This is a genomic window from Candidatus Acetatifactor stercoripullorum (assembly GCF_944382095.1).
In the GTDB taxonomy this organism is placed as follows: Bacteria; Bacillota; Clostridia; order Lachnospirales; family Lachnospiraceae; genus Acetatifactor; species Acetatifactor stercoripullorum.
The window spans coordinates 56,931-144,056 of sequence record NZ_CALWMU010000001.1 but is presented as its reverse complement, the minus strand read 5'-3'; the positions used below and the strand labels follow the sequence as shown (position 1 = coordinate 144,056).

At 49.1% G+C, this 87,126-nt stretch carries 73 protein-coding genes (1 of these 73 cut by a window edge); 6 read left to right on the top strand and 67 right to left on the bottom strand.

Features of this window, described 5'->3' with window-relative positions; genetic code table 11:
- Positions 1-253: 253 nt before the first annotated feature.
- From SHK35_RS00675 to rpsO, 23 genes are all read right to left on the bottom strand, one after another.
- Entirely contained in the window at positions 254-460 is a 207-nt protein-coding gene (locus SHK35_RS00675; RefSeq protein WP_318708060.1) for a hypothetical protein, read from the bottom strand.
- Between the two features lie 6 nt (positions 461-466).
- Positions 467-787, bottom strand: a complete 321-nt coding sequence (locus tag SHK35_RS00670; protein WP_318708057.1) for a DUF1540 domain-containing protein — start codon at positions 785-787, stop codon at positions 467-469.
- Between the two features lie 133 nt (positions 788-920).
- Entirely contained in the window at positions 921-2,879 is a 1,959-nt protein-coding gene (gene thrS, locus SHK35_RS00665) for a threonine--tRNA ligase (RefSeq protein ID WP_318708055.1), read from the bottom strand.
- 351 nt (positions 2,880-3,230) lie between these two features.
- Positions 3,231-3,752, bottom strand: coding sequence for a CarD family transcriptional regulator (locus SHK35_RS00660; protein ID WP_318708054.1), 522 nt, complete (start codon positions 3,750-3,752; stop codon positions 3,231-3,233).
- A gap of 185 nt (positions 3,753-3,937) precedes the next feature.
- Complete coding sequence (locus tag SHK35_RS00655) at positions 3,938-4,633, bottom strand: YoaK family protein (RefSeq protein WP_318708053.1); 696 nt, start codon at positions 4,631-4,633, stop codon at positions 3,938-3,940.
- The gene (locus SHK35_RS00650) at positions 4,606-4,965 is read right to left on the bottom strand and encodes an arsenate reductase family protein (RefSeq protein WP_318704930.1); all 360 of its coding nucleotides are present in this window, start codon (positions 4,963-4,965) and stop codon (positions 4,606-4,608) included. The genes SHK35_RS00655 and SHK35_RS00650 overlap by 28 nt, the downstream gene beginning before the upstream one ends.
- A 51-nt stretch (positions 4,966-5,016) precedes the next feature.
- Positions 5,017-5,463 carry a hypothetical protein gene (locus SHK35_RS00645; protein WP_318708052.1) on the bottom strand — a complete coding sequence of 149 codons (447 nt, stop codon included), beginning with the start codon at positions 5,461-5,463 and terminating at the stop codon, positions 5,017-5,019.
- Positions 5,464-5,522: 59 nt separating this feature from the next.
- Positions 5,523-6,599, bottom strand: a complete 1,077-nt coding sequence (gene prfA / locus SHK35_RS00640; RefSeq protein ID WP_318704928.1) for a peptide chain release factor 1 — start codon at positions 6,597-6,599, stop codon at positions 5,523-5,525.
- A gap of 78 nt (positions 6,600-6,677) precedes the next feature.
- The gene (locus SHK35_RS00635) at positions 6,678-7,574 is read right to left on the bottom strand and encodes a N5-glutamine methyltransferase family protein (protein WP_318708051.1); all 897 of its coding nucleotides are present in this window, start codon (positions 7,572-7,574) and stop codon (positions 6,678-6,680) included.
- A 22-nt stretch (positions 7,575-7,596) separates the two neighbouring features.
- Positions 7,597-8,589, bottom strand: coding sequence for a DUF1385 domain-containing protein (locus SHK35_RS00630; RefSeq protein ID WP_318708050.1), 993 nt, complete (start codon positions 8,587-8,589; stop codon positions 7,597-7,599).
- A gap of 68 nt (positions 8,590-8,657) precedes the next feature.
- Positions 8,658-8,858 (bottom strand): 50S ribosomal protein L31, encoded by a 201-nt coding sequence (gene rpmE, locus SHK35_RS00625; RefSeq protein WP_318704925.1) that lies wholly within the window; start codon positions 8,856-8,858, stop codon positions 8,658-8,660.
- Positions 8,859-8,979: 121 nt separating this feature from the next.
- Positions 8,980-10,605: a transcription termination factor Rho gene (gene rho, locus SHK35_RS00620; RefSeq protein ID WP_318708048.1), complete on the bottom strand. Its 1,626-nt coding sequence runs from the start codon at positions 10,603-10,605 to the stop codon at positions 8,980-8,982.
- 230 nt (positions 10,606-10,835) lie between these two features.
- On the bottom strand, positions 10,836-11,354 hold the full coding sequence (gene nrdG / locus SHK35_RS00615; protein WP_318708046.1) for an anaerobic ribonucleoside-triphosphate reductase activating protein: 519 nt from the start codon (positions 11,352-11,354) through the stop codon (positions 10,836-10,838).
- Positions 11,351-13,477: an anaerobic ribonucleoside-triphosphate reductase gene (nrdD, locus tag SHK35_RS00610; protein WP_318704922.1), complete on the bottom strand. Its 2,127-nt coding sequence runs from the start codon at positions 13,475-13,477 to the stop codon at positions 11,351-11,353. Before nrdD ends, nrdG begins: the two co-directional genes overlap by 4 nt.
- A 215-nt stretch (positions 13,478-13,692) precedes the next feature.
- Complete coding sequence (locus tag SHK35_RS00605; RefSeq protein WP_318708045.1) at positions 13,693-14,409, bottom strand: J domain-containing protein; 717 nt, start codon at positions 14,407-14,409, stop codon at positions 13,693-13,695.
- Positions 14,402-15,247: a DUF5685 family protein gene (locus SHK35_RS00600; RefSeq protein ID WP_318708044.1), complete on the bottom strand. Its 846-nt coding sequence runs from the start codon at positions 15,245-15,247 to the stop codon at positions 14,402-14,404. Before SHK35_RS00600 ends, SHK35_RS00605 begins: the two co-directional genes overlap by 8 nt.
- 15 nt (positions 15,248-15,262) lie before the next feature.
- The gene (locus tag SHK35_RS00595) at positions 15,263-15,655 is read right to left on the bottom strand and encodes a hypothetical protein (RefSeq protein ID WP_318704919.1); all 393 of its coding nucleotides are present in this window, start codon (positions 15,653-15,655) and stop codon (positions 15,263-15,265) included.
- Between the two features lie 61 nt (positions 15,656-15,716).
- A complete protein-coding gene (locus tag SHK35_RS00590) occupies positions 15,717-16,328 on the bottom strand; it encodes a cytidylate kinase-like family protein (protein WP_318708042.1) in 612 nt (203 codons plus the stop codon).
- Between the two features lie 67 nt (positions 16,329-16,395).
- Positions 16,396-18,219 (bottom strand): ABC transporter ATP-binding protein, encoded by a 1,824-nt coding sequence (locus tag SHK35_RS00585; RefSeq protein ID WP_318708040.1) that lies wholly within the window; start codon positions 18,217-18,219, stop codon positions 16,396-16,398.
- A complete protein-coding gene (locus tag SHK35_RS00580; protein ID WP_330638132.1) occupies positions 18,212-19,942 on the bottom strand; it encodes an ABC transporter ATP-binding protein in 1,731 nt (576 codons plus the stop codon). The genes SHK35_RS00585 and SHK35_RS00580 overlap by 8 nt, the downstream gene beginning before the upstream one ends.
- A 180-nt stretch (positions 19,943-20,122) precedes the next feature.
- Positions 20,123-20,701 carry a nitroreductase family protein gene (locus SHK35_RS00575; RefSeq protein WP_318704915.1) on the bottom strand — a complete coding sequence of 193 codons (579 nt, stop codon included), beginning with the start codon at positions 20,699-20,701 and terminating at the stop codon, positions 20,123-20,125.
- A 62-nt stretch (positions 20,702-20,763) separates the two neighbouring features.
- Positions 20,764-22,854, bottom strand: coding sequence for a polyribonucleotide nucleotidyltransferase (locus tag SHK35_RS00570; RefSeq protein ID WP_318704914.1), 2,091 nt, complete (start codon positions 22,852-22,854; stop codon positions 20,764-20,766).
- A 244-nt stretch (positions 22,855-23,098) separates the two neighbouring features.
- On the bottom strand, positions 23,099-23,365 hold the full coding sequence (gene rpsO / locus SHK35_RS00565; protein WP_318704913.1) for a 30S ribosomal protein S15: 267 nt from the start codon (positions 23,363-23,365) through the stop codon (positions 23,099-23,101).
- A gap of 295 nt (positions 23,366-23,660) precedes the next feature.
- On the opposite strand from rpsO, the gene SHK35_RS00560 reads away from it, so the two are divergent.
- A complete protein-coding gene (locus tag SHK35_RS00560; protein WP_318705283.1) occupies positions 23,661-24,512 on the top strand; it encodes a DUF368 domain-containing protein in 852 nt (283 codons plus the stop codon).
- A gap of 95 nt (positions 24,513-24,607) precedes the next feature.
- Here the strand turns inward: SHK35_RS00560 and SHK35_RS00555 are convergent, their stop codons facing one another.
- From SHK35_RS00555 to SHK35_RS00465, 19 genes are all read right to left on the bottom strand, one after another.
- A complete protein-coding gene (locus SHK35_RS00555; protein ID WP_318708039.1) occupies positions 24,608-25,651 on the bottom strand; it encodes a C40 family peptidase in 1,044 nt (347 codons plus the stop codon).
- 247 nt (positions 25,652-25,898) lie between these two features.
- A complete protein-coding gene (locus SHK35_RS00550; protein ID WP_318708038.1) occupies positions 25,899-26,813 on the bottom strand; it encodes a bifunctional riboflavin kinase/FAD synthetase in 915 nt (304 codons plus the stop codon).
- A 36-nt stretch (positions 26,814-26,849) separates the two neighbouring features.
- A complete protein-coding gene (gene truB / locus SHK35_RS00545; RefSeq protein WP_318705284.1) occupies positions 26,850-27,746 on the bottom strand; it encodes a tRNA pseudouridine(55) synthase TruB in 897 nt (298 codons plus the stop codon).
- Between the two features lies 1 nt (position 27,747).
- Positions 27,748-28,704: a DHH family phosphoesterase gene (locus tag SHK35_RS00540; RefSeq protein ID WP_318708036.1), complete on the bottom strand. Its 957-nt coding sequence runs from the start codon at positions 28,702-28,704 to the stop codon at positions 27,748-27,750.
- Positions 28,701-29,135, bottom strand: a complete 435-nt coding sequence (gene rbfA / locus SHK35_RS00535; protein ID WP_318708035.1) for a 30S ribosome-binding factor RbfA — start codon at positions 29,133-29,135, stop codon at positions 28,701-28,703. The genes SHK35_RS00540 and rbfA overlap by 4 nt, the downstream gene beginning before the upstream one ends.
- 37 nt (positions 29,136-29,172) lie before the next feature.
- The gene (infB, locus tag SHK35_RS00530) at positions 29,173-32,133 is read right to left on the bottom strand and encodes a translation initiation factor IF-2 (protein WP_318708034.1); all 2,961 of its coding nucleotides are present in this window, start codon (positions 32,131-32,133) and stop codon (positions 29,173-29,175) included.
- On the bottom strand, positions 32,111-32,473 hold the full coding sequence (locus SHK35_RS00525; RefSeq protein ID WP_318708033.1) for a L7Ae/L30e/S12e/Gadd45 family ribosomal protein: 363 nt from the start codon (positions 32,471-32,473) through the stop codon (positions 32,111-32,113). The genes infB and SHK35_RS00525 overlap by 23 nt, the downstream gene beginning before the upstream one ends.
- Positions 32,460-32,732 carry an RNase P modulator RnpM gene (rnpM, locus tag SHK35_RS00520; protein WP_318705276.1) on the bottom strand — a complete coding sequence of 91 codons (273 nt, stop codon included), beginning with the start codon at positions 32,730-32,732 and terminating at the stop codon, positions 32,460-32,462. The genes SHK35_RS00525 and rnpM overlap by 14 nt, the downstream gene beginning before the upstream one ends.
- 8 nt (positions 32,733-32,740) lie before the next feature.
- The gene (gene nusA / locus SHK35_RS00515; protein ID WP_318708032.1) at positions 32,741-33,964 is read right to left on the bottom strand and encodes a transcription termination factor NusA; all 1,224 of its coding nucleotides are present in this window, start codon (positions 33,962-33,964) and stop codon (positions 32,741-32,743) included.
- A 50-nt stretch (positions 33,965-34,014) separates the two neighbouring features.
- The gene (gene rimP / locus SHK35_RS00510; protein ID WP_318705274.1) at positions 34,015-34,479 is read right to left on the bottom strand and encodes a ribosome maturation factor RimP; all 465 of its coding nucleotides are present in this window, start codon (positions 34,477-34,479) and stop codon (positions 34,015-34,017) included.
- A gap of 173 nt (positions 34,480-34,652) precedes the next feature.
- The gene (locus SHK35_RS00505; RefSeq protein WP_318708031.1) at positions 34,653-35,498 is read right to left on the bottom strand and encodes a class B sortase; all 846 of its coding nucleotides are present in this window, start codon (positions 35,496-35,498) and stop codon (positions 34,653-34,655) included.
- Positions 35,499-35,630: 132 nt separating this feature from the next.
- Complete coding sequence (locus SHK35_RS00500) at positions 35,631-36,437, bottom strand: hypothetical protein (RefSeq protein ID WP_318708030.1); 807 nt, start codon at positions 36,435-36,437, stop codon at positions 35,631-35,633.
- The gene (locus SHK35_RS00495) at positions 36,421-41,238 is read right to left on the bottom strand and encodes a right-handed parallel beta-helix repeat-containing protein (RefSeq protein ID WP_318708029.1); all 4,818 of its coding nucleotides are present in this window, start codon (positions 41,236-41,238) and stop codon (positions 36,421-36,423) included. Before SHK35_RS00495 ends, SHK35_RS00500 begins: the two co-directional genes overlap by 17 nt.
- A 319-nt stretch (positions 41,239-41,557) precedes the next feature.
- Positions 41,558-43,891: a right-handed parallel beta-helix repeat-containing protein gene (locus tag SHK35_RS00490; protein WP_318708027.1), complete on the bottom strand. Its 2,334-nt coding sequence runs from the start codon at positions 43,889-43,891 to the stop codon at positions 41,558-41,560.
- Between the two features lie 57 nt (positions 43,892-43,948).
- On the bottom strand, positions 43,949-45,493 hold the full coding sequence (locus tag SHK35_RS00485) for a glycoside hydrolase family 43 protein (protein WP_318708026.1): 1,545 nt from the start codon (positions 45,491-45,493) through the stop codon (positions 43,949-43,951).
- Between the two features lie 206 nt (positions 45,494-45,699).
- Positions 45,700-47,325: a chaperonin GroEL gene (groL, locus tag SHK35_RS00480; RefSeq protein WP_318705269.1), complete on the bottom strand. Its 1,626-nt coding sequence runs from the start codon at positions 47,323-47,325 to the stop codon at positions 45,700-45,702.
- Between the two features lie 84 nt (positions 47,326-47,409).
- Positions 47,410-47,697: a co-chaperone GroES gene (locus tag SHK35_RS00475; RefSeq protein WP_318708025.1), complete on the bottom strand. Its 288-nt coding sequence runs from the start codon at positions 47,695-47,697 to the stop codon at positions 47,410-47,412.
- A 285-nt stretch (positions 47,698-47,982) separates the two neighbouring features.
- Entirely contained in the window at positions 47,983-48,651 is a 669-nt protein-coding gene (locus tag SHK35_RS00470; RefSeq protein ID WP_318708023.1) for a DUF1905 domain-containing protein, read from the bottom strand.
- Between the two features lie 158 nt (positions 48,652-48,809).
- The gene (locus SHK35_RS00465) at positions 48,810-49,664 is read right to left on the bottom strand and encodes an AraC family transcriptional regulator (protein WP_318705266.1); all 855 of its coding nucleotides are present in this window, start codon (positions 49,662-49,664) and stop codon (positions 48,810-48,812) included.
- Positions 49,665-49,838: 174 nt separating this feature from the next.
- On the opposite strand from SHK35_RS00465, the gene SHK35_RS00460 reads away from it, so the two are divergent.
- Together SHK35_RS00460 and SHK35_RS00455 are read left to right on the top strand one after the other, a co-directional pair.
- Positions 49,839-51,617 (top strand): ABC transporter ATP-binding protein, encoded by a 1,779-nt coding sequence (locus tag SHK35_RS00460; protein ID WP_318705265.1) that lies wholly within the window; start codon positions 49,839-49,841, stop codon positions 51,615-51,617.
- A 2-nt stretch (positions 51,618-51,619) separates the two neighbouring features.
- Positions 51,620-53,404 (top strand): ABC transporter ATP-binding protein, encoded by a 1,785-nt coding sequence (locus SHK35_RS00455; protein ID WP_318705264.1) that lies wholly within the window; start codon positions 51,620-51,622, stop codon positions 53,402-53,404.
- Positions 53,405-53,417: 13 nt separating this feature from the next.
- Here SHK35_RS00455 and SHK35_RS00450 read toward each other — a convergent pair whose 3' ends face one another.
- The 3 genes from SHK35_RS00450 to SHK35_RS00440 form a co-directional block, all read right to left on the bottom strand.
- A complete protein-coding gene (locus SHK35_RS00450) occupies positions 53,418-54,782 on the bottom strand; it encodes an MATE family efflux transporter (protein ID WP_318708021.1) in 1,365 nt (454 codons plus the stop codon).
- 58 nt (positions 54,783-54,840) lie between these two features.
- Positions 54,841-56,190 carry a magnesium transporter gene (gene mgtE / locus SHK35_RS00445; RefSeq protein ID WP_318708019.1) on the bottom strand — a complete coding sequence of 450 codons (1,350 nt, stop codon included), beginning with the start codon at positions 56,188-56,190 and terminating at the stop codon, positions 54,841-54,843.
- 134 nt (positions 56,191-56,324) lie between these two features.
- The gene (locus SHK35_RS00440; protein WP_318705261.1) at positions 56,325-56,966 is read right to left on the bottom strand and encodes a YigZ family protein; all 642 of its coding nucleotides are present in this window, start codon (positions 56,964-56,966) and stop codon (positions 56,325-56,327) included.
- A 181-nt stretch (positions 56,967-57,147) separates the two neighbouring features.
- On the opposite strand from SHK35_RS00440, the gene SHK35_RS00435 reads away from it, so the two are divergent.
- Positions 57,148-59,862: a transglycosylase domain-containing protein gene (locus SHK35_RS00435; RefSeq protein ID WP_318708018.1), complete on the top strand. Its 2,715-nt coding sequence runs from the start codon at positions 57,148-57,150 to the stop codon at positions 59,860-59,862.
- Positions 59,863-59,938: 76 nt separating this feature from the next.
- On the opposite strand, the gene SHK35_RS00430 is transcribed toward SHK35_RS00435, so the two are convergent.
- Complete coding sequence (locus tag SHK35_RS00430; protein ID WP_318705259.1) at positions 59,939-60,241, bottom strand: hypothetical protein; 303 nt, start codon at positions 60,239-60,241, stop codon at positions 59,939-59,941.
- Positions 60,242-60,372: 131 nt separating this feature from the next.
- Between SHK35_RS00430 and SHK35_RS00425 the strand changes: the two genes are divergently transcribed.
- Positions 60,373-60,660 (top strand): hypothetical protein, encoded by a 288-nt coding sequence (locus tag SHK35_RS00425; RefSeq protein WP_318708017.1) that lies wholly within the window; start codon positions 60,373-60,375, stop codon positions 60,658-60,660.
- 82 nt (positions 60,661-60,742) lie between these two features.
- On the opposite strand, the gene SHK35_RS00420 is transcribed toward SHK35_RS00425, so the two are convergent.
- From SHK35_RS00420 to SHK35_RS00380, 9 genes are all read right to left on the bottom strand, one after another.
- The gene (locus SHK35_RS00420) at positions 60,743-60,961 is read right to left on the bottom strand and encodes a hypothetical protein (RefSeq protein WP_318705220.1); all 219 of its coding nucleotides are present in this window, start codon (positions 60,959-60,961) and stop codon (positions 60,743-60,745) included.
- Complete coding sequence (locus SHK35_RS00415; protein WP_318705219.1) at positions 60,934-62,772, bottom strand: hypothetical protein; 1,839 nt, start codon at positions 62,770-62,772, stop codon at positions 60,934-60,936. Before SHK35_RS00415 ends, SHK35_RS00420 begins: the two co-directional genes overlap by 28 nt.
- A 13-nt stretch (positions 62,773-62,785) precedes the next feature.
- Positions 62,786-63,931, bottom strand: coding sequence for a glycosyl hydrolase 53 family protein (locus SHK35_RS00410; protein ID WP_330628777.1), 1,146 nt, complete (start codon positions 63,929-63,931; stop codon positions 62,786-62,788).
- A 13-nt stretch (positions 63,932-63,944) separates the two neighbouring features.
- Entirely contained in the window at positions 63,945-64,787 is an 843-nt protein-coding gene (locus SHK35_RS00405) for a sugar ABC transporter permease (RefSeq protein ID WP_318708016.1), read from the bottom strand.
- Positions 64,787-66,232: a carbohydrate ABC transporter permease gene (locus tag SHK35_RS00400; protein ID WP_318708014.1), complete on the bottom strand. Its 1,446-nt coding sequence runs from the start codon at positions 66,230-66,232 to the stop codon at positions 64,787-64,789. Before SHK35_RS00400 ends, SHK35_RS00405 begins: the two co-directional genes overlap by 1 nt.
- A gap of 141 nt (positions 66,233-66,373) precedes the next feature.
- On the bottom strand, positions 66,374-67,717 hold the full coding sequence (locus SHK35_RS00395) for an extracellular solute-binding protein (protein ID WP_318708013.1): 1,344 nt from the start codon (positions 67,715-67,717) through the stop codon (positions 66,374-66,376).
- 164 nt (positions 67,718-67,881) lie between these two features.
- Positions 67,882-68,892, bottom strand: a complete 1,011-nt coding sequence (locus SHK35_RS00390; protein ID WP_318708011.1) for a LacI family DNA-binding transcriptional regulator — start codon at positions 68,890-68,892, stop codon at positions 67,882-67,884.
- A gap of 136 nt (positions 68,893-69,028) precedes the next feature.
- Positions 69,029-70,792, bottom strand: a complete 1,764-nt coding sequence (locus tag SHK35_RS00385) for a S8 family peptidase (RefSeq protein ID WP_318708009.1) — start codon at positions 70,790-70,792, stop codon at positions 69,029-69,031.
- A 128-nt stretch (positions 70,793-70,920) separates the two neighbouring features.
- Complete coding sequence (locus SHK35_RS00380; RefSeq protein WP_318705210.1) at positions 70,921-71,244, bottom strand: helix-turn-helix domain-containing protein; 324 nt, start codon at positions 71,242-71,244, stop codon at positions 70,921-70,923.
- Between the two features lie 298 nt (positions 71,245-71,542).
- Between SHK35_RS00380 and SHK35_RS00375 the strand changes: the two genes are divergently transcribed.
- Positions 71,543-72,097 (top strand): accessory gene regulator B family protein, encoded by a 555-nt coding sequence (locus SHK35_RS00375; RefSeq protein WP_318708007.1) that lies wholly within the window; start codon positions 71,543-71,545, stop codon positions 72,095-72,097.
- Between the two features lie 167 nt (positions 72,098-72,264).
- Here the strand turns inward: SHK35_RS00375 and SHK35_RS00370 are convergent, their stop codons facing one another.
- From SHK35_RS00370 to SHK35_RS00315, 12 genes are all read right to left on the bottom strand, one after another.
- Complete coding sequence (locus tag SHK35_RS00370) at positions 72,265-73,524, bottom strand: sensor histidine kinase (protein ID WP_318708006.1); 1,260 nt, start codon at positions 73,522-73,524, stop codon at positions 72,265-72,267.
- Positions 73,525-74,247, bottom strand: a complete 723-nt coding sequence (locus SHK35_RS00365; RefSeq protein ID WP_318705205.1) for a LytR/AlgR family response regulator transcription factor — start codon at positions 74,245-74,247, stop codon at positions 73,525-73,527.
- Positions 74,219-74,932, bottom strand: a complete 714-nt coding sequence (locus tag SHK35_RS00360) for a helix-turn-helix transcriptional regulator (protein WP_318705204.1) — start codon at positions 74,930-74,932, stop codon at positions 74,219-74,221. The genes SHK35_RS00365 and SHK35_RS00360 overlap by 29 nt, the downstream gene beginning before the upstream one ends.
- 117 nt (positions 74,933-75,049) lie before the next feature.
- Positions 75,050-75,271, bottom strand: coding sequence for a hypothetical protein (locus SHK35_RS00355; protein ID WP_318708005.1), 222 nt, complete (start codon positions 75,269-75,271; stop codon positions 75,050-75,052).
- A 109-nt stretch (positions 75,272-75,380) separates the two neighbouring features.
- Entirely contained in the window at positions 75,381-75,749 is a 369-nt protein-coding gene (locus SHK35_RS00350) for a hypothetical protein (RefSeq protein WP_318705202.1), read from the bottom strand.
- A gap of 132 nt (positions 75,750-75,881) precedes the next feature.
- Positions 75,882-76,586, bottom strand: a complete 705-nt coding sequence (locus tag SHK35_RS00345) for a hypothetical protein (protein WP_318708004.1) — start codon at positions 76,584-76,586, stop codon at positions 75,882-75,884.
- A 125-nt stretch (positions 76,587-76,711) separates the two neighbouring features.
- A complete protein-coding gene (locus tag SHK35_RS00340; protein ID WP_318708002.1) occupies positions 76,712-77,290 on the bottom strand; it encodes a hypothetical protein in 579 nt (192 codons plus the stop codon).
- A 163-nt stretch (positions 77,291-77,453) separates the two neighbouring features.
- Positions 77,454-77,768 carry a hypothetical protein gene (locus SHK35_RS00335; protein WP_318708000.1) on the bottom strand — a complete coding sequence of 105 codons (315 nt, stop codon included), beginning with the start codon at positions 77,766-77,768 and terminating at the stop codon, positions 77,454-77,456.
- Between the two features lie 325 nt (positions 77,769-78,093).
- Positions 78,094-78,243: a hypothetical protein gene (locus SHK35_RS00330; protein WP_318707998.1), complete on the bottom strand. Its 150-nt coding sequence runs from the start codon at positions 78,241-78,243 to the stop codon at positions 78,094-78,096.
- 88 nt (positions 78,244-78,331) lie between these two features.
- Positions 78,332-79,051 carry a hypothetical protein gene (locus SHK35_RS00325; RefSeq protein WP_318707997.1) on the bottom strand — a complete coding sequence of 240 codons (720 nt, stop codon included), beginning with the start codon at positions 79,049-79,051 and terminating at the stop codon, positions 78,332-78,334.
- Positions 79,052-79,072: 21 nt separating this feature from the next.
- Entirely contained in the window at positions 79,073-83,176 is a 4,104-nt protein-coding gene (locus tag SHK35_RS00320; protein WP_318707996.1) for a DUF5702 domain-containing protein, read from the bottom strand.
- 17 nt (positions 83,177-83,193) lie between these two features.
- Positions 83,194-87,126, bottom strand: the 3' portion of a protein-coding gene (locus SHK35_RS00315) for an Ig-like domain repeat protein (protein ID WP_318707995.1). 2,475 nt of this gene lie beyond the right edge of the window; only the last 3,933 of its 6,408 coding nucleotides appear in the window; its start codon lies beyond the right edge, outside the window; the stop codon is at positions 83,194-83,196.

The following is an 87,126-nucleotide window of genomic DNA, read 5'->3' as shown; positions in this document are numbered from 1 at the left end:
ACAAGACAATTATACATATCTGTTTCTTATCAAAGAAGAATTTTTCCCATAGACACAGAAAATTTTACGCCCTCTCACCCGGAGATCATCTTTTATCAAAGATTTAACTGCTTTAACGGGACTTCCTCTTACTTCCTATTTTCTTGGAAATGAGGACATAAATAAAATGCTAAGTCATAGGTTTTAATCTATGGCTTAGCACTATTTTTTTAACTCAACTCCAAAAGACAGGTAGCATGACATTTTCACTTTGTCAATCCCGAATTTGCAAAAACTGATCTCCCGGCTCCACCTCTTTTGCCACCACAACAAACCGCCCGTCCTCTACCTGATAGGAACAGGTAGACAGCGTGAGAAAGCGATCTCCAAATTCCGCTTCCACACCCGTGTCAAACAGGGAAAGCTCCTTAGAAAAAAAGCGCCGGATGCTCTCCGACGCTTGTGTTACTGTTCTGCCCATGCTCCTCTAACGTTCTTTAAAGGTAGCACAGGCTGTCTCGCGGCAGTCGCAGGCTCCGGAGCCCTTGATATCCACGTGATCCGCAACGCATTTATAATTGCTGTTATAAACGCATTTTACCGCCTCGCAGTCAATGCTGATGGTCTTGCTGGGATGAGACAGGGAACTGGTATAAGAATCCTGTCCCTCTCTTCTTTGAGCAAAACTTTCGCAGCAGGTGTCATCACAGCTGCAGGCATGTTTTCCGCCCACCATGATATCACCCTTGGAACAATAACAGTTTTCATTGTAGGTGCAGTTTTCCACTCCGCATTTCAATTCAGCCATAGCAAACCTCCTTCTGCGCTGCTTCTTTCCTCAAGCCTACGGAAGCAGCGCAGACGATAGACTTGGACACAATGATCAGTATGTCTCTTTTAGTCTGCCCGGCTTTTTATATTAAATTCAAAAAATTTATTTTTTATTCTTCCTGAATTTCCTCCTTACGGATTGCCTTGGTGCGGATTTCCTCACAAATCTGCTCTAAAAATTCGCTCAAAGGCTTTTGTCCCTCGTCTCCGGCAAAGCGGCTTCTCACAGACACCAGTCCCTGCTCGGCCTCCTGCTGTCCCACCACCAGCATGTAAGGAACCCTGGCAAGCCTTGCCTCTCTGATCTTGAAACCGATTTTTTCCGACCGGTTATCCACCGAAGCGTCAATCTTTCTGGCCTTAAGCTCCTTCAGCACCTGATCTGCATACTCCTCATATTTCTCGGAAATAGGCAGCACCCGAACCTGTTCGGGACACAGCCAGGTGGGGAATTTCCCCGCGTATTTCTCAATGAGCCATGCCAGCGTGCGCTCATAGCAGCCCATGGAGGTTCTGTGAATAATGTAGGGCCGTACCTTGTCGCCGTTTTGATCTACATAGTACATATCAAAATTTTCCGCAATGGCACAGTCAAGCTGAATAGTGATCATAGTGTCTTCCTTGCCATACACATTTTTTGCCTGAATGTCAATCTTGGGCCCATAGAAGGCAGCCTCTCCGTCAGCCTCCGTAAAAGGGACTCCCTTCTCCCTTAGCACCTCTCTTAGGGCGTCCTGGGTTTTATTCCAGTAATCGTCATCCCCCAGGTATTTCTCCTTATTGTTGGGGTCCCACTTGGAAAGACGATAGGTCACATCCTCCTGCAGCCCCAGGGTGGAAAGCACATAATAGGCCAGATCCAGGCAGCCCTTCAGCTCCTCCTCCGCCTGATCAGGGCGAATCACCAGATGTCCCTCGCTGATGGTAAACTGGCGCACACGAGTCAGTCCGTGCATTTCTCCGGAGTCCTCGCTCCTGAATAGAGTAGAGGTCTCACTCATTCTGTAGGGCAGGTCACGATAGGATTTCTGGGTATTTTTGTAAACATAATACTGGAAGGGACAGGTCATGGGACGAAGGGCGAACACCTCCTTGTCCTTTTCCTCATCCCCCATTACAAACATGCCTTCCTTATAATGATCCCAGTGCCCTGATATTTTATACAGATCACTCTTAGCCATAAGAGGAGTTCTGGTGCGCACATAGCCCCACTCATTATCCTCCAAATCCTCAATCCACCGCTGAAGCTTCATGATCATCTTAGTGCCCTTTGGCGTAAACAGAGGAAGTCCCTGGCCGATCACATCCACAGTGGTAAACAGCTCCATCTCACGCCCCAGCTTATTGTGATCTCTCCGCTTTGCATCCTCCATACGCTCCAGATGTGCCGCAAGCTCCTCCTTTTTACTGTAAGCAGTACCATAAATACGCTGAAGCCTTGCCTTGTTGGAATCCCCCCGCCAATATGCCATGGAGGAAGAAGTAAGCTTAAATGCCTTGACTCCCTTGGTGCTCATCAGGTGCGGGCCCGCGCACAAATCCACAAAATCTCCCTGTCTGTAGAAGGAGATTTCCTCCCCTTCAGGAAGATCGTTTATCAGCTCCACCTTATAGGGCTCGTTTCTCTCCTCCATAAGCTTTATGGCTTCTTTTCTGGGAAGGGTGAATTTCTCCAGCTTTGCGCCTGCCTTCACAATTTTTTTCATTTCCGCTTCCAGACGGTCCAAGTCCTCTCTGGAAAAAGGCGCATGATCAAAATCATAGTAAAAGCCCTCCTCGATGCTGGGTCCGATGGTGAGCTTTGCCTCCGGAAACAGACGCTTTACCGCCTCTGCCAGCACATGGGAGGCAGTATGCCGAAGAGCCGCCAGTCCCTCCTTATCCGCTGCCGTACAGATGCTCAGCTCACAGTCATGGTCCAAAACAGTTCTCAAATCCACAACCTCTCCATCCACCTTTGCACAGCATGCAGCTCTGGCCAGCCCCTCGCTGATGTCAAGGGCGATGTCATAAACGCTTTTGCTCTCTGCATATTCCTTTACAGAGCCATCCTTCAATGTGATTTTCATGTTCCTTTCCTTCCTTCCTGTTTTCCTGAATGAAAAAAGTCCCCTGCAATATTTCTATTGCAAGGGACGTAAAATTACGCGGTTCCACCCTTGTTGCAGCCTCCCGGCCCGCAAGGGCTTTTCTTTCATTACAGGATTCTGCCACCTTCATTTGCTCATAACGGGAGCCTCCGGGCTGTATTAGAGCCACTCCGAGATGGTCTTCGTCCGCTTCCGGCAAAACCGCTTGCAGCGCTGCCTTTCTTTCAAAAGTGCAGGCGGTTCTCTCTGTTACCTTCCACAGCTTACTGTTCTCTTCAACGCTTTTTCTATTGCCTGAAACTTTATGAGCCTATCATAGTACTTTTTTTTTCAAATGTAAAGCCCTTTCTCCTCTTTTTCCATCTCTTTTATAATATAGTCTTCCACCTGATCTTTCGCCATATTTAAAGAAATGGCCAGCTCACCGTACAGGTTATCCTCTGCGATCCGAAAATATTTCGCGTCCACTGCCGTGACCTTTCGGCCCGCCTCCAGCCTTCTTTGCTTTCTCTGATAAATGGTCTTGATGATCTTTACCCACTCCCTGCAGGAATTGGTTTTCATGCAGTTTCGGTATTCCTGCTCCAGCAGCTTATCGTTGGTGTTCACAATCTGCGGTATCTGCGGAATAGATGCAATCAGCAGATCCGCCTCCTCATGGCTCAGCACTCTGCGCATGGATTCCTCTGCCGTATCCACCGGTATATAGACCGTGCTGCCCGCCATGTAGACAGGCTTCAGAATGTAATATTTTCTCTCCTTGTCTATACCTGAGATATTCAGGGTGGTCACATCCTCAACAACACAGACTCCCTTATTGCCGCATACTACATACTCACCTTTTTCAAACACAAAAATCTTCCTTTCTTACAATCTGCCTTCAACCACTAGTTACCCTTCATCCTCTTGTTGTCTAAACAATATTATAACCATATTTTAGCAGATTAACCGCCAAAAAGTCAGCAAATTATAAGCTTTTCAAGAAATTTTGTGAAAACCGCTCATAAAATCCACAGTGAAAATTGTGCAAAATACCATTATTTTTTATCCTGCTTCTGAAACATCACAATAAAACTCAGCACAAGAAGCAGACTGCTGCACCAGACCGCCCTCTGCCCAAACAGCTTTACGGCAGCATTTCCCACCACTGCGCCGAACGTAAATGCCCCTATGATCCCGTAATAGGTCAGACCCTTAAGCAGGCTGAACCGTTCTCCGGAAAATAAAAAGTCGCAGACAGCCTGTGTGCCGGAACGGAAATTTCCAATGCACATGGTGGTGGCGCAGGCATTTCCTTTTACCTTTCGAAAGCTCTCCACCTGAATGCCGCAGGCAAAGGAAACCATGGCATTGGCAAACCCGTTGTATGTAAGAGGCATAAGCCCTACAAAAAACAAAATCACGCATTCCGCAAGCACCGCCCACTGTCTCCAGTGAAATCCCTTTCCCTCCGGGAAAAAATGCCTGATCAGCTCTGCCGTCACAATGCCCAGGGCAAAAGCCAGAACCGGGAAAAAATACCGTAAAGCCTCCCGGAAGCTGCCCTCTGAGAGATTCACTCCGAAAAGCAGGATGTTTCCCGTCTGGGCATTGGCAAACACCTTTCCTCTTAACAGATAGGTGTAGGCATCCATCAACCCTCCGGAAACGGCCAATATAACGGCCAGACGCCTTGATTCCGACATCTGGCCCACACTCTCTTGTTTCATAAGCTTTCCAGCCTCTGCTCCCATTCTTCCTCTTTAAAGCCCACAAGGACAAAGTCCTCTCCCACCAAAAGGGGACGCTTTACCAGCATTCCATCCGTGGAAAGCAGCGCAAGCTGTTCTTCATCAGACATCCCCTGCCGTTTCTCCTTCAGCCCAAGCTCCTTATACAGCTTCCCGCTGGTATTAAAAAACCGCTTTAAAGGCAGCCCGCTCTTTTCCTGCCATTCCCGAAGCTCTAAAAGGCTTGGATGCTTCTCCTTTATGGGACGCTCCTCATAGGCAATCTGATGCTCGTCCAGCCATTTCAGCGCCTTTTTGCAAGTACTGCATTTTTCATAACATAATACCGTCAGCATTCTTTCTCCTCCAAGTTTCTTTTCCACCGCTTCCTGAAAGGAAGCCGTCTGTTACTTCTCGCAGCTCCAATACAGGGTTTCCCCGTCAAAATCCATAGTCAAGAAGGTCTCTTCCTCCTCCGTTGCCGGCGTCAGCAAAAGCTGGCTTTCCCCCTCCTCCATGTAAGGGGTGACCAAAGCCCTGAGAGTATTCTCTTCTAATTCCCACTGTCCCTCTCCTCCGATTCCTGCGCCAATGTAATAGCTGAAGCTGTGATCCTCATTTATTTCCATGGAAGCGCCATAGGTGGACAGACCTGTGCCAAACATCTCCTGCAAAGAAGCATAGGCTGTCAGGCTCTCATTGGTTCTCTGTCCGTCCAGCTGCCAGGTTCCCACATAGGAAGCCGGTGCTGCTTCTTCCATTTCCTCTAACGTAACCGGCTGTTTTTCGGCGCTGCAGCCTGCAAACAGCAAAGCGCACAGAAACGCTGCGCTTCCTGCCCAATATCCCTTCACTTTCTACTCCTCCATCTTTGCTAACTTTGCCGCCTTGGTCCAAGCCGACCAGGCGGCGCCTACTCTTCATTCATCTTTGCCAGCTTTGCCGCCTGGTCGGCTGCGATGCAGGCGTCAATGATCTCCTCGATGTCGCCGTTCATCACCTTATCCAGCTTGTAGAGGGTCAATCCGATACGGTGGTCGGTAACGCGCCCCTGAGGGAAATTATAGGTTCGTATTTTTTCTGAGCGGTCTCCCGTTCCGATCTGGCTGCGGCGAAGCTCCGCCTCAGCGTCGTGTCTCTGCTGCTGCTCCAGATCATAAAGCTTTGCCCGAAGCAGGGCAAATGCCTTTGCCTTGTTTTGCAGCTGCGACTTCTCTGTCTGGCTGTACACCACAATCCCTGTGGGATAATGGGTCAGTCGCACTGCGGAGTCAGTGGTGTTGACGCACTGTCCGCCGTTTCCCGACGCACGCATTACATCGATACGGATATCCTTGTCGTCAATCACAATGTCAATATCCTCATCCACCTCAGGCATTACCGCCACGCTAATGGTTGAGGTGTGAATGCGGCCGCCGCTCTCCGTCTCCGGCACACGCTGTACCCGGTGAACGCCGCTTTCATACTTCATTCTGGAATACGCGCCCTGTCCTGTAATCATAAACTGGACTTCCTTCATGCCGCCGATCCCAATTTCATCCACATTGAGGGTCTCCACCTTCCAGCGGTGTCCCTCCGCGTAGTGCACATACATACGGTAGATTTCTGCGGCAAACAGGGCGGCCTCGTCTCCTCCTGCGCCTGCGCGGATTTCCACAATCACGTTTTTATCGTCATTGGGGTCCTTGGGCAAAAGCAGCACCTTCAGCTCCTGCTCCAGCTCCTCTGCCCTTTTCCTGTTTTCACTCAGGGTCTCCTTGATCATCTCCCGCATTTCTTCATCATTTTCCTCTTCCAGCATTGCCAGAGAGTCCGCAACTTCCTGATTGCACTTTTTGTATTCCGTATAGGCGTTTATGATAGGAGTCAAATCGCTCTGCTCCTTCATCAGCTTTCGAAACCGCTCCTGATTGTTGGCCACCGTCGGCTCATGGAGCTCACTCATAATCTCCTCAAAACGAATTAATAAATCTTCCAGCTTGTCAAACATTTTTCTTCTCCTAAAAACCTCCAGCCTGTGTCTTTCCCTTTCCGCTGCCGCAGATTTTCCAAGGCTGCTTCCCTATTCCTAAGACAAGGTTCCTGACACTACTCTGTCAAGTCCTCCGTAATCCTTCACTATCACAATATCCTTAAAGCCCTTTTGCTCCATGAGGCTCTTCACGGCTTCCCCCTGATCATATCCAATTTCCAAAAAAAGCCGTCCCCCACCTGTCAGGTGTTCTCTGCTGTCTGAGATAATCTTGCGATAAAAATACAATCCATCCTCATGGCCGTCAAGAGCCAGTCTTGGTTCATGCTCTCTCACCTCGGGCATCAGCGTATCCAAAACAGCGCTGGGAATGTAAGGGGGATTGGAAACAATCACCTCGAATTTTCCTTTTACGGACGCAAACAAATCACTTTGCAGAAAGCAGATTCCTGCCTTCTCCTGCCCGCATAAGTCCCAGGAAGCACCCCATTCCTCCCAAGGCGCCTTTTCCAAGAACAGACCGTTTCGCACGGCGTTCTCTTCAGCCGTCCTTAACGCTTCTCCGGAGATATCAACGCCCATCCCCTGACAGTGATTGGAAAAATGCAGAAGGCTGATCAGAATGCACCCTGAGCCGGTACACATATCCAGAATCCTGCTTCCGTCGGAAAGCTCCCGAAGCACCTCCTCCACCAGGATTTCCGTATCCTGCCTGGGAATCAACACATGCTCATTGACCGCAAATACAAGCCCCATAAACTCCTGAACGCCGGTCAAATGCTGAAGAGGTATCCTCCGGGCCCGCTTTTCGATCAGGCTCTCATAAGCCCCTGCCTGGCTGTCCAAAACTTCTTTTTCTCCATGCGCCAGCAGGGTATTTCTATCCGTATCACACACATACTCTAAAAGCAGCCTGGCATCCAGCGCGGCTTCCTGTACTCCGGCCCTCTCCAGGACTGCTTTTCCACTCTGAAAGCATTCCTCATATGTCATAAGCCCTTACCGCCTCGTCCTCTCAGTCATCCTCTCTGCCGGATTCCTGTTCCATCCAGGTTTCATCCACCTCATAGCCAAAATTCTCATAGAGATAATTTTTCCAGTCAAACACAGCTTCCACCGCTGCTATTGCAACCTCCACCATGCTTTCATCCGGCTCCTTCGTGGTCATACGCTGAATCCACATCCCCGGAGCAGAAAGAATCCGCACAAGCAGATTGTCGCTTCGTCCCGCGAGACGAATGATCTCATAGGAAATCCCAGCAACCACGGGCAAAAGCAGCACCCGCAGCACCACCTTGGCCGCCACGCTGTCCACCTGAATAAAGAAAAACAAAATAATGCTTACAAAAAACACAAAAAACAGAAAACTGGTTCCGCATCTCCTGTGCAGTCTGGAGCTGCGCATCACATTGTGCACGGTAAGCGGCCTGCCCTTCTCGATACAGTTGATACATTTGTGCTCCGCACCATGATACCGATACAAGCGCCTGATATCCTGCATGGCGCTGATCCCCCACACATACAACACAAAAATACCGATGCGGATGACGCCCTCCACAATGGTCATCAGAGAACGGTTGCGGATATAACCGTCAAAAAGGGAAGAAATATAATAAGGAAGCACAATAAAAATACCCACCGCAAGCACCACTGAAAGAACGGTCACAAACCCTGTGAGCACCTTCTGCGCATTTCCCTTAGACATTTTATTCAATGCCTTGTCAAGCTTCGTCTCCTCTTCTTCCTCCTCGTAGAAGGAAGCGGAATAATTTAACGCCCTTGTGCCGAGAATCAGGGAATCCACAAAATTAAAAATTCCCCGGATAAAGGGCAGCTCCTTTATTTTATGACCATGCAGCACTCCCTGGTAATATTCCAGCTCCACTTCAATCTCTCCGTCCGGCTTTCTCACGGCTACCGCATAATTCTCCTTGTTCTTCATCATAATACCTTCCAGCACGGCCTGCCCGCCAATGCCGGAATACCGGTTGCATTTTTTTCTTGCCATAGTCTCTTTGCACCTTTACTTTGGAAAAAAAAGGTTGAGATAGAAATACCTCAACCTTTTCTGCATTCTTATTTGACACCGTATTTCCTGTTGAACTTCTCAATCCGTCCATCTGCCCTTGCAGTTTTCTGCTGTCCTGTATAGAACGGATGGCACTTTGAACAAACCTCCACGTGAATCTCAGGCTTGGTAGAGCCGGTCACAAAGGTGTTGCCACAGTTGCAGGTTACTGTTGCCTGATAATATGCGGGATGGATTCCTTCTTTCATTTTTTTCACCTCTCTATTGTAAAATTAGCTAAATAGGTCTATATTCGCATCCTCACTGCCTATGGAACCACAAACAGCGGTATTATTGTAACATAACAAAACAAGGCTTGCAATACTTAAATCAAATAAATTTGTTCTTTTTTACCATTGCCACAAATTCCATATTGTTTCTGGTGCGGGCAAACATGTCCAGAATCCGGTCTGCCGCCTCATCGGGCTTTAGTCCATTGAGCGCCTTGCGCATCACATTGATGGCCTCCATCTCCTCCGGCGAAAGCAAAAGATCCTCTCTTCTGGTGCCGGATTTGGCCAGATCAATGGCTGGAAATATCCGCTTCTCGGACAGCCTGCGATCCAGTACCATCTCCATATTTCCTGTTCCCTTAAATTCCTCGTATACCACATCATCCATCTTGCTGCCCGTATCCACCAAGGCCGTAGCCAGAATGGTCAGACTCCCGCCCTCTCTCATATTGCGGGCCGCGCCGAAAAACCGTTTGGGCATATGAAGGGCAGAGGGATCCAGTCCGCCTGAAAGAGTCCGCCCGCTGGGAGGAACCACCTGATTGTAGGCTCTGGTCAGGCGAGTGATGCTGTCCAAGAGAATCACCACATCCTTTTTGTGCTCTACCAGACGCTTGGCACGTTCGATCACCATTTCCGATACTCTCTTGTGATGCTCGGGCAGCTCGTCAAAAGTAGAGTAAATCACCTCCACATTATCCCCCTGGATGGCCTCTTTGATATCCGTCACTTCCTCCGGCCGTTCGTCAATGAGCAGAATCAGCATGTGCATATGGGGATTGGTGCGCAGAACCGATTTGGCTACCTCCTTTAACAGGGTAGTCTTTCCTGCCTTGGGAGGGGAAACAATCATGCCGCGCTGTCCCTTTCCCACAGGACTTACCAGGTCCATCACCCTCATTGCAATGCTGCAGCCTGGCGTCTCCAGCTTGATGCGTCGGTTGGGGAAAATGGGGGTCATATCTTCAAATGCCGTTCTCTTTGCAGATTCCTCGGGAGTATAGCCGTTTATGGTGCGGATAAACAAAAGAGCGCTGAATTTCTCCTGCTGAGTCTTTACCCGCTTATTGCCCCGCAGAATGTCTCCGGTCTTTAACCCAAAACGCCGGATCTGGCTGGGCGCCACATACACGTCGTTTTCACCGGGCAGATAATTCTCACAGCGGATAAAACCATAGCCATCCGGCATAACCTCCAAAATGCCGCTGGCCTCCTCGCCGCTGTCCAGCTCCTTGGGATACTGGCCTTCGTCGTAAATCTCATTGACACGGCCTTCCCCTCTTGACCGCTCTTCACTTCTTTGCTGGTTCTCTTTCTGATGGTTTTCCTCTCTCTGAGGTCTTTCTTCTCTCTGAGGTCTCTCTTCCCTCTGTGGCCTCTCTTCCCGCTGAGGCCTCTCCTCTCTCTGAGGTCTCTCCTCTCTCTGAAGTCTCTCTTCTCTCTGAGGCCTCTCTCCCCGCTGAGGCCGTTCCCCTCTCTGGGAAGCTTCTCCTTTGGCGCCGTTTTCATAGCGGGAAGCGCTTTCTACTCTGGAAGGGGCTTTGTGCACTGCCGTCTCCTGCTTCTTGGAAGCGTTTTCCTCCTCTTTCTTTAACCGGGCGTCCTCTGCCAGCATAGCCTCCACCAGCTCTGCCTTCTTCATAGCCGAGATTCCCTTAAGTCCACGCACCTTCGCCAGCTCTTTCAGCTGTACCAGTGCCAATGATTCATATTTTTCTCTCATATACTCCCAAATCCTCCTATACTAAAGCAGCCCCTTGAGGCCCTTCCTTTTACAGTGATACTCCTTATCCGTTTCAGCAGATTTCCATTCCACGCTCGAAAGGAGCTTTCCAACTTTTTATTTCAGGGATTTCTTTCTCAGACAGGTCAATGGACGTGTTCCTTGACTTTTTGATGAATCAATCGTTTATATGAAAGCATTATAATACAGTTTTGGCAAAATAGGAAGTACTATTTTGCCAAAACTACCTTTTTTTGCCGGAGAGATTCCTGTACATCGATCAATCTTTGGTTTTCAGAGCCTCTAAAGGGCAGCTTGAGATTTTTCAGTTCCTCCACAAACTCTCCATCCACAAGCACATCGATAAGCTGGAGAAGGGAGCTGACTGTTTTCTCCCCCTGCTGTGCCAGGGGCAGCAGATCCTTTTCATAATCATATCCCGTATAGCACCAAATATCCTTTTTCGGGTAAGAAAGACGCACCTTCTCCACAAGGGAGAGCACCTCTTTCCTGTTTCTGGGGTCTAAGGGTTCTCCTCCCAGAAGGCTAAGCCCCCGTATATAATCAGGTGCCAGCGCTTTTAAAATTTCCGTCTCTGTCTGGATCGTGTAGGGATTTCCGTATCCGAAATCCCATGCCTCGCTGTTAAAGCAGCCCTTGCAGCCGTGGGTGCAGCCGCTTACAAACAACGACACCCGCACCCCCGGCCCGTTGGCTACATCTGTTTTTTTGATGGCCGCATAATTCATAGATGAAGCACCCTGGCCTTTATTTCCTTGGTTTTTCCTGCATTCCAGAAATTCTCCCCCAGATAACCGCAGGTTCTCCTGGTCACGTTCATCTTTGCGTGATCCTTATTGTGGCACTGAGGACATTCCCATTCCATGTTTTCGTTGATCTGTATCTCACCGTCAAAGCCGCACACATGGCAGTAATCAGACTTGGTGTTAAACTCTCCGTACTGGATATTGTCATAAATAAACCGGATCAGCTCCTCTAAGGCTTCCAGATTATTGTTCAGATTTGGAATTTCCACATAGGAAATCGCCCCGCCCAGAGACTTATTCTGGAATTCGCTCTCAAAGGTAAATTTTGTAAAGGCATCAATATTTTCCCGCACATCCACATGGTAGGAATTGGTATAATACCCCTTATCCGTTACATTTTCAATGTCGCCGAATTTCTCCCGGTCAATTCTTGCAAAGCGGTAGCAGAGAGTTTCCGCAGGCGTGCCGTAAAGACTAAAGCCGATGCCCGTCTCTTCCTTCCATCTTGCCGCCGTCTCCTGCATATAATCCATCACCTTCATGGCAAATTCTTTTCCCTCCGGCTTTGTGTGGCTGCAGCCCTTCATGAGATAGGTGGTCTCGTAAAGCCCAATGTAGCCGAGAGACATGGTGGAATAGCCGCCATGGAGATATTTATCTATCTTTTCGCCCTTTTTCAGCCTTGCAATGGCGCCGTACTGCCAGTGGATGGGACTTACGTCGGATACAGTGCCCTCAAGGGCCTTGTGTCTGCACATTAACGCCTCGTAGCACAGCTGAAGCCTCTCCTCCAAAATCTCCCAGAATACTTTCTCATCGCCCTTTGCCAGAATTCCGATCTGAGGGAGGTTTAAGCTTACCACACCCTGGTTAAAACGGCCCTCCCATTTATAATTTCCGTTTTCGTCCTTCCAGGGAGACAAAAAGGAACGGCAGCCCATGCAGGAGAACACATTTCCCTCATAGTTTTCCCGCATTTTCTTGGCAGAGATATAGTCAGGGTACATCCTCTTTGCGGAGCATCTGGCTGCAAGGTGCGTCACATAATCGTATTTGCCGCCCTTGAGACAGTTATTTTCATCCAGCACATAAACCAGCTTAGGAAACGCAGGGGTCACATAAACCCCTTTCTCATTCTTGGTTCCCTGCAGGCGCTGGGTGAGAATCTCCTCAATAATCTGCACCGTCTCCTCCACATATTCATCCTCCTCGTCAATGTGAAGAAATAAGGTCACAAAGGGAGACTGGCCATTTGTGGTCATCAGCGTGTTAATCTGATACTGTATGGTCTGCACACCGCTTCTGAGCTCATCCCGAAGGCGTATATCCACGATTTTTTTCTTCGCCTGAGCATCCAGGCTGTCCCCAAATTCCTGGTCCAGCTGCTGTTCAAACTTCAGCCTGCTTTTGCGCAGATACTTTCCCAGATGCTTTATGTTCACAGACTGTCCCCCGTACTGATTGCTGGCCACCGCCGCAATAATCTGTGTCGTTACGGTGCAGGCCACCTGAAAGCTCTTGGGTGACTCGATCAGCTTGCCGTTGATAGAAGTTCCGTTGTCCAGCATATCCTGAATATTGATCAGACAGCAGTTGAAAATCGGCTGAATGAAATAATCCGCATCGTGAAAATGAATGGCGCCGTTTTCGTGGGCTAACGCAATATGCTCCGGCAGAAGCAGACGCCTGGTCACATCCCTGGATACCTCTCCTGCAATATAGTCCCGCTGGGTGGAAGCAAGCCTTGTGTTTTTGTTGGAGTTTTCTTCCGCAAGCTCCTTGTTCTCATTCCGAATCAGCTTCAGAATGGATTCATCGGTAGTGTTGGATTTGCGCAGCAGGCTTCTCTGATAGCGGTACACGATATATTTCTTGGCAAGCGTATATTTATTGTGGCTTACCAGCCGCTCCTCAATCATATCCTGCACATGCTCCACCGTCAGAAGCTCTTTCCCTTCCTGCTTCACATCGTCCAGGATTTCCCCGATCAATTCCTCCTCCGCACGATATTCCTTCTCCACTTCATTGTTGGCCTTCTGAATGGCCGCCACAATCTTTTCTTCCTCGTACGGCACAATACGCCCGTCTCTTTTCTGTATCCTCATAAGCATCCTCTTTCCTCTACCGTGTACACATCACATAAACGATGGCCGTATGGGGATACAAGCCTCCCGTACGACCACCTGCGCGCCATTTTCCGGCAAAACAAACACCCAAAAAATCGCACAATATTTTGTGTATCACTTCGAAACTCACACCTATATCTTGTATTTCATTATAATCGGATGCAGAATAAATTGCAAGGGCTTTTTTATTCCTATCAATAATAGTATCCTCTTCCGCCGCAGCACATACCGCCTCCGCCGCAGCAGAGATTACAGATCAGATTTGCAATGCACAGCTTTAAGCAGATATTGCCGCCTCCCATGGAGGGATAACCGTACGCCGCCTGCCGCCTGGAATACCAGGTGCCTCCGTTTTCAAACTGATATACCAGATTCTGGTAATCTGCATTCCCAGGCTCCAGGGCCGCCGCCTTTTTGGCGTGTTCTAAAGCAGCCACATTATTGCCAAGCCCCGCGTGGGCTATGGCGCTGTAATAGTACCATCTTGCCCCCCGCTCATGCTGCCCCATGCTATCCAGCGCATTCCTGGCCTCTTTATAATATCCGTTCCGCACATAATTGCCGGCCGCCCGCAGATGAGGCTCCTCCTCATAGCCTGCGCTCTGTCCCTGGTCCCCAAAGCCGCCGAAGCCTCCAAAGGGGCCATAGCCGAAACCGCCTCCGCCATAGCCGCCTCCGCCGTAGCTGCCGCCTCCTCCCGTACCGCCATAGCTGTAGCCCTCTGTGCGCTCCTTCATAATCTGCTGGTATGCCGCCTGTATCTCCTTAAACTTTTCTTCCGCCTGGGCCTTATTAGGATTGTTGATATTGGCGTCCGGATGATACTTGCGGCTCAGAGCCTTATATGCTTTTTTGATTTCCTCCTCGGAAGCGTCTCTGCTTACTCCGAGAACCTTATACGGATCATTCATTCTTTTTCTCCACAGCCGCCCTTCTCTTTTCTCTCACCGCTTCATACCGGCACCACACTCCGGAATATAAAATATTTCTCAAAATTTCCACGTTCTCTAAAATAGGCAGCCTCTCAAATTCCTTGCAGCACTCTGACATCATCATGGTCAAAATCGTCCTGCATTCTTCCTCAAAGTCCGGTTCGTTGTACATCCTTTTTAAAGGATTAAAGTTATTTTTCCGGATATCCTCTTCAATATCCTCATACGCATCTAACAGATAAATAAATTTTCCCAGGAAAAACCCAAAACGGCCCAGCCCTTCGCTCCACTCGTCCTCTCTGCAGACAAAAATTCCGGCCATAATCTTTCCGAACAATCCCGCCATGGTGTCAATATCCCCATTTCCCGTCTTTTCCGCATCATAAAAATCATGCATCAAAAGACAGATATTTCTCACCTTTGCGGCATAAGTTTCCTTTACGCCCTTGCTTTTTCCCTCCAGCATTTTGCCGTATGCAAGCTTCCAGAGCTTTCTTTCATCCTCCCAGTCATCCTGACATTTATAGAGTGTCAAAAGCACGTTCATATCCGCCGCATACTCTGTAAAGAGATTGGTTCTGATTTCATGCTTCTCAAAGGGATGGGCGATACATCGGCACTCACCCGTCTGTGTCTGTGGCTCATAAAGTCCTGTAAACAGCATGAGTAAAAAGGTCATATCATAGCTCAGTGAAAGCTGGCCCGTTATACCGTACTTCTCCTTCAGCTTGCGGCAGAGGCCGCAATAATAGGAATGGTATATATCAAACTCTTTAAATTTCATTTCGGCTTTGTTAACTATGATATATCCAAACATGAAACTGCCTCCCTGTCAACTCTTTTTGATAAATTCCGTCCCGCATTTCCTACACCTTATGGCGATTCTGCCCTTTCCCCTGGGAACCCGTATCTTCTGCCTGCAGTTAGGACATCTGTAAATATGATACTCCTTAAGCTGCTTCCATTCCCTTTTCTTTTTCTGGAAAAAGCCTCTGACCTTCATCTCTTTTTTCAGATACCACTGGTTTTCTGCACTGCGCTTGGCAATATTCCGGGAAAACATGCGGAAATACACATAAATCATCAAAGCAAGCGCAAACAGGTAAAAAAGGTTTCCTCCAAAAAAGGAAATCACCAGACACACAAGGGCCGCGATCATTAAAAACTGATTCAATCTGTCGCTGCCATAGCGTCCCCACATAAATCTCTGCAATTTTTCTCTCATTTTTTTCCTTCCCGTCCGTTAAAGCGGACATCCTTCCATCGTTTCCTGTCCGAAAAAGCCTTCAGGACTTTATACATGTCTCCAGAATATCAGCACACCGTTCAATTCCAAGCAGGCCGCTGTCTAAAACAATATGGTAATTTTGACTGTTTTTCCAGTCCTTCCCGGTGTTGGCCCGATAATAGCCGCTTCTGCGCCTGTCTGCCCTCTTTAACGCCTCGGAGGCCTTCTGGGCGGGAATCCCATATGTGTCCACCGCTCTTTTTTTACGGAATGCGTCGTCCGCATGAATAAAGACCCGGAGCACATCCTCCCGCTCTCTCAGGGAATGGGCGGCGCATCTCCCCACCACAACAGCAGGGGTCTGCGTGAGCTTTTGTATGATTTTTGATTCCGTCAAAAACAGCCTGCTCTCCAAGGACAGCGAACTGCCCTGGGAGATAGAGTCTCCCTTTCCCAGGTTTGCCATCACATACATGGAATACATAAAGCTTCCTGTAGACTTTTCCTCCAAATCCTCCAGATAATGCTCCGGCTGTCCCAGCTCCTTGGCAGCCATGGCAAGAATTTCACGCCCATAACAGGGTATCCCCAGACGTTTTGCCGTCCTTTGTCCGATCTCCTGCCCGGCGCTGGCATACTCCCGTTCTATGGCTATAATGTGATATTTCATATTTCCTCTCATTCTGCCGCGTGAGCGGCTTTGTAATCAGTACGCGTTTCTTTGTGTATGATCAATGTTACGATGCAAACTGGCTGTTGTACAGATCGGCATAAAAGCCTCCCTTTTCCAAAAGCTCCTTGTGATTTCCGCTCTCGATGATGTCCCCGTCCTTCATCACCAGAATCATATCCGCGTTTTTGATCGTGGAAAGTCTATGGGCGATCACAAAGGAAGTCCTTCCTTCCGTCAGCTTATCCATGGCTTTCTGAATCTGTATCTCCGTTCTGGTGTCCACAGAGCTTGTGGCCTCATCCAGAATCAGCAAAGGCGCGTTCTCGATCATGGCCCGGGCAATGGTAATCAGCTGCTTTTGCCCCGCAGACAAATTAGCCTTGTCGTTGAGCACTGTGTCGTAGCCCTTTGGCAGTGTGCTGATAAAATGGTGAATCCCCACCGCCCGGCAGGCCTGCTCCACTTGTGCATCGCTGACATTTTCCTTGCAGTACACAATATTTTCCCGAATAGTGCCTTCAAAAAGCCAGGTGTCCTGCAGCACCATGCAAAACAGATCATGCACATTTTCCCTGGTCAGATTCTTCGTGGAAACACCGTCTATCAAAATATCGCCCCCATTCAGCTCGTAAAAACGCATCAGCAGGTTTACCATAGTGGTTTTGCCCGCTCCTGTGGGTCCTACGATTGCAATTTTCTGTCCGGCTTTGGCATGGGCCGAAAAGTCCTTGATAATAATGTGATCCGGCTGATACCCAAAACGGACATGGCGAAACTCCACATCGCCTCTTGCATTTTCAAGGCGGGCAGTTTTCCCGCTTTCGTCCTTAAGCTCTTCTTCCTCCAAAAACGCAAAGACACGTTCTCCTGCTGCGGCTGTGGACTGCAGGCTGGTCATGGCCTGGGCAATCTGGCTCAACGGATTGGTAAAAAGCCTGATATACATCATAAACGCTACAATCACGCCAAAGCTGATTACATCATTCATCGTCAGGGCAGCTCCCACCACACAGACCGCAACATAACCGAAATTTCCGATAAAGCTCATAATCGGCATCATCAGACCGGACAAAAACTGGCTTTTCCATGCGCTGTTGTAAAGCTGATCGTTGATATCCGTAAAGGTTTCCAGGGCTTTTTCCTCTCCGTTATACGCCCTCACTACATTGTGGCCGGAATAAATTTCCTCGATATGCCCGTTGATGCGTCCCAGCTGGCTTTGCTGTTCAATGAAGTGTCTTTGGGATTTGGACATTATGGTCATCATGATGCCGAAGCCTGCAAAGGTAGAGACTACCGCAGTGAGCGCCATCATCCAGTTGGTATAAAACATCATAATCAGGGAGCCCAGGAACATAGTTACTGCTGTTACCAGAGAACCAATGCTCTGATTGAGGCTTTGTCCAATGGTATCCACATCGTTTGTGACCCGGCTGAGCACATCTCCAAAACTTGTTTTATTAAAATAATTTAAAGGTACCTTGTTGATTTTTACGGAAATATCGCTTCGAAGCCTTTTGGTGACCGCCTGGGTGATAGTAGCCATGGCAAAGGACTGAATGTAGGAGCAGACGGCGCTGCATCCGTAAAGAACTGCCAGCCCGAATGCGATACGCTTCACTCCCTCCATATCAATCTCTGTGGTCAGTCCCTGGGTAATCAGATTGGTCAGATCCTTCAATTTATCCGGTCCAATCAGAGAGCATATGGCCCCTGCCACAGCAAGGATCAGGGCTCCCGCAAGAAAGGGAAAATACCGTCTGCAGTACAAAAGAAGCTTTTTCCATGTTCCTGTGAAATCCTTGGCCTTTTCTCCAGGTCCCCGCATGCCGCCCCGGCCGCCCATCATGCCGCGGCCTGCAGGCCTTTGTCTATTTTCATTACTCATTTGCAAGCTCCTCCTTTGACAGCTGGGAAAGGGCGATCTGCCTGTAAACCTCACAATTTTGCAAAAGCTCCTCATGGGTTCCCATTCCCACCGCTTTTCCTTCCTCCAGGACAATAATCTTATCCGCATTTTTTATAGTGCCGATACGCTGTGCCACGATAAGGGAGGTGGTATCCGCCGTCTCTTTTTTCAGAGCCGCCCGCAGAACCTTGTCCGTCTTGTAATCCAGCGCGGAGAAAGAGTCGTCAAAAATATAGATTTCGGGCTTCCTGTATATCGCTCTGGCAATGGCAAGCCGCTGCTTTTGTCCTCCCGAGAGGTTGGCACCGTTTTGCGCTACCATTCCCTGGTGAGCGTCCTCCATCTTCTCCACAAACTCCGTGCCCTGAGCAATATCTACGGACTTTTTCACATACTCGCCATCCACCCCTGTGTCTCGTCCGTTGTCACCGTAGGACACATTGCTCTCCACGGTTCCCGCAAACATCACCGCTCTCTGGGACACATATCCAAGCTTGTTGTGCAGCGCTTTGGCCGTGTACTCCTTTACGTTCACTCCGTCCACAAGCACCTCCCCTTCCGTAGCGTCATAAAAACGAGGAACCAGATTCACCAGCGTAGACTTACCACTTCCGGTGGAGCCGATAAAGGCGATAGTCTCTCCCTTATGTGCCGTAAAGCTGATATCTGTAAGCACATCGTCCGCAGCGTCGGGATAGCGGAAGCTTACATGGCGGAATTCCACCTCTCCTTCCTTTCCCGGCAGGCCCTCTGTTCTTTCTCCATCCTTTATTCCAGGCTCCGTATCCAGCACCTCATTGATACGCTTTGCAGAAACGCTTGCTCTGGGGAGCATAATGAAAATCATCGTCAAAAGCATAAAAGCCATAACCACCTGCATCGCATAGGAGGAGAACACCACCATATCCGAAAACAATCCGATACGCTCCACAAGCTGGGCTTCATTGATCAAAACCGCCCCGATCCAGTAGATGGACAATGTGAGACCGTTCATGATAATGTTCATTCCCGGATTCATAATCGCCATCATTCTATGGGCAAAGAGATTGTTGTCCGTCAGCTCCTTATTGGCCGCCTCAAACTTTTCCTCCTGATACTGTTCCGCATTGTAGGCCCGCACCACCCGGATGCCGGTAAGGTTTTCCCTGGTAACACGGTTCAGGTTATCCGTCAGCGTTTGAATCTTCCTGAATCTGGGTAATGCAAATATCATAAGTACAACAATCAGAATCAGCAGAAATACCACAGCCGCCGCTGTTGCCGCCGTCCACTGCCAGCTTTTGCCGGAGATTTTCAAAATAGCCCACACCGCCATAATGGGAGCCTTAATCATCACCTGAAGTCCCATGGCAATAATCATCTGAATCTGGGTGATATCGTTAGTAGAACGGGTAATCAGGCTGGCTGTGGAAAACCGGTTGATTTCCTCCATGGAAAAATTCTCCACCTTTTCAAAAACCGCCTGTCTGACCCTGCGGGCCAGCGTCGCCGCAAGTCTGGAAGCGAAATATCCTACCGCCACCGCAAACACTAAGCTTCCCAGCGCACAAAGAAGCATTTTCCCTCCGGCGGCAAAAATATCGCTCATCAGACTGCCTTGTGTCTGCACCAGGCTTGTGATTTCCGACATGTAATCCGGCAGGGTCAAATCCAATCCCACCTGACACGCCACAAAAAAACGCAGGCCAAAACGATAAGCCAATCCTGCTTTTTGAAGTACTTAAGAAGTTTTAACATTTTGATCCGTACCTTTCTATCTTCGTCTGTTTCATTATCAATCAACCTGCACAAAAGTACAATTAAATAAATATAAATATTTGTAAAGAATCGGTGAAAGCAAAAAAACCGCGTCTTTTCGACACGGTTTTTTGCTGCTTTTCTTTTACAGGTACTTCACTATATCCGAAAGCCTGCGCTTCGGCACAACATAATCCTTCTTTTCGTCCAGATAATATCTGCAGTCTCCTCCCTGATCAAGATCCACAATACGGCTTGCATGGGAGGGATATCCGAATGCAACCACAGTATGCAGCTTCTGCTTTTCTGAAAGGCCAAACAATTCCGAGAGCTTTTCTTTATTGCAGGCTCCAATGATACAGCTGCCCACACCCCGGTTCCAGGCCGCCAGGGTCATATTGGCAATGGCAAGTCCGGCATCGGTGTCGCAGTCCGGGTTGATATCCGTATTCTCCACCACCCCGATAAACAGCACCGGTCTTTCCCCTTCTCTGGGCTGTCCAAGCTCAGGAGGCAGCGCTCCCGCCCAGCGGGTATGGGAAAATACTTCTTTTACCTTTTCTTCGTTCTGCACCACCACATAGCCAAGCGGCTGTCTGTTTGCAGCGCTGGAGGCAAGCCTTGCCGCCATCAGGATTTCATCCAGAACCTCCTTGGGTACTGGATGCTGTTTGAATCTTCTGTAGGTCCTGCGGCCTTCCAGCAGCTTCATAATATCTTCCATCTTACCCGTGCCTCCTTCCCTCTCCTGATACGTTTCCTCTGTTCTGCGCCTCTTTTTGTTTTTTACTTCTGGGCCACGTCCTTCATGGAGAAGCTGATTCTTCCCATCTTATCCTTGCCCAGGCATACTACGGTCACCACATCTCCCAAAGTGAGCACATCCTCTACCCGGTTGATTCTCTCCTTTGCAATCTTGGAGATGTGAACCATGCCCTCCTTGCCGGGAGCAAATTCCAAAAAGGCGCCAAACTCCTTGATGCTTACAACCTTGCCCTTAAAGATCTGGCCTTCCTCAAAATCAGTGGTGATAATCTTGATCATCTCCACAGCCTTGTCCATCATTGCCTGATCCGTACCGCAGACAGATACATTTCCGTCATCCATAATATCAATTTTTACGCCGGTGCGGGCAATGATCTCATTGATGGTCTTACCGCGCTGTCCCACCACATCGCCGATTCTCTCGGGATCAATCTGAATGGAAATAATCTTAGGTGCGTAAGGACCTACCTCCGGTCTGGGAGCCGCAATTGCCTTCTTCATGCAGTTTTCCATAATAAACAGTCTGGCCTCACGGCATCTCTCGATAGCGCCCTCCACAATGGGCCTTGTCAGTCCATGAATCTTAATGTCCATCTGGATTGCGGTGATGCCCGCTGTGGTACCGGTCACCTTAAAGTCCATATCTCCGAAGAAATCCTCCAAACCCTGGATATCGGTGAGCAGTACAAAATCATCATCCGTATCCCCTGTCACAAGACCGCAGGAAATACCGGCCACCATCTTTTTGATGGGTACGCCTGCCGCCATCAAGGACATACAGGATGCACAGGTGGACGCCATGGAGGTGGAACCATTGGATTCAAAGGTCTCCGAAACAGTACGAATGGCATAAGGGAATTCCTCTTCGCTTGGAAGCACAGGCAAAAGAGCCCGCTCTGCCAGCGCCCCGTGGCCGATCTCACGTCTTCCCGGTCCTCTGGAGGGCTTTGTCTCACCTACAGAATAGGACGGGAAATTGTAATGGTGCATATATCTCTTGCTCACTTCGTTTTCGTCCAGTCCATCCAGTCTCTGCTGCTCAGACAAGGGTGCAAGGGTACATACATTACAGATCTGGGTCTGGCCTCTGGTAAACATAGCGGAGCCGTGCACTCTGGGAATGATATCTACTTCTGCGGCAAGAGGACGTATCTGGGTGATTTCACGGCCGTCCGGACGCTTGTGGTCCTTTAAAATCATCTTGCGCACCGTCTTTTTCTCATACTGATACACAGCCTCTCCCAGCATTGCAAGCCAGTCCTCATTGTCCGCAAAGGCTTCCTCCAGCCTTTGTGTAATGACCCGGATATTCTCCTCTCTGGTCTGCTTGTCATCGGTAAACACCGCGCTCTCCATCTCCTGAGGCGTTACGATCTTCTTCATTTCCTCAAACATTTCCTCAGGAACGGCGCAGCTTGTATATTCATGCTTTTTCTTGCCTGTCTCGGCAACGATTTTTTCAATGAAGGCAATCACCGTCTGGTTGATCTCATGGGCCTTGTAGATGGCTTCGATCATTTTCGCCTCAGGAACCTCGTTGGCGCCCGCCTCAATCATGATCACCTTTTCCTTGGTAGAGGCAACCGTCAGATTCAGATCGCCGTTTTTCCACTGCTCCTGGGAAGGGTTGATGATAAACTCTCCGTCTATCATGCCCACCTGGGTCATGGCACAGGGACCATCAAAGGGAATATCTGAAATACAGGTGGCAATGGCAGCGCCCAGCATAGCCACCAGCTCCGGGCGGCATTCCGGGTCCACACTCATTACCATATTGTTCAGCGTCACATCATTGCGGTAGTCCTTTGGAAACAGGGGCCGCATGGGTCTGTCAATCACACGGCTGGTGAGAATGGCATTTTCGCTGGCCTTCCCCTCCCTCTTATTAAAGCCTCCGGGAATCTTCCCCACAGCGTACAGCTTTTCCTCATACTCAACGCTTAAGGGAAAGAAATCAATTCCCTCCCTGGGTTTCTCGGAAGCCGTTGCCGTGCTGAGCACGGTAGTGTCTCCATAGTGCATAAAAGCACAGCCGTTTGCCTGTCTGCCCACACGGTTGATATCCACCTTGAGGGTACGTCCGGCAAGCTCCATTTCATAGGTCTGATACATAAATAAGATCCTCCATTCCTCCGCTTCCTGCGGTAATCAAAATATTTTCCTTTTGGAACAGAAGACACCGAAACTACTGAAAAGAACACGTGAAAACATATCCTTTTCAGCGGTCTCGGAATTCCATTCTGTTCCAAAGCCCTCAGCGCGCATCTGTCTGCCGCCTGGGTTTTCTCTGCGCAAAATCGCACAAAAAGCGGAGGGCCGAAAAATTCGGACCGTCTCCGCCTTCCCATGTCTCCTTTTATTTACGCAGGCCAAGTCTCTCAATCAGCTTACGATATCTCTCGATATCCTTTCTCTTGAGATATTCCAGAAGGCCGCGTCTCTGGCCTACCATTTTAAGCATACCCCGGCGGGAGTGATGATCCTTGGGATTTGCCTTCAAATGCTCGGTAAGCTCCTGGATTCTTGCAGTCAGCACTGCAATCTGTACCTCAGGTGAACCGGTATCTCCAGGTGTCCTGGCATACTCGTTCATAATTGCTGTTTTCTTTTCCTTAGAAATCATATTGCTTCCTCCTTTTTTGTTAAACCGCCTGATACTAAGACCGGGCCGGAGTCTCCCTCATCTGAGCATCGGCTAAATCATACTGACATAGTATAGCATAATCCCACAATATTGTAAACCATTTTTTGCAGTTACCTGGGCAGCCAGGTAATATGTTACCAGGTAACAGTTCGGCCCTTTTGCTCCAATTAGGAAAATAACAAGTGACAAATGCTTTCTTATCCGTTACAATGGAGAATACAGTATGCCGTTTTCAAAAGAGACGGTAAATAAAAAAGTAAATTGAGGTATCAAAATGAACGCAAAACAAACAGAAAATCCTTCCATTTTTAAGCTTCTGCTAAAGATACTCCAGGGTGCTCTCATCGGCCTTGGCGCAGTGCTTCCCGGTATTTCCGGAGGCGTTTTGAGCGTAGTATTCGGCATCTACAAGACGGTCATGGAGCTTCTGGCCAATCCCTTCCGCAACTTTAAAACCCATGTGCCAAAGCTGATCCCCTATGGCATCGGCGGCATTATCGGTTTTATGGGAATTGCCAATCTTTTGTCTTTTCTGCTGGAAAAATATCCCAATCCTTCCGTGTGCCTGTTTGTGGGCCTGATCACGGGCATGCTTCCCTCCCTCTGGAGAGAGGCCGGGGAAAAGGGGCGTTCCAAGGGCTCTTATGTATCCATGATTGTGGCTTTCCTTGTAATATTGGCTTTGTTAATCGGCCTGAATCTGTCCTCCATTGTGATCACTCCTAATTTCGCATGGTACCTTTTCTGCGGCTTCTGTCTGGCTTTAAGCATCATCGCACCCGGCATGAGCTTTTCTACACTCCTTATGCCTCTGGGACTGTATACCCCCTTTGTGGACGGCATCGGACATTTGGATTTCGGAGTTTTGGTTCCCGGCGGCATCGGCGCTTTGATTACGGTAATCTGTCTGGCAAAATTGATCGACTCTCTCTTTGAGCATCATTATTCCCTGGCCTTCCACGCCATTCTGGGGATTGTAGTCGCCGCCACCCTGGTGATCATTCCTTTTGAGAGCTTTACCGTATCGGCCGCTTCCTGTATCGTAAATCTCATCTGCCTGGCTGTGGGTATCGTGGCAGCTTTGGTTCTGGATCACTTCAACAGCAAGGTTGATGTAAAGGACTGACCTTAATCAGTAAGAAAGGTGCGCCGCCAGGCGCACCTGGAAAAAGCCATCAAGGATAAACTTCGCTTCGCGTCCTTGATGGCTTTTTATTTCTATCAATCGTTGATAACTCTCACAGCCTTCACCGGTGTACGGTAATTATAGCTGCTAATCTTAATTCCTGTCTTAGGGCTGCTTGCATGGATTACCTGGCCTCCGCCAATGTAAATGGCTACATGGTTTATGGTTCCGCTTCCGTTTCCGTAAAATACCAGATCGCCGGGCTTCAACTCTGAAACACTGATCTTTGTGCCTTCATTTGCCTGGGCTCTTGAGGAATGGCTCAGAGTAATGCCATATTTCTTGAATACGCTTAATACAAATCCTGAACAGTCCGCTCCATTGGTCAGGCTGGTGCCTCCCCAGACATAAGGATTGCCCAGAAACTGCTTTGCATATTCCACCAGGTCCACTCTCACATCTGACACGCCCTCACCGTATAAAAGCTCTGTCATGGTGATAGCCGTATCCAGCTTTTCCTCCACAGTTACATATTCAGCGGCGGCAAAGGCTTCCTCTCCATCAATGGATACCTTGATCCACTCTCCCTGATCCTCCAAAAACTCCAGCTCTGCGCCTTTGGAAATCTGTGTAACCACCTCACTGTCCATGCTTGCCTGGGCCCTGATGTTAAGTCCGTCCGCATTGGAGATGGCAACCGTCCTCACCAGGCTGCTTGCCTCAAGCTTAGCCTCGGGTCCGGTGAGTAAAAATTCCAGATTCACATAGCCTTCCACCTCTCCTGACTGAATGTGGGCCCATTCTCCCTCTGTGCCAAGGATTTCACAGGCTGCATTCTTGGGAAGCTTCCCCACCAGCTTGCTGTCCGTGGAGGGCTGCTCCCGGACGTTGAGATTGCCTGTTTCCACATGGGCAATCCCCAGATTGGTATAACCCCATAAAGCTCCCTGGGCCTGTTCGGCAATAGCTAAGTATTCCTCCGTAGAGAGGCTGGTCTCCAAAATGGAAGCCACACCTGCAGTCTGAAGAATTTCAGTGCTTGCGGCCGCAGATACCTGCAGAGGACTCAGAGCCATAGAGAAAATAAGACCTGCGGAAACCATTGTGATCTTTCTGGAAATTTTTCTATTCTGATTCATGTAACTGCCTTTCCCAATATGCGGATGCTCCCCGAATTCATTCACTGTCCGCAGCCTCATCCGCGCTTTTGTATTCTTAGTATTACAATTTTGTTACAAAATTATTACGCTACATTTCAGATTATACAATTCCTATTACAGCCTGTCAACAGTTTCTTACATTTTCCCAAAATTTCCTGCAACAGCTTATCCTCTTATGAGCGAAGCTGTAACAATTTTAACCACAAAAAGGCTGCGGCTTTGCTCCTTAAGCAAACCGCAGCCCCGCCTCTATATCCTCTTTCAGTTGTTTTTTCAATTCCTCCAAGCCCTCAAACCGCTTTTCAGGTCGCCGGAAGCCCAGAAGATAAACCTCTACAGGTTCCTCGTAGATTTCCTGATCAAAATCATATAGATAGGATTCCACTCCCAGCACCCGCTCATTTGTCACTGTGGGCTTATACCCCACGTTGCTGATGGCCCGGTATTTTCTGCTTCCATAACGGACCTGGGAATAATAAACACCATTGGGTGGAAGCAGCTTGCTCTCCCCGGGAACCAGATTTACCGTGGGAAACCCCAGGGTTCTTCCAATACGGTTTCCGTGTACTACCTTTCCCATAATTGGATAAGGCATGCCCAGAAGCTGCTCCACAAGCTTCATATTCCCCGTCTCTACCTGGCTTTTGATGTATGTGGAGCTGACCTCTTTTCCCTGAAAGCACACCTTCTCTATTATTTTCACTTCATACCCCAAATCTTGGGATAATGACTGCAAAAGAGCGGCATTTCCCCGTCCCCCGGCCCCGAAGGACAAATCCCTTCCGGCAGCTATAAACCTTACGTTCATCCTTCTCGCCAAAACGTCCGACACAAAAATCTCCGGAGGCATGGCAGCCGTCTGCTTCGTCAGGGGAAATTCCACCAGAATGTCCACGCCCATCCGTTCAAAGAGAGCCCGCTTTTCCTCTCTGGTGGTAAGCTCCTTTCCGTCGCCTGTCCCAAACAGCACGGCCGGCGCCGGCTCAAAGGTAAATACACAGGCGGCAAGTCCTTGCGCCTTACAGCTTAAAACCTCCTCCAAAAGCCTTCTATGCCCGATATGGACCCCGTCAAATTTCCCAATTGCAGCCGCTGTCTCCTTCTCCAGAAAAAAATCTGTTGTACCTGTTATAATTTCCAACTGACTTAACACACCTTCCGTTACGCGATTGGTATTTTACAGAAACATTTTTACCGGTCTGTACTGCCTGCGCTGCTCGTCATAGGCGTAAATGCCTGCAAAGCTTTCATCCGACCGATAGATTCTCACCCATTCCCCCGGTCCAAAAGCCTTCTTCTCCCTGGTCTGCTCCACATAGACAGGGTTCCCATTTTCCACAAGGCTCTGATATGCTTCCAGTACATGCAAAAGCGGGTTGGATGCAAACACCTGATCCGGCGGTATCAAAACCTCTTCCAGGCGGTTTTGGTCCCGGAGCGCTTCCAGTTTGGAAAGCGTAACCGCATCCTTCAGAAAAAAGCTTCCCGACCTGGTTCTGGTGAGACTTTTCATGACGCCTCCGCAGCCCAGCTTTTCTCCGATATCTGCACAGAGGGTTCTGATGTAGGTTCCCTTTGAGCACAAAACCCGGATGGTAACCAAAGGAAGGCTTACATCCAATATTTCGATCTTCCCAATGGTCACCCTTCGCGCCTGCCTCTCCACTTCCTTTCCCTGTCTTGCAAGCTGATAGAGCCGTTTTCCATTTACTTTTATTGCCGAATACATGGGCGGTATCTGGCTGTACTCCCCCTGAAAGGAGTAAACGGCCTCCCTCACCTGTTCCTCGTTCAGGGAAACCTCCCTGCGCGAAAGCTCTCTGCCCGTCACATCCTGGGTGTCCGTGGTGACTCCCAGCAAAAGCTGCGCTTCATACTCCTTATCCTTTTCGGTGAGCAGATCGCACAGCTTTGTAGCATTTCCCAGGCACACAGGCAGCACACCCGTGGCCATAGGGTCCAGGGTGCCCGTGTGTCCGATTTTTCTTTGTCCGCAAATACCGCGCATTTTTGCCACCACGTCGTGAGACGTAAAGCCAGGCTCCTTATCGATCACTATGATGCCGCTTAACATATCAACTGTTTTCTCCATTCAACTGCTTTTCAATATGTAAGGACAGGTTATTTACACAGTCGTGGAAGGTTCCCCGCATGGTGCAGCCCGCAGCCCGCACATGGCCGCCTCCGCCAAAATAGGCGGCGACCTTAGCCGCGTCCACCTTCTCATCGGTGCGCAGACTTACCTTATATTCCAGCGTGCCTGTCTGATACATGAAAATGGCGCAGCTGATGCCTTTAATATTCCTAAGCTGACTCACGATGCCATCCAGGTCCTTAGGCTCCACATTATAAAATTCCATGGTCTTTTTATCCAGGGCGCTGACAATACATCTTCCATCCAAAAAGCGGATGCTCTCCATAAGGGCCCGGCCCATCACCTGAGCCTGCACGTAGGTTTTCTGATAAAAGGTTTCCTGAATCAGCCTGGGGAAATCAAAGCCGTAGGCAATCAGTGCGGAAGCCTTTTTAAGCGTATCCGGCGTTGTGTTGGAATATTGAAAAACCCCGGTATCATGGATGATTCCAATATATAGGGCCATGGCGATCTCCCTGTCAAGCTTATCTGCCTCAAACAGATCATAAAGCACCTCACAGGTGGAACCGATCTTTGGCTTGATCACATTGATATCCCCGCTTCCGCTGTTGCTCACATGATGGTCAATATTGATTTTCTTTCCCGCATTTGCAAAGTAGTCCTCAGCCTCTCCCAGGCGGTCCGCACCGCAGTCCAGGGCAAAAAACACGTCGAAGGGCTCCTGGGCCCCAAAGTCGCTGTCGATCTCTTCAAAGCCTGCTATTTCCCGAAACACGTCGGCAGGCTTTTCCAAAAACACCTTTACAAACGCACCGGGAAGCTCTTTTTTCAGATATCGCCCAAGGGCCAGGCAGGCACCCACGCAATCCCCGTCCGGGCGGATATGGCCACCGATGCCGATTCTCTTTGCACTCCTGCATTCTTCCAGTAGGTTCATACTTCCTCCTCCCCGAAATTCTCCGGCTCGGACGGGATGGGCGTTTCTTTCCCATCCTCATTTGTCTCACCGGCGGCGTCCCTGGTCATCACCTCATCAATTTTGCGGGACATATTCACCCCATATTCAATAGATTGGTCCATCACAAAGGTGATTTCCGGCGTATTGCGCAGATTGATGGTCTTTGCCAGCTTCATCCTTAAAAAGCCTTCCGCGCTTTTTAGCCCCTCCAGAGTAGCCTCCCGCTCTTCTTTTCCACCAAGCACACTGATCCACGCCTTGCAGCTTTTCAAATCAGGGGCAACCTCCACTGCCACCACGCTTGTCCACGGACTGATACGGGGGTCCTTAATCTGTCCGCGGATGGTTTCCGCCAGAACTCTCTGCACCTCCCCGTTGATACGGGTATTTTTTACACTATTTTTTCTCATACTCTCAATCCTGTCTGTTTTCGGCGGACGGATTCCTCTATCGCGGCACTTCAACCATAATATAGGCCTCTACGATATCAAGCTCCTGCATCTGGTCGAAGCCCTCAAACACAAGACCGCACTCGAATCCCGCCTTCACTTCTTTTACATCATCCTTAAATCTCTTTAATGACGCCAGCGCGCCTTCATAAATCTGCTTGCCCTCTCTGCTGATACGAATCTTGCAGCCTCTTAGGAATTCACCGTCAAGCACATAGGCTCCTGCAATGTTTCCGATAGCGGAAGCCTTGAAAATCTGACGCACCTCCGCATGGCCGATCACCTTCTCCTCAAATACAGGGTCAAGCATTCCCTTCATAGCTGCCTCAATATCCTCGATGGCCTGATAAATCACCTTGTAAAGCCTTATGTCCACGCCTTCCCGTTCCGCAGTAGCCTTTGCAGTTGCATCAGGTCTTACATTAAAACCGATAATGATGGCATTGGATGCGCTGGCCAGGGTTACGTCGGACTCGTTGATAGCTCCCACGCCGCCATGAATGCACTTCACTACCACTTCCTCGTTAGACAGCTTCATCAAAGACTGCTTCACAGCCTCCACGCTTCCCTGTACATCCGCCTTCACAATCAAATTCAGTTCCTTTAAATTGCCCTCCTTGATCTGAGAGAACAAATCATCCAGAGACATTCTGCCCTTAGTTTCCTCAAGCATCTTCTCTTTATTCTGGGCAAGGTAGGTCTCCGCGTAAGACTTAGCCGTCTTGTCACTGTCATGGGCCAGGAATACCTCTCCTGCGCTGGGCACATCGGACAAGCCGAGAATTTCAACGGGCGTGGAGGGTCCTGCCTCTTTTACCCGTCTTCCCTTGTCGTCCACCATGGCCCTTACTTTTCCATGGCTTGCTCCCGCCGAAACAAAATCTCCCACATGAAGGGTTCCCTTCTGCACCAGCACAGTAGCCACAGGTCCCCGGCCTTTGTCCAGCTCCGCCTCGATGACAAGGCCTCTGGCCCGTCTGTTGGGGTTCGCCTTCAGCTCCAGAATGTCTGCGGTCAGCAGAATCATCTCCAGAAGCTGCTCTATGCCCTCTCCGGTCTTTGCAGACACCGGCGCAAATACAGTGCTGCCGCCCCAGTCCTCGGGAATCAGCTCATACTCCGCCAGCTCCTGCTTCACACGATCAATATTCGCAGAGGGCTTATCTATTTTATTTACTGCCACAATAATCTCAATACCGGCTGCCTTGGCATGATTGATTGCCTCCACCGTCTGAGGCATCACGCCGTCATCCGCCGCCACCACCAGAATTGCAATATCTGTGGAATTAGCGCCCCGCATACGCATTGCGGTAAACGCCTCGTGGCCGGGCGTATCCAGAAATGTAATTTTCCGCTCGCCTACATTTACAGTATACGCACCAATATGCTGTGTAATACCGCCGGCCTCCTTGTCCGTTACATTTGTCTTGCGGATGGCGTCAAGCAAAGAGGTCTTTCCATGATCCACATGTCCCATAACGCAGATAACGGGCGGTCTTTCCACCAGATTGGCTTCGTCCTCATCCTCTTCCTTTAAGAGCTCCTCGATCACGTCCACCTTAACTTCCTTCTCACACAGAATATCATATTCCATAGCGATATTCTCCGCGTCCTCATAGGAAATCTCCTGGTTTACCGTAACGATTTTTCCTTCCAGGAACAGTTTTTTCACAATGGCGGAGGGCTGAAGCTTCATCTTATCCGCCAAATCCTTTATGGTGATGGTCTCAGGCAGTGTGATCACCTTGATCACCTCTTCCGCCGTCTCCTCCTTCTTCTTTTCCGGCTTAATGAACCTTCCGGGCTTATTCTTCAGCGCTTCCTCTTCTTCATAGATATGATCTTTCTTGGAGCGCTTATCTCTCTCCTGGCTGAAGCGTCTCTTTTCTTCCTCCCGCTTCTTCTCCATATCCTTGGACGGAGCCTCAGAAGCAAAGCTCTTGCCCGGCTTATTATCTCTGGGTCCGCTTCCCGTCCCATTTGTGCCTGACGAGCGCATTCCTCTATTATCGCGGTTCGAATTGTTAAAGCCGCGGCCGCCGCCCTGACTGCCGCCGCCGCTGCGGCGGTCACCCTGACCGCTCTGACCGCCTTCCGCACCCGGTCTGCCAGGTCTCTGGAACCCGCTTTGTCTCTCGCCGTTTTGATATCTTCCATTTGAAGCGCCTCCTCTTCCCGGCTGGCCCTGCTGGCGTCCCTCCTGATTCTGGGGCCTGCTGCCCTGTCCTCTGCCGTCGCGGCTGCGATTGTCCTGACCCTGTCCATCCCGCACGGGTCTGTCCGGTCTTACAGCCTGCTGCGGCTGTGTGCCTGGCTTTGCCTGAGCTTGTGTCTGTGCCTGGCTGTTTGCAGGCTCCTGATTCTTAGGCTTATCTGCCCGAGGCCTGGAGGGCTGGTTTTTATTGCTGGGAACCATCTGCACACTGGGCGTGGGAGAAGGGGGCGTCAGAGGCTTTATGGGACGCACCGGAGCCTCAGCTCTTGGCCTGCTGTTATAGCTGCTCTGGCTTCTGTTTTGCTGTCCGCCTGTTCTGGCCTGCTGGCCTGCTGGCCGGTTTGGCTGTCCTCCCTGTTTTTGTCCAGGCATCTTGGAATTTTGAGGATTGCTGACGAAAATAATTTTCTTTTTCTTCTTAGGCGGCTGAGACTGTCCCTCTGCCTTCGCCGGGGCAGCAGCTGCCTTTGGAGCATCCGGTGCTTTCGCTGCCTCAGTCTGAGAAGCCTCCCCTTTGGAAGGCTCTGCCTTGGGAGTCTCTGTCCTGGAGGGCTGTGTCTGTGCAGCTTCCGCCTGGGGAGCCTGCGCCTTTCCAAATGCCTTTCTCACCATCTGCGCCGCATCCTCCTCAATGGAGCTTTGCGCTGCCTTGGCCTCTATTCCTTTTTCCTGTAAAAAACTTATGATATCCTTGCTTTGCTTATCTAATTCTTTCGCGAGTTCATGTATCTTTATTTTCGCCATGCTTTCCTCCATTTCTGCCATCACCGGCATATTCCTTCATTTCCAACTGTTTGATGATCGCGTCTGCCAGTCCCGCATTGCGTACTCCCAGAGAAGATCTCATTTCCTTTCCGATGGCCCGGCCCAGCTCTTCCTTCGTGCTGTACTCATAAACCGGGATCCCATAAAAGGAACATTTATCAGTAAATAATTTTTTGGTATTCGCTGATGCGTCCCTGGCAATAATTACCAGCATGGCTGAACCATTCTTTACTGATTCCATCGTCTGAAATTCACCGCTGGCCAGGTTGCGCCCTCTCATCGCAAGTCCCAACAGAGATAAAATTTTATTCTGTGCCAAGCTCCTCAAACTCCTTTTCCAACATATCATATACCTGGGCGGGAATGCGCATCTTGAAGGAACGCTCCAATCCTTTGTTCTCCCGGGCAAGGCGAAGGCACTCCCCGCTCTTACAAAGATATGCGCCCCGCCCGTTTTTTTTGCCTGTGGTATCCAGACATATCTGATCCTCAGCCGTTTTCAGGACTCTTATCATGTCCTTTTTTCCCTTCATCTCACCGCAGCCTACACACCGCCTCAAAGGAACCTTTTTCGCCATAAAAAATCTTACTCCTCGTCAAACTCTCCGTCGCCGCCAGCTTCTACAGGAACGCTCTCCGCTTCCACTTCTTCCACATCAGTTTCCTCTGGATTCTCATCCTGCGCGTATTCGTACTCCGTACCGTCCTCCAGATACTCCTCTTCCTCGTAATCGTCCATGTAATCCTCATAACGGAAGCCGGGCGCATCCTTCGCCTGGGTTTCGGATTTGATATCTATTTTGTAGCCGGTCAGTCTTGCAGCCAGTCTCGCATTTTGTCCCTCCTTGCCGATTGCAAGGGAAAGCTGATAATCGGGAACCACTACCTTGGCGGTCTTTTCGTCCGGATCCGCAAACACAGCCACTATCTTCGCAGGAGACAGCGCATTCTGAATCAGATTGCCCGGATTTTCATCCCAATTCACAATATCGATCTTTTCACCTCTCAGCTCCTCCACTATGGCGTTTACTCTGGCTCCATTCATGCCGACGCAGGCGCCCACCGCATCCACATTGGGGTTGTTGCTCCAGACAGCAATTTTAGTACGGCTGCCCGCCTCTCTGGCAATGCTCTTGATCTCCACCGTTCCATCCTTGATTTCCGTCACCTCTGACTCAAACAGCCGCTTCACCAGCTCCGGATGGGTGCGGCTCACATTAATGCGAGGCCCCTTTGGCGTGTTTTTAACCTCAAGAATATATACCTTGATTCTCTCCGTGGGCTTGAACACCTCTCCCTTTACCTGCTCATTTTCACTGAGCATGGCGTCCGCCTTGCCCAGATTAACGCTGATGTTTCTTCCAATGTAGCGCTGTACCACACCGGTCACCACATCCCTTTCCTTCTCATAGTACTGGTTATAGATAACGGTTCTTTCTTCTTCCCGGATTTTCTGCAGAATTACATTCTTTGCATTCTGTGTGGCAATCCGCCCAAATTCCTTGGATTGTATCTCTACGTTCAGAATATCTCCCACCTGGGCCTTCTGGGAAATCTCCCTTGCATCCTCCAGGCAGATCTGAAGGCAGTCGTCAAGCACGTCCTCTCTTTGGTCAACTACCTCTTTTTCCGCATAAACCACAAAATCACAGGTCTCCCTGTCAATTTCCACCTTCACATTGTCCGCCTTGCCAAAATGATTCTTGCAGGCTGTCATCAGAGAATTTTCAATGGCCTCAAACAGGGTATCCTTGCTGATCTCCTTCTCCTTCTCCAAGATATCCAACGCTTCCATTAATTCCTTATTCATTATTTCCTCCATTCCGGCTTACCGCCATTATCTATTCGCCAACATACTATTTAAAAATCAAGAGCCAGACGTATCAGAGCTATCTGCGGGCGCGCAAAGGTTCTTGGCGCATCCCCCTCAAGAATCGTGACGCACTCCTCATCAAACCCCTGCAGTATACCTGTAAATTCCTTACACTTGTCAACGGGCGAAAACAGCTTCACCTCTACCGTCTGTCCTATGCTTTTTTCCAAGTGCTTATCCTTTTTCAATGTTCTGCCAAGCCCCGGACTGCTGACCTCCAGAATATAGGCGTCAGGGATAAAATCCTCTTTATCCAGCGCCTCCGACAATGCGCGGCTGACTTTTTCACAGTCAAGAATATTCACTCCGCCCTCCTTGTCGATATAAGCCCGAAGATAATAATCGCTGCCTTCCTTTACATATTCCACATCGTAAATCTCCACACCGTTTTCCTGTGCAATCGGCTCCAACAGCTCCTGGGTTTTCATTTCATAGGTTTCCCTTCTGGACATCTGCCTCCTCCTTTTTGGTTCTTACACAAAGAAGAAAGAGTGGCGCACGTCCACTCTTACTCTAGTAATCATCGTATTTAAGTGTAGTATAGTACTGCTGTCAGGAAATGTCAACACCTTTTGGACAGCTTTTTAAGCTTTTGGACAGCTTTTTTAAGCTTTTTCATGCTTTTTTAAGGCCGCACTGATGCAAGGGCTTCTGCGGGATACTCCTGTACCAGACCGGCAACCACCAGACAGCGCCTGCTTCCATCCCTCCCAGTACAGGTAGACAGAGTTAATATCCTGTCTGCTTCCACGGCTTGTGCCTCTTTGCTCCCATAAAAAGACGGACTGTTTTCCACAGCATGCAAAAAGCTTTCCAGGCCCTGGCTGCTTCGGACGCCGTACATATCCGGCAGGTATACATCGGAAAACTCAACCACTGCATAAACAATGTATTTTAGTTTTTTTTCTTCTATATAAATATAGATAGCGCTTTCCCCAGGCTGATTCTGTCCAATGCTGGAAAGGCTGCCAAACATGGACCCGTCTTTCATATTATGTCCGTACAATATGGTATTGAAATCGGAAAAATCCTTTCTGTTACAAGAGTTGGAATAGATGCTCCCCGAAGCGTCCTCCGCGCCGTCAGAATTGTGATTCAAATAATAGTCGTCTCTCTCATTTTGCAGCACCGGATACTCCAGCCCGATCTCTGGAATGGATATCCATGCGTAAATGTCAGGATTTTTCTGCCGCAGCGCATCCCAGTCCGGCATTTCGTTTTCCGTCCTGCCTTCTAATGGGTTTTGTGCTGCTTCTCTGGCAAGAGCGTCCTTTGCCGCCCGCTGAAGGGTACGTTCCTTTTCCCGGCGTTCCGCATCCCTGGCCTGCCTGAGTATCTCTGCCTGCCTGCTTTCATATTCTCTTTGCACCCTTATGCGCTCCGCGCCCCAGGCAAGCAGACAGCTGACCGCAGCAAGTACTGCCAAAGCAGCCGTCAGCCGGGCGGCAAAGCCAATTTTCTTTCTTCCCATGGCGATTCCCCTAAACTCCTTGTAACAGCAGACGCGCGCCTCCGGACGTACCGCAACGGTCAGACAGGGCGGCCGTGTATGCGGCAGCCCTGTCTGAAAAATTGTATGAGTTTTATGTATGAGCTTTTGCTGTTACTCCTCTTTATTTTTGCGGTAATTCCAAATCCCTGCGGCTGCTGCCATAAGACATAGCGCTGCAGCTGCCAGCGCAAGCTGCCAAGGGATTTTTGCAGCGCCTACAGGCGCCAGTGTGGCTGAGATGACAGGCACATCCACCTTCTCCTGCTCCTCCTGTTCTTCTCCAGCCGTCTCGCCCGAAGTCTCTATGTCGGCCCTGCCGTCCTGCTGTTGATACAAGGACGAGCCACCGTCAAAGGTTTTGGGGGATTTTCTCCCGGCGCTCAGAATCACCTGTTCAAATTGGGCATTGCCTGAATTGTCCCCTTCACCGCCTGATGTATTGCTGTCACCGCCCTGCTGATTTCCATTATTTCCTGAATCTGCAGCCGCTTCCTTCCAGCCGATCACAAAGGGCGATGCGCTCATAATATGTATTTTCAGTCCGGCCTCCGTCTCCTCAGGTGCGAAGTATTCCATGGTACCCGGCACTGCCCCGTTGCATGCCATGGTAATCAGGTGTCCCACCACAAAATCATGAGCCGCCGAGGAGGTTCCTGCCGGATAGGGAAGAATAATATCTATACCTGCAGCAGGGAAATTCTCTTCCGTTGCATCCTCCCAGGTATTTCCGCCATCAAAGCTGACCCGTACCTTCACCTCCAGCGCCGCCGCATTCCCAGCAGCAACACCGCTTAAAATTCTGCCCGCTTCACTGCCGGAAACTTTTTCCACAAGATAAGCCGTAAGCTCCTCTACCGTACTGCAGCCAGTGGCCTCCTTCACCTCCTTCGTCAATACAGACTCAGGCAGCGTTTCCATAATAAATATCCGCTTCCGCTACAGCCAGCTCCTGCTTATTGTCAGGCGTCACTGTCACATTCCCCGACGCCGTGCCCTCTAATCTGGCTCCAGTGTCAGAAGGTGCAAGAGCCGTCAGCTCCAAAAATCCGTTCATGTTGATGATTCCATCCGCATTTCTGGTGATGCCTCCCTGGATGGCAGCAGACACATTCAGGCTCACAAACCAGTCTGCAGCCGCCTGTCTGCCTTCCGCATTGGCGGATTTCACACCGTCAAAATAGTAATTTGTGCTTCCATAAATCTGATTGCTGTCCTGGGTTCCCTTTACCTTAATCTGCTCCGGCACTGTATTGCCATCTTTAAAGGAGAGCAGCCCCTGGGCCAGGAAATCAGTATTCTTAGCATCATTGGTATACAGCGCTACGTTGTAGGACTCATTATTATATGAGGTACAGTTATAAACCTGAACGTCCGGGCAGCTGTTGGAATCAATTCCCTTTGCCTTATTGGCAAAGGCAATGCTGTTTTCCAAAGTATGATAGCCCGAAATGCTGGAGCCTCCCAGCTTGAAGCCATTTCCGTTTCCGGCATTGACCTCGTTTCCGCTCTCATCCATCACATATCCGTTCTTAAATGCCACGCTGTTGCGGATTACTACCTTGCCGATAGGCCCGCTTTCCACCTTTGCGAACAAATCCCAGCCGTCGTCTGCATTGTAGGCCGCAATACAGCCGTCAAATACATTCCCATCGGCAATGGTCAGCTTGGCCGCAAAGCCGTCCGCATCCTCATATCCCGCATCCGCGTTCAGATAAGAGGTGCAGTTGAGAATCAGGTTATCGGAAGGCCAGTCCTCCCACAAATCAGTACCTTTATAGCGGCTGATCTGAATTCCCGTGTTCCCGTTTTTATAAGCATACAGGTTATCCAGCACATTATGGCTTCCCGACACCTGAATGCCCTTTTGTCCATTGGCGGAATTGGTCACATCAAAGCCCTGGAAATACCAATAGTCCCCCGCCAGCACCATACCTGCACATTTCCCCTGGAAGTCCAGAACCGGTCTTGTGCTTCCCTCCGGATCTGCAATCATATAAATTCTCTGGCTTTCCGTGCCGTCAATTCCTCTGTCCACAGTAACCGTGCTGTCAAGCAGATAAGTTCCCTCCATCAGAATCAGCTTCTGGCCCGGAGCCGCATTTTTCACTGCAGAATAAATATCCATGGGATTTTCTCTGGTTCCCGTAGCGTCTGCTCTTCCGTTTGGACTGATATAAAGATTCAAAAGAGCGCTGGTCTTATACTCCACTGTAAAGGTAAATTTCACCGTCTCATAGCTGCTTAAGCGCTCATAGGCAGACGGCTTGTAATCCGCATCCGGCGTAAACGTTACTTCAAATTCATTGCTTCCTTTTTCCAGCAGTGTATTTACACGGAATTTCGTGTCTGCATCTACATGCTGTCCAGAAACCACCGGACTTCCGTTCTGATTCGTAATGGTCAGCGTACCGTCCGCATTTCCGTAATAAACCATCTCATATTCAGGCTTATTCGCTGTCTGTGCAGACTCTATGGTATAGCTTGGAGTCACATAGGTGATGGGCCTTCCCTCCGCCGGAGCATCGTCCTCCGGTCTTATGGTGGTCAGCTGCACATTTTTGATATTCACCCTTGCATTTCTGGAGGCAAAAAAGCCTACATAAATATTGTTTGCATCCAGCTTTGTCAGCGCGTCCCCGTCCTCGCCATGATAATATTTATTGGTCGTGGTCTGGCCATTTTCATCCGTATAGCTTAAGAAATAGCCCGTATTATTTCTCTGAATGGTAAGATGGAAAGTATTCTGCGTGCTGACGTCTCCCATATCAACGCCCTGGTTGGTATAGCCTCCCGCCACATTATAAGTCCCAGCAGGCAGTCCGCTTTGGGGCGCCGTTGTTTCCAGAGTAGTCATGGTGGATTTGAAGAAATCCACGGTATTTCCGGCCGCAATATTTTCGGGAGTTACACCGATTTTCTCCTGAGAGCCCACTCCCAGCTTCATGGTGTATTTGCTGCCCGCATCGGACACCTTGCCCGCTTCCTCATCCCAGTAATATTCTACCTTTGTAACGCTGGCCATGTAGGAGTTATTCCAGAAGGTAGAGGCGTCTCCGTCCGTTCCCACCGAATCTGCCGCCATCAAGCCGAAGCCTTCCTGACCGTTGGAATAGGTCCACTGATCCACCACCACGTCTGCCGATAAGGTAAAGTTTTCTGTCTCAGGATCAATCACGGTATAGTAAAATGCCAGTCCGTCGGTAGATGCAGGAACCAGCTTTCCTTTGCCGTTCATGCTGTAAACACAGAGATCATTTCCCTCTATGGAGCCGCTGTAACCGTTATTTCCCTTTTCCTGAGCGTCAACGCCGGAGCCAAAGGCCGCATAGGTCCATGTTTTCACTGCTTCTGCAGTCACGGTCTGTCTGATAAGGGCCCGTGGGGATACATCGCTTCCTCTGACAGCCTCCACGCCAAATTCATATTCCTGTCCAACCGTAAGATTGCTGATGCGGCTGAAGGAAACAGTCTCTGTCTCCTTAAGCACGCCGTCTACATACACACGATAGCTTTCCGCCTCCGGAACTTCTTTCCAGCTGAATTTCACGGTTCCCTGTCCCAGATTTTCCACATTGATAATCTCAGGCTCCTGCATGGGAAGCACAAAAGCAACACCTTGTGTCACATTGCTTTCCTTGTCCGTCTCCCCGCTTCTCTTTAAAAATGCTTTAAAGGTATAGGTCCCGCTTGCCGACGGCTTAAAGGTAACCGTTCCCTCAGAAGCGGCAGCCCCATAGGAAACCGTATCCACCACTTCTCCATTTAAAAGCATCTGCACTTCCAGAAAGTCTGCATAAATGCCTCCGATCTGCGCTGTAAAGGGTACAGTTATGGTTCCCTCCCCTGCGTCCACTACAGGCGTTCCCAGCATCGGCGCCGCAATTTTGCTCCAATCCTCCGGTTCCCTGTAATCCACTGTGATGCCGTACATGGGAATCTTCGTGCCATCCCCGTAGAAATAATAAGTGCCTCCCGCCTGTACCTGATAGCTCATCAGCTTAAATTCAGAGGAGCCTCCCGTATTGGCATAAGACTGTACCTCACCAGTTTTGGACTCCACCAGATATACGGTCTTTCTCGCATTGATTTTCACTGCCACCCGCAGGGTTCCATCCTTTTGTGCCGTAAGAAGCAGCACAGAACCGCTGTCAGGCACCGTTCCCTTGGCGCTGCTGCCGTTTGTCTTTGGATTATTTCCTCCCGCCACATAGCCAAGATAAAGACTGCCCCCAATATTTTGATCGTCTGCCTTATAGGTCATATCCTCCAGAACGGAAATGCCCCCTTCATAGGCAGTTCCTGCCTTCAGCCCCTGTGAAAGATCAATCTCATGATAATTTTCATCCTTTTTGGAAATCTTTACCGCAATGCTGTCCAAAGCCTCCGTCACCTGCACAAGCTTCGATCCATTTACAGAAGCCTCCACATCCGCTGTGGTGCAGGAAAGCTGATAGATGGCATCCAGATTCAGCTTCACGGAAGTTCCGTTCTGCAGCGTATGTACCTCCGAAGCATCCTTGCTGTTTTCCAGCTTAACCTCTGCGCTGCCCAAAAGCCCCTCCGGGTCCTCCACTGTTACAGCCACTTCTTTTTTAGTTTTCACCAATGTAATTTCCAGTTCAGTCATACCCTCCCAGGCAGTAAATTCCGTTTTGCCATTCACCTGGGCCTGCGTATCCTCCATATCCGTTGAAACCTCATAGGTCTGTCCTATAATCAGCTCCACCTGGTTTCCTTCCGTCAGGACGTCCTGGTTTCCCGCACCCTTTTTGTCCAGCATAAGGCTTGCACCCTGAGCCAGAGAAAGGCCCTCCGCAAGCTTCACCACAGGTTTTACCACCGCCGAGGATACAATAATCTCCGTGCTGATGTTTTCAGCCCCTGTCTGGATAGAATCCTTCCCCTCCGAAAGGGCCCGGATTTTCTCATTGGGCGTGGTAAAGCTTATGTTATATTTCGTGGCCGGATTCAGGGATACTGTGTTGTCCCCTTTCTGCAGTGTAATCGCCTGTCCATTCTCCGGCACCAGCTGTACCCGGTTGGTATCTCCCAGCAGATTAGCACTGTCCGAAACCCGGATACTGCCCGTAAGGGTGGTTCCAGGAGGAAGCACAGGGCTGTCCGTAATGGAGATCGTGTAAATCCGAGCCCCTCTGTTATATTCCGATTCCGGTGATACAATCCGGTAGGTGCCCGCCGAAAGGGTATAGGTCACTTCCTGAGCACTGGTTCCCGTAATATCCGTGTAGGTTTTACCGCTTTTATCCGCCACCAGCTCACCTGTGCCATTCAAAATACCCACCCGGGAAGTATTGCTGCCGCCAGTGCTGCTGGCGGTAAAGGACACTTCCGCCTTTCCCGATACGGTAAAGGAAAATCCGCTGCCTGCAGATTTTCCAACCTCCACAGATTTCACTTTTTCTCCGGAGGTTCGTTTTGTCAATTCTCCAAAGGTGGTGATATAGCCTGATGCAAAGGCAGTTCCCGCCGCAATTGTCTCCTTATCCGCAGCAGCCGTCAGCTCTGCCGCATTAAATTCATAGGTGCCGCCGCTTCGGCCTCCCCCATTCCCCGATACCGTCATGGGCACAGCATCACCTGATGAAACTGTCCGGGCCTGTACAAGAGGTGCGGGCATCACCCCCGCTGCCGATAACGCCATGACAGCAGCCAGCAGCCATGCCGTAATTCGTTTCCCCTTTCTCCCTCGTGTTACCATTTTCAACTCATTACCTCCTTTATACCTTCTCTCACAAGTTTTCAATGTAAATGCTTACATAACAAGAATAAAACAATACTACCACTCTTTTCCCATTTTTTCAATTTCATGTTGTGAAATTGAACAATATTTTCTGTTTTTCACAAAATAATTGTACATTTTTTATTTAATATCACGATGTCATCGATTTCTATCGACATTTTTTTGTAGAGAAAGGCTCTCTGCCGTGAAATACAGCAGAAAGCCTTTCTCTTAAAAATATGGTCTTTCGTAAGCACTTACATCTCCAGTATTCTTTTTCCCCTTTTCTATCTTGAGGTCATCTGTCCCTCCATTCCAGAAAACCGCCCCGGTCAATGCTGCCGTCCTCATTTCTGCGGATTCCGCCATGAATCGCCATCTCCACATCCAGGGAAGCAAACCCGGATGTTTGGGCCGTCTCTCCCTTGGCATTGACGCTTTTTTCTCCGTCAAAGTAAAAATTGGACGCTCCAAAAATCTTTTCCGGTCTCTGGCTCCCTCTTCCCTCCAGCTTGTCCGGCACTGTATTGTTATCCTTAAAAGAAAGGATATTCCCGGCGTAAAAATCTGTGTCCGAAGCATCTGTGGTAAACAGCGCCACATTATGGGATTCGTTGTTATAGGCAATGGAGTTTTCAATCCTTACATCAGGACAGCTGTTGGAGTCGATTCCCTTTTCTCCATTGGCAAAGGCAATACAGTCCTTCAGCACATGACCTCCTGCAAGGCTGGAGCCTCCCAGCTTAAACCCGTTTCCCAGCCCCACATGGCGCTCCCTGCCATTCTTATCCAGCACATAGCCGTTTTTAAAGGCGATGCAGTTTTTTATGGTCACTGCACCGATAGGGCCCGTCTCCACCTTGGCGAACAAATCAAAGCCATCGTCCGCATTGTAGGCTGAAATACAGCCCTCGAATACATTGCCGGGCCCTGTGGTAATTTTAGCCGCAAAGCCGTCCGAGTCCGTATAGCCTCCGTCCGCATTCAGGTAGGAGGTACAATTTAAGATATGATTGCAGCAAGGCCACTCTTCCCTGGTATCCTGCTCCAGATAACGGCTGATCTGCAGTCCCGTATTGCCATTTTCATAAACCCGCACATCCTCCACCAGATGGAAGCTTCCGCACAGGCGTATCCCGTTTGCGCCATTCTTGGAGCGGGTCACGTCAAAGCCCTTGAACTGCCAGTGATGGCCTCTCACCGCCATTCCCTCCGCCCTGCCGCCAAAATCAAGCACCGGCCGCTCCTTTTCTCCCGGAGCCGCTTGGAGCACAATGGGATTTCCAGGCTCTCCGTCCATGCCAAGGGGAATCAAAAGGGGCGCGTCCAGAGGGTAGCGTCCTCCCAGCAAAAAAAGCTTCTGTCCCGGCAGGGCCTGCCGCACGGCGCTGTAAATATCCAGCGGGTCCAGCCGGGTTCCCGCCCCCTCAGGAGCTCCACAGGGTCCCACATAAACTGTTTTTGCCCCTCCCGTCTCCGTATGGCAGTGCACAGAAAAGGAAATGTGTCTGGGCTCACAGGAGTCAAACCGCTCATAGGCGGAAGGCTTATACTCCGGGTCCGGCGTAAAGCACAGGTCAAAACAGTTTTGCCCCTCTTTCAGGGAAATGGTTACACTGCACTTAACCTTCGCCTTTACCTCCACTTTGCCCGCCAGTGCTTCTTTGCTTTGCTCATCCCACACGTCCAAAAGACCGTCCCCGCTGCTGCTGCAGATCAAACGATACGCCTTCCTGTTGGCCACATCTGCAGACAAAACCCGGAAATCCGGCGTGATATAAGAGATAGGCGGCGGGCAGGGTTTTTCATCCTCCTTGGGAGAAATGGTTGTAAGCTCCACCTTCCGCACCGCTATTTTGGCATTTCTGGCAGCAAAGAAGCCAACGTAAATCCTGCCATTGTCCAGTCTGGTCAATTCGTCGGTGTCATTCTCCCGGTAAAAGACCTTTGCCGTCTCTGTCCCCTGGGCATCCCTGTAGCTTAGTCTGTAGCCATTGTTGTCTCTTTTTATTTCCAGGTGAAAAGCCGTAAGCTGTTCCATATCATTCAGCACGCCATCCTCATTGGTATAGCCTCCCACCAGGTTATAGGTTCCGGGAGGAAGGCCCCTTCGGGCCGCTGCAGTTTCCAGGGGATAGGAGCGGGAGACAAAGCCCTTAAGCGGCTGGCCACAGGCAAGCAGGTCCGGCGTAACGCCCTTCTTTTCTATAGCGCAGACGCCCAGGTTCATCACATACCGGTCTCCCCCATCAGAGACCTTGTTTTTCTCCCTGTCATAGCAGTACACATTTCTCGTCACCGCCGCCATATAGGAATTGTTCCAAAAGCTCTTTTCATCCCCGTTTTCCCCAATGCTGTCACAGGCCATCAGCCCGAAGCCATCCTGGCCATTGGAAAAGGTCCAGCTTTCCACAAGCACATCGGCACAAAGGGTAAAGTTTTCCTGTTCAGGGTCAATCACCGTGTAATAAAAGGCAAGTCCGTCCGTGGAGGCGGGAACCAGCTTGCCCTTGCCCCCCAGACACCAAAGGGACAGATTTTCTTCCTCTATGCTGCCGCTGTACCCGTTATGCCTTGTGTCCACACTGGTTCCGTAGGTCACAAAATTCCATTTTCGCTTTTGCTCTTCCATAGGACCTTCCTCTCTGCCCCCAAAGAATGCGCAGTCATCGATTCTCAATCATCGATCTCAGTCGTTATATCTGAAATAGTCAAAATCCGCCGGCTTTCTGCTGCCGCAGCCGCCGTTGTTTGCGTAAATTCCAACCAGGGTTCCGGTATGGCGCTTAGGGTCGTCCGGCACTCCCTCGTCGCACAGGTAAATGCAGTTTTCCAGCATTCCTACCTGCATCCATTCCTTTCCGTCATAGCTGTAGTAGAAGGTTCTGGTAAGCTTTTCCACCACTACCTTTAAGAACACCGGGCCCTCCTGCACATCCTCGATCTCAGCCACAAGCTCTTCCCCGTGATTTCGGTTGATCACAAGCTGTATCTTTCGTCCCTCCTCATAGCAGACCGCACACCTTGCATAGGTAGCCGTGCTGTAATAGCAGGTCAGCCCCGCCTGCTCCCCGTTTTTATCGGGATAAAACTCCACCTTGGTTTCCGCCTCATAGGAAAGCTCCTGCTCTCTGCGCAGCAGCGTGTTTTTCGCCCGGATTTCGTTGAGCTGTCCGTCCCTGGTCCAAATCCGAAACCATCCCGGCCTCTCTGTCAAAGACCATGAGCCGTTGTCAGGGTTTCTCACAAATTCCCATTCCAGATTCAGCTTTGTATCGTTAAAGTCATCAAACAGATTTCTCTCAAACACACACTCCGGCAGATCCGGCGCCTCCTGCTCTGTGCTGGGGCCTTTCCCCTCATTTATGGTAAACCATCCATCTTTCGTCCACTGTACCGGATCCATTGCAGACTCTCTTCCCACAGTGGTATAGTTGCCTGAGTTTGGCCGCCCGCAAAGATAATAGCACCACCATTTCCCGTTTTGATCCTGGACAAGCTTGCCGTGTCCCGCCCTTTGTATGGGCGCCTTAGGGTCCTTCTGGCGCATCACAGGATTATACGGGGAGCATTCATAGGAGCCGAACAGTTCTCTGCTTCTTCCCACATTGATGCCATGGCCATAGCCTGTGCCTCCTTCCGCAACAATGGCGTAATACCAGCCATCCTTTTTCATAATATGGGGGCCTTCCGAGCAGCGCTCCCCTGTGCCCTCCCATGCAGTACGGGCCGGTCCCGTCACCTTAAGGCCATCCTCACTTAAAGGCACCGCCTGGGCTGCTTTGGCTATGATCATATATTTGCTGCCGTCATCGTCCACAAACAAAGAAGGATCAATATCATCCACCTCAAGACAAACCGGCTTGCTGTAAGGCCCTTCCGGTCTGTCAGACACCATCACCAGCTGTCTGCGCATTACATTATTCTCTCTTTTTCCGTCCGCATTGAGACGCAGCGTGGCGTAAATATAAAATTTCCCGTCCACATATTCTATATCAGGCGCCCAAATTCCATGGGAATCCTTAATATCGCTGATATCCAGCCATTCCGGATTGGTTATGGCATGGCCGATAATATGCCAGTGCACCATATCTCTGGAATGAGAGATGGGAATTGCGGGAAAATACTGAAAGCTGGAGTTTACCATGTAATAATCATCGCCCACCCTGATTACGGAAGGGTCTGGGAAAAAGCCCCTCTGCACCGGATTGTGATACCTTCTTTTTTCGCTCATTTCAACCTCTTTCCTGCACCATTTTTCGATGCCGCATATTTCAGTTTTATTTTAGCTCCACATCTTTGTCCTGTCGTGTCAAAACGGCGCATCTTTATGCCAATTATTGTCCCCATTTTCCGCAAGCAAAAAAGCGTGCCCCACGGGGAGCTTTCTCCCCATGCAGCACGCTCTTGGCGCATCGCGCTATTTTTTGAGGAAACGGCTTACATCATGCCGCCCATTCCGCCTGCCCCGGCGGGCATTGCGGGAGTTTCCTCCTTGATATTTGCTACAACGCTCTCTGTGGTCAGCAGTGTGCTCGCAACACTGGTTGCATTCTGCAGTGCACTTCTGGTAACCTTTGCGGGATCCAGAATACCTGCCTTCACCATATCCACATACTCTTCCTTCAGGGCGTCAAATCCTACGCCTGCCTCGGACTCCTTTACTCTGTTGATAATCACGCTGCCTTCCAGGCCTGCGTTTGCTACGATATGATACAGAGGTGCCTCCAGGGCCTTCAGCACAATACCTGCGCCTGTCTTTTCGTCACCTTCCAGGGTAGCCGCAAGCTTCTCAACCTCTTTGGAAGCGTGAATATATGCAGAACCGCCGCCGCAGATAATACCTTCCTCCACTGCTGCTCTGGTTGCTGCCAGGGCATCCTCCAGACGAAGCTTTGCCTCCTTCATCTCGGTTTCCGTAGCCGCGCCCACACGAATCACTGCAACGCCGCCTGCCAGCTTCGCCAGTCTCTCCTGAAGCTTTTCTCTATCAAAGTCAGAGGTAGTCTCCTCGATCTGATTCTTAATCTGTGCAATTCTTGACTGAATGGCAGATTTTTCACCCTCGCCGTCTACGATCACAGTATTTTCCTTCTGAACCTTTACGGATTTTGCACGGCCCAGCATATCCATGGTGGTGTCCTTCAGCTCATAACCAAGCTCGGAGCTGATCACCTTGCCGCCAGTCAAAATTGCGATATCCTCAAGCATTGCCTTTCTTCTGTCGCCATAACCAGGCGCCTTAACTGCAACTACATTGAAGGTTCCGCGCAGCTTGTTGACGATCAGTGTGGTCAGTGCCTCGCCCTCTACATCCTCTGCAATGATAAGCAGCTTCGCGCCAGACTGCACGATCTGCTCAAGCAGAGGCAGAATCTCCTGAATATTGGAAATCTTCTTATCGGTGATGAGGATATAAGGATTATCTAAAACAGCCTCCATCTTATCCATATCCGTAGCCATGTATGCGGAAATATAGCCTCTGTCAAACTGCATGCCTTCCACCAGATCCAGCTCGGTCTGCATGGTCTTGGACTCCTCGATGGTGATTACGCCGTCTCCGCTTACCTTCTCCATTGCGTCAGCCACCAGCTGTCCTACCTCGTCGTCTCCTGCAGAGATTGCAGCTACTCTTGCAATGTGATTCTTGCCGTCCACCTTCTGGCTCATCTTGGCAATGGCCTCAACCGCGCATTCGGTAGCCTTCTTCATACCTTTTCTTAAGATAATGGGATTTGCGCCTGCAGCCAGATTCTTCATGCCTGCGTTTACCATAGCCTGTGCCAGAACCGTTGCCGTTGTGGTACCGTCTCCTGCCACATCATTGGTCTTGGTGGCAACCTCTTTTACAAGCTGCGCTCCCATATTCTCAAATGCGTCAGAAAGCTCGATCTCCTTTGCGATGGTAACACCGTCATTGGTAATCAGGGGTGAGCCGAAGGATTTGTCCAAAACTACATTTCTTCCCTTAGGTCCAAGAGTCACCCTTACAGTGTCAGCCAGCTGGTTTACGCCGGACTCCAATGCCTTACGTGCTTCCGCACCGTATTTTATTTCCTTTGCCATTTCAATACGCCTCCATGTTTTTATTCTTTATTTTCAAGTGCCCGTCATACCGCCTGCGGCACCGCAGGCTTTCGTCAATTTTGGTCAATTATTTACGATTGCCAGAATATCACTTTGTCTGACGATAATATATTCTTCTTCGCCAAGCTTAACTTCATTTCCTGCATATTTGGAATAAATGACCTGATCGCCTGTCTTTACTTCCATTTTTACTTCCTTGCCGTCTACAACGCCGCCGGGACCTACTGCAATCACCTCAGCCTGCTGGGGTTTTTCCTTGCTCTGTCCGGGAAGCACAATGCCGGACTGGGTCATCTCCTCTGCTTCTAATTGTTTTAATACCACTCTGTCACCTAAAGGTACTAGCTTCATTATAATTGCCTCCTTTTGATACTGCCATTTTCATTTGTTAGCACTCATTAGTTTTGAGTGCTAATCACTAAACCATATATTAATTTTATATGTATGTCTTTGCAAACGTATTCTGACCGATTGTAAATCATTTATCTCTTTTTTTCTTTATTATACTCTCTTATTCTTTTGTTTTCTTATTTTGTCCCTGTAAATCAGATTTAATACTTTTTTTCTTTTTTGTTTCTACTCTTTTTAGCCAAAAGGCCGCCCGCAGTTTCCCGCGGACGGCATTCTCTTTCAAAATCAGCACTTAATTTCCAGATATCCCAGCAGCTTGCTCATATCGTATTCCTCAAGCACTCCCAGATTAGAATCATAATATTTGCCATCGTAGTGTACCAGGTAATGGCAGAAGCGTCCCATTTTTTCCATCATAATGCAGCACTTAGGCAGCACTGCATCCTTGCCCTCGGTGTACACAATGATGTCATTGTGATCAATTCCATAATAATTCAGTGCAGAAATCACGCGGCCCATGGTTGCCTGCCACTCTCTGCAGTCCATTACACTGATTACCTCGGCTATGGTAACGCCAGCCAGCATGGCTACGCAGGCCTGACCGCAAAGACCGTCCTCAGGCTGGATGATCACCTGCATGCTGTCAATCTTGCGTATGGGATGGTCAAAGCTGTAGGGACTGTTCTGATCCATGCGGATCAGGGAGCCGTTTACATGAAGCAGTATTTTGTGGGGCACGCCCAGCTCCACGCTTACCGCATCCTCATCCTCTATGTGAATCTCATAATTACCCTTTTCCTTGGGAAGCAGTTCGCAGTCAATGATTTTATTGTCCAGAACCACATCTCCCTTGATCACGTCCCGCTGCTTGCATACCTCCCACACATTAAAGGGAATCTGAATCATATATCCCTTTTCTTTTTTTTCAATTTTAGATTCAAAAAAATATCTCATGCTGCCTCCAATCCGATGCCTGTGCATCCATTACCTTCCCGTGCCATCTTGCACACGCCTTGTTTTTCCATTGTAGCAAATTCTACAATCCTTGAAAACCTCTTTTGTACAAGTACTGAAAAAAAAACATACCGTCAAAAAAGTATCAATATCCGCAATTACTTACTTATTCTCTTCGCCTTGGAGGGAGAGATGCCGTAACGCTTTTTAAACAGCTTGCTGAAGTGGTAAGCGTCCTCATAGCCCACGGAAGCGGCCACCTCCTGAATGCTGGCGCTTTCTCCCGCCTCCAGAAGCTCCCTTGCCTTTTCCAGCCGGATATTGATCAAATGGCGGATGGGGGTGTCCCCTGTCTCGCTTTTAAAAATCTTGGAAATATAAAAGGGACTTAAATACATATTTTCCGCAATGTGATCCAGGGAAATTTTTTCATTGTAGTGATCATCAAAATAATTGATGATCTGCTCTACCACATATTTCTTATTCACAGATTCAAAGGCATATCCCCCCGGTGCCTCCACGGGAGTGCACTGCTCCCTGATCACCAAAAGCAGCATCTGCACCAGATAGGATTTCAACATAAAGTATCTTCCCTGACGGCACACCGCATTTTCCGCCTCCATGGAGGCGCAGATCCGAAACAGCTTCTGGCGAAGCTCCCCAGTGGTGTGAATGATATATTCCCCCTCCGGCGCAGGAAAGTAATTCCGCGGCATATCCTTGATCTGAATGTCGGAAAAGCCCACGAAAAATTCCGTGGTGGGAAGCGCGCTTTCCCCATCCAAAAGGGCCTGGTGCCTGACGCCCGGATTCAAAATCAAAACATCCCCCTCCCCGACAGAATAAAGCCTTCCCTCTATCCGGTATTTTCCGCTGCCGGACAGCACAAAGGCCAGCTCAGGAAAATCATGGCTGTGATATTGGTCGTCTCCCTTGTTTCTGGTTCCCTTCCAGGTAAACAAAAAGGTGGGGTTCATTTCTTCAATCACGATGTCTTTTTTCTGCGCTGTCATTTCTCCTTCCGCCTCCGTATTTCTTCTGTCCCCGTATATTTGTATTCTACCTTTTTGCAGCCAAAAAGTAAAACGTATTTTTACAAAATCATACATCTTTGTTGCAAGATACTCCATTTTCTTTTTAAGCGCCTTTCATAAAATGAAGGTATCAATTACAGGGAGGTGCATCCTATGACACCCATGAAATGGTTTTATTCCTTTCTCAAAAAATACCGGGGGCTGATGCTTTTAGGCATCCTTATGACCACCGTCATTGCGGCGCTGTCCATTGTAAACCCTTACCTATCCGGCGTGATTGTGGACGACGTGGTTTCGGCCGGAAATTACAGCCTCCTGCCCGGACTGATCTGCTGTCTCTTAGGCGTCACTATTGTAAACGGCGTGCTGCGCTTCTTTTACCAGGTGGTGTTTGAGACGGCTTCCCAGGGAACGCTCTATGACATGCGGGATAAGGTATACCGCAAGCTTTTGCAGGAGGATTTTGCTTTCTATAATAAGAAGCGTACCGGCGATCTCATGAGCCGCCAGACCGGGGATATGGACGCTATCCGGCATTTTGTGGCCTATGTGATCTATGTGGTATATCAAAATGTCCTGCTTTTTGCCTTCGCTCTTTTGATGGTGTTTACGGTAAACGTAAAGCTTGCACTGTGCATGCTGCTTGTGCTTCCCTTTACCGCAGCAGCCGCCTTTAAGCAGTCAAAGGAGGTGAAGCCTGCCTTCCAGAGAAACCGCGCCTGCTTCTCCTCCTTAAACGCCTTTGTGCAGGAAAATATCAGCGGCAACCGGGTAGTGCGGGCCTTTGCAAAGGAGGATTACGAAATCCAAAAATTCGAAAAGGAAAATGACAAATTTCGGGACGCCCAGATTAAGGCTTCCCGGATCTGGATGAAATATGTGCCTGTTTTTGAAATTCTCTCCTATTTTCTCACCATCATTTTGATGGTTTACGGAGGATACATGGTGATTCAGGAGGAGATCACCCTGGGAGACCTGGTAAAGGTAAATGGTTATCTGTGGATGTTAAATACGCCTCTGCGTATGGCCGGCTGGTGGATCAACGACATTCAAAATTTCATCACCTCCGTGGAGAAAATATACGCCACCTACAGCGAGGAACCCTCTGTGACCACTCCCGTCCGGGGCGGAATCCACAAAAGGCTGCGGGGAGATGTGGAGTTTCGGAATGTTTCCTACCGGGCGGACGACGAGGACATCGTTATGGATATCAATTTCAAGGTGAAGGCCGGAGAGACGGTAGGCATTATCGGTTCCACCGGGGCAGGCAAATCCACCCTGATGAATCTGCTCTGCCGTTTTTACGACACCACCTCGGGAGAAGTGCTCATCGACGGCAAAAATGTAAGGCAGATGGACCTTTACAATTTAAGGGACAATATCGGCATGGCCATGCAGGATGTGTTCCTCTTCTCCGACACCATTGAAGGAAATATCGCTTACGGCAGACCGGACTGCAGCTTTGCAGAGGTAAAAAAAGCTGCCATTATGGCGGATGCCAACCACTTTATCTCAGCGCTGCCCCAGGGGTACGATACCATTGTAGGGGAGCGCGGCGTGGGCCTTTCCGGCGGACAAAAGCAGAGGATTTCCCTGGCAAGAGCCTTGCTTAAGAACCCTTCTATTTTAATTTTGGACGACACTACCTCCGCAGTGGATATGGAGACGGAAAGCTACATACAAAGACAGCTCAAAACCATTCAAGAGGACTCCGACTGCACCGTATTTGTGATTGCTTACCGCATCTCCTCCATTAAGGATGCCGACCTGATTCTGGTGATGGACAACGGCCGGATCATAGAAAAGGGAACCCATGACCAGCTTGTGGCAAGGGGCGGCTATTATGCCAAGGCCTTCCACAATCAATACGGGGAAATTCCTTATGATCTTCTCCAGGAAGAAAAAAACAACACACAAAAGGGAGGAAACTGATTATGGCCAGAAACAGATATGATATGGACGAAATTTTAGAGGACAGCTTTGACGCGGGCCAGCTGAAAAGACTGGCAGGCTATGTTTCACCCTATCGGAAAAAAATGGCCGGCGTGCTTGCGCTGATGCTTACCTCTTCGGCCCTCACCATGGTGATACCTATCTTTTTTCAGAGGATCATGGATGTTTACATTCCCCAGAAAAACATGCGCGGCATTGTTTTGATGAGTGTGCTGACTTTTTTTGTGGCTCTCTACTCTGCGGTAAGCCTGCGCGTTAAGATAAAAACCATGAGCACGATCGGCCAGAATATTATCCATGCCCTCCGCAGCGATATTTTCTGTCATCTTCAAAAGCTTCCCTTTTCCTACTACGATGACAGGCCCCACGGCAAAATTCAGGTCCGGGTGGTAAACTATGTAAACAGCTTAAGCGATCTTTTGAGCAACGGTATCATAAATACCATCACGGATCTATGCAACCTTTTTTTCATCCTGATTTTTATGTTTTTGTGCGACGCAAGGCTGGCTCTTGTGTGTCTGTGCGGACTGCCCCTGCTGACTCTGATTATTCTTTTTATCAAGAGAAAGCAGCGCCTTGCGTGGCAGATTCAGTCCAACAAGCAGAGCAACTTAAACGCCTATATTGCAGAGAGCATCAACGGAATCCGCGTCACCCAGTCCTTTGTGCGGGAGCATGAGAACACCGATATTTTCAACCGGCTCAGCTATGGCTACCGCAAGGCCTGGATGCGGGCGGTGATGTTTAACTTTACCATGGGGCCCAGCGTGGATATCATTTCCGCCATCACCACCTCTTTCATCTATGTGCTTGGCATACGCTGGATTTTGGCTCCGGACGCAACACTGACCGTAGGCACCTTAATCTTGTTCACCGCCTACATCAGCAGATTCTGGACGCCCATCAACACCCTGGCAAGCTTTTACAACTCTCTGCTGACGGCCATTTCCTATCTGGAGCGGATTTTTGAGACCATCGACGAGCCCGTTTTGGTGCGGGACGCTCCTGATGCGGTGCCCATGCCGCCTATTGCGGGCACCGTAGAATTTCAGGATGTGTGCTTCAGCTACGAGAAAGGCTGCCGCATTTTAGATCATATCAATTTTACGGCCGGGAAGGGCGAGACCTACGCCATTGTAGGACCTACCGGCGCAGGAAAATCCACCATTGTAAATCTCATCAGCCGGTTTTACAACGTGGACTGTGGACGCATCCTCATTGACGGAATAGATATCTCCGGTGTGACCATCCGCTCCCTGCGCACCCAGATGGGCATTATGATGCAGGACAGCTTTATCTTTGCGGGAACAATTATGGAAAATATCCGCTACGGCAACAGAGAGGCCACGGACGAACAGGTAATCAAGGCTGCTAAAACTGTCTGTGCCCATGAATTTATCTCTCAGATGGAAAACGGATATTATACGGAAGTGAATGAGAGGGGAAGCCGTCTGTCCGCAGGACAAAGACAGCTGATCTCCTTTGCAAGAGCTTTGCTGGCGGACCCCAGAATCCTGATTTTGGATGAGGCCACATCCAGCATTGACACCGAAACGGAGCTGCTCTTGCAGAAGGGGCTAAATGAACTGTTAAAAGGGCGTACCTCTTTTATTATCGCCCACAGACTTTCCACCATTAAAAATGCGGACTGCATTCTGTATGTGGACCGGGGCGGCATTTTAGAAAGGGGAACCCACGAGGAACTCCTGGCCCAGAGAGGAGAATACTACCATTTATATCTGTCCCAGTTTGACTTCCTTGCCTGAAAAGGAAACAGACCTATTGTTTCTTTGGGTTCATCAGCTTCCAGGCTGTGGCAAAGAACAGGGTCACAGTTGTGCACACGGCCAGCAGATCAGACACCGGCTCCGCCAGAAATACGGCGAACACCTTGTCCTCAAAAAAGTTAGGCAGAATGTAAATCATGGGAATGAGAAGGATTACCTTTCTAAGCACCGCCAAAAACAGGGAGTGCACCGCCTTTCCCAGCGCCACAAAGGTCTGCTGGCAGGCAATCTGGGCCCCGAAAATGCAGGCCACAGCCATGTAAATACGCATAGCCCACTGGGTGTACTGTATGGTTTCCTGATCCGTGGTAAAGATTCTTGCCAATCCCTGGGGGAAGAGCATTGCGATGGCCCACAGAAGGAAGGAATAGGCAAGACAGCTTCCCAGGGTGAGAAGGAATACCTTTCTTACCCGGTTCAGCTTGCCCGCCCCATAATTAAAGCTGGCTATGGGCTGCATTCCCTGGGTCATTCCCTGCAAGGGCAGCATGGAGGCCTGCATCACACTGGAAAGGATGGTCATGGCTCCCACCGCCACATCCCCGCCGTATTTCTGCAAAGAGGTGTTAAAGCACACGGACAAAAGGCTTTCCGTGGCCTGCATGATAAAGGGCGATACGCCAAGGGCCAGCACCGGTCCCATGATTTTCAAAGAAAAACGCAGGTTCACGGCACGGATGCGCAGGGTCGTCTTTTTGCCTGATAAAAAGCACAGCACCCAGACTGCGGACACCGCCTGGGACAGAATGGTAGCCAGGGCGGCTCCCTGTACCCCCATTCCAAGCCCAAAGATAAATACAGGGTCCAAAACCAGATTCAGTCCAGCGCCGATTAAAACGGTTTTCATACCAGTGGAGGCAAAGCCCTGGCCTGTGATAAATGCGTTGAGTCCTGTGGTAATCTGCACAAACAGCGTGCCAAGCACATAAATGCGCATATAATCCACAGCATACCCTATGGTATCGCCGCTGGCTCCGAAGGCATACAGAATCGGCTCTGCATACACATAAAACACCGCCGTCAGCACAAGAGCAAAGATACAGAGGGTGAATACACAGTTTCCAAGGATTTTCTCAGCCTCCTTATAATCTCCCTTACCCATGGCGATGGAAGCTCTGGGCGCACCGCCGAAGCCGATCAGAGCCGCAAAGGCGGCAATCAAGGTAATCACCGGCAGAGTCACCCCAAGTCCTGTCAGGGCCAGCGCTCCGGTTCCGGGAATATGCCCAATGTAAATGCGGTCCACCAGATTATAAAGGAGATTTACAATCTGTGCCGCAATAGAAGGCAGCGCCAGAGAAACCAAAAGCTTCCCCACCGGCATGACTCCAAGCTTGTTTTCTTCCTTCTGTTCCATATATATTCATCCTTTCTGCAAGGATGCGCCAGACCTTTTGGTCCGGCGCATCTTAATTTTATATTCCCAAAATCATCGTTGCCACCTGGAAATATACCAGCAGCGACAAGGCATCCACAATGGTTGTAATAAAAGGGCTTGCCATTACGGCAGGATCGAATCCCAGCCGTTTGGCTCCTACCGGCAAAAGACAGCCAATCAGCATGGCCATCAGCACAGCGGCAATAATGGTAACACTCACCACCATGGCCACCAAAAAGCCCACTCTGTCAAACAGCATCAGCTTTAAAAAATTGGCGGCCGCAAGGCTTATGCCGCAGCAGATGGCCACCCGGACCTCCTTCCACAGCACTCTGGGCACATCCCTGTACTCAATTTCTCCCAGAGACAGACCGCGGATCACCGTCACGCTGGCCTGGCCTCCCGCATTGCCTCCGGTATCCATCAGCATGGGAATAAACGCCGTAAGCACCGCATACACACTCAGCGCATCCTCAAAGGAGGTGATAATGGCGCCGGTAAAGGTAGCGGACACCATCAAAAGCAAAAGCCAGGGAATCCTTTTTTTATAGGTCTCCCAAACTGTGGTTTTCATATAAGGCTTATCGCTGGGCACGATCGCCGCCATTTTTTCCATGTCCTCGGTGGTTTCTTCCTCCATGATATCCACAATATCATCCACGGTGATAATTCCCACCAGGCGGTTCTCATTGTCCACCACCGGCATGGCCGTAAAATCATATTTTTTAAACTGCTTTGCCACTTCCTCCTGATCCATCAGCGTGTTTACGGAAATCACGTTTTCGTGCATAATATCGCCGATGATCTCATCTCCGTCGCTTAGCAGCAGGTAGCGCAGCGCCACAGTCCCCACCAGCCTGCGCTGTGCATCCAGCACATAACAGATATCTATGGTCTCGCTGTCCAGCCCAACCTTCCGGATTCGTTCAATGGCCTGATCTACGGTGAGGTTCTCCTTCAGGTCCACGTACTCCACGGTCATGATGCTTCCTGCGGAATCCTCAGGATAACGCAGCAGGTGATTGATATCCCTGCGGGTATCGGGACTTGCGTTTGCCAGCAGCTTTTTCACCACATTGGCAGGCATCTCCTCCAAAAGGTCCACCGCATCGTCCGACATCAGATTGTTGATAATGTTGGCCGCTTCCTTATCGCTTAAGGATGTAATGATCATGTGCTGATTATCCACATCCAGATAAGAAAATACATCCGCCGCCAGGTCTTTTGGAAGAATGCGGAAGATTTTCAGCATATCCTCCTCTTCCATTTCCTCCATGAGAGCCGCAATATCCGCATCATTCAGCTCAGCAAGATACTGGCGCAGTTTCGTATACTGCTTTGTACGCAAAAGCGCAAGCAGCTCCTTCAGCTCCTTGATTCTTTCCATGACATTTCTCCTTTGATGATTTTTTTATGTCCCTGTAACTTCGGGGGAGAGGGTTATCTGTACCGCATATGTGACTACTCATAAAAAAACCACCACCTTTCAAAATGTCCTTTTTTCCTTACGCCTATTCCATTTTATCTATCATCAGATTCTTTGTCAATGTAATAAATCTCTTTTCCTTTTTCAAATTGTGCTCTGCCGCAGACAGCCTCTGCCACATCCCGGCTTAAGCGCTCCACCTCACCGGCAGGTATGTGCAGCAGCAGGGTGGCCTCCTCACCATAGCTGCTCTCCACAGGTTCTATGCCTCTCTGCCCCAGAAGATAAAGTATCCTGCCAATCCCATTGTAGTCCGTTGAAATGCGTATCTCATACCCATGCCGCATAACTCCTATTTTACAGTGGCACAGTCCCTCCTTTACCGCCTGGGTGTAGGCCCGCACAAGCCCCCCGGTTCCCAAAAGGGTTCCGCCAAAATATCGGGTCACCACCACCACGATGTTACGGATCTCTTCTCCCAGGAGCACCTCCAGCATGGGCCTTCCGGCCGTGCCCGAGGGTTCTCCATCATCGCTGCAGCGGGTGAGCTCCCCTCTTTTTCCAATGACAAAGGCCGAACAGTTGTGGGACGCATCCCAATACTTCTTCTTCATCTCTTCGATAAAACGCACTGCCTCCTCCTCCGTCCCGCAGCTTCTGACAGTGGCAATAAACCTTGACTTCTTCTCTACGATCTCTCCTTCTCCGCCCTCTAACAGCACCCGATAAGAATCCATATCTTTTTCCGCGCCTTTCCGCCGCCAGGGTTTCCCCGGCATTCTAATCCCTTTCAAGGATAGCATAAACTGCCAAAAATGTGAAACAATTCTTAATATGGCAAAGAAAGCCTTTCTTTACATATTATTTTTTGTTATAATGATGTCGTCTGTTACCACAGGCAGAAAGGTGATTATCTCTATGAATTATGGAAAAAAAGGCATCAGGGCCAAGCAGAAGGCTCTGAATTCCAAATCCGCAAAGTGGGGGAGAAAAATCATACTTACCTGTTTTAAGGTAGTTTTAATAGCAATCGCTGCTGTGGGCATCTTTGGCGTTTCTGCGGGAATCGGCGCCTTTCGGGGCATACTGGCAGACACGCCCACCGTCCGCTTAAGCGGCGTCATCGCTTCCGGTGAGGCAACTATCGTTTACGACTGCGAGGGAAATGAAATCGACCAGTACGTAAGCACCAATTCCAACCGAATCGAGGTAGACATGGATGAGGTGCCGGAGCATCTGGGACAGGCCTTTGTGGCCATCGAGGATGAACGCTTCTACCAGCACAATGGTATCGACGTAAAGGGTATCCTGCGGGCCGCCTATCAGTTTGTCAAAACCGGAGGGCAGGAAGCCCAGGGCGCCAGCACCATCACCCAGCAGCTCTTGAAAAACACAATTTTCACCGACTGGACCTCTGAGGGCGACAATGTCATTAAAAAGGTAAAGCGTAAAATCCAGGAGCAGTATCTGGCTCTTGAGATTACAAAGCAGCTTTCCAAGGACGAGGTTTTGCTCCGCTATATGAACGCCATCAATCTGGGCCAGAACACCCTTGGCGTGGAAGCGGCCTCCTTGCGGTATTTCGGGAAATCCTGCAGCGATCTGACCCTGTCGGAATGCGCCGTGATCGCCAGCATCACCCAGAATCCTTCCCGATATAATCCCATCCGCCACCCGGAAAACAACGCCCAAAGACGGCAGCGGTGTCTGGACAAAATGCTGGAGCTTGGCTTTATCACCCAGGCGGAATACGACGAGGCTGTGGCAGATACGGAAGCAGTCTATGAGCGCATCGGCCTTTATGACACAGATTACCGGGAAAGCAGCACCACCTCCGGCTCTTATTTCTCCGACGCGGTATACGAGCAGGTAAAGGAGGATTTGGTAAAAGCTGGTTATTCCGAAACTTTGGCGGAAAGCATGCTCACCTCCGGGGGGCTGCGCATTGAATCCACCATGGATCCCGCCATTCAGGCCATTGCCGACGAGGAGTTCGCAAATCCCGACAACTACCCGGAAAATGTAAAGTGGTATTTGACCTACGCCCTGACCATTACCACCCCGGACGGGGAAAAGCATAATTTCAGCAAGGAAAATATGATGTCCTGGTTTAAGGAAAATCAGGATTCCAAATTTAATCTGATTTTCTCCTCTCAGGATGAGGCCAACGAGGCCATTGCCACCTACCGCAGCGCCATGCTGGCGGATCTTGGTGTGGAGGACAGCGAGGACAATTACGAGGAAAGCATCTCCATGACCCCCCAGCCCCAGGCTGCCATGGCCATCGAGGATCAAAGTACAGGCTATGTGGTAGCTATTGTAGGCGGACGGGGCGCCAAGGAGGGCCGCCGTACCTTAAACCGGGCTACCAACGCGGTGCGTTCCCCCGGTTCCACCTTTAAGGTTCTGGCCGCCTTTGCTCCGGCCTTAGACAGCGCCGGACAGACCCTGGCCACCCCCTATCTGGACGCACCCTTTAACTATGCGGACGGAAGGCCCGTGAGCAACTGGTATTCCGGCTATCGCGGCATCAACTCTATCCGAAAGGCCATTGAACAGTCCTTGAACATAATTGCCGTTAAAACCCAGACGGTAATCACCCCTCAGCTGGGATACGATTATCTGTTAAATTTCGGGTTTACCACCCTCACAGACGGTGTGGAAATCAACGGTGAGGTCTTTTCGGACGTAAACCAGACATTGGCCTTGGGCGGCTTAACCTATGGCGTCACTCCCTATGAGCTGAACGCCGCTTACGCCGCTATTGCAAACAACGGCCTCTATGTGGAGCCTAAGCTCTATACCAGAGTCACAGATTCCGACGGCAATGTGATTCTGGACAACACCAATCCCACCACCCGCCAGGTAATCAAGGAAACCACCGCTTTCCTTCTGACGGACGCCATGGTGGATGTGGTTACCACAGGTACAGGCACCAGATGTAATTTCGGCGGCGTAGCTATCGCCGGGAAAACCGGTACCTCCACCGACTATCACGATGTTTGGTTCACTGGCTTTACGCCCTATTATACCTGTACCACCTGGGCCGGCTACGACAATAATATCGGCATGAGCACCAGCAGCTCCAATAACGAGTCTGCTGTGGCCAGAACCCTTTGGCGCGCCGTGATGGAACGGGTGCATGAAAATCTGCCCAACGAGCAGTTCAGTATCCCAAGCGGCATCGTACAGGCTCAGGTCTGCTCCAAGTCCGGCAAGCTGCCCATACCCGGGCTGTGCGACTCTCAGGGCTGTGTTGTGACAGAGTACTTTGCAGAGGGAACCGTCCCTACGGAAAGCTGCGACATCCATTATCAGGGCGACATCTGTGACTATGACCAGGTGCCCGCAAGTCCTGACTGTCCGTTTAAGTATACGGGAGTGATGGAGCTTCCTTTGCAGGAGGATCCTTCCCTGGTCAGCGGTTCTTCCACCATCACCACGAATCCTGACGGAACCCAGACCACAACCAATTCCACCACCACTCACTGTCAGCACGATGCAACCTTTTTTGCAAACCCTGACTATGAGACAGTGATCAACCAGCAGCGCTGGGAAATTGACCAGAGAAACGCTGCAGCCATCGCCGCCCAGCAGCAACAGCAGGCGGCAGAGGGCGAAGGCGGCCAATAGGCATCAACAAAAGGCTGACGTACCCAATATGGTACGCCAGCCTTTTTTGCCGGTTTGATTCCTATGCTCTGACACCCTACAGCCCCTTCAGCTCTCTGATCTTTTCCTGGAGCTCATTTACTCCGTTTCTGGCGTTTCTGATCGCCCTGCATTGTTTCTCAAAGGGCGCCTCCTGCCCTTCCTCCGCCACAGGTGTATCATCAGCCCCATATTTTTCATAATACAGCCTTCCGATTTCCATATAGTTTTTCTTTATAACCTCTTCACAGGTGGAAATCTGGCTTTTCAGACTGGCAATCTGCGCCATTTCCTTTGCCTTATCCGCTGCCTCTCTCCCCTTTGCCGAAATTGTATCTCCAAGCTTTTCCATCCAATCCATTTTTTCCGCTCCTTTTCTGACTCTGTCTTTTAAATATTATAAGACTCCCTGATAAAGGGCGCAAGTATTTCATTGCATCCTAATGACAAGTTATGGTATAATTCTTATGTATTTTAGAGAGAGGTGATTATATGCAGCCATTATATACTACCATGAAGGTAAACAATGAGATTGAATTGTGCGAAGTATCTGATCTGGAATGCAAGCAGCAAATTGAACGTCTGCTTTTAAAGAACCGCATCTCCTACTATATCCGCTGGCCCAAATCCTCTTTCTTCGGACGGAAAAAAGACTCCTGCATCATCTGTATCAACGATAATGTTCGAGATGAGGCGGAAAGCATTGTGCGCGCAGTGTGTGACGAAAAGGGCTATAATGTAAGGTTTATTTTAAAGAAATCCCAGAACAATTACTTGTAAAAGCAGATGCGCCTGCGGGCGCACTGAACAAAAGGGCCTGCTCCCTACGCGGGGAACAGACCCTTTTCTTTTTAAACAGCTCCTAGTCAAAATCAAACTTGGTAAAGCGTTCTGCCATGGCTTTGTACCGGAATCTTGCCATTTCATTTTTCTCCAGCACATCCGCCTCATTCCCTCTGTACTGACAGCGGATACAATAATATTCGTCCTTATCCTTATCGTAGAACATATCCATATCCAAATCTCTCATAAAACAGGAAGGACACCTGTAATTTAATTTGCCTTTTCCAGCTTGAGCCATGTGCCAATTACCTCCTTATCTTTTACCTTTGCAGTGTAGCCCAAAGTGAACATGGGCGAGAAAGCATAGCCCTCCTTCACATAGCCTGCTGCGTTCTCTGCATCGGAGCGCATGGAAACCTTTGTTTCAATCTGAGGCACCGTTGCAATCACCTGCTCTGCGCCCGGCATTTCCAGCTCACGGCACTTGTACTCGTAGGGAAGGGTCTCCTCTTCACCGCCCTTTTTGCAGGTCAGTGTAATCCCCAGCATATCCTCAGAGTATTCGGTGGTTCCGTAGCAGGCAACCATATATTCATTGAGTTCAACCTCTGCGTCAGGATTGCTCATTTCAAGAATCCTTCTCTCCATTTTGATTTCAGAGCTTCCCTCCTCAAAAGAGATCACCGTCTGCAGCTTCAAAGTAAGATCCTGGAATTCAATCTCCACAGGGTCCAGCGTCAGGATCCTGGTGTTGCCCTCCTTGGAAAAATGAGCCTTGGTGCGGCACAGACACAAATCCACTTCCTCACCGTTATATTTAAGCTTTGCGCTTCTTACAGTACCCTCGCCTGCATAATGTGTGAAATAGCCCGCGCGGTATTTTTCCTGAATCAGGAACGGATAAGAAGCGTCCGTCACATGCTTGGTGCCGATGCCTACCGGCCACTCCAGCTTTGCGGCATAGGGACGAAGGTCAACGATAGCGCCGCCCTGGTCCATATTGACACAGACTCTCATGAAGGGATCACAGTACCAGAAAAGCTGCTTGTCTGAGCCATACAGAATGTCTCTCCACAGCGCACACTCAGGCTCCGTATAGGTCTTCTTCTGGCGGTAATAATCAGCAAACTCAGCCATGGTCATATCGGTGAGCTTGCCCTCCTCCTTCAGCTTCCCATAATATGCCATGCCGTCCTCATAGCTCTTCTTCAAAAGCTCATAGGGCTGCTCCCAGCGTCCCATTTTATTCAGCCAGCCAGGTCCCACAAACATCATATTGTAGGCATAGCCATTGTTATATTTCTCCAAATCTCTGTACTGGTCAATCAGATTGTACAGATAAGGATATTCCCAGGTTTTGGTATCATAAATCATACCGCGCAGCACGTTTTGCGGATGTGTACCAAAATTAGAGCCGTTGCCGTCATAGCAGGCAAGCAGGTCTCTGGAAAGATGCGGGATTGCAACCACACCGCTGTCCTCCGCTTCGTTTGCCGCAGGCGCATGGGTGTTCTGCTTAGAAGGAATCCAGGGAGCCCAGGGGCCGCCGTCCATAAAGGTATACCAGGAGTTGTTGCAGGTGTGATAAGCCTTGGGGCCCTCCTCCCAGCAGGTGGCAACCTCACACTTTACGCTGGGATATTTTTCCTTAATATAGTTGGTCAGCTCCGCATCCATATAATAAGAGCCCGTGGACTCAGGATAAAAGCCAAATTTCTCATAAAATTTTTCAAATACATCATCCACGATGGACTTTTTGTCCTCCATGGAAAACATCCAGATACAGAAGTCCTTGGTCTTGTACTTCTCCCGGAATTCCTTACAGGGAAGCCCCAAAAGAGACAGCGCAATCTCATCCCCATAGGCTTCATGGTCCTGCTTCGCCAGTTCTACCGCCTCGTCATTAAAAAGCGAAGCGTATGTCATCTGAATGGTTGTCTTTAAGCCATATTTATGTGCCGTCGCCTGCTGAAATTTGAAGATATCAAGAGATTCCGTAAGCAGAGCCTTACGTCCGATATCCTCTTCCTTTCCATGTCCTGTCACTTTTTCCGCATATTCAGGCACCATTTCAGGACGATGAATAATATTTACAATAAATTTGTCCATTTTTTTCTCCTTTTTATTGATTTCCTTTTTCGCTTGCTTCCCCTTTAAAATCCCGGATTACGGACAGCGCAGGCAGCACATTGCCATCATAGTCAAACAACGCCTGATTTGCCCACTCGTTCCCTCCCGGTCCGGGATCATTCATATAGGCCAGGGATTCCTCATTGGCCCAGCCGCATCCGGGCACCGGTATCCACGCAGGCTCCCAGTAATAGAAGCCTCTTCCCAATCCACCGGGAACCTCAGCAATCTTTTTCATTACATCGTTCATAAAATCTGCCTGTCCCTGGGGCGTCATAGGATAAGCCACCGCTTCTGCCAGATGGGGCTTGGTAGCCATGCCCTTGCGTTCACTGTCAGACAGCTTTTCGTATTCCTTATAGTCCTCCATGGTATGTCCCATGGAAACCTCTGCAACGACAATCTCCTTGCCGAATCTTGCAGCCAGGTCATTCATATTATTTGACAAATCCTCTATCGTGCCATGCCAGAAGGGATAATAGGAAAGACCGATGACCTCAAAGTCAGCGCCCCGCTTTGTGTATTCGTCAAACCATTTCCGGCATTTTTCATTGTTTCCGCCGCAGTCCAAATGAATCATCACCGGAATGGAAGCGTCCACCTCTCTCACAGCACGGATTCCGGCACTGATAAATCGGGCAATGTTGTCATAGTTTCCTTCTTTTCCCAAGGGCCACAAAAGACCGTTGGTCACCTCATTCCCCACCTGCACCATATCTGGAAGAAGACCTTTCTCTCCAAGCTTTTCCAAGGTCTCCCTGGTATAGGAATAAACAGCCTTCTCCAGCCCATCCGCATCCATCCCCTGCCAAGCCTTTGGCACAATCTGCTTGCCCGGATCCGTCCAAAAATCACTGTAATGAAAATCCAGAAGATACGTAAAGCCAAGCTTTTTGCCTTCCTGAGCAATCCATACCAGCTTGTCGAAGTCATTGGTGCCCGCACCATAAGGTTTTCCCTGGGGACTGTAGGGATCGTTCCAAAGTCTGACGCGCAGAGAATCCGCGCCATATTTTTTTAATATGGAAAGAGGCGCTTCCTCCTTCCCCTGGTCATAATATTTCGCACCCAGCCCGAGGAGCTCGGGCAGGGTGGAAACATCCATTCCTTTGATAAATTGATTCATAGCTTCAACCATTTCCAATCTGAGATTATCCCTTTACGGAACCGCCGGTAACACCCTCAACATAGAATTTCTGCATGATCACAAACAAAGCAGAAATGGGGATAGATACCAAAACGCCGCCCGCGCAGAATTGCGTAAAGTAGGTGTTGATCAGGCTCTTGTCCAGCATATTGTACAGACCGATAGCTACCGTCCACTGAGAAGAGATACCGGAATTAAGCATCATCTTTGCATATACGAAATCCATCCAGGGAACCAGGAAGGAGCTGATTACCGTATAGACAATGATGGGACGGCTCATGGGAATCACTACCTTCCAGAAAATAGTGGCCTCGCTGGCGCCGTCCAGATAGGCGGCTTCCCGAAGAGAAGTAGGTATGGTGTCAAAAAAGCCCTTGGCAATCAAATATCCAAGTCCGGAGCCTGCGGAATAAACAAGAATCAGTCCCAGATGGGTGTTAGTCAGATCCAGTGTACGGAGAATAAAGTACACTGCGATCATGGACAGCACGCCGGGAAACAGATTCAGAATCACGCCCACATTCATCAAGGGCTTGCGCATTTTAAACCGCATACAGGATGTGGCATAGGCCACCATCAGCACAAAAATAGTGGAAATCACGCAGGTAAAGCATGCGATGATGAAGGTGTTCTTAAACCAATTTGGAAACTGTGCCACACTGTCTGCAGAAAAAAGCAGATTTTTATAATTGACCGCACTCCACTCTTCGGGGAAAAAGGTGCTCGTGTTCATTCCAGTGTAGGCGCTGAAGGAGGTCACCAAAAGCCATACGATGGGTATCAGCCAGATAAAGGCTAAAAAAGCCAGAAGCACATGTCTCAGTATAAGATTAATCGTTTTTTTCATCAACGGAACGCCTCCTCTCTATCTCCCTTCAGGAACCTGCTGAAGGCAATGAGGGTGAATACCGCGCAGATCACAAACACCACAATGCCAATGGTGGAGGCCATCTTGAAATTGTAATAATTCTGTGTGAGGTTAAACAGCCAGGTAATCAAAAGATCCGTCTCCTTTGCCTGGGAGTTGGCCATCAGCTGATCCGTGGTAACAAACACACCATCGGTCAAAAGGTAAATTACATTAAAGTTATTAATATTCTTTACAAAATCCGTCACCAGTGTGGGGCCCGTCACAAAGAGCACATAGGGCATGGTAATATGGATAAAGGTCTGTCTGGGCGTTGCACCGTCGATTCTTGCGCTCTCTAACTGCTCCGTGGGAATATTCATCAGCACGCCGGTTGCAATCAGCATCTGGTAGGGAACGCCGATCCAGATATTGATCAAAATGATCATAACATGCGCCCAGCCGTTGGCGGAAAGGAAGGGTATATAGCTGGTGCTGATCAGTCCGATATCCCGAAGCCAGTCTGTCAGCCCTATGCTGGCGCAGAAGGTATTGAAGATACCATTATTTGCAAAAAAGTTTCTCACCAAAAGCAAAGACACAAACTGGGGAACTGCTATGGTGATCACAAAGAGAGTACGCCACAGCTTGGGCAGCTTTGTCTTTTTACTATTAATCAACATGGAAAGAAGGATGCCGCCAATGTAGGTGGTAATGGTTGCAAAAACTGCCCACACCAGGGTCCAGACTAATATCTTTCCAAAGGCATATCCAAAGGTTATGGTCAAACCGCCGCTGCTGAAAAGACTCTTAAAGTTTTCAAACCCCACCCAGGTAAACAGGGAGGAGGGCGGCATATGCTGCTGGTCATAATTGGTAAAGGCTACCAGAATCAGCACAAGAAGCGGAATTACTGTAAATACTACGATGCCAGTCACAGGCAGCGCCAAAAGCGTTACATAAAATTTTTTGTTGATGTATTCCTTCATGTCTTCTTTGAAGGTATTGATATGCAGGCCTGCCTCCGCACGCTTCTGCAGCCTGTAGACAGCTACAATGTTATATAAATACACCACGGCAAAAATTGCCCAAACCACAAAGCTTATCAGCGAAAACAGCAAAATCATGAATGAATGATCGTAATCATTAAATTCTGTCTGCATGGTGGCAATGTTAAAAACAGACTCCTGCTGTACCGTTCCCAGTGTGCTGAACTTGGGAACATACTCCATAGCAAATCCAAGGGTATACCAGATCACTGCCACCTCAAAGATCGTCATCAATATACCCTTCACAAACTGCTTTCTCCGAATGTAGCCTGCGCCCATCCAGATCAAAGACAGCTTCACAAAAAGGTCTCCTTTAGCTGCTGCCTGCCCGAATTCCTTGAAAAAACTGCCCACAGCGCCAAAGAAAGCTTGCAAACCCTTTTTGACCTGACTCATTTTCCGCCCACTCCTTTCCTTTGCTATATCCTTTTCATTTAAAAGGGCGTCCCTCCACTACGTCATTTCCTTCATAGCTTCAGGACGCCCTGTGCTTCCGTTTCAGTTAAAAATACACTGAAACAGCTGACTAACTGATATTTATTGGGTCGGCGCCGAAACACCTTCTACCAAAGTGTCCAGTGCTTCCTGAATTGCTGCCGCATCATCCCTGTTGAGGCTTCCCTGTGCGATCATCTCGCCGAAGGTTGCCGTAGGATCCCAGTAGTTGCCTCCTACAACCTGTACCACACCATAAGCAGACTGCTCGGACAAAGCCGCAATAGCAACGTTGCTCATAACTGCATCGGAAGCTGCAACATTATTGTTGGAAGGTCCGATTTCTCTCTGCTCAAAACGGATGGCCTGATTTTCCTCATTGGTGATCCAATCTGCCAAAAGTGCTGCCCAGCCTGCATTCTGAGAGTATGCGTTTACACCCACAAGTTTGAAGCCTGCCACAGAGCCCTGCTGAATCTGCTGTTCTCCTACTGTGAAAGTAGGCAGCTTGGTTGCCGCATAGCCGTCGCCAAAGGCTTCCTGTGCCGCTGTTGCGTCCCAGGTACCGGACACTGCTGCGCAAAGGGTGCCGGATGCAATCTGGTTGGAAATATCTCCGTCTGCAGCTGCCAAAAATGCACTGTTTCCAGTGATATCCAGCATAGCCTGAACCACCTCAACACCGGATACGTCTGCGGTGCCGTTCCAATCTATAGAAGTACTGCCGTCATCGTTCAGACCGGTGGTAAAGCCTGCTCCATAGAAGAAGGAAGCATTGTACCAGCCGCTGGCCAGGGTCATAGCCACCTTTTTGCCCGCAGCATCTGCCGCTGCCAGAAGGCTGTCCCAGCTTGCAACATCCTCCTCGGTAAGAACGCTGGAATCATAGTACAGGAAGTATCCATTGTCCGCGCTCATAGGGAAAGCATACAAGGTATCCTCGTATGTAGCCGCTTCCACAGAACCGGTTGCGTTTGCACTTTCAACGTCTGCAACGCTCTTGCCTGCATAAGCCTGCAGCGCCTCATCCATAGAGTCAATGGAAAGCAGTGCGCCGGCCTTCACAAGGTCGATAAGCTGGTCGGAAGCAAATGCGTATACATCTGCCGCAGCTTCAACGTCGGTAAGAATGGTATCCTTTGCGGTGGACTCGGACTCCACGCCCAGCTGGATATCAAAGTTTGCATAGTCTGCATAATGCTCCTTGAAGGAATCAATCATGCTCTGGAGCATTGCCTGATCCTCCTCTGCGCCCCACATGGTAAGGCTTACATCCTGCTTCTCTGCAGGCGCTTCTACGGATGTGGAAGCCTCTGCGGAAGAGCTTTCCTGTGCCTGGCTGGTTTCGGCAACGTTTCCGGTATTTTCCTGAGTGTCAGAATTGCCGCATGCTGCCAATGAAACTGCCATAGACATTGTCATTAGTAATGCTACTAACTTTTTCATTTTGGTTTCCTCCTTTTATTTTGCACAAGCAAATGCGCAAATATTGCGCAACCGCTTGACTATGTCCATAGTTTAACAAGATTTGCTGCCATTGTCAATTTATCATATTTACTGATATTGCGCTCTTTTTTTGTGCACTTTTACTAAAGTTCTTGCTGATACTGTCATTTTGTGGATTCCTTTAAAATCACTTCATAATCCAAAAGCGTTCTGATGGGAACCTCTCTGCCGTTTATGCTGTCCAAAAGTATCCGGCAGGCCCGCCTTCCTAAATCCATGATATCAAACTTTAAGGATGTGACCGTCACCGGATAATGATCCAGCAGACGGCTGTAATGGCAGGATGCCACCTTTACCTGCCTTGGGACGTCTACTCCCTCCTTTTCAAGACACCGTATCACCTCGTCACAGATATAATCATCCTGACAGAGCATACAATCCACCTGATTTTTCAAAAGCTCGTCCACAGCCATTTCCACCATGGCCTCATTGTTCAGGGCAGTATAAATAAATTCACTCTGCACCGCCTTTCCTGCCTTTGCATAACCGGCCAGGTACCCCTCGTACCGGCATCTATTCACCGTCTGCTCCATGCTGCAGCCCAGATAGGCAATCTGTTTGATTCCCTTGGAGAAAAGCACGCTTACCAGCTCCCTGCAGGCTCCGATATTATCATTGTCCACCTGGATAATGTCCTGATCCTCCACCTGCCCCACCGTCACAAAGGGAATCTGTTTCTTCTTCAGGTAGCGGGCGAAAAAATCATCCGCATAGGTTCTTGTCAAAATCATGCCGTCCACCTTGCGGTTCTGGATGAGACGCTCCAGCGGCCTTAGCTCCCTGCCGTTTGTAATCACCACCAGCATATCATAGTCATTAGCTTGCGCCATTTCCTCCACTCCATACATACAGGTGTGAAAAAAAGGCATATCGGCCAAAGTTTTTACCTCCGGCAGAATAATGGCAATGTTGTTGGTTCTTGACTGGGCCAGGCTCTGAGCTGCCGCATTGGGGTAAAATCCATGCTCTTCTATGTACTGCAGCACCCGGTCTCTGGTGGCATTCCCGATCCTTCCCTTGCCGGATATGGCCCTGGACACCGTGCTGGCAGAAACACCCAGCTCCCTGGCCACATCATGAATCGTCATTGCTTTTTCCAAATTTACACTGCCCATAATTCCACTCCATTCCCAAACCATATCGCCGCCGCAAACTGCGCAATCGATTGTTTTAAATAATAGTATCATTTTCGAGAATGGGAAACAATCTGCCAATTTCACCAAAAATATTTTAATTTTCTATTCAATTCTCCTAAAAGGGCAGGCTGTCCGCCAGGCAGAGAGCGCCAAAACCAACCCTGTCATTGGGGTACTCCGCCTCTCCTCTTACAGGCCTTGCTCCGCTTCGCAGATACGCCTTTACCTTTTCTCCATACAGGAAAGCGTCGTTCCCCCGGACAATGCCCCATTCCATCAAAAGCGCTGCACTGCCGGAGACAATGGGCGCCGCAAAGGAGGTTCCCGTAAAAGACGTGTAGCCGCCATAGATGTCCGGGGCTAAAATCCCAACGCCGGGAGCCGCCAGGTCCGGCTTCGTAAGACCGGCCGTAACCACCCCGATGGTACGCCGCCTGTCTACATAGCCCCTGCCGGAGAAATCCGCATAGGTATCATAGGTGCTGTCATAAGCCCCCACAGTAATCACCTTGGCCGCCGTGGAGGGAATGGTCAGCGTAACCTGAGGCGCCGCTCTGTAAAAGCCCGTGCTTTCATTTCGAATGGCACTGCTTGGCAAGTACAGATAATACTGTCCCGTCACCACTTTGACAGGCTCTATGAGGATGGTCCAGATACCGCTGTTAATGTAAGGGCCCGCAAGGGGAATCATATCCAGATAAATTTCCTGGGCCACCGCATAGGGGGTTGGCTCTCCCATGTACACAAGAATCCGGGTCTGTTCCATCTGCAAGGTATATTTTCCGGCCTCCACGACCTCCGGCAGCTCCTGCTCCCGGCCTCCGGGAGAGCGCAGGCGGATACGGTAACGGTCGCTGTAGTGCTTCCACAGCTGTATATTCAGCGCTGTTTCGTAGGCCCCTACCGCCAGCTCCACAGCAGTCTCCTGCTCCACATTTCCCGCAACGTGTCCTCTGGAGCTGCCCTCGTTTCCACTTCCCACACAGATAACCGTACGTCCGATTTCTGCTGCATTGTCTAAAAAACGTTCCATTAAAGAGCTTCCGTCATGGGCCCCGTAGCTGTTTCCAAAGCTTAAATTAATTACCAGCGGCATGCCCAAAAGAATCGCCTTTCTCAAAGCATAAGTGACGCCTCGCATAATTTCCGTTGTTCTGGGAAAGCCGAGCTCATTTGGCGCGCCAAGCTTTACCACCAAAAGCTCCGCTTCCGGCGAAACCCCTTTATATGCCTGCTCCAAAATGGCGCTGCCTGCGGCAATTCCTGCCACCGCCGTCCCATGTCCGTTTACGTCCCTGCTGGGAACCAGAGCATACCGTTCTCCTTCTCCAGTTTCCCGCAGCGCCCGGTTAATTCTCTCCTGGTCAAACTCAACCCCCATGGAAAATCCCTCCGGCGGCGCCCCGGCCTCCCCCGGCATCAGCGTCTGATCCCAGAGAAACCGAATCCGGGTATCTCCGTTTTCCTTTCGGAAATCTTTGCGTTCATACGCAATGCCGGAATCCAAAACAGCTATCAGCACGCCCCGCCCCGTTAAAAAGGGCTCCTGAAGCGTGGCACGAGGCAGACAGGAACCATCCGCGGGAGCAGACACAGCGTAAAAATACCGCTTAGGCTTTTCCACATATTCTATTTCTTCCACATCGGCTACCATATCCACCAGGCCCTCCGGCACAGTCAGTATGGCATAGCCAGCGATCAAATATTCCACTTTCACGCCAAGTCCGGCAAGCCGCTCCAGACTGCCATGGTATTTGACTATCAGCTCCCAGGTTCTGCTTTCGCCGTCAAATCCAACGTTCAGCGTTTCTGTCTGTTCCCTGATCTCCTGAGGCGTTTCCAACGCCAAATTCAGTATGTCCTCCAGCTTCTGATTCATTTTAATCCCGCTTTGCCACATTTGCTCCCTAATTTATATGCGGCAAGAGACATTTCCTATTCTATCGGCGTTGTCTGGGATTTTAAAAGGCGCGGTTTCTGTTGGAAACCGCACCTTTTGCATCACCCTTATATCGCGTCGCATATTTGTGTCAAAACACTTAATATATCTCGTATTTTTTCGACCTGCCTTGGCTCCAGCGTCTCTAATACATAGATAATCTCCTGATTTTCGCTTTGCTCCCCTTTCTCACCCCGCATAATAAAATCACAGCTCACACACAGCGCTCTGGATATCTTACACAGTGTTTCTGCTGAGAAGCCCTTCTTGCCTGTTTCTATTTCATACAAAAATTTTGCAGAAATATCCGCTTTTTCCGCAAGAACCTCCCTTGTGTAATGTCTGCTTTCACGCAATTTTCTGATCCTTTCCCCTATGCACATATCTGACATATTATTCCTCCATATGCCAAGATTTTACATCCTTCGGCAAACAATGATAAACCAGCAGTTGCACCCATTGCATTTTACCTACAGTTCCTTTTTCAATTCTATCTTATCTCTTTTTCCCACTATTCCTCAGTCTGTTTTACCGAATCGAAAATTTTTTTAACCAAACCTGACATTTTTGTTTTATCAGGCCTCATTTATATTGCTTGAACGGAGGTCAGCACAAAAAATCCCCGCTTCACTGAAATATTTTCATTTTTTCCCGCATTTTGATATCCTGATGCTAGTAAGGGAGTCGTTTATGGAATCGATCAAAAGACAAATAAAGGAAAAATATCATCTCACCAGCTATCAAATGTCATTGATAGTTTTTTTAGCAAAAACCCTTGGCTCAGAGCTGAGTAAAATGCTGATTATGGGAATCCTGTTCCGTAATCAGCTGCCCCTGTATTTTACAGCGCTGTTTATTATGATGCTGCTGCGCTGTTCCACCGGGGGACTGCATTTTTACACTTATCCCGCCTGCCTGCTGGGCTCCACCATTTATCTGGGTCTGTGCGTTGTGGTACTGCCGCAGCTTCTTCTGCCCAAGTATTTTCAGCTGCTTCTTCTTGCAGGCTCACTTTTGATATGCTGTCGAATCGGCCCCGTAACCTCAAAATACAGGCCGGACCCGCTTCCAGCCGCCTCAAAAAGGTTTCGGGACTTTACTTGTCTTACCATATTTTTTTACGCACTGTTTTTATATATAATGCCGCAAAGCAGCTTTACCGCTGCCGGTTTCTGGGTCATTATATTGCATTCGCTGCAGCTGTCTGCCGCGAAAATACGGAAGAAAGGGGGACGTGCAAAATGATTCCTACAGTTCTGACCTATATTGAGATTGTGGTGTGGTGGATTGAAACAAATCTTTCCAGCGTAGTGCTGCTCGGAGAATATCCTTTCCCCGAAAAGGAAGATGCGTAACAACAATACTATTCTCAACAAAAGAGGACTGCAGCCCCAGTCCTCTTTTGGCATTTCTCATTTTTTTACTCTGATTAAAAAGGAAATCCAATTTTCCTCCCCAATGCTTTTGTTTCTGCAGATCAGGTCACACTTCAATTCCTCACAGAGATATTTTAAATGATACAATCCAATCCCTCTTCCTGCACCCTTTTTACTTTTACCCAGGGCAAACCACGACTCCAGCTCATTAAATGGCACATAAGGGAAGGGATTTCTCACCTCATACTCATATTCCGTCTCCCTCTCTCTGATTGCCAAATGTATTCTATGATGCAGCTTATTCAGACCTTTCACAGCTTCCACTCCATTATCAAGTAAAATCCCCAGCATTTGTATTAAATAGTACGCAGGTATCACCGTTTGAAAAGCGCTCACCTCTATTTCATAGGTGACCTCCGCTTCCTCCTCAAGCTCATGGAGTTTCCCATACAAAAAGCCAATTACTACGCTGTCACCAAGTACAAGGAGACGGTTATATCTGTTCTCCTCCGCTATCTGGCCCAAATAGGCTTCCTGCGCCCGGACCAGCTCCTCATAGGTCTTGTTTAAATGGTGCATGGAAAGCACCGCCGTAATGTGATTGTTTATCTCATGCTGCCGCATTCTAATCTGTATCAGAAAATCTTCATATACCCGGTTATTTTCTTCCAGACTTTGTTTTTCTTCTATTCGCCTGTTAACTTTCTGATATTTTTGCCATTGCTTTATCAGTACAAAAACTAATACAACTATGGGAAATAAAAGCAGAATAGACGCTCCCATCAATCCATGAAGTATTTTCGCTTGAAACAAAATAAACAATGCCACAATGCAAAGCATGCCAAAGGACAAATATAACAATTTTTCCCTTCTTTGCATCATCCATTTAGAAAATCGATAAGTCTCAAATTTAGGCAGCACAAAAATACAGATTAACAGCACCGCACAATTCACCAAAAGCCCTCTTCCATACTCATTTTGAGGCAGAACAACTGCAGCAGGCACAAGACAGGCAAACTGCAGCAGCGTCATCACCACAAGATACAGCACATTGTTGATTATGGTTTCAAACAAGGATTTCTTAAATTTTAACACACAATAGAGAAAAATAAGAAAATAGACCAGCAGTGAAAACAGTCTCGACACCTGACAGGTATTGACTATTTCCAAAACAATCAGAAGTCCCAGAAATAACAGGACCGTTTTCATATCAAATTTTACCTTTACTCCATAGATCCGGTGAATGCAGATAATCACCGAAAATATCTCTGTTATTAGAACAAGGCGCAGCAGCATTTACTTAAAAATTTCCCGCAATAATTTCTTATACATCAAACCAATCTCTACTCTTCCATAGTTATTGCGCAGCTGTATCATTCTGTTTGTAATATCCACATTATGTATAAATTTCTTATTTATCATGGTGTTGCGGCTGCATTGAATCATATCCGGACTGTCTGCTTCATCCAGCAGTCTTTTCAGTGTCAAATAAGGAATTGCCAAAACATCACTGCGGCTTGTATGGATATACATGGTATGATTCTCGCATTCCGCATATACAATTTCGCTTCTATCCACGGCCAAGACGATGCCGTCCTTTCGAAAGTACAGGGTTTTATCGCTCTCCTGATGTCCGGGAAATTTCAGGCAGTGCTCCACCATCCGCTTTACCTTCTCCGCATCAAAGGGCTTTTCCACAAAATGATAACAATGCAGCTTTTCATAGGCATAAAATCTGGCGTCCTCCAGTGAGGTGACAAACAGCACTGGCGTAAAGGCATATTTATCAATTTTCCGGATACTGTCTACAAACCGCAGACCGGAAGAATCTCCCGGCCTTCTGGTATCCAATATAATGTCTATGATAAATAAATCAATCTCTCTTTCCAATGCACATTGATAGGCATCCTTCATACGATGCAATGCAATCACCTCGCACCTTGTATCAGCTTTCTGCACAATGCCGGCCAAATGCTGCAGCGTACTTTGATTATCTTCTAAAATTAAAATCTTTTTCACAAATTTCCCCTAAACACTTTTGTCCTGCCTGCAAATAAGCGAAGATGGCTTCCCCTTCCTCTTCACCAGATATTTCCAAAAGCAGACACAATTCCTGCGCCAGTCCTTTGCCATCCCGCAGGATAATGGATGGAGGAACATGAAACAAATCATATATTTTCCACAGCATCTCACTGTCGGGAAGAACTCTTCCATTTTCCAGCTCTCTGAGCTTCTTTATATCAACACCCAGAAGCTCTGCCATTTTATGCTGTGTATACGCAAGCTGCTGTCTGATGGCGAAGAAAATATTGTCGTTCTCTCTTCCCGTCATGAAAATAAATTTCATATATTCAATACGCTTATATATCTTGCCCCATTTGCCTGCAGAATTCTCCCGTCCCAGACAGGCTGCCATGGAATAAAAGATGCTGATATAGCAGATGATTTCTTCAAAGGTACATCCCTCAAAAAACTCTCTATATTTTTTGGTGCTCCGCAAGCCTGTATACATATACTGTATATCTATTTCCGTATTCGTCAGGCACTGCATTTCATAGAAGGTGAATCGCTTTTTTCCAAGCTCCGCCTTACTGTAATGACTTTGCATCATGTGCATTTGATAGCTGATCTGCCTTTGGGACAAATTATTTCTGACCCTTTCTTCCTTCAGCCTTTGCAAAACATTTTCATAATCCATATTCATGGGTAATCTTCCTTATAGTACAATTCATTTTTACCCATTTTACGACATTATTCTTCCCTGTACAGCACCTATTTGTGACTCATGCTATAAAAAGAATGTCTGAACGAAAAAAGTCCGCTAGAAGCGAACCTCTGCTTCCCGGTATCTCTCCCGGGAACAGGACAGTTGGAAAGGTTTTTCGGCTGCCGTGACTCCATCCATGCCTGCTATTCCCTCAAAAGCTGTTTTGGCAGCTCTGTAGTCCTCTGCGTATTTTCTTTCTGTCAGCTCCTTGGTATTTACATTTTGAAAAAGAAAGCTTTCTTGGCCTCGCATAGTCCAGGTACTGCAATGCGACATTTGGAAACCTCCGGTCTTATCCCCTAATGTCATATATTGTAGTATCCTGACCCTTTACGCACAAGGAACTATGGTTCTAAAACAGTATTTTTCTTTCGTATTTTTCTTTCTACATCAGGCTTAAGAAGCTGCCTGCAAACATTACAACGCCCAGGATGGCCAAAGCAATATAAATTAGTATCAAGATCAGCTGGGCTTTAAAATAATTGGATTTGCTTTTCTTAACATTTCCTGAAAAGGCCCATACAAACAGCATGACCAGATTTACGATGGGAATCAGCATTATGATTCCAGCTGCAATCCATTCCCCCACCGTTACCGTCTCCTCTTTTACGGCTGTCTGCGCATATCCATTACCCGGCTGCTGTCCCGGCACATTTTGTCCATATGACGCACCTGCACCATACATGGCATTGTTATAATATGGGTTTTCATTACTGTTCAGCAAAATTGTGCTATTGTTATCTTGATTTTCCATGTCTTTTCTCCTTGTATTTTGTCTCCCTTGTCCCTCTGTTCCAGCCTTTCCTTGCCGGCTGCCTGTCCTGCTTTCTGTATGGTTCCGGTGTTCCTGCTGCCGAAAATGCAGACAGGCAGCCAGGCAGTTCGCCTAGTTTTCCGTGTAGGTGGACACCACCTCATCTATTTTGTCCACCCAGTCTGCGTGGCGGCTTTGATCTTTTGTACGGTCTATGCAGCAAACCAGCACCGGAGTCTCGCTTCCTGCTATGCCGTACGCTACAAGAGGATAAGTCACCTCTACATATTCGCTCGAACAGGTTATTGTTCCTTCAAACTTTGTCATCTCAAAGCCATTTATCGTGGTAGTCTCCAAACTTTCCACCTCCGGGATTATTTCTGAAAAACCCTGGCCTGAAAAAAACTGGTGCTCCAGAAGGGGGCTCAGCACCTGGAAAATATCTGCCGAGGAATGGTACTGGCTCATGTCGATCAATTCCTGCTCCTCCTCTGCTCCCACATCCCCGGAATACTGGGTCACAAACACATTCAGGCAGGCCGCATTATTAAATGTGCCATAGGCCTCCTTTGCAACGTGCCCAAATCCTTTGGAACTATTTTCTCCATCCGGAAGTCTCAGGGAAAAATTAAAATGCTCCTCCGTATACAGATAATCCAGCCCCTCCGGGTAATCCGCTTCCTCCTCTGCCTCCCCGGAAGCCTGCACATCTGCCTCCGCCGTTACAGCATTTCCTCCCTGTACAGCCGAGGCCTGGCCTTCCTCCGTTCCCTGGCAGGCGCTCAGGCTCCCAGCCAGCAGCATCATTCCCAGTAACAATAATCCTTTTTTCTTCATTTTCTATCTTTTGTCTCCCTTGTCCCTCTGTTCCAGCCTTTTCCTGCTGGCTGCCTGTCCTGCTTTCTGTATGGTTCCGGCGCTCCTGCGGCCGAAAAGGCAGACAGGCAGCCAGTCAATTCACCCTAGTTTTCCGTGTAGGTGGACACCACCTCGTCTATTTTGTCCACCCAGTCTGCGTGGCGGCTCCGGTCTTCCGTTTTATCTACACAGCACACCAGCACCGGGGTCTCTGTCCCTGCAATGCCGTACGCTACAAGAGGATAAGTCACCTCTACGTATTCATTCGAACAGGTTACTGTCCCTTCAAACTTTGTCATCTCAAAGCCATTTACCGTTGTGGTTTCCAGGGTCTCCACTTCCGGGATTATTTCTGCATAACCTAGTCCGGAAAAAAACTGGTGCTCCAAAAGGGGGCTCAGCACCTGGAAAATATCTGCCGAGGAATGGTACTGGCTCATGTCAATCAGCTCCTGCTCCTCCTCTGCCCCCACATCCCCGGAATACTGGGTCACAAAAATCTGTTCACAGCTCACTCTGTCAAACTGGCTCCCATATTGCTCCTTTGCAACATGCCCATAGCCCACTGTACTGTTCTCTCCATCCGGCAGTCTCAAAGAATATCCAAAGTGGTTTTCTGTGTACAGGTAATCCAATCCCTCCGGGTAATCCGCTTCCTCCTCTGCCTCCACGGAAGTCTGCACATCTGTCTCCGCCGTTACGGCGTTTCCTCCCTGTACAGCCGAGGCCTAGCCTTCCTCCGTTCCCTGGCAGGCGCTCAGGCTCCCAGCCAGCAGTATCATTCCCAGTAACAATAATCCTTTTTTCTTCATTTTTTTCTTCATTTTTTTCTCCCTTATTCTTTTTTTAATATCCTGCAATCGTATGGTAATCATACGAGAGATATTCCATATTCTCTCCCAGCCCCCCCTCAAACCAATCCTGGGAAATCAATAACGGCTTCACCTGAATCCTGGCATTGATCTCCAAGTAGGTGTTGGCCTCTGCCATGCGGAAGTTCCCCTTCTTAGGGTGTTCTACCTCATAGGCATTCAGCCCTTCATTCACGTTTATCTGGATCACATCGCCAATCCGGGTTATCGCCATATCGGACTCGTCGCTTAACAGCTTGCCACATCCATAAAGTCTGCTTCCTTTTTGAAAGTTTCCTGCAGACTCCATATCATCTCAATTTCTATGACTTTTCTATGCCTTTGGAATTTACAACAGATAGCCGGCTCATGGCGCGGCTCTTTAACAGCTTTGCTTGATAACAGATATGCAGAAGAAATATTCTCTGACAATAGAACCCTAGCGGTCCCGAATATCCTGAAAGTTGGTTGCCCACAGGCGCAGTACAGGCCCGGCATATACTGCCGATTTCCGTTCCGGTTTCCCCTGACCGCTTTTATCCTTGGAATCAGTCCTGTGCTTTGTAATTCCCCCACACAATCTCTTATAGTGTTGCCGTATAATTATTCATCCCTTTTGCAGTGTTTAGTTTATTTTAGCTTTTCTTTTGTATTTCGTCAACTGAAAATTTTATAAGTGTTAAAACTGCGCCGTATCCTCTTTTCTCCCCAAGAAAAAAGATGACCGGAGTCATCCTTTTTCTTTTCTCTTTTATCCTTTTTTCTCCCTTGTCCCTCTGTTCCATCCCTTTCCTGCCGGCTGCCTGTCCTGCTTCCTGTATGGTTTCGGCGCTCCTGCAGGCGAAAATGCAGACAGGCAGCCAGGCATTTCGCCTAATTTTCCGTGTAGGTAGACACCACCTCATCTATTTTGTCCACCCAGTCCGCATAGCGGCTCTGATCGTCCGTACGATCTATACAGCATACCAGCACCGGAGTCTCGCTTCCTGCTATGCCGTACGCTACAAGTGGATAGGTGTATTCATACTTCGAATCACCCAAATCAATAACTGCAGTCACTTGTCCCGTAAATTTAGTCATTTCAAAACCGTTTATCGTTGTAGTCTCCAAAACTTCCGCTTCCGGAATTACTTCTGAAAGCCCTTCTCCGGAAAAAAACTGGTGCTCCAGAAGAGGGCTCAGCACCTGGAAAATATCTGCCGAGGAATGGTACTGGCTCATGTCAATCAGCTCCTGTTCCTCCTCTGCTCCCACATCCCCGGAATACTGGGTTACAAACACATTCAGGCAGGCCGCTCTATCAAACTGGTTTCCATACGCTTCCTTTGAGACATGTCCGTATCCTTTTGCTGCATTTGAGTCGTCTGGCAATCTTATAGAAAACTTGAAATTATTCTCTGTATACAAATAGTCCAGCCCCTCCGGATAATCCGCTTCCTCCTCTGCCTCCCCGGAAGCCTGCGCATCTGTCTCCGTCGTTACAGCGCTTCCTCCCTGTACAGCCGATGTCTGGCCTTCCTCCGTTCCCTGGCAGGCGCTCAGGCTCCCAGCCAGCAGTATCGTTCCCAGTAACAATAATCCTTTTTTCTTCATTTTTTTCTCCCTTATTCTTTTTTAATATCCTGCAATCGTATGGTAATCATACGAGAGATATTCCATATTCTCTCCCAGCCACCCCTCAAACCAGTCCTGGGAAATCAGTAGCGGTTTCACCTGAATCCTGGCATTGATCTCCAAATAGGTGTTGGCCTCTGCCATGCGGAAGTTCCCCTTCTTAGGGTGTTCTACTTCATAGGCATTCAGTCCTTCATTCACATTGATCTGAATCACATCGCCAATCCGGGTTACCGCCATATCGGACTCGTCGCTTAACAGCTTGATAATAAGAAATACCCTTAAGTAGTCCTCATAACCCATATTAAAAGCACCGCTCAATGCTGAGGAGGAGGTTTTCCCTATTCCTTTTGCTTGGTTTCCTATAGAGGTCGATGGAAAATATGTATCCAGTTGACTGTTAATCGCCTCTGATATTTTTTCCGTGGCATTGTCTACTCGGGACTGTAAAGCTTCATTGATCGTTCCTCGTAAACGTTCAGCAATTTCCACAGAAATTGTTTCAACAGCTGCATTAACCTGATCCTTCACCCCTTCAATAGCCTCCTCAGTGGATTTAGACACCTGCCTCATAAAATCCGTATAGTTTTGCGCCAGCGCCTCCTTGTCCAAATCTATCCGCCGGAGTTCCTCCTCCAATGCCTCAAAATGCAGATCAATGCTTCCTCCATCTGCAAGCATCCCTCTAAGCTGACCCATCAAATCATTTTTCAAAAGTTCCGCCGCCGCTCCCTCCATGCCGCTTTCAGCCAGATACGCCGATACGCTCTCCTCGCACCGAGACAATAGCTCCTGCCTGCTGTACGCCGTCCCCTTTGTAAGCATCTCCTGATAGTACATTTCCAGAGAAGTGTTAAAGCACTGGGTCACCGCATCTACACTGCCGTTTACTGCATTGTTAACCATTTGAGTAACATCTGTTCCTATTCTCCCAGTAATATCTCCCACGTTTTCCGTCGTATAATCCAATGCTTCCTGAATAGATGTATTTATTTCAGTAACCACCTCTTCCCCGGCATTCTTCACCTCCTCCGCCACGTAATCCTTGGCCAGGTCCACCATTCCGCCCAAACTAAATTTCCAGGTCTCATCGCTCTTGACCAGCTCCACCTTTTTCCCATCCATAATCCGCTCCAGATCATAGTTGGATTCCGCAAGCGCCAGGCAGAGCTTCATCACCGTCTGGGCCACCTGGTAGGGAAACATACCCCCGGTGGCGGCCTGAATGGACATGGCCGGAGGCAGCGTCTGGTAGTCGATCTCACTGTCTGTCAGGGCATATACCATGTTAAACATCAGGCGGATGGCAAAGATATTGGCCTTGGCCTGATTTACATTGATTTCCGGCCCCGCCCCTTCCTTTACCGTAAACCAGAGAAACTTTGTTTCGTTCTGTCCCTTGCTTCCGTAAAGGATATATTCGATCTCACAGCCAAACATGGCGTTGTTTTCCGCATTGATCTCCACATTGCTGTAGGTCTGGCGGGGATAATCCTTGCTTCCTTCAGGAAAGTTATCCGTCCCCTCCGTATAGGCCACCCAGTCCATATAGGAGGAAAAATCATTCAGCACATATTCCGTCACCAGCAGAGAATCCACTGCGTTTTCCGGATTCAGATTGCCCAGAGCCTGGAATATCTCCTGGAAGGTACTGGCCGCATTATTGAAAAAGTCAAACAGACCGCCGTCGTCCTCCTTGCCTATGGCTCCCTCTCCGCTTGTGCCGTCGGAGGGAACCTCCGTAAAGAGACCCATGTCATAAGAAAAGGTTGTGCTGTTTACATTGTCCTCCTCCGCGCTGTCCTGGGCCTGCTCCTGAAAATCCTTGATACTGTCCTCCGTAGGCTGTGAGGAATCAACGTCAGCGGAGGCACTGAATACGGTGATGAGATAAAAATAAAACGCAGGAATATTATAAAGATTGCCGTCCGCAGTGGTCACTCCCTTTTCTCCCACCTTTTTCAAATAGCAGGTGCTTGTGGTGTTATATTTATTGTATAAATTCCCCGGATCGCTGCATACGTTAAACAGCACGCTTTGGGCAAACTGATTTTCATAGGCTGTATCAAACGCAGCGGCCTCCCGACCCAGATAACTTGTCTCCGGATCGGCTGCGCTGTAAGCGTTGAGGGTCCCGCTTCCTCTGTAGGCCTTTGTCAGCTGTTCCAAAAGACGCTCTGTTTTGTCCACGGTCATCACCTTGTAATAGGATTCCTTTACAAGGCTTACGCCTGAGAGCTTTATGGATTCTATGGCCTTGAGTACGCCCACAGGATTTCCTTCGCTTGACATATAGTTGATTCCCGCCTGAATCTGTTCAGTGATTTCTTTCAGATCCTCAGTATTAAACTGATTTGCGATCTCTTCGATGGAAGCCTGCATGGAGGCGGAAAACTCATCCTGTCCGGCACTCTCCAGATAATTATCCTGATAGTTTCTAATTTTCCTCTCTGCGGCTACTGTAGCTTCTTGGAGCTTCTCCATCTGAGCTTGGACATCGTTTATGGAATCTATGGCATTTTCCGCCAGTGTCCCGCTGTGGGAATCCAGCCAGTTAAAGGAAAAATGCCATCCGTCGGTGAGCTCTGAGGCGCTTTCTGCCACCGGGCACAGAAGATTGTTCAGCTTGCACAGGGTTTCCCGCAGCAGTCTGTCATATTTCTTATAATTATTTTCATAGGTTTCCATAGCGGAAGCGTACTTTGCGCTGGTATCGCTGAATGCCTTGATTCTTCCTGTCAGGGACTCCCGCAAAGCGTCCTTGGCGCCCTCAAATTCCTCTTTCTTCTCGTTGTCATAGCCACTTTTCTGGGAGGCGATCTGGGATTGCACCGCCTCGTTATAGGCTTCCTCCGTCTCATAGTCCGCCGGATCGATGTCTGAGGTGTCATATACGCTGTCGGGATATTCGTAGGGCTCCATGGCGGCCTGGTCAATGGCCAGAATGCAGGACTTCATCTCCCGCAGCTTTTCTCCGAAGGCTTCATACTCCCCTATGGCCGCTTCCAGCCTTTTAGGATTGGTGCCGGACGCCGTATTCCAGGGGTTTTCCATGGTCATTTCAGAATACGCCCCATATTGCGCCACTTTATTCTTGTGCTTCTGCAGGGTTCCTGCCTCTATGGTTTTGGCGCTTTCCTCCGCCTCGCCAAAATGCTCCTCTATTTCGTCCAGCTTTTTGTTCCTTCCCCAGGAGCTGGCAGAAATACTCTTCCTTTGTCCATTTGCCACCTGGAACAATTCCCCGTTGCCGTCAATATAAATCACCCCGTCATAAGCGCATTCGTATTCTCCCGCATTGATGCTTTTGCAGGTCAGAAATCCTGGGGCCTCCACATTGAAGAGAATAGAATGGCACAGCTTCATCGCTCCTTCCACATCGTCAAAGCTGAATTCATCTGCTGCCGCCTTGTCCAATGCTTTTTGGAATTCTGCCACCTGATCGTCATATTTGCCGATGTTTTCATACATCTTTTTCAATTCCCTGTTGGTATCCTCCAGCGTTTCGTCCACAGCGGTTTTAGCCTTCATGACCTCGCTTTGTCCCTCCACCTTTTTAAAGGCTCCCAGGGTGTCCAGGCTGCTCAGCGCCGCATTGACGGGGGCCCGGTACTTGGCATATTCCACAATCTGTGAACGCAATACGTCGGGATTTGCAAGAGAGCTGTCCTCCAAATAGGTAAATTCCGAGGAATCCTCCAGCGAAACGTTCACAAAGGGCGTAATGGCCGCATCATCGATACCCATGGCGTCATCCAGCACCTGGTTGATCCACTGCATCGTGTCGCTGTCCCAGCTTGCAGCGTCGATGAGCCCGTTCGCCTTCAGAGAATTCTGAAAATAAGCCTGGACGTTTTCCTTTAATGCCTGCTGCGGATCGTCCGCGCTCTGGGACATGGCAAAAAGTCCGTATACATCCTTAAGCACCGTGTCATAATTGGCCAGCGCCCCGTTGGCCGCCAGCTCCCCGGCGCTTTCCACCATGCCCTTAGATAAAGCATATGCGGCACTGTCCACTAAAATGCTTGTAAACAGTAAAATTGGTACTAAAACAATAGATAAAAATACAGTAATAGAGCCCCTTTTACGTTGAAATAATTTCAATGTCCTCTCACCCCCTCTCATTCCTTCTGCTTTCTGCGAAACAGCGTGAAATAGCTTGCCGCTACCGCCAAAGCTGCCAGGGCGCCCACACTTCCAAAGAACAAGGGCGTATTCTGGTAATACTGTACAAACAGATTGCTGGTTATCAGAAAGTCCGATGTCTGCGCCTCTGCCACATTCCCTGCTCTGTCAACTGCGCTTACCACAATGCTTTGTCTGCTGTTTAAGCTGCCTATAGTCACGGATACCGTTCCACCGGCTTGTACAATTTCCTCTTTTGTGTAGCTTTGGTATGCTGCGCTTCCGGAATTCAGGTAGATTTTCATGGCGTCCAGCTCCATATTATCCTTTACGTCAATGGTCACCAAACGTTCCTCCGCCATATACTGTCTTTCATCCTCGATCCCGGCAATGGTTACCACAGGAGCGGTTTTATCCACCACAAACTCTATGGTCTTATCCTTGATCCTGTTATCAGAGGCATTCTCTGCCCGGTCCTCGGAGTAGATCACCACATTGTAGACGCCCTCTTCCTCAAAATTATCCCTCTCAAGCTGGTAAACATACTGCTTCCATCCCAGGGCGTCTCCCGTTTCCCGTACCGTGTAGTCTCTTCCTTCCTCCAGTTCCCTCTTTTCTCCGTTTAGCAGAAGATAGATTTCCCTGAATTCCAGCGTGTCCACATTGGTCTCTGTAATTACCAGACCCTTGCTTTCATTGGTATAATACTTCTCTAACAGCGCTCTTGTGTCTCCGTCAAACTGATAGGTGGAGCCAAAGCGATTGACAGAAAACACAATTTCCTGTTCTATGGTGTGTCCCGCCAGGTCTGAGAGGGAAACAGTGAGCGTATACATATCATCGATGCTCTCCTCATGTGCAAAGTCCCCATAGGCGATTCTTCTGCCGTTCGGAATGGAGGTCTCCGTTCTCTGGTAACCAACCGCGCCGTTTTCATAGCCCGTCAGAGTAATCTGTACCGACTCCCCGTCCAGATTGGTGTCGGAATATTCAATCACGGGCATTACCTCCGCCTTATTGGCTGAAAAAGGCTCCACCCCTGATATGGTCAGCTCCGGCTCTGTCAGATCCACCACAAAATTCTGGGTCTCAAACACCGCAGCCTCATTTCCCGCCAGATCCGTATACTGGATATCGAGGGTATACTCTCCATCGGTATCAAAGTAAACAGAGGAAGTGTGCTCATCCCCGTTATCCCGGAAGGCTCCCGGCGAAGGAGCCGAAAGCTCTCTTCCGTCGTCCATGGCCGATACGGAAACAGTTACATCCGACGCCTGAAAATTATGCTCCGTTATCCTTATGGAAGCTGTCCTGGGCTGGCTGTAGTAACGCTCATTTGTGCTGTCGTTGTTGTCATAGGTCACCTCTATCACAGGCGCCGTGCGGTCTATGGTAAAGGACTCTGTGGAATACTCCACTGTATTTCCTGCATAGTCCGTAAACCGAAAGCCGAAGGTATAATCTCCATCCTCCTCAAAGGTCACCGTTGCCGTATGCGTGACCGCGTTGTCGTTTCCTGTGCTGTTGTCATTGGTAAAGCTGCTGATGACCGGCTGGGTTCCCTCTGAATTGGTAATTTCCCACACCACATCCGAGGAAGAAAAATTTCTCTCCGTAATGGTTACTGTGGCCACTCTCACATCCTTGTAATACTTCCCGTTATAGACCGGAATATCGTTGAATGTCACTTCCGCTGTGGGAGCCGTCACATCAATGCCAAAACTTTCGCTGACTGCCGTCCGCAAATAGCCTGTGTTGGAAACCGCCGACATCTCCACACTGATGTCATTTCTGTCATTCTCCTGTCCTACGGGAAAATATCCGGTGTGCGTGAAATTTCTTATAATCTCTGCACCAGAGCCATTTGTAGGGCTTATATCTGGTTCGCGGATAATCCCTGCAGGCTGGCCGTCTCCTCCATCTGCCGTTCCAGCTGTGCCGTTTACATTGTTTTTTACGTTCCACTGATAGCTGCCGTCCATGCTCTGGTTGGCAGCCGCCCCCGGCATTGCGTCGCTTCCCATTGAAAAGCTGCCGCCCCTGGGCGTAATTCTCACATATCTAAGCCCCGCATAGTCCTCTCGGGCATTTACCGTAAAGCTTACCCTGTCAATACCTGCGTTGTAATAATTCACACCGCCCACCTGTCTGCTGGGAGCGGTATTTATGGTAATCCCCCCAAAGGAGCTGCTGTCAGACACACTCTGTCCTTCCATGATGCAGTCCCGGGAAAATTCCCTTCTGCCGCCGCTAAAGTCATATACAGAGGCCTGAAGCGTTCCCGTACAGGCTGTGTCCGATTCCATGGGAATGGTAAATTCAAAGGTATGGCTGAAGCTCTGTGCGGGCGTCGTTTCCCGTATTTCCTTTACCGTTACGGGATTTCCCCCATCGTTGCAGGAAAATGTTCCTTCCAAGCCTTTTACACCAGAAATCTCATCCCGAACCGTTACGGATACCACTACCTTTTTCTTGGAAAACAGATAGCCCATATCTCCGTAGCGGATAAAGTCCAAAAAGCCGCTGTCCTCTGCCCTGTATTCCACATCCGCCTCCGGAGGGGTCGTGTCATATACGGTCTGCCTCACCGGGATTTCCCTGGCTTTGTTTCCTGCCAGGTCTATGTAGGTGACTCCCAGCTCATAATTTCCTTCCTCCTGAATGGGAATGGTCAATTCATAGCTTCCATCCGCTCTGTAATCCGGCTCATACGCCGCCACATTGGCCGCTGCGGCCAATTCCTCCAGGACTGCGTACTGCTTTTCTCCCTGGCTGTCATATTTCCAGCTTTTCAGCCGGATTCCCCACTCTCCGGTCCCTCCTTTCGTTACCCATTCTGTAAGCTCCAAAGCCCGGAAGTTGGTCTCCTGCACGCGGACTGACACCTGGTATGGCGCGTCATAGAAGGCAGTTCCTCCCAGATTCTCCACCGCCGTGTCCGAATAAACCGCCTCCACCACCGGGGCAATGGTATCAATCACAAACACAGGACTTGTATAGCTGCCGGAAAGAGGGTCAAAGGCTCCTTTATAAAAAGCCTCTGCCTGTCCAGGTTCCTTTGTAAGTTCCATCACATTTCCTGCCTTGTCCGTATAGGAAAGCACAAAGCAGTATTCCCCGTCATCCAAATGATCAATGCCTGCCAAAAGGGAAAAATAGAGCACACCCTTTTCCTGAGAAAGAGTCATATCCCGTTCCAGGGCAAAGCTGTCCCTAGGCCCCTGCCTGCGGTACAGCTTTACGGAAATATCCTGAATGTCCAGATTGGCCTCTCCTATCTCTATCCCCACTGTAACCGCACTGTTATAATAAAGCCTGCTGTTTTCGTCAGCTACCCTTTCTATTGTGGCAAGCCTTGCATCTGTCACCTGAAAGGGACTGTTCCAGGTAATGCTGGTAAGAACCGGCTTTGCGTGATCTATCACCAGCCGTTTTTCCATGGTATAGACGCCGTTTTCCAGCTTCCCCGCCGCCATATCATCCGCCGCCTGAAAATCTTCCCCAAGCTTTATAACGTTTCCACCGTTATCCTTATACTTTACTGCAAAATAATAGCTGCCGTCTTCTGTTCCTCCCGCTTCCGAAAAGCCGTCAAAGGAAAAGCTGCACAAAACCTTATCCCCAGTCCCATAGGCCAGACCCAGCTCCGGCTTCCACGAGGACACCGGTTTTGGCTCGCCCGTCCGGTACAGCTCCACCGTAAGATTTTCCTCTGCAAAATAGGAATCCGTAATGGCAAAGCTCACTTCGATGTCGCTTCCCCCGGAATAAGCCGGCACATATCCCTTTTCGTCAATCAGAAGAATCTCTCCTGCCAGAGCCCTGATCTCAAAGCTGTCAAGGGCAGGATTCACACCGTCTACAATCATCTTTTGAGAGAGAAACACACCTTCCTCCACCGTATATTTCTCCGACTCTAAAGGGTTTCC

Bases quoted from the DNA above. Each gene is read 5' to 3' on its own strand.
- SHK35_RS00675 (WP_318708060.1), bottom strand. From the start codon at position 460: ATGGGCAGAACAGTAACACAAGCGTCGGAGAGCATCCGGCGCTTTTTT.
- SHK35_RS00670 (WP_318708057.1), bottom strand. From the start codon at position 787: ATGGCTGAATTGAAATGCGGAGTGGAAAACTGCACCTACAATGAAAAC.
- thrS (WP_318708055.1), bottom strand. From the start codon at position 2,879: ATGAAAATCACATTGAAGGATGGCTCTGTAAAGGAATATGCAGAGAGC.
- SHK35_RS00655 (WP_318708053.1), bottom strand. From the start codon at position 4,633: ATGGGAGCAGAGGCTGGAAAGCTTATGAAACAAGAGAGTGTGGGCCAG.
- SHK35_RS00650 (WP_318704930.1), bottom strand. From the start codon at position 4,965: ATGCTGACGGTATTATGTTATGAAAAATGCAGTACTTGCAAAAAGGCG.
- prfA (WP_318704928.1), bottom strand. From the start codon at position 6,599: ATGTTTGACAAGCTGGAAGATTTATTAATTCGTTTTGAGGAGATTATG.
- SHK35_RS00635 (WP_318708051.1), bottom strand. From the start codon at position 7,574: ATGACATATGAGGAATGCTTTCAGAGTGGAAAAGCAGTCCTGGAGAGG.
- SHK35_RS00630 (WP_318708050.1), bottom strand. From the start codon at position 8,589: ATGGCAAGAAAAAAATGCAACCGGTATTCCGGCATTGGCGGGCAGGCC.
- rpmE (WP_318704925.1), bottom strand. From the start codon at position 8,858: ATGAAAGAAGGAATCCATCCCGCATATTATCAGGCAACAGTAACCTGC.
- rho (WP_318708048.1), bottom strand. From the start codon at position 10,605: ATGAGAGAAAAATATGAATCATTGGCACTGGTACAGCTGAAAGAGCTG.
- nrdG (WP_318708046.1), bottom strand. From the start codon at position 11,354: ATGAATTATGCGGCCATCAAAAAAACAGATGTAGCCAACGGGCCGGGG.
- nrdD (WP_318704922.1), bottom strand. From the start codon at position 13,477: ATGAGGATACAGAAAAGAGACGGGCGTATTGTGCCGTACGAGGAAGAA.
- SHK35_RS00605 (WP_318708045.1), bottom strand. From the start codon at position 14,409: ATGAATGATCCGTATAAGGTTCTCGGAGTAAGCAGAGACGCTTCCGAG.
- SHK35_RS00600 (WP_318708044.1), bottom strand. From the start codon at position 15,247: ATGTTTGGATATATCATAGTTAACAAAGCCGAAATGAAATTTAAAGAG.
- SHK35_RS00595 (WP_318704919.1), bottom strand. From the start codon at position 15,655: ATGAGAGAAAAATTGCAGAGATTTATGTGGGGACGCTATGGCAGCGAC.
- SHK35_RS00590 (WP_318708042.1), bottom strand. From the start codon at position 16,328: ATGAAATATCACATTATAGCCATAGAACGGGAGTATGCCAGCGCCGGG.
- SHK35_RS00585 (WP_318708040.1), bottom strand. From the start codon at position 18,219: ATGAGTAATGAAAATAGACAAAGGCCTGCAGGCCGCGGCATGATGGGC.
- SHK35_RS00575 (WP_318704915.1), bottom strand. From the start codon at position 20,701: ATGGAAGATATTATGAAGCTGCTGGAAGGCCGCAGGACCTACAGAAGA.
- SHK35_RS00570 (WP_318704914.1), bottom strand. From the start codon at position 22,854: ATGTATCAGACCTATGAAATGGAGCTTGCCGGACGTACCCTCAAGGTG.
- rpsO (WP_318704913.1), bottom strand. From the start codon at position 23,365: ATGATTTCTAAGGAAAAGAAAACAGCAATTATGAACGAGTATGCCAGG.
- SHK35_RS00560 (WP_318705283.1), top strand. From the start codon at position 23,661: ATGAACGCAAAACAAACAGAAAATCCTTCCATTTTTAAGCTTCTGCTA.
- SHK35_RS00555 (WP_318708039.1), bottom strand. From the start codon at position 25,651: ATGAATCAGAATAGAAAAATTTCCAGAAAGATCACAATGGTTTCCGCA.
- truB (WP_318705284.1), bottom strand. From the start codon at position 27,746: ATGTTAAGCGGCATCATAGTGATCGATAAGGAGCCTGGCTTTACGTCT.
- SHK35_RS00540 (WP_318708036.1), bottom strand. From the start codon at position 28,704: ATGAACCTACTGGAAGAATGCAGGAGTGCAAAGAGAATCGGCATCGGT.
- rbfA (WP_318708035.1), bottom strand. From the start codon at position 29,135: ATGAGAAAAAATAGTGTAAAAAATACCCGTATCAACGGGGAGGTGCAG.
- infB (WP_318708034.1), bottom strand. From the start codon at position 32,133: ATGGCGAAAATAAAGATACATGAACTCGCGAAAGAATTAGATAAGCAA.
- rnpM (WP_318705276.1), bottom strand. From the start codon at position 32,732: ATGGCGAAAAAGGTTCCTTTGAGGCGGTGTGTAGGCTGCGGTGAGATG.
- nusA (WP_318708032.1), bottom strand. From the start codon at position 33,964: ATGAATAAGGAATTAATGGAAGCGTTGGATATCTTGGAGAAGGAGAAG.
- rimP (WP_318705274.1), bottom strand. From the start codon at position 34,479: ATGTCCAGAAGGGAAACCTATGAAATGAAAACCCAGGAGCTGTTGGAG.
- SHK35_RS00505 (WP_318708031.1), bottom strand. From the start codon at position 35,498: ATGGGAAGAAAGAAAATTGGCTTTGCCGCCCGGCTGACGGCTGCTTTG.
- SHK35_RS00500 (WP_318708030.1), bottom strand. From the start codon at position 36,437: ATGGAAACGCTGCCTGAGTCTGTATTGACGAAGGAGGTGAAGGAGGCC.
- SHK35_RS00495 (WP_318708029.1), bottom strand. From the start codon at position 41,238: ATGGTAACACGAGGGAGAAAGGGGAAACGAATTACGGCATGGCTGCTG.
- SHK35_RS00490 (WP_318708027.1), bottom strand. From the start codon at position 43,891: ATGGAAGAGCAAAAGCGAAAATGGAATTTTGTGACCTACGGAACCAGT.
- SHK35_RS00485 (WP_318708026.1), bottom strand. From the start codon at position 45,493: ATGAGCGAAAAAAGAAGGTATCACAATCCGGTGCAGAGGGGCTTTTTC.
- groL (WP_318705269.1), bottom strand. From the start codon at position 47,325: ATGGCAAAGGAAATAAAATACGGTGCGGAAGCACGTAAGGCATTGGAG.
- SHK35_RS00475 (WP_318708025.1), bottom strand. From the start codon at position 47,697: ATGAAGCTAGTACCTTTAGGTGACAGAGTGGTATTAAAACAATTAGAA.
- SHK35_RS00470 (WP_318708023.1), bottom strand. From the start codon at position 48,651: ATGAGATATTTTTTTGAATCTAAAATTGAAAAAAAAGAAAAGGGATAT.
- SHK35_RS00465 (WP_318705266.1), bottom strand. From the start codon at position 49,664: ATGACAGCGCAGAAAAAAGACATCGTGATTGAAGAAATGAACCCCACC.
- SHK35_RS00460 (WP_318705265.1), top strand. From the start codon at position 49,839: ATGACACCCATGAAATGGTTTTATTCCTTTCTCAAAAAATACCGGGGG.
- SHK35_RS00455 (WP_318705264.1), top strand. From the start codon at position 51,620: ATGGCCAGAAACAGATATGATATGGACGAAATTTTAGAGGACAGCTTT.
- SHK35_RS00450 (WP_318708021.1), bottom strand. From the start codon at position 54,782: ATGGAACAGAAGGAAGAAAACAAGCTTGGAGTCATGCCGGTGGGGAAG.
- mgtE (WP_318708019.1), bottom strand. From the start codon at position 56,190: ATGGAAAGAATCAAGGAGCTGAAGGAGCTGCTTGCGCTTTTGCGTACA.
- SHK35_RS00440 (WP_318705261.1), bottom strand. From the start codon at position 56,966: ATGGATTCTTATCGGGTGCTGTTAGAGGGCGGAGAAGGAGAGATCGTA.
- SHK35_RS00435 (WP_318708018.1), top strand. From the start codon at position 57,148: ATGAATTATGGAAAAAAAGGCATCAGGGCCAAGCAGAAGGCTCTGAAT.
- SHK35_RS00430 (WP_318705259.1), bottom strand. From the start codon at position 60,241: ATGGATTGGATGGAAAAGCTTGGAGATACAATTTCGGCAAAGGGGAGA.
- SHK35_RS00425 (WP_318708017.1), top strand. From the start codon at position 60,373: ATGCAGCCATTATATACTACCATGAAGGTAAACAATGAGATTGAATTG.
- SHK35_RS00420 (WP_318705220.1), bottom strand. From the start codon at position 60,961: ATGGCTCAAGCTGGAAAAGGCAAATTAAATTACAGGTGTCCTTCCTGT.
- SHK35_RS00415 (WP_318705219.1), bottom strand. From the start codon at position 62,772: ATGGACAAATTTATTGTAAATATTATTCATCGTCCTGAAATGGTGCCT.
- SHK35_RS00410 (WP_330628777.1), bottom strand. From the start codon at position 63,931: ATGGTTGAAGCTATGAATCAATTTATCAAAGGAATGGATGTTTCCACC.
- SHK35_RS00405 (WP_318708016.1), bottom strand. From the start codon at position 64,787: ATGAAAAAAACGATTAATCTTATACTGAGACATGTGCTTCTGGCTTTT.
- SHK35_RS00400 (WP_318708014.1), bottom strand. From the start codon at position 66,232: ATGAGTCAGGTCAAAAAGGGTTTGCAAGCTTTCTTTGGCGCTGTGGGC.
- SHK35_RS00395 (WP_318708013.1), bottom strand. From the start codon at position 67,717: ATGAAAAAGTTAGTAGCATTACTAATGACAATGTCTATGGCAGTTTCA.
- SHK35_RS00390 (WP_318708011.1), bottom strand. From the start codon at position 68,892: ATGGGCAGTGTAAATTTGGAAAAAGCAATGACGATTCATGATGTGGCC.
- SHK35_RS00385 (WP_318708009.1), bottom strand. From the start codon at position 70,792: ATGAATCAGAAGCTGGAGGACATACTGAATTTGGCGTTGGAAACGCCT.
- SHK35_RS00380 (WP_318705210.1), bottom strand. From the start codon at position 71,244: ATGTCAGATATGTGCATAGGGGAAAGGATCAGAAAATTGCGTGAAAGC.
- SHK35_RS00375 (WP_318708007.1), top strand. From the start codon at position 71,543: ATGGAATCGATCAAAAGACAAATAAAGGAAAAATATCATCTCACCAGC.
- SHK35_RS00370 (WP_318708006.1), bottom strand. From the start codon at position 73,524: ATGCTGCTGCGCCTTGTTCTAATAACAGAGATATTTTCGGTGATTATC.
- SHK35_RS00360 (WP_318705204.1), bottom strand. From the start codon at position 74,932: ATGAATATGGATTATGAAAATGTTTTGCAAAGGCTGAAGGAAGAAAGG.
- SHK35_RS00355 (WP_318708005.1), bottom strand. From the start codon at position 75,271: ATGTCGCATTGCAGTACCTGGACTATGCGAGGCCAAGAAAGCTTTCTT.
- SHK35_RS00350 (WP_318705202.1), bottom strand. From the start codon at position 75,749: ATGGAAAATCAAGATAACAATAGCACAATTTTGCTGAACAGTAATGAA.
- SHK35_RS00345 (WP_318708004.1), bottom strand. From the start codon at position 76,586: ATGAAGAAAAAAGGATTATTGTTACTGGGAATGATGCTGCTGGCTGGG.
- SHK35_RS00335 (WP_318708000.1), bottom strand. From the start codon at position 77,768: ATGGAGTCTGCAGGAAACTTTCAAAAAGGAAGCAGACTTTATGGATGT.
- SHK35_RS00330 (WP_318707998.1), bottom strand. From the start codon at position 78,243: ATGGAACAGAGGGACAAGGGAGAAAAAAGGATAAAAGAGAAAAGAAAA.
- SHK35_RS00325 (WP_318707997.1), bottom strand. From the start codon at position 79,051: ATGAAGAAAAAAGGATTATTGTTACTGGGAACGATACTGCTGGCTGGG.